Annotated in this window: 88 protein-coding genes and 1 pseudogene (1 of these 89 only partly in view); 63 read left to right on the top strand and 26 right to left on the bottom strand. The window is 59.6% G+C overall.

From position 1 onward, the window contains the following. Positions 1-481 precede the first annotated feature (481 nt). The 3 genes from U5A65_RS02240 to U5A65_RS02230 all read right to left on the bottom strand — a co-directional run bounded on the left by U5A65_RS02240 (position 482) and on the right by U5A65_RS02230 (position 3,777). Positions 482-925, bottom strand: a complete 444-nt coding sequence (locus U5A65_RS02240) for a hypothetical protein (RefSeq protein WP_321945348.1) — start codon at positions 923-925, stop codon at positions 482-484. A 336-nt stretch (positions 926-1,261) separates the two neighbouring features. Further along, a complete protein-coding gene (locus U5A65_RS02235; protein WP_321945347.1) occupies positions 1,262-1,936 on the bottom strand; it encodes a hypothetical protein in 675 nt (224 codons plus the stop codon). Positions 1,937-3,537: 1,601 nt separating this feature from the next. Then, entirely contained in the window at positions 3,538-3,777 is a 240-nt protein-coding gene (locus U5A65_RS02230) for a type II toxin-antitoxin system CcdA family antitoxin (protein ID WP_321945346.1), read from the bottom strand. A gap of 560 nt (positions 3,778-4,337) precedes the next feature. Between U5A65_RS02230 and U5A65_RS02225 the strand changes: the two are divergent. Then, positions 4,338-5,075: pseudogene (locus U5A65_RS02225) on the top strand (methyl-accepting chemotaxis protein); the annotation flags it as partial. Between the two features lie 122 nt (positions 5,076-5,197). On the opposite strand, the gene U5A65_RS02220 reads toward U5A65_RS02225, so the two are convergent. Further along, positions 5,198-9,025, bottom strand: coding sequence for a galactose oxidase-like domain-containing protein (locus U5A65_RS02220; protein WP_321945345.1), 3,828 nt, complete (start codon positions 9,023-9,025; stop codon positions 5,198-5,200). A 488-nt stretch (positions 9,026-9,513) separates the two neighbouring features. Continuing rightward, on the bottom strand, positions 9,514-9,879 hold the full coding sequence (locus U5A65_RS02215; protein ID WP_321945344.1) for a hypothetical protein: 366 nt from the start codon (positions 9,877-9,879) through the stop codon (positions 9,514-9,516). 429 nt (positions 9,880-10,308) lie between these two features. On the opposite strand from U5A65_RS02215, the gene U5A65_RS02210 reads away from it, so the two are divergent. The 10 genes from U5A65_RS02210 (at position 10,309) to U5A65_RS02165 (ending at position 19,652) form a co-directional block, all read left to right on the top strand. Next, the gene (locus U5A65_RS02210; RefSeq protein WP_321945343.1) at positions 10,309-10,653 is read left to right on the top strand and encodes a hypothetical protein; all 345 of its coding nucleotides are present in this window, start codon (positions 10,309-10,311) and stop codon (positions 10,651-10,653) included. Positions 10,654-10,754: 101 nt separating this feature from the next. Then, a complete protein-coding gene (locus U5A65_RS02205; protein WP_321945342.1) occupies positions 10,755-11,054 on the top strand; it encodes an H-NS histone family protein in 300 nt (99 codons plus the stop codon). A gap of 473 nt (positions 11,055-11,527) precedes the next feature. After that, positions 11,528-11,809 (top strand): hypothetical protein, encoded by a 282-nt coding sequence (locus U5A65_RS02200; protein WP_321945341.1) that lies wholly within the window; start codon positions 11,528-11,530, stop codon positions 11,807-11,809. Positions 11,810-11,893: 84 nt separating this feature from the next. After that, positions 11,894-12,574, top strand: a complete 681-nt coding sequence (locus U5A65_RS02195) for a cupin domain-containing protein (RefSeq protein WP_321945340.1) — start codon at positions 11,894-11,896, stop codon at positions 12,572-12,574. Continuing rightward, positions 12,571-13,662, top strand: coding sequence for a flavin monoamine oxidase family protein (locus U5A65_RS02190; RefSeq protein WP_321945339.1), 1,092 nt, complete (start codon positions 12,571-12,573; stop codon positions 13,660-13,662). Before U5A65_RS02195 ends, U5A65_RS02190 begins: the two co-directional genes overlap by 4 nt. Positions 13,663-13,710: 48 nt before the next feature. Continuing rightward, positions 13,711-14,754: an alcohol dehydrogenase catalytic domain-containing protein gene (locus U5A65_RS02185; protein ID WP_321945338.1), complete on the top strand. Its 1,044-nt coding sequence runs from the start codon at positions 13,711-13,713 to the stop codon at positions 14,752-14,754. A gap of 715 nt (positions 14,755-15,469) precedes the next feature. Beyond that, complete coding sequence (locus U5A65_RS02180; RefSeq protein ID WP_321945337.1) at positions 15,470-16,051, top strand: disulfide bond formation protein B; 582 nt, start codon at positions 15,470-15,472, stop codon at positions 16,049-16,051. A 117-nt stretch (positions 16,052-16,168) separates the two neighbouring features. Next, positions 16,169-16,693: a carboxymuconolactone decarboxylase family protein gene (locus U5A65_RS02175; protein WP_321945336.1), complete on the top strand. Its 525-nt coding sequence runs from the start codon at positions 16,169-16,171 to the stop codon at positions 16,691-16,693. A 146-nt stretch (positions 16,694-16,839) separates the two neighbouring features. Continuing rightward, the gene (locus U5A65_RS02170) at positions 16,840-18,090 is read left to right on the top strand and encodes a MalY/PatB family protein (RefSeq protein ID WP_321945335.1); all 1,251 of its coding nucleotides are present in this window, start codon (positions 16,840-16,842) and stop codon (positions 18,088-18,090) included. A 128-nt stretch (positions 18,091-18,218) separates the two neighbouring features. Continuing rightward, positions 18,219-19,652, top strand: coding sequence for an amino acid permease (locus U5A65_RS02165; RefSeq protein ID WP_321945334.1), 1,434 nt, complete (start codon positions 18,219-18,221; stop codon positions 19,650-19,652). Between the two features lie 74 nt (positions 19,653-19,726). On the opposite strand, the gene U5A65_RS02160 is transcribed toward U5A65_RS02165, so the two are convergent. Further along, a complete protein-coding gene (locus U5A65_RS02160; RefSeq protein ID WP_321945333.1) occupies positions 19,727-20,560 on the bottom strand; it encodes a helix-turn-helix transcriptional regulator in 834 nt (277 codons plus the stop codon). 165 nt (positions 20,561-20,725) lie between these two features. On the opposite strand from U5A65_RS02160, the gene U5A65_RS02155 reads away from it, so the two are divergent. The 6 genes from U5A65_RS02155 (at position 20,726) to U5A65_RS02130 (ending at position 28,549) form a co-directional block, all read left to right on the top strand. Further along, positions 20,726-22,048, top strand: a complete 1,323-nt coding sequence (locus U5A65_RS02155) for a tetratricopeptide repeat protein (protein ID WP_321945879.1) — start codon at positions 20,726-20,728, stop codon at positions 22,046-22,048. Between the two features lie 148 nt (positions 22,049-22,196). Beyond that, the gene (locus tag U5A65_RS02150; protein ID WP_321945332.1) at positions 22,197-23,459 is read left to right on the top strand and encodes an MFS transporter; all 1,263 of its coding nucleotides are present in this window, start codon (positions 22,197-22,199) and stop codon (positions 23,457-23,459) included. Position 23,460: 1 nt separating this feature from the next. After that, positions 23,461-24,363, top strand: coding sequence for a LysR family transcriptional regulator (locus U5A65_RS02145; RefSeq protein ID WP_321945331.1), 903 nt, complete (start codon positions 23,461-23,463; stop codon positions 24,361-24,363). A gap of 882 nt (positions 24,364-25,245) precedes the next feature. After that, the gene (locus U5A65_RS02140) at positions 25,246-26,667 is read left to right on the top strand and encodes an FAD-dependent oxidoreductase (RefSeq protein ID WP_321945330.1); all 1,422 of its coding nucleotides are present in this window, start codon (positions 25,246-25,248) and stop codon (positions 26,665-26,667) included. A gap of 15 nt (positions 26,668-26,682) precedes the next feature. After that, entirely contained in the window at positions 26,683-27,030 is a 348-nt protein-coding gene (locus tag U5A65_RS02135; protein WP_321945329.1) for a cupin domain-containing protein, read from the top strand. Positions 27,031-27,121: 91 nt separating this feature from the next. After that, entirely contained in the window at positions 27,122-28,549 is a 1,428-nt protein-coding gene (locus U5A65_RS02130) for an amino acid permease (protein ID WP_321945328.1), read from the top strand. 81 nt (positions 28,550-28,630) lie between these two features. Here the strand turns inward: U5A65_RS02130 and U5A65_RS02125 are convergent, their stop codons facing one another. After that, complete coding sequence (locus U5A65_RS02125) at positions 28,631-29,443, bottom strand: MerR family transcriptional regulator (RefSeq protein ID WP_321945327.1); 813 nt, start codon at positions 29,441-29,443, stop codon at positions 28,631-28,633. 842 nt (positions 29,444-30,285) lie between these two features. Between U5A65_RS02125 and U5A65_RS02115 the strand changes: the two genes are divergently transcribed. Beyond that, positions 30,286-31,431 (top strand): branched-chain amino acid ABC transporter substrate-binding protein, encoded by a 1,146-nt coding sequence (locus U5A65_RS02115; protein WP_321945326.1) that lies wholly within the window; start codon positions 30,286-30,288, stop codon positions 31,429-31,431. 28 nt (positions 31,432-31,459) lie between these two features. Here the strand turns inward: U5A65_RS02115 and U5A65_RS02110 are convergent, their stop codons facing one another. Further along, entirely contained in the window at positions 31,460-32,347 is an 888-nt protein-coding gene (locus tag U5A65_RS02110) for a LysR substrate-binding domain-containing protein (RefSeq protein WP_321945325.1), read from the bottom strand. A 151-nt stretch (positions 32,348-32,498) separates the two neighbouring features. Here U5A65_RS02110 and U5A65_RS02105 point away from each other — a divergent pair, with 151 nt between their 5' ends. Further along, entirely contained in the window at positions 32,499-35,549 is a 3,051-nt protein-coding gene (locus U5A65_RS02105) for an FAD-binding and (Fe-S)-binding domain-containing protein (protein WP_321945324.1), read from the top strand. A gap of 252 nt (positions 35,550-35,801) precedes the next feature. After that, a complete protein-coding gene (locus tag U5A65_RS02100; protein ID WP_321945323.1) occupies positions 35,802-36,572 on the top strand; it encodes an NAD(P)-binding domain-containing protein in 771 nt (256 codons plus the stop codon). 127 nt (positions 36,573-36,699) lie between these two features. On the opposite strand, the gene U5A65_RS02095 is transcribed toward U5A65_RS02100, so the two are convergent. After that, the gene (locus U5A65_RS02095; protein WP_321945322.1) at positions 36,700-37,485 is read right to left on the bottom strand and encodes a glutamine amidotransferase; all 786 of its coding nucleotides are present in this window, start codon (positions 37,483-37,485) and stop codon (positions 36,700-36,702) included. Positions 37,486-37,761: 276 nt separating this feature from the next. Here U5A65_RS02095 and U5A65_RS02090 point away from each other — a divergent pair, with 276 nt between their 5' ends. From U5A65_RS02090 to U5A65_RS02075, 4 genes are all read left to right on the top strand, one after another. Next, on the top strand, positions 37,762-39,144 hold the full coding sequence (locus U5A65_RS02090) for an MFS transporter (RefSeq protein ID WP_321945321.1): 1,383 nt from the start codon (positions 37,762-37,764) through the stop codon (positions 39,142-39,144). Between the two features lie 103 nt (positions 39,145-39,247). After that, positions 39,248-40,300 (top strand): proline racemase family protein, encoded by a 1,053-nt coding sequence (locus tag U5A65_RS02085; protein ID WP_321945320.1) that lies wholly within the window; start codon positions 39,248-39,250, stop codon positions 40,298-40,300. A 123-nt stretch (positions 40,301-40,423) separates the two neighbouring features. Beyond that, positions 40,424-40,774 carry a cupin domain-containing protein gene (locus U5A65_RS02080; RefSeq protein WP_321945319.1) on the top strand — a complete coding sequence of 117 codons (351 nt, stop codon included), beginning with the start codon at positions 40,424-40,426 and terminating at the stop codon, positions 40,772-40,774. Between the two features lie 13 nt (positions 40,775-40,787). Continuing rightward, entirely contained in the window at positions 40,788-41,141 is a 354-nt protein-coding gene (locus tag U5A65_RS02075) for a RidA family protein (RefSeq protein ID WP_321945318.1), read from the top strand. A gap of 123 nt (positions 41,142-41,264) precedes the next feature. Here U5A65_RS02075 and U5A65_RS02070 read toward each other — a convergent pair whose 3' ends face one another. Next, positions 41,265-42,311: a GlxA family transcriptional regulator gene (locus U5A65_RS02070; RefSeq protein ID WP_321945317.1), complete on the bottom strand. Its 1,047-nt coding sequence runs from the start codon at positions 42,309-42,311 to the stop codon at positions 41,265-41,267. A gap of 936 nt (positions 42,312-43,247) precedes the next feature. On the opposite strand from U5A65_RS02070, the gene U5A65_RS02065 reads away from it, so the two are divergent. The 9 genes from U5A65_RS02065 to U5A65_RS02025 all read left to right on the top strand — a co-directional run bounded on the left by U5A65_RS02065 (position 43,248) and on the right by U5A65_RS02025 (position 56,589). Beyond that, on the top strand, positions 43,248-44,609 hold the full coding sequence (locus U5A65_RS02065; RefSeq protein ID WP_321945316.1) for an MFS transporter: 1,362 nt from the start codon (positions 43,248-43,250) through the stop codon (positions 44,607-44,609). 832 nt (positions 44,610-45,441) lie between these two features. Then, entirely contained in the window at positions 45,442-47,109 is a 1,668-nt protein-coding gene (locus tag U5A65_RS02060) for an acetolactate synthase large subunit (RefSeq protein ID WP_321945315.1), read from the top strand. Beyond that, positions 47,106-48,233, top strand: a complete 1,128-nt coding sequence (locus U5A65_RS02055; RefSeq protein ID WP_321945314.1) for a zinc-dependent alcohol dehydrogenase family protein — start codon at positions 47,106-47,108, stop codon at positions 48,231-48,233. Before U5A65_RS02060 ends, U5A65_RS02055 begins: the two co-directional genes overlap by 4 nt. After that, positions 48,230-49,066 carry a poly(R)-hydroxyalkanoic acid synthase subunit PhaE gene (locus U5A65_RS02050; protein ID WP_321945313.1) on the top strand — a complete coding sequence of 279 codons (837 nt, stop codon included), beginning with the start codon at positions 48,230-48,232 and terminating at the stop codon, positions 49,064-49,066. Before U5A65_RS02055 ends, U5A65_RS02050 begins: the two co-directional genes overlap by 4 nt. 8 nt (positions 49,067-49,074) lie before the next feature. Further along, the gene (phaC, locus tag U5A65_RS02045; protein ID WP_321945312.1) at positions 49,075-50,190 is read left to right on the top strand and encodes a class III poly(R)-hydroxyalkanoic acid synthase subunit PhaC; all 1,116 of its coding nucleotides are present in this window, start codon (positions 49,075-49,077) and stop codon (positions 50,188-50,190) included. A 14-nt stretch (positions 50,191-50,204) separates the two neighbouring features. Further along, positions 50,205-51,083, top strand: coding sequence for an alpha/beta hydrolase (locus U5A65_RS02040; protein WP_321945311.1), 879 nt, complete (start codon positions 50,205-50,207; stop codon positions 51,081-51,083). A 15-nt stretch (positions 51,084-51,098) separates the two neighbouring features. Then, complete coding sequence (locus U5A65_RS02035; protein WP_321945310.1) at positions 51,099-53,039, top strand: acyl CoA:acetate/3-ketoacid CoA transferase; 1,941 nt, start codon at positions 51,099-51,101, stop codon at positions 53,037-53,039. Between the two features lie 482 nt (positions 53,040-53,521). Continuing rightward, a complete protein-coding gene (acs, locus tag U5A65_RS02030) occupies positions 53,522-55,504 on the top strand; it encodes an acetate--CoA ligase (RefSeq protein WP_321945309.1) in 1,983 nt (660 codons plus the stop codon). A 170-nt stretch (positions 55,505-55,674) separates the two neighbouring features. Further along, entirely contained in the window at positions 55,675-56,589 is a 915-nt protein-coding gene (locus tag U5A65_RS02025; RefSeq protein ID WP_321945308.1) for a dihydrodipicolinate synthase family protein, read from the top strand. 699 nt (positions 56,590-57,288) lie between these two features. Here U5A65_RS02025 and U5A65_RS02020 read toward each other — a convergent pair. The 3 genes from U5A65_RS02020 to U5A65_RS02010 form a co-directional block, all read right to left on the bottom strand. Beyond that, on the bottom strand, positions 57,289-58,290 hold the full coding sequence (locus tag U5A65_RS02020; RefSeq protein WP_321945307.1) for a glycine betaine ABC transporter substrate-binding protein: 1,002 nt from the start codon (positions 58,288-58,290) through the stop codon (positions 57,289-57,291). Between the two features lie 210 nt (positions 58,291-58,500). Further along, positions 58,501-59,625 (bottom strand): betaine/proline/choline family ABC transporter ATP-binding protein, encoded by a 1,125-nt coding sequence (locus tag U5A65_RS02015; protein WP_321945306.1) that lies wholly within the window; start codon positions 59,623-59,625, stop codon positions 58,501-58,503. Next, positions 59,618-60,505, bottom strand: coding sequence for a proline/glycine betaine ABC transporter permease (locus tag U5A65_RS02010; protein ID WP_321945305.1), 888 nt, complete (start codon positions 60,503-60,505; stop codon positions 59,618-59,620). The genes U5A65_RS02015 and U5A65_RS02010 overlap by 8 nt, the downstream gene beginning before the upstream one ends. 1,171 nt (positions 60,506-61,676) lie before the next feature. On the opposite strand from U5A65_RS02010, the gene U5A65_RS40910 reads away from it, so the two are divergent. Next, entirely contained in the window at positions 61,677-62,111 is a 435-nt protein-coding gene (locus U5A65_RS40910; RefSeq protein ID WP_415764034.1) for an FAD-dependent oxidoreductase, read from the top strand. A 411-nt stretch (positions 62,112-62,522) separates the two neighbouring features. Beyond that, complete coding sequence (locus U5A65_RS02005; protein WP_321945304.1) at positions 62,523-63,674, top strand: porin; 1,152 nt, start codon at positions 62,523-62,525, stop codon at positions 63,672-63,674. A gap of 81 nt (positions 63,675-63,755) precedes the next feature. Here the strand turns inward: U5A65_RS02005 and U5A65_RS02000 are convergent, their stop codons facing one another. Further along, a complete protein-coding gene (locus tag U5A65_RS02000; protein WP_321945303.1) occupies positions 63,756-63,962 on the bottom strand; it encodes a hypothetical protein in 207 nt (68 codons plus the stop codon). 156 nt (positions 63,963-64,118) lie between these two features. Next, positions 64,119-64,253: a hypothetical protein gene (locus tag U5A65_RS40905; RefSeq protein ID WP_415764033.1), complete on the bottom strand. Its 135-nt coding sequence runs from the start codon at positions 64,251-64,253 to the stop codon at positions 64,119-64,121. A 568-nt stretch (positions 64,254-64,821) separates the two neighbouring features. Here U5A65_RS40905 and U5A65_RS01995 point away from each other — a divergent pair. From U5A65_RS01995 to U5A65_RS01985, 3 genes are all read left to right on the top strand, one after another. Further along, a complete protein-coding gene (locus U5A65_RS01995; protein WP_321945302.1) occupies positions 64,822-66,141 on the top strand; it encodes an FAD-binding oxidoreductase in 1,320 nt (439 codons plus the stop codon). Between the two features lie 24 nt (positions 66,142-66,165). Continuing rightward, a complete protein-coding gene (locus tag U5A65_RS01990) occupies positions 66,166-66,972 on the top strand; it encodes an NAD(P)-binding domain-containing protein (protein ID WP_321945301.1) in 807 nt (268 codons plus the stop codon). A gap of 74 nt (positions 66,973-67,046) precedes the next feature. Continuing rightward, positions 67,047-68,549 carry an FAD-dependent oxidoreductase gene (locus U5A65_RS01985; RefSeq protein ID WP_321945300.1) on the top strand — a complete coding sequence of 501 codons (1,503 nt, stop codon included), beginning with the start codon at positions 67,047-67,049 and terminating at the stop codon, positions 68,547-68,549. A gap of 166 nt (positions 68,550-68,715) precedes the next feature. On the opposite strand, the gene U5A65_RS01980 is transcribed toward U5A65_RS01985, so the two are convergent. Both U5A65_RS01980 and U5A65_RS01975 read right to left on the bottom strand, forming a co-directional pair. Then, complete coding sequence (locus tag U5A65_RS01980; RefSeq protein WP_321945299.1) at positions 68,716-69,648, bottom strand: ornithine cyclodeaminase family protein; 933 nt, start codon at positions 69,646-69,648, stop codon at positions 68,716-68,718. 62 nt (positions 69,649-69,710) lie between these two features. Then, on the bottom strand, positions 69,711-70,010 hold the full coding sequence (locus tag U5A65_RS01975; protein WP_321945298.1) for a DUF1330 domain-containing protein: 300 nt from the start codon (positions 70,008-70,010) through the stop codon (positions 69,711-69,713). A gap of 382 nt (positions 70,011-70,392) precedes the next feature. Here U5A65_RS01975 and U5A65_RS01970 point away from each other — a divergent pair, with 382 nt between their 5' ends. Genes U5A65_RS01970 through U5A65_RS01960 form a run of 3 tightly spaced genes read left to right on the top strand, consistent with a single transcriptional unit; the run spans position 70,393 to position 74,275 of the window. Further along, positions 70,393-71,850, top strand: coding sequence for an FAD-binding oxidoreductase (locus tag U5A65_RS01970; protein ID WP_321945297.1), 1,458 nt, complete (start codon positions 70,393-70,395; stop codon positions 71,848-71,850). A gap of 2 nt (positions 71,851-71,852) precedes the next feature. Continuing rightward, positions 71,853-72,827: an NAD(P)-dependent oxidoreductase gene (locus tag U5A65_RS01965; protein WP_321945296.1), complete on the top strand. Its 975-nt coding sequence runs from the start codon at positions 71,853-71,855 to the stop codon at positions 72,825-72,827. An 8-nt stretch (positions 72,828-72,835) separates the two neighbouring features. After that, a complete protein-coding gene (locus tag U5A65_RS01960) occupies positions 72,836-74,275 on the top strand; it encodes an aldehyde dehydrogenase family protein (RefSeq protein ID WP_321945878.1) in 1,440 nt (479 codons plus the stop codon). A 625-nt stretch (positions 74,276-74,900) separates the two neighbouring features. On the opposite strand, the gene U5A65_RS01955 is transcribed toward U5A65_RS01960, so the two are convergent. The 6 genes from U5A65_RS01955 to U5A65_RS01930 all read right to left on the bottom strand — a co-directional run bounded on the left by U5A65_RS01955 (position 74,901) and on the right by U5A65_RS01930 (position 80,854). Continuing rightward, the gene (locus U5A65_RS01955) at positions 74,901-76,274 is read right to left on the bottom strand and encodes an allantoin permease (protein WP_321945295.1); all 1,374 of its coding nucleotides are present in this window, start codon (positions 76,272-76,274) and stop codon (positions 74,901-74,903) included. A gap of 204 nt (positions 76,275-76,478) precedes the next feature. Continuing rightward, complete coding sequence (locus U5A65_RS01950) at positions 76,479-77,474, bottom strand: biotin-dependent carboxyltransferase family protein (protein ID WP_321945294.1); 996 nt, start codon at positions 77,472-77,474, stop codon at positions 76,479-76,481. Beyond that, entirely contained in the window at positions 77,464-78,339 is an 876-nt protein-coding gene (locus tag U5A65_RS01945; protein WP_321945293.1) for an allophanate hydrolase subunit 1, read from the bottom strand. The genes U5A65_RS01950 and U5A65_RS01945 overlap by 11 nt, the downstream gene beginning before the upstream one ends. After that, positions 78,336-79,802: an acetyl-CoA carboxylase biotin carboxylase subunit gene (locus U5A65_RS01940; protein ID WP_321945292.1), complete on the bottom strand. Its 1,467-nt coding sequence runs from the start codon at positions 79,800-79,802 to the stop codon at positions 78,336-78,338. Before U5A65_RS01940 ends, U5A65_RS01945 begins: the two co-directional genes overlap by 4 nt. A gap of 4 nt (positions 79,803-79,806) precedes the next feature. Beyond that, on the bottom strand, positions 79,807-80,049 hold the full coding sequence (locus U5A65_RS01935) for an acetyl-CoA carboxylase (RefSeq protein WP_321945877.1): 243 nt from the start codon (positions 80,047-80,049) through the stop codon (positions 79,807-79,809). A 22-nt stretch (positions 80,050-80,071) separates the two neighbouring features. Beyond that, on the bottom strand, positions 80,072-80,854 hold the full coding sequence (locus U5A65_RS01930) for a 5-oxoprolinase subunit PxpA (RefSeq protein WP_321945291.1): 783 nt from the start codon (positions 80,852-80,854) through the stop codon (positions 80,072-80,074). Between the two features lie 176 nt (positions 80,855-81,030). Between U5A65_RS01930 and U5A65_RS01925 the strand changes: the two genes are divergently transcribed. The 6 genes from U5A65_RS01925 (at position 81,031) to U5A65_RS01900 (ending at position 88,299) form a co-directional block, all read left to right on the top strand. Then, positions 81,031-81,939, top strand: a complete 909-nt coding sequence (locus tag U5A65_RS01925; RefSeq protein ID WP_321945876.1) for a LysR family transcriptional regulator — start codon at positions 81,031-81,033, stop codon at positions 81,937-81,939. A gap of 181 nt (positions 81,940-82,120) precedes the next feature. Beyond that, positions 82,121-82,750, top strand: coding sequence for an XRE family transcriptional regulator (locus U5A65_RS01920; protein WP_321945290.1), 630 nt, complete (start codon positions 82,121-82,123; stop codon positions 82,748-82,750). Between the two features lie 33 nt (positions 82,751-82,783). After that, positions 82,784-84,901, top strand: a complete 2,118-nt coding sequence (locus U5A65_RS01915; protein ID WP_321945289.1) for a hydantoinase/oxoprolinase family protein — start codon at positions 82,784-82,786, stop codon at positions 84,899-84,901. Positions 84,902-84,925: 24 nt separating this feature from the next. After that, positions 84,926-86,437 (top strand): hydantoinase B/oxoprolinase family protein, encoded by a 1,512-nt coding sequence (locus tag U5A65_RS01910; protein WP_321945288.1) that lies wholly within the window; start codon positions 84,926-84,928, stop codon positions 86,435-86,437. 87 nt (positions 86,438-86,524) lie between these two features. Further along, positions 86,525-86,719, top strand: a complete 195-nt coding sequence (locus U5A65_RS01905) for a hypothetical protein (protein WP_321945287.1) — start codon at positions 86,525-86,527, stop codon at positions 86,717-86,719. 254 nt (positions 86,720-86,973) lie between these two features. After that, entirely contained in the window at positions 86,974-88,299 is a 1,326-nt protein-coding gene (locus U5A65_RS01900) for an FAD-dependent oxidoreductase (RefSeq protein WP_321945286.1), read from the top strand. Between the two features lie 249 nt (positions 88,300-88,548). On the opposite strand, the gene U5A65_RS01895 is transcribed toward U5A65_RS01900, so the two are convergent. Beyond that, positions 88,549-91,077 (bottom strand): DUF3772 domain-containing protein, encoded by a 2,529-nt coding sequence (locus U5A65_RS01895; RefSeq protein WP_321945285.1) that lies wholly within the window; start codon positions 91,075-91,077, stop codon positions 88,549-88,551. A 331-nt stretch (positions 91,078-91,408) separates the two neighbouring features. On the opposite strand from U5A65_RS01895, the gene U5A65_RS01890 reads away from it, so the two are divergent. Further along, positions 91,409-91,591, top strand: coding sequence for a hypothetical protein (locus U5A65_RS01890; RefSeq protein WP_321945284.1), 183 nt, complete (start codon positions 91,409-91,411; stop codon positions 91,589-91,591). Between the two features lie 59 nt (positions 91,592-91,650). Continuing rightward, positions 91,651-92,706, top strand: coding sequence for an AI-2E family transporter (locus tag U5A65_RS01885; protein ID WP_321945283.1), 1,056 nt, complete (start codon positions 91,651-91,653; stop codon positions 92,704-92,706). Between the two features lie 39 nt (positions 92,707-92,745). Here the strand turns inward: U5A65_RS01885 and U5A65_RS01880 are convergent, their stop codons facing one another. Further along, the gene (locus tag U5A65_RS01880) at positions 92,746-93,477 is read right to left on the bottom strand and encodes a helix-turn-helix domain-containing protein (protein WP_321945875.1); all 732 of its coding nucleotides are present in this window, start codon (positions 93,475-93,477) and stop codon (positions 92,746-92,748) included. 264 nt (positions 93,478-93,741) lie between these two features. Between U5A65_RS01880 and U5A65_RS01875 the strand changes: the two genes are divergently transcribed. The 6 genes from U5A65_RS01875 to U5A65_RS01850 are packed head-to-tail and all read left to right on the top strand — an operon-like array spanning position 93,742 to position 103,274. Then, entirely contained in the window at positions 93,742-94,845 is a 1,104-nt protein-coding gene (locus U5A65_RS01875) for an efflux RND transporter periplasmic adaptor subunit (RefSeq protein ID WP_321945282.1), read from the top strand. Beyond that, positions 94,842-98,024: an efflux RND transporter permease subunit gene (locus U5A65_RS01870; protein ID WP_321945281.1), complete on the top strand. Its 3,183-nt coding sequence runs from the start codon at positions 94,842-94,844 to the stop codon at positions 98,022-98,024. Before U5A65_RS01875 ends, U5A65_RS01870 begins: the two co-directional genes overlap by 4 nt. Positions 98,025-98,032: 8 nt before the next feature. Further along, positions 98,033-99,496 (top strand): efflux transporter outer membrane subunit, encoded by a 1,464-nt coding sequence (locus U5A65_RS01865; protein ID WP_321945280.1) that lies wholly within the window; start codon positions 98,033-98,035, stop codon positions 99,494-99,496. A gap of 17 nt (positions 99,497-99,513) precedes the next feature. Continuing rightward, the gene (locus U5A65_RS01860) at positions 99,514-100,869 is read left to right on the top strand and encodes a PqiA/YebS family transporter subunit (RefSeq protein ID WP_321945874.1); all 1,356 of its coding nucleotides are present in this window, start codon (positions 99,514-99,516) and stop codon (positions 100,867-100,869) included. A gap of 51 nt (positions 100,870-100,920) precedes the next feature. Further along, positions 100,921-102,516: an intermembrane transport protein PqiB gene (locus U5A65_RS01855; protein WP_321945279.1), complete on the top strand. Its 1,596-nt coding sequence runs from the start codon at positions 100,921-100,923 to the stop codon at positions 102,514-102,516. Beyond that, entirely contained in the window at positions 102,513-103,274 is a 762-nt protein-coding gene (locus U5A65_RS01850) for a PqiC family protein (protein WP_321945278.1), read from the top strand. Before U5A65_RS01855 ends, U5A65_RS01850 begins: the two co-directional genes overlap by 4 nt. Positions 103,275-103,336: 62 nt before the next feature. On the opposite strand, the gene U5A65_RS01845 is transcribed toward U5A65_RS01850, so the two are convergent. Beyond that, entirely contained in the window at positions 103,337-104,089 is a 753-nt protein-coding gene (locus U5A65_RS01845) for a TetR/AcrR family transcriptional regulator (protein ID WP_321945873.1), read from the bottom strand. 126 nt (positions 104,090-104,215) lie between these two features. Here U5A65_RS01845 and U5A65_RS01840 point away from each other — a divergent pair, with 126 nt between their 5' ends. The 8 genes from U5A65_RS01840 to U5A65_RS01805 form a co-directional block, all read left to right on the top strand. Beyond that, positions 104,216-105,316, top strand: coding sequence for a VOC family protein (locus tag U5A65_RS01840; protein WP_321945277.1), 1,101 nt, complete (start codon positions 104,216-104,218; stop codon positions 105,314-105,316). 34 nt (positions 105,317-105,350) lie between these two features. Beyond that, positions 105,351-106,307, top strand: a complete 957-nt coding sequence (locus tag U5A65_RS01835) for a fumarylacetoacetate hydrolase family protein (protein ID WP_321945276.1) — start codon at positions 105,351-105,353, stop codon at positions 106,305-106,307. Continuing rightward, positions 106,304-108,298 (top strand): acyl-CoA synthetase, encoded by a 1,995-nt coding sequence (locus U5A65_RS01830; RefSeq protein ID WP_321945275.1) that lies wholly within the window; start codon positions 106,304-106,306, stop codon positions 108,296-108,298. Before U5A65_RS01835 ends, U5A65_RS01830 begins: the two co-directional genes overlap by 4 nt. A gap of 544 nt (positions 108,299-108,842) precedes the next feature. Further along, the gene (locus tag U5A65_RS01825; protein WP_321945872.1) at positions 108,843-109,547 is read left to right on the top strand and encodes an OmpW/AlkL family protein; all 705 of its coding nucleotides are present in this window, start codon (positions 108,843-108,845) and stop codon (positions 109,545-109,547) included. Between the two features lie 76 nt (positions 109,548-109,623). Next, entirely contained in the window at positions 109,624-110,538 is a 915-nt protein-coding gene (locus U5A65_RS01820; RefSeq protein WP_321945274.1) for a VOC family protein, read from the top strand. A gap of 105 nt (positions 110,539-110,643) precedes the next feature. Continuing rightward, the gene (locus U5A65_RS01815; protein ID WP_321945273.1) at positions 110,644-113,622 is read left to right on the top strand and encodes a molybdopterin-dependent oxidoreductase; all 2,979 of its coding nucleotides are present in this window, start codon (positions 110,644-110,646) and stop codon (positions 113,620-113,622) included. A 10-nt stretch (positions 113,623-113,632) separates the two neighbouring features. Further along, on the top strand, positions 113,633-114,496 hold the full coding sequence (locus tag U5A65_RS01810) for a 4Fe-4S dicluster domain-containing protein (RefSeq protein ID WP_321945272.1): 864 nt from the start codon (positions 113,633-113,635) through the stop codon (positions 114,494-114,496). 259 nt (positions 114,497-114,755) lie between these two features. Beyond that, positions 114,756-115,343, top strand: the 5' portion of a protein-coding gene (locus U5A65_RS01805) for a TetR/AcrR family transcriptional regulator (RefSeq protein WP_321945271.1). Its footprint extends 69 nt past the window's final position; 588 of the gene's 657 nt are visible here — the first part of the coding sequence; the start codon lies at positions 114,756-114,758; the stop codon falls past the right edge of the window.

The following is a 115,343-nucleotide window of genomic DNA, read 5'->3' as shown; positions in this document are numbered from 1 at the left end:
ACGTCAAGCGGCGAGGATCCGCTATTCGAGTTGACCTGACGATTGAGCGTCCGCCGGGCGCTCAAACGAATGGCTGAAAGTGGCCGCTTTTACCCGCTGAGACGTGGCGCCACAAAGCTGCCGCTCGCACTAGGGAATGTTTTGAACGACAGCTAACGGCGAAGTCGGCGAGCGCGCGCGATCGGCCAAGAAGAGACCCTCGCCTGCGGCGTGGCTCGGACACTCAGAGGGCCGCACCGTTCAGCAAACAGCCATTCGATTGCCGAGAATATTCAGTGGTACATCGCCCAATCTGGTGAACTAGCGAACCGTGATCCGTGATCCGTGATCCGTGATCAGCGAACGGCCGGATCGATGGATGATTGCAATCAGAATGCGGATCCAGCGCAGCCATTCATGGCTGTTCAATTCGAACGGTCACGTTAAATGGTGCCGAGGGCAGACTCACATGATCATCAGCTTTGCCTATTTCCTCTCGCGCTCATTTAACAACTGCACTAACCACCGACGTCAATTTTTTACAGTCAGCTGTGGGCTGACTGGTTGTGTACTGCAACTTAAATTTCTCAGGCTTAAAGCCACGGCCGGCATCGATCGAAACTTTAACCCCATTTACATCGGCGGCCACCTCAAAAACACCCTCCCCAGAAACTCCCACGAATTGCCAATTTGGCATAAGTAACGTATTGTTACTAAAATCAACGATACAATTTTCATTTGGCCCGGCATCAAAGGTTAATTTTTGTGAGTCGTAACTACAATTTACCCCTTTGAGCCTAGGCATGATCCCGCTTGACTCCATAACTGGCAATACATCTGCGCTTGACAGATCAACCGTGCAGTCCGCAAACGCGGCATCGAGTGGCAACAAAAAAGCTGCGCACGCTGCAAGCAGCGTCACCTGAGAATATTTTTGATTTTTCATCTTATGGGAATCGGAGCAATATCGAAATTTGGAGCTTCAGGTACATTTATGTGAGCTTGGGCACGTCCATTTATTCGTATATCATACGGCCCGGGAGGAATCTCAAGGTAATATATGCCGTCGTACCCCGTTTCTGCCTGTTGGCATTGCCCCGATACATCGCTACAGAAATCCACGATCATCCCCTTTACAGGTCGCGGGTCTGGCAATCCAGCATAGCCCCCCATATCAATTCGACCTCTAACTTCGACGACTCCTGCGGAGGCAGATATTGAATAACCCGCTAACACAGCGAAGACCGACAAATTGATAATATTGAACATTTTCGATATTTTCTCAATGAAGAAGCTGTGGCGCGCTAGCTTGCTTGGGATCGTAAGGTTTCTGAATTTGCAGCCACTGTTTTCCGATACCTTCCATCGTGTGAGTCGAGTAGTCATATTTTACGAGATGCGTGTCGTTTAAATCGATCGGCGGAGTCGAACTAACGTTTGGAAGAGAAATTGTCACCTTAGGAAAACGCTTATTTGTCGGAATAACCCAAAATTGGATTGAATCACCATACATCAAGTAACTCGGCTGCACCGCGATTTGCAGTTGACTCTGCATGTTCGCGTCTATTGGAACAAGCGTTTGTCTTTGTGAGTCGCTGGAATCGCGAGTGACTGCAGCGACAGGTAATTCGACAAGCCACGCCGTACCGTCCTTGATTGCCGACTGCTGCCTATCAAATAAGTTTTGAGCCTGCATTTCCACTGCAGTATAAACGCAAAATGTAATTATCAGCACTACAATATAAAATGCTGTCGAACCAACTACATTAAACTTGATACCAAAAACCGTTGGCCCCAGGCTTGTCCGAATGTCTCCCTGCGCTCTATCGACAGTCACTGCCCCAATGTTCCCGCCAGAGTCGTATTTGACATTTGGTGTAAGCAGCCAGTAAGTACACGCAGCGGGAATCAACGGAAGAAGAATAATGAATGCGGTCACTAGATACGCGCTTTCCATGGCCGCTCCAAAAATGAACAACCGTCTGGACTACAAACAAAAGACGTAAACAAACTGCTTTTGATCCAAGCAAATGCGGAAGGCGCGCTTGCACTATCAATTTAGATTACGCGCACTCCAAAATCCAGCTAGTCTGCTTTCTCCGCCCTTAAACCTGAACTACACCGCACTCGACGAGTTCAGCGGGACGGACTGGCTCTCGCATGCGTGCCTGCTCATCGTTTTGGTCTACTTTCAAATCAGCGCATCAACAAGCGATTAAATTGATATTTTGTACGCTGACACACATTTCGAGTTGGGGCTGGGACGTCGGGTCAATGGCTACCGGGAAGGGAGCCGACAGTACGACTGTTGTGCCTTGGAGAGCGGTCGTTAAGTGCGCGGTAGGTCGGAGGGCCGGAGTGGGTGGCGGATTCAACCGATCGACGCAGCATCCGTCGTCGGCTCACCGTCGGACCGCGTTCGGCCAACAGTTGACCTTCGCAACTGCCGTTGTAAGGGCGAAGAACGTCGGGTTTTCACTTGGTTGCGGACGTTTATCAATTGGCCCTTAGAATACGTGCACGGCACCTATCCAATATCCAAAATGGGCGAATACGAAGATAGAGCTAAACGGCATGACCTCAATGTGTCGTTCTTTCAGTCGCTACAGACGCTTAAGATCGAGGTGCCAACAGCATCCGGGGTTGATATTGGATTTTCGACGTCCCCGGCGAACGCTTTCGCGGCGTGTTTTTCAGGGTCGCGACGCTACCAGATAGCTAGAAGGTTGTTTGTATATGGCGCGAATTCCGAATCTATTGCCGACATGTTACGTGGGCGCGAACCGCTCAACTCTTTATTGACGTTCGTTCTGGATAACTATGCTTTCAGCATAGAGCTGAGCAGCGCTATCTTGACTACACGTGTCAACTTGATGGTGGCATCCCCGAGCCGAGATGGAAATGGTGGGGAGCGTCTTTTCTCCGCCTTATCGGAGATTGCAGGCGAACTGCGCCTCGCTCACTTGGCTGCTTCTATGCCGGCCAAACTCACTGGAAACCGGTGGGGTCCCGACAGAATTCGAACGATAAGCATAATTTGTGCTGGGCTGTCGCCCCTGCTCGCCGTAATACTGCTCTTTGCATGGTTTATTCATCACTCTCCGTCGCTTTTGCACAGATAGCGGCCGCTGCGCCGGTATCCGCGTGGTTGTCCGCTATACAGGGTCGATATGACCCATTCGACGGTGGTGAGAGCCGACATTTGAGGTCGCGCGGCTGTGAATGACTGAAGAGCGACCTGAAGCTGACTTACGAATCGCGACATCTGAAAGTCCGCTATGGCCGATGACCTGTCGTCGATCGACGGTACGGAACGGCCGCACCCGAAACCCGCCCCAACTGGGCGTCCGTCGCCTAGCAACGCAGCAGGCGTCCGGACCATCGACTCTCCCGGCGTGCATGTCGCGTCAAGTTGTTCGCCATGCGAATCTCAACATTACAGCCCAGCAGTAACGTGCAATGCCACGGAACCGTGTGTTTCTCCACCAGCCGGAGAAGAACACTTCTTCGGTTGGTAAGCTGCGGCGTTGGATGCTGATGAGGATTGATTTCGCTCCGTCAGAACATCCTGAACTCATCAAGCGGCAGGCCATGCTGCTCCACGTACGCGTTGTAGTACGCGATCGCTTCCGCGTTCGCCTTCAGCCAAAGCTCGGCCCGTTTGTCCGATACAGCCTTGACGAGTCCGGCTTCTGCAGCTTGGGTTATGTCCACGCCGAGATCCCTAGCTTCGGACAGAAGGGCTTCCGATAAGAAAACTTCTGTAGCTTCCTTTGGGGAGGGAACGTTCAGCGCCATAGTGGGCCTCTTTACCGGAGATTTTTCATATGTTGCCACGAACCGCCGCCAAGTACGACGCTCCGGTCGCGCAGTAGTGGTAAGTGCGAGCGGCCGCTTCTAGATGTCAGAGGCTGACAACTGCAAGTGCTCGTGTCAGAGCTGTTCGCCGGAAAAGGCCACGAGAATCAGTCGACAACCGGCCGCAAAGGAGTCGTCAGCAAGTGGTCTGATGGCGGCACACTCGGATCTTCGCCTACCAAATGCCGGTCTGGGCTGTCAATTTCGCGGGTTACCGCGCGATGCAAGCTGCCTCCGGTTCTCCGGCCACCTTCTTTCCGGGCACCATAGAAGTATGCGAGTAGGTCCATTTACTCTCTGGTCGTGTGTCGCGGCCGCCCACGGTGGCGGAGGCGATACGTGGACGCCAACGACGGTCAAGAGTGGAGAGCACGCAATCGACCGCGGCGAGAGCTGACATGCGTAGTCACGAGAGTGTGGCTGGCTGAAGTACGACCTGAAGCCGCCTTCTGTCGGGCGACGTCGTCCGCGATGGCCGAATTGTGAGCGCAGCTCGTATGTCAGGTACCATCGCGACCGCGACGGCCGAGATCTCCGCGGGCAACACCGACCTCTCCTCCCGCACCGAGGAGCAGGCCGCGTCGCTTCAGGAGACCGCGGCGAGCATGGAGCAGTTGACCGCGACGGTGAAGCAGAACAGCGAGAATGCACATCAGGGCAACACGCTGGCGGCCAACGCGCGCGAAGTCGCCAGCCGAGGCGGTGAAATCATCGGTCAGGTGGTCGAGACGATGGCCGGTATCGAGGATAGCTCGGGCAAAATCGCCGACATCATCGGGATGATCGAAGGCATCGCCTTCCAGACGAACATCCTGGCCCTAAACGCAGCCGTCGAAGCCGCCCGGGCGGGCGAACAGGGTCGAGGGTTTGCGGTGGTCGCGGGCGAAGTGCGTACGCTCGCTCAGCGCACCTCGGGCGCCGCCAAGGAAATCAAGGATCTCATCGGCACCTCGGGCCAGCGTGTGCGCGCGGGCAGTGACCTCGTCACGCGAGCGGGCGCGAACATGACGGAGATCGGCACGGCGATCCAGCGCGTGGCCGATATCATGGGCGAGACTTCGGCGGCATCCAACGAGCAAAGCCGCGGCATTGAGCAGGTCAATCAGGCCATCAGCCAGATGGACGAAGTTACGCAGCAAAACGCAGCGCTTGTCGAACAGGCCGCAGCGGCTGCGAGCAGCATGCACGATCAGGCGCGCCGTCTGGTCGATGAAGTTTCAATGTTCAGGGTGAAGTGATGCGCGCGGCGGCGAGCAGTATGCGCCGCCGCACCGCCTGTGAGGCAATGCGGAGGGCGATGGCCGCGTGCGCGCCACTGCGCGGCTTGTCCGACGCGCGCACGCCCGTGCCTAGCCATCCGTCATTTCGGTATCTTCTTCACCCGCACGCGTATCTTCGCTTCAATTTCAATTTCAGCTTCCAGGCCCACAGGAATGAAGGTCTCGGCGGCGAATCGCACACCCGGTAGCCCGTCAGCACACGAAAGATAATCGGTGGAGCCAGTGGTCGCGCCAACCGCTGGCAGTACCGAATCATGAGGACCACTCCCCCACTGAGAGGGCTGTATCCCGCCCGGGTCGACACCGAACGCTGCTACACGCCCGCTCAGCTGGCCAACCATGCGCGACAGTATCGGCCACCACCGATCGTCGGATGGTGTACGCGACAGAAGATACTTGAGGATAGCCAACTGATCCTTGTCATCACGCAGCAATTGGCTATGATCGGCGTTCACAGCGATCTGCAGTTCGAATGCGCCAACAACTAGGCGTTTCGGTCCAGACAGGTGCTGAGCCGTCAGGACGAACTTTTCTCCATGCCGGACACCGTCCGGCAGACGAAGCGTCAACAAACCAGCGAGGGACCCGTCGTTCCAACCCGGGATCGGGACAAACAAGCAATCACCGAGGTCGCCGGATGAAGAGCACCGAATCGTTCTTTCGTCAACCATGCGCATCGTACACGCATGGCTGGGGGGCCTAAGGCGGAGGACATCCTCCGCAGGGATGCCAGGGAGGTATATATCAACCTCCGTCTTCTTCGGAACGTTGCCCCACCACAGCAGGAGCGAATCGTGTCTTTCGTCGTAGCCCAAGTCTGCACCAGTGACCGGCCGGGTGCCAATGCCTTTCAGTTCGAAACTATGCTGGACGGTACGGGTCGACAGTGACCCTGGGTTGGCCGAGGTGGTGAGCGCAAGGTTGCGCTGCGAGAGTTTGTCGCTCGTTGCCGGCGTATCGCCTGGACGCGGCAACTCCGGAGATGTTGTGTCGAGCTTGTAATGGACTTCTGCAACGAGACATTGATGAAAGCCAGTGATCAACTCCTGAATACTGAGGAGATCGCTGCTCGAAAACCCACCAAAATTCGTCGCGCCGCCGGGATAACGTGGGAAGTGCTTCTGGTTCGGCTGGTTGATGTCGAGCCAGCATCCGAAGAAGCGTATTTGCTCACCGGCGCCAGCGGGCACCGTCAAGAGATTGGATGCATCTGTCTGGACTGTCATATCCTGGCCGGGGCCGACACGTGGTGCTGCAAAAAATGGGATCGAGACGATGTCCGCACCTTCGACGCCGAGCAACGGCATGGCGTCGGTCGTCACCTGGGTGCCTCCGGCTACCACCGGGTTCTCGAAGCGTCGATAGAGAGACGTCGTGTCATAAGTCAGCGAAGGGCGCAGGGTCCTAAAAAGGCGGAACAGTACCCGTACGTAATTTGCTGCCACGGTCTGGCTGTCCATTCTCACCCGGGCCAGGGCGAAGCTGTAGATCGGCGGGCCATCTGGCGCTCCGGTCGCCGTAGGCAGCAGGCTTAGCGCGGAAGCGGCCTCGGCGTCGGGCAAGTCTGAAAACATCGCCTGCCCAGCGTCTACGTTGTTATTAAGTGATTGAAGCAGCGCTACGATGTAGTCGTTTGGTGTATTGAATGGTTGGCCTGGTAGCCACCGACTCGCGCTAGTGGGCGTAACCTGGAAGACCCGAAGATCTACGCTTAACCACGGCTTGTCACCGTCCGTCATGAATGGACTTGGCTCCATCACCAGAACGATTTCACTGGTCGTTTGCCAGTCGCCCGCTTTGACGGTCAACGTGACATTGCGCAAAGCGTCGCCGCCTGTGAGCCCGTCAAAGGCAACTGTGCCGGCGAATGTCAGGTCGAAAGCAAAAACGGTTCTCTGAATTAGTTGAGGATGCGTAGGATCCTCGAGCGCCGGGTTTGGCTCGCTGTCCCACGGTGATAGCGTCGCCGTGAGGCCCTGCTGCGAGAACGTCGCACTGAACTCTAGATCGACCACTTCAAACGGGATGAAGCCGTTGAATACCGCGTAGAAAGCGCGTTTGTATGTGGTTTCACCGGCTCTTGCGTTGGTCTGAACATCGTAGATGCTAAAGACTGATCGGTCGAGTTCCGCGGTGAGCTGTTGCGCTCCGACCCGCACAGTAGCGGCCTGTATGCAGGGTCGACCGCCTGAATCTATAAGCCACAGCATGTAATAGCCCGGAGGCGCCACAGCACTTTGCGGCGGGGCCGTCACGAGAAGAAGTCCCGGGCTTTCAACTTTAAACGTAAGGCCGACGTAGCGCTGATCGTAGTCGAAGCCGTGCGTCGCTGAGCCGAACCGGGTAACAGCAGCCCGGCTTACGTCGTTTCCAGCCGCGGGATCAAACCCAACGTGAAAGGCTTCCCCATAGGAAATACAGGGCGGAGCGGATGTTATCTGAAGCCGGTTCGGCGCATTGATGTAGTCGGGCTCAAACACCTCCATTCGGTATTCAGAACTTTGATGCCCGAACACGTTATCGCGCTCCGAGCCCGCGGTCAGAACGCGCCCGTCAGTCATCAGCAACGCCACTGAGTGGTAGCCTCGCGGAACTTGCGCAGGAGCATCCGTTAATGCCGTCCACGTGCCCGTCGCTGGATCGTAAATCTCGGGAACGCGAACAGCGAATGTAGCGTCGAACTGATCTTGAGGTAGAGTTTTTGGGTCTTTCCAGACGTTAGTGCCTCCTGTGACGAGGACCTGTCCGTTAGGTAGCAAGGTGGCGAGAGCGTTAGCACGTTGAGGGATGGAGGGGGTTCCATCCTCGGAGAAAAAGTTACTGCGCGCAGAGGTCGCAATCCACGTCGACGACGCTTCGGCGCCCGTACTGATGGTTGCTCTTGCGGCCGTGTGCCCTCCGCAGATCAAAATGTCGGACTGGTAGTCCTTTTCCGGGAGCAACGGCAGCAGCACTGATGTGGTTGATTGCGCAGCAAAACCGGGAACAAGGTAGTTGGCCTCGATTTTGAGATCCGGTCCAGCGAACCCAGCGACAATCTTCGCGTTATCCGCATCGTAAATCAGCGATTTGTGCGCCCAGGCGCCCGAAAGATCGATAGACGCCCCCTCTGTCAGTTCGTGAGGAAAAGCGTAAAGAGGTTGAACAATAAGTACCAGCCCGCTAGGTAGGACATGAGCCCTTGGATAAAACACGGCGAAGTCGTGCAGATACCCCTCGCCAATGCCATCCGGGTTCAGCAGGTCCCACGCGTTGATGCAAGGCCGGTATCGCTCAGGTGAGTTGTTATTGTGTCGGGGATCGTCTTCGGTAGCCGGATAGTCCGCTGGATCGGCCTCATCGAAGGCAGTTGAGAAAACGCGAGGATGGCCGCACAGCGCAAGCAAAGATCCGTCAGGGAGCGTGATAATACTAGGATACCAACGTCCGCCCCCTCGGCCCTCAAAGCCAGGAACGGGACAAGTATTCATAGGTGCTATGGGTTGCCACTTGGGGACAGCGGCGGGATCAAAGACGAAAGCCTCCCTCAGGCCGCCCCAATGCCCGTCGTGTGGATTTGACGGGTCAGCTATTGTCATGGCGCTAGTGCCACCAGCGACGAGCAGCCTGCCGTCCGCGAGCATTGCATGACCGCTACAAAAGACGTCCAGAAAGTCATCCGGCACCAGACCACCGGGGCCGGCTGGTGAACCTGGACGCGCAGCAGTGCGTGACGCGTAGTCAAACAGGACCGTGTGATCGACTTTGCCTGCCTTATGGTTGTCGGTGTCCCACCTGTTACCGGAGAAGTACAGGAGGGAACCGCGTTCGCCGACAGGCAGTAGCGCAATGTGGACCGCTAACGCCTTCTTCTGGTCATCGCCTTCGGCGGCTTGCGGGTCAAAAGCAGATTGCCATTGGTGAGCCATTGCAGCCCTCCGTGAGTAAGCGTGAATCATTCAGCCTCGGGCTCAGCTATCGGGCATATGAACAGAACCGAAGGTGCTTTGAGGAAGCGAAAGCAAAAGGCGCAGCGGTCGCATGGGAGCAAGCTCCAAGCGTTATTGCTGGCAGTTCCCGCGCTGCTATTTCGTGCGCTGAAATTCACTTTAGTCAGCGTGTTTGTGTTCGGGAAGGTTGGCAAATATCACACCGACGTCAACTGCATCCGGAAACTGGTCAGAGCCTCTCATTGCTCGCGATCATTGCAACGTTTCCACCAAATGATGATGAGGCGAGCCCGCCGCTGAGCGCGCGACGCGGCGCACCACATAGGTGCGGCCGCAATTGAATTCAGGGAATACTCCGTACCATTGTCAAACTTCCGCCTGAAGTGACACCCGCATCTACCCTCCCCAGAAATAGAAAAACCCGCCGGCACCAAAGGTGCACGGCGGGTGGCTTGCGGGTTGATCGGCTAGCCTCGGGCAGGCGTCAGCACACGGTCGCGGTGCTCAGCGAGCAGCGCGGCAAGTGCATTCATGTTGATGCTGCGGCGCTGGCCGTCCGGGAACAGCTCGTCGAAGAAGACCGACTCAATGTCATCAGGCAGGCTCTTGCCGACTTCGCTGACGGAATCGACGCGTTGCAGCGCCGATGCGACGAACTCGGCGAATTCGCCTTCGTCGTCTGGGTCGATTTCCGAGTCGTCCGAGCAGGCCATCGATTCTGCGACGAGGCGCTGGGCCTGGACGTCGTCGTCAGCAAAGACGGATTCGGTGAACGTGCCTTCTTCGCTGTTGTTGTCGTTCCAGCGGATGGAGACTTCCCAATATTTACGCATTTAACTTTCTCCTTTGTGCCCGTTTGGGGCGGTTAAAAAGGAGACGAGCACAGGCGCGCTCTGGTGAGGGTGTCCTCAACGGAACGTACTGAACAAGGGGGATGGATAGTTGGATGAGCGGTGAGTCCGGCCACCGTTGGCGATATCGCCCTGGCCGAATGCTCTTTCTCAGAAGGCGAGGCGGGAAACCCCGCTATCAATGCAAGAAGGATTATCTTCATGGTGCTATTTGGCGACGCGTTTGCGTGAAAAGCTGGAGCCTGTTCGGTGTCCCGGTGGACAGCAATGTTCGCTTCAGGTGATTCTGGCTCATGCACAGTCCGCCCCGGGGCTCTGCAATGCCTCGCGGTGGCGGCAAGCCGCGATTTACGGCACGATAGGGGCGCCGCGGGGATCGCGCGGCAGCTGACCAGCCTCTTCCCACATGCCATGTCGGATCGTTTTGAACTCGTTGCGATCGCACTGCCCAGCGGCTGCGCGCCCGAAGCACTGCTGCCGGCCGTTGCGGCGCTGCTCGCCGCGTGCTGGCCGGGTATGAGTCGGGCCCAGCTGCTCGATCGCGCGCGTCGGCTGGCCCTCCGCATCTCGTTGCGTGCGCGGCCGGAGGCCGGCCCGGATGGCGTGCGGCTGTATTCGCTGGTGCTGGAGGACGGCGAGGTACGGACCGAACTTGTCGCCCACGTGCGTCGTCTTGTGCGTCGGCGCACCACTCGTCGCGCGAAGGCCTCGTTGCCACCGCTGAGGGATGTGCGGCAGCAGGAGCTGTTTTCCTGATGACGTCCGGTTTGTCGGACCGCACGGTCGGCCACCCGCCGATCGCGTCATCATGAAGCGGGCTATGATCGCCGTCACCGTATTCCACCGCGGAGACAATCTTGGCGACGTTCAAGGAACTGAAAGCGCAGATGGCCAGGCTCGAGGAGCAGGCGGCGGCGGCCAGGGCTGCGGAGTTCGAGGAAGCCCTCGCAGATATCCGGGCAAAGGTAGCTGATTATGGGTTTACGGAGCGGGACATTTTCGGACGCGGGAGGGGCCGCCCGCGGAAGGCAGTCGCTGGTGTCGTGCCGCCCAAGTATCGTGACCCGAAGACAGGAGCGACATGGTCGGGCAGGGGGCGGGCGCCGGACTGGATCAAGAACGCAAAGAACCGCGATAGGTTTTTGATCGCTACCTGACGAAGCACCTGACCGCTGGCGACTCATCGATACAGATCGGCTGTTGGTCAACAGACGCCTCTCGCACATCAAGACAAGTTTCAGTCTGCAATTCCGCTCCTTTCATCCAGTTCAAAAGGCGTTGTCGACAGGATGCGGATTTACCCGTACAGCAGCTACATCCGCACTGGCGTCCAACGGAGTGGTGACGGTATGTATTGCGATTCTGCGGGAGATTTATATGTCGCTAGTTGGTTCCACGGTGTGGCTGATGGTTGTGTATGTCGCGTACAGGCCTTACACGCGAAGCGAGTTGGCGGCAGTGCGGCTGTCAATTGAGTCTTAAACCGCCAGTCTTGATTCAAATTCTCATCGCGCAAGTGATAGTTTTTCTATCGCTTGCGCGCAGTTTTTCTGGTTTGCGTCACAGCGCGTTAGCGCGAAGAATGACCAGGTTGTTGTACTAGACGAATCACCGCTAACCGGAGAGTCAAGTGTTCTACCTTCAGATTACCCTCAAGATCGCCCCGGCAAATCGCGCTGCAGCGGCTGAGATTTACAACAGGTACAAGCAGCCGTTTCTGACGACTATCGATGGTGCACAATCGAAAGCATTGCTCGTTCGCGATGAAGATGTACAGGTTTTGCACGGTTTCGAAACACAGGAAACTGCGAATGGCTACCTCGGCAGTGCGCTTTTCACGAACGACGTTGTAGAAGGCCTCAAACCGTTGCTAGAAGCCGGGCCGGACGTGCGCATCTATCATGTTGTTTAACCGTTTGACGTGTCTTTGACTCGCAGTCATCTGTATGCGGGCGAATGCAAAACAGCAAGATCTCCACCAGACCCTATCGGAGTAGTGTTTGTGCTTGTAAACGCGGATTTTTCGCGGCGTGCGATTATCGCTACACGTGATTACGCATGGCTCGCATCCCCTCAGGCCGGTGTGGAGCGCGTATTGTTGGACAGGATTGGCAGCGAAGTCGCACGTGCTACAAGCGTTGTGCGATATGCGCCTGGTTCGCAGTTTGCTCGACACGCGCATCCGGGGGGGGAAGAAATTCTTGTACTAAGTGGGACTTTCTCAGACGATGACGGCGACTATCCGGCGGGCTGGTATTTGCGCAACCCGCCAAAATCGTCGCATCAACCGTACAGCTCGGACGGCACAAAAATCTTCGTCAAACTTCAGCAGTTTGCAACGGGCGATGACGCCAAAGTTCGCGTCAACACGACCGATCCAACAGTGTGGTCGAATTTGGGGCGTCGAAGTATCTGTCCGCTGCACGCGTATGGCGAGGAGCAGGTGAGTATGCAGCGCATTGAGGCAGGCGAATCTGTTTTCAGCGGCCCTGCCAATGGCGCGGAGTTGCTGCTTTTGTCCGGCACGCTGCTATTGGATGACGAGGCCTACTTGCGCGGAGCGTGGCTACGTCTGCCCGCGCCAGCCGGCTCGCACATCGTTGCAGGCGCCGAGGGGGCGACGTTCTATCTCAAGACAGGGCATTTACTTCACGTGCCCCAAGAGGTACCGCGATGAGCGCCGCACGCGTTGTGATCGTTGGCGGTGGCCTCAGCGGACTCTATGCGGCTTATATGTTGGAGCAAAAGGGGTGGCACGACTACGTGCTGCTCGAGGCCCGGGAGACCGTCGGCGGCCGCGTGCTTGCGCTTCCATCCGTCAGGGAATCGGAAGTGGCATCGTCCTGCTTTGATCTCGGGCCGACCTGGTTCTGGCCTTCGATGCAGCCGAGGCTCGGCGAGGTAATTGCGGAACTTGGGTTAGGCACTTTCGATCAGTACGCGAGTGGGGACCTGCTACTTGAGCGAGCAGAAGAACTCGTACCGCACCGCGTCGCAAGTTACTACGCACAAGAAGGCAGGCGAGTGCTCGGCGGGATGAGCGCCCTGATCGATGCGCTTCGCAAACGTGTGGACCGCAGGCGAATTCACACCGGTCAGCGCGTCCGTTCTTTGTGGGTATCGGGCGACGAAATCGACATTCTGAGCGAGGAGGCGACTGGCCTGACAAGAGCCTGGCACGCACGGCATGTATTGATCGCTATGCCACCGCGACTGGCCTCAGCAACCCTGGATTTCGCGCCATCTTTGCCTCCTGAACTATCAGGTCGTTGGCAGACAACTGCGACGTGGATGGCTCCGCACGCGAAATACGTCGCCGTCTACGAGAAGCCATTCTGGCGCGCACGAGGGCTCTCGGGCGAAGCGCGAAGTGCGCGTGGACCGCTAGCAGAAATACATGATGCGTCGATGCCCGGTGCCCAAGCGGCGCTGTTCGGATTTTTCGGCATTCCGGCACAAGTGCGGGCGGGTGTGCCGGACGACAAGCTGCGCGCGCATTGCCGCGCGCAATTGAGCCGATTGTTTGGCCCGGAGGCAGGGACGCCCGTCGCAGAAGGTCTGAAGGACTGGTCAAGCGATTCCCTTACTTCGACAGCGTCGGATCTGACTGCGTCGTCCATACATGCCCTGAGCGCGCCGGCGTTTGCGACGGCTGGTCCGTGGCAAGGGCGCATGACCGGGATCGGCAGCGAGTGGTCACACGCTTATCCGGGATATCTCGCCGGCGCGATTGATGCGGCCGAGCGGGGTGTGCAGGCGCTTTGAATGGCGATTAGCGCGACCCCTGAAACTCAATACTCAATGGAAGTCGTCATGAACACGAGTCTTCGCACAAGTTATCGCGCCATGCAAATCAAGCAACCGGGCGTACTTGAATTGGTTGAACGGCCGACTGTCGGGCCAGGGCCCGGCGAAGTGCTCATTGGCGTCGAGGCTTGCGGCGTTTGCGGTGCAGATTCAGCCGATATCGCACGCGCCAACCCTGCAAGCCAACCTGCTCGTGTGCCGGGTCACGAAGTAGTCGGTCGGATAGTGGCGCTAGGCGCCAACGTCGGCGCGCCGTGGAAAATCGGGCAGCGAGTGGGTGTCGGTCGCCTCGGCGGTCACTGCAATGCGTGCGCGCAATGTCGTCAGGGGCGCTTTCAGCTTTGTACCGACCAACCGGTTCTTGGTGTGAGCCGTGATGGCGGCTACGCCGAGATGATGCTCGCCCGCGCCACCGGGCTCGTCTCGATACCAGATGAACTTGGATCTGAAGACGCGGCGCCTATCCTCTGTGCAGGCATCGCTACGTTCAATGCACTCAAGAAATGCGGGGCGGAGGCGGGCGATCTTGTTGCCATCCTCGGCGTCGGTGGACTTGGGCACATGGCTATCCAGTACGCGCGCCGTATGGGCTTCCACGTTGTAGCGCTCGGGCGTGGCGAGGACATTACAGGCGACGCGATTGCACTTGGCGCTCATCAATACATCGATTGTAATGAGGCGTTCGCTGCCGCCAGATTGCAGGAGATGGGCGGCGCTGCTGCGATTGTCTCTACGATCACCCAGTCCGACGCTGTTTCCGCGGTCGCGGGTGGGCTCGCCCCAGCGGGACGCTTGATTCTGCTTGGTGTAGGGAAGGATCCGTTGTCGCTATCGACGGGCCAGATGGTCGCGGGACAGCGCAGCGTTATTGGCTCAATCACCGGGACGCCATTCGAGAGCGAAAAGGCGCTGGCCTTCAGCGTGCTCACGAACGTGCGGCCGATGATCGAGGTAATGCCACTCGAAGATGCAAATGCAGCGTTACGCAGACTCGAGTCGGGCGATGTCCGCTTCCGGATCGTGCTGACGACGGGGCAGACGTTCGCTTGAGTCAGTTCCGCACTGCGAAAACGTCGAACTTCGGGTGTCCGGGGCGCCGTGTATCCAACGTCATCACCTTCGTGTCCCGGCGATGCACCTCGCAGAACATGAAAATCTAGCAGCCACTGGCCAAAGCCCGGGATAACCTGGTTACATGAATTCTATGAAAGCCTGCGCGATGCTCCAGCGGTTGCCCCGATAGCGTGTCACCGATCGTCCCGCGTCTTTCCACTGGCAATTTCGATGCCACTTCTTCGGAAGCTGCCAGCAGCTGCAACATCCGTTGATCCGGCGCCGACTGCCATCACGACGGTACATATAGGCTCCGTGACGGTATCCCGAGGCGTTCATTTCACCACGTTCGCCAGAGAGGCTGCTTCGGGCCCTTCAGCAGCTTCTAGCGCCGCTAGAGGACACCCGTGCCCACGCGTCTGACCACTGGCGACTCATCGATGCAGATCGGCCGTTGGTCAACAGACGGTATTCGGTCATCGGGATAAATTCCCTTCTGCAATCCTGCTTCTTTCTTTTAGCTCAAAAGGTATTGTCGAATGTACATTGGATTTATCCCGGTGCTGGTGGCGTTTCTCGCCGCACTGACTTCACTGCGTAACCAGAAATTCGCCCGAATTCTCTGGATCATCTCCGCATTGCTTGTCGTGATTTGGACTGTCCATCATGGCCGCCATCACGTGCCCGATCTCGCTACTCTGAGGTCATGGTGATGACGATCGACACACGACACCTGAAAGCCATCGATGCCGCAGCTTTGTTAGGAGTCTCGATTGTCCTGCTCGGCGCGTTCTACTATCAACTAGTTCTGGGCGAGCTTCCCTGTGCGTTCTGCAATCTCATCCGGGTCGGTTTCATGCTGCTGGGCAGCGGTTTCCTCTTGAATCTCCATCATGGAACCCGGGCTTCGAACTACGTGCTCAGCGCGGTTGGTGCGCTGATCGGCAGCCTCATCAGTCTGCTTTTCATGTTCGCAAAGGCGCCGTCCTGGACGACACCGACAGGCTCGGCCGTCATGGGACTCCACATGTACACGTGGACCTACATCATCTTCACGGCAGCAATCATGTTCTGCCTTGCGATGCTGGCTCTCACGGTCGGAGCGGGCGCGGAGGGGGAGTCCCCATCCGCTGGCATGTTTCCAAGGGCTCGATTGGCGGCGACAGCGCTGTTCATTCTGCTGGTCGGCGCCAATCTGGTTTCGGCGTTTCTGGAGAACGGCTTCAATACTTTCCGCGCCGGTGGCCAGCAGCACTACCAGATGCTCTATGACGGCGACGTCATGAAGCCCTGACGACCCCGCAATCAGTGACGAACATGTCGCTCTCGCGGCGTCAGGCGGGCGGTGTGGTTCGACGCATGCGCGACGGGCGCGATGGCCGTCGCGCGGACACGTTTACAGGAGAATTTAATGAGCAGTGACGTACGAGTGACACCATGGCAGGACGGAAACGACGTTCCGGCTGATCTACTTGCAGGCATACGGGCGCGCCGTCCGAACGGTGAGTTGATTGGTATTGACCGCATCCTGCTGAGAAGCTTCCCGCTTGCGACAGGTTGGAACGAACTGCTGCGCCGCGTGCGCGCTGACTTCCAGCTTCGTCTCGAGTTCCGCGAGCTGATCATGTTGCGTGTGGCGGTGCTCAACAAGGCTGACTTTGAATGGGGCGTACATTACCCGGCTTATCTGGAGGCCGGCGGTAGCGTGCAAAAGGCGCAAGAGGTCAAGGCCGAGAGCCCCGGCGGCGCGGTGTTTAATGCGCGAGAGCTTGCACTGATTCGGTTGACCGACCAGTCGACCCGTAATGTGAGCGTGGATGCGGCAGTGATCGACGAACTGAAAGGCTACTTCGGGGAGGCTCAAACGGTGGAGGCGGTTGCCACGGTGGCCGCTTACAACATGGTGTCCCGTTTTCTTGTCGCGTTGGCTATCTGAACCGGGGACAGGGTCGACGCCCGTGTCAGCAAGGCATCTATGAGCGCCGCTCATAGGGGCGTGAGAACATACCATTGTTTTTCAAAATTCGGCGCTGATACGCTCCAATCCATACGAAGCCACGCCACAGGTGTGCCGTTTTGCGGATGGGAATCATCGTGAAGTTAAATTTCGAAGAGCAAGGCGCGGGTGCCGCTCCGGGACACAGCAAGTCGATTTTCGACAAGGTGATTGATCGTAGGAATTCGAACTCGTTGAAGTGGGCTTTCGGCGAAAAGCTGTTGAGCGCCGACGAACACGCCGCCGACCCGTTGCCGATGTGGGTGGCGGACATGGATTTTCGTTCCCCGCAGCCGGTGATCGATGCGTTGCATGAGGCAGTCGAATTCGGCGTGTTCGGATACTCTCGCGGAGCCACGGAGCGCTACGTCTCGGCCGTCATCGAATGGCAGGAAAAGCGCTTTGGTTGGGAGGTGGCCAGCGAGTGGGTGTTGCAGGCGAGCGGCATCATTACGGCACTGAAAAACGCGATTCAGGCGTTCTCGGCGCCGGGCGACTCGGTCCTGATCCAGACGCCCGTTTACGCACATTTCCACGATGACGTGGTGCTGAACGGGCGGAGGGTCGTCTGCGCGCCGCTCGAACGCAAGGGAGCCACGTATCGTTTCGACGAGAAGGCGTTCGAAGCGGCAATCAGGCCCGACACCAAGCTGTTCATCCTGAGCAATCCGCACAACCCCACCGGGAATGTATGGTCTGAAGCGGAGCTGCATTCGATGGGTGAGATCTGCCTGCGACATGGCGTGATCGTGATATCGGACGAGATCCATCAGGACCTGATTCTCAATCCGCTCAAGAAGCACGTTCCGTTTGCGTCGCTTGGCGCGAAGTTCGCCGACATCAGCATCACCTGCACCGCGCCGAGCAAGACTTTCAATCTTCCCGGTCTGCAAAGCGCGAACATCTTCGTACCGAATGGACGCATGCGAGACGAGCTGCGCCGACAGTTCGACCGCAACATGTATCAGTCGGTGAACACCCTTGGCATGGTGGCGGCGGAGGCGGCCTATTCGCAAGGAGAGTCCTGGCTCGAAGCCTTGCTGGTCTACCTGCGTGAGAACCAGAACTCCTTCCGCCAGGCTGTGAACAGTCTGACGTCGAAGATCGAGGTGCTGCCAACCGATGCTCTTTATCTGGCCTGGATGGATTGCCGTGGTCTTGGCATGGACCCGGACGAACTGAATACGTTCATGCTTACCGAGGCTAGGCTGTGGCTCGACAAGGGGCCGAAGTTCGGCGCTGAAGGGCATGGGTACATGCGTGCGAACCTCGGCTGTCCGCGGTCAACGGTCGACGAAGCCGTTCACCGACTAGCAGGCGCGCTGGTCGCGCTATAAGCACGTTGGTACAGGACTAAGGGTTCCAACCAGTCTCATAAGTTAGTGATGCGAAGTAGTTAGGTTGAAATCGGAATCGTCTGATTCCGATTCGAGAAAACAATACGTGAGATTCATGTGGAGACGATATGGATAAGCACCCCAATACACCTGTCTACGAGCAGGAGGATCTCAAGCGAGATCTGAAGAATCGCCATGTGCAGATGATCGCCATTGGCGGCGCAATTGGCACCGGCCTGTTCTATGGATCATCATGGGCAATCCGGACGGCGGGCCCTGCGATTCTGCTGGTCTTCGCGCTCGCATCGATAGCGATTTACTTCGTGATGCGCGCCCTCGGCGAGATGGCCGTGGAGGAACCGGTGTCAGGGTCCTACATCTCCTATGCCAATCGATATATCCACCGGTTCGCCGGCTTTCTCAACGGTTGGAACGCGTTCATTTTCCTGCTTGCGACCAGTGCTGCCGACCTTAATGCGCTCGGGAATTACGTCCACTTCTGGTTTCCGCATATTCCGATATGGGTGACAGCCGGTGCGGCGGTGTCGCTGATGTTCGCGGTGAATATCATCGGCGTGAAAATCTATGGTGAAGCCGAGTTCTGGTTTGCGCTCGTCAAGGTGGTCGCGATCGTCGCGCTGATCCTGTTCGGCTTCGGCATGATCGTGTTTGGTATCGGTAATAACGGCGTGCCGGTTGGCTATCACAACCTCGTCGACAATGGCGGGTTCTTCGTGAAGGGCGCGAGTGGGACGTTCCTCGCGGTGGTCATGGTCGCGTTCTCGTTCGGCGGAGTGGAGAACCTCGGTCTCGCTGCAGGCGAAGTCAAGGATGTGAAAGTGACGATGCCGAAGGCGATCAATGCCACGTTCTGGCGCCTGCTGATTTTCTATGTTGGCGCCATCGCCGTTTTGCTGATGATTTTCCCTTGGACGTCGCTCACGACGAAAGGCAGCCCATTCGTGCAGGTCTTCACCCGCATCGGCATTCCCGCTGCGGCCAGCATCATGAATCTAGTGGTGATCATGGCGGTGCTGTCTGCCGTGAACGCTAGTGTATTCACCAACAGCCGTACCTTCTACAACCTCGCACTGCAGAAAAACGCACCTGCATTCCTGGGCGTGACGAATGCCCGCAAGGTGCCGCATCGCGCGATCGTGATGGTGTTCGTGACGATGTTCGCTGGCGTGCTGCTCAACTACTTTATGCCGGAGCAGGCGTTCGAACTGTTTTCGTCAGTTACGGTGTTCGCGCTGGTTTGCGCCTGGGGCTCCATTGTCATCAGCCATCTTCGCTTCAGGAAGCTCAGGGTTCGGGCGGGTACGGACGGCCAGATTGCCTATCGCATGCCGTTCTACCCGTACAGCAACTACCTCGCACTGGTGTTTGTTGCGGCGGTGCTCGTCGGTATCGCGCTGCTACCCGACATGCGCATGTCGCTGGTCGTCTCCGCCGTCTGGGTGTTGGTGGTGTATGTCGCGTACCGGTTCTATGTAGGCAAGGAGACTGCGAACGCTGCGCAGGACGCGGATCTGTCCAATCGACAGGACCAGTTGGTGTGATTCGGAACTGGGAATGCGGCGCATGCACGTGATTGGCGGAAAAGTGGCTCATGCCGGGGTGCGATGGTCGGGCATCAGGGCCGTTCCGTGTGCGAGGAGGGCGCGGCCAACCGGCTCGCGCCGTTGTGTTCGCGGCCACGCATATAGACCTGCGGACTGCGCCCCATCTCAAGACGGAACGCATAGACAAATGCGGATGTGGAGCCATATCCAAGTTCCAGCGCGGTGCGGGTGACATCCATCCCACCGCCAAGGAGCTCAACCGCCCTGAACAGACGCATGCGTCGGCGCCAGGTGCGCAGGCTCATGCCCGTCTCCGCGAGGAACCTTCGTGCGAGCGTACGTGCCGACATGCCTAATACGTTGCCCCATTCATCGGGACCGCGCGAATCGGCCGGATCGGCATACAGAGCCTCGCAGAGCCGCGCGAGGGTTTCGTCGCGCGGCCAGGCCAGCGCGGCCGGCAAAGGTCTGGCGCGAGCAAGCTGGTCGAGGATGAGACGCGTAATCCGGCCTACATACCCGTCTTCGTCCGGTTGGTCTTCGATGTCGGCGGCTTCGACGATCAGCGCCTTGAGCAGCGGTGATACCGCAAAGACCATCGGGCTTTCGCCTGTCAGCGTCCGCCCTGTTGCATCGTCGATCCAGAGGCTGCGGAATTCGGCGCCCAGCAGCGAGCCGACGCGGTGCCGCAAACCGGTGGGCAACCACACAGCCTGTTCTGGCGAGATGACCAGTGATTCGCCTTCGGAGATCACGGTCAAGGCACCCGATATCGCATACACCATCTGGTGCCAGCGATGGGCGTGTTCGGGGAAGCAGTGCCTCGCGGGAATCGACTGGACGCGGACTTTCAGCGGCTGCGGTGGCGAGAGGCCCTCAGGTGGTTCGATCGTTTCCCAGTTCATTTCAATCTGCCTTGTTTGGCAGATATTCTATACATCGTGGCGATAAGTCGAAAGACAGTCATCTCGAGAACTGCTTTAATTGACAACCGTCTCTTGAGCCACCCGTCGCGCCGCGGTCCCATTTTCGGCGCGAAGGCCTTGGGACTATCTGGAGTTACAAGTTTTATGGCCTGTTTTGACCGCTACGACCTGCCACTTTCGACAACCTCCGATCTCGCTGCTGAGCGCTACCGCACTGGCGTAGATTTGCTGTTGTCACTCTGGCCAGGTGCAGGCGAGGCGCTCGACGAAGCGATCGCTGCCGACCCTGATTTCGCCCTTGCTCATGCAGCACGTGCGCGCCTGCACGCCATCAGCGCACAGCCCTCGGACGCACGCGCGAGGATCGCACTGGCGCTCGAACTCGTCACCCGCAACGGTACCGAACGTGAGCGCAGCCACGTCCAGACGCTCTCGTTTGCGATTAGCGGCCAGTCAGCCAACGCATTGGCCAGTGCGCTCGCGCACACGGACCAATGGCCTCGCGATGTTGTGATTCTCTCCATGCCGCTGGGCGCTTTCGGGCTCTTCGCGTTCTCCGGGATGGCCGATCATGACCAGGCACGGGTCGATCTGTGCGAGCGGCACGCCTGCCATTTCGCCGCAGACGACTGGTGGTTCCTGACCTATAGAGGCTGGGCGCATGGAGAAAACGGCGACGTCGCGACGGGGCGGGAAATGACGCAGCGTGCACTGGAATTGCGTCGGCATAACGTCAACGCGGTGCATGCTGTCGCCCACGTTCTTTTCGAGTCGGGCGCGAACGACGACGCACAGAAGGTCATCACCGGGTGGCTACCCGAGTATCCGAAGTCCGGCGTGCTGCACGGTCACATCGCATGGCACTCCGCGCTGATCGCGCTGGAGCGTGGCGACACCGCAGGAGCGCTCGCGGTGTATGACAAGCACGTCGCGCCTTCCGTGTCGCAAGGCACGCCGGTCAATATCGTCAGCGACACGGCTTCATTCCTTTGGCGCATGCAGGCCTACGGTCACGCCGTACCGGCAGGCAAGTGGGACGAGGCGGCAAATTACGCTTCCAGCTACTTCAAAGATGCCGGGTTCCCCTTTGCCGATTTCCATATGGCGTTGCTCGCAGCGGCGACCGGTGATCGCGGCGCGGTGGCCACTCGGGTCAGTGCATTGAACCGCTTGATCGAGCAGGGCAACTTGCCAGCCGGAACTATGGTGCCGGCGATTTGCCGCGCCGCCGTGGCGTTCGCCGACGAACAGTATTCGTTGGCCGCTGAGATTCTTGAGCCGGTGTCGCATGATGTGGTGCGAATCGGCGGCAGCGGCGCGCAGCGGGAGATCGTTCAGGACACGTTGCTGGTGGCTTTGATGCGCAGCGGCGAAGCGGGGAAGGCACGAGACCTGTTGGATCGGCGTTTGCATCGCCGCCCCTCGCCGCGTGATATGCGATGGCGTGATCAGCTCGCGGCAGCCTGAGTTCAGGCACGCGAATGATGCACTGATGTAGCGGAGCTTGCCAGCCGTTGATCCAGCGGTCGGCATCATCTTCTGGGCTATGTGGAGTTGCGATTGACGATTCGTGCTACTACACAATTCACCCGTCATTTTCGTTGGTCAAGCTTTGATGAATTCGAGCGTATCAGTGAGGCCGTCGTGCCTCAGGAAGTGGCTGGTCGAGCGGCTGGGGCCGGTGACCGCCATTTCCATCGCGCAACTGTTTGGCACCGCGCTTTGGTTCAGCGCAAACAGCACCGCTGACGATCTCATGCGGCTTTGGCATGCGAGTGCCGCCGACATCGGCTGGCTGACCAATGCGGTACAGCTTGGCTTTATCCTCGGCACGCTGACGATATCGCTATGCGGTGTGGCCGACCGCTATCGGGCGAGTCAGATCTTTGTTTGCAGTGCGCTGCTCGGCGCAGTCCTCAACGCCGGTTTTGCGTGGCTTTCGGCCGGGCTCGTGTCGGGCGCGATGTTCCGCTTCGGCGTCGGCATCTGTCTTGCTGGCATCTACCCCATGGGGATGAAACTGATCGTCGGCTGGGCGCCAGACCGCACTGGCCCGGCGCTGGCCCAACTGGTGGCGATGCTCACACTGGGCACGGCGCTGCCGCACGCGCTGCGGGTGCTCGGCACCGGTTATCAGTGGCAGGCGATCATCAGCGCTTCTTCCGGGCTTGCCCTGGTCGGAGCGTGCTTGATTGGTGTGCTTGGCGACGGGCCGCATGCGATCCTGCGTCCGTCCGCGAAGTGTGGTGCTCGCCCTGCGGGCTCAACCCAGCCGTCTGTCCTTGGTGTGTTCCGGATTCGCGCCTTCCGCGCCGCGACGTTCGGCTACTTCGGCCACATGTGGGAGCTCTACACTTTCTGGATGGCCGTGCCGCTGCTGATTTCGCGCCTTTCATTGCCCGCTCGGGTATCCGGAGTCAACGTGTCGGGCATGGCGTTTGCCGTGATCGGCGTCGGCGCGCTGGGGTCGTTGCTGGGTGGCGCCTTGTCGCGGCGCATCGGCAGCGCCTGCGTCGCCTGCGGTGCGCTAGCAACGTCGGGTGCGTGTGCGATCCTGTTCGCGACCAGCTGGCGTATGTTGCCGCCGGTAGCACTGGTGGCACTGCTGCTGGTCTGGGGCACATCGGTGGTCGCCGATTCGCCGCAATTCTCGGCGCTGGCTGCGCGCGCCTGTCCACCGGCGTTAGTCGGCAGCGCGCTGGCAATCCAGAACTCGATCGGCTTCGCCATCACGGTGGCGTCGATCGCCGCGACTTCGGCACTGCTCTCACATATCGGGCTCGACGCCACCTGGCTGCTGGTGCCAGGGCCGCTGTGCGGGCTTGCTGCCTTTGTGCTGACTTCGCGTACTCCCGGCAACCGCCGGGTGGAGGCCTAAGATGCTCGACCTGCAATATCTGTCGATCCTCATCGAAGTCCAGCGTCACGGCAGCTTGACGGCTGCTGCCGAACGGCTCAACGTTACACAGTCCGCGCTGTCGCACATGGTGCGCAAGTTCGAGGAGCGGCACGGCATCAAACTCTGGACCAAGAACGGGCGCGGTCTGCGTTTCACACAGGCTGGCGAATATCTGGTGGCACTGGCCGAGCGGATCCTGCCACAGATCGAACATGCCGAACGCACGCTCGTTGATTTTGCGGAAGGCCGACGCGGCGCGCTGCGCGTTGGTATGGAATGCCACCCGTGCCAGCGCTGGCTAACACGGCTCACGTCCGCTTACCTGGGCGAATGGCCCGATGTCGACTTCGACGTGCGATCGGCGTTCCGCTTCGACGGCGTGGCGGCGTTGCTTGGCTACGAAATCGATCTGCTGATCACGCCGGATCCCGTTGATCTGCCGGATCTCGTCTTCACACCGGCCATCGACTACGAACTCGTGCTGGTAGTGCACGAATCGCATCCGCTTGCCAGCCGCGAATGGGCGTTACCGCGGGACCTGATCAACGAGGAGCTGATTACGGTGCCGGTCAGCAAGGAGCGACTGGATATCTACACGCGCTTTCTGCTGCCAGCGCATTGCAAGCCGAAGTTTCATCGCACTGCCGAGCAGATCGAACTGATGCTGCAACTCGTAGCAGCACGACGTGGTGTAGCGGTGTTGCCGCAATGGCTGGTGATCGAACAGGGCAGCGGGTACCCGATTCGCACGATTCGGCTCGGCGAACATGGCATTCACAAGCAGATTCATCTGGGTGTGCGCCGCGGCGATGAGGAAATTGCCTATATCGCCGGCTTCTTCGATCTTGCTCGCCAAACGCGCGTCGACGCGGATCGAAATTGATGCTACCCAGCCAGGTGCGTCCCTTTAACTTCCTTTAAAGGCCGGACTGCGACAGCAACGGTCGTTCGAACGTCTTCGCGGATCGGAGGTGAGCCAGTGACAAGTTGAACCGAGAGCCTCGTGACAATCATGTTATCCCATCCTCGCATCGCATCCGACGTTCGACATTCACAACCAGTGCTGCGCTGATTCAACTCTCATAGCCACCGGCAGCGGAGCGGCTTAGCTCAAAGAATTTTTCGCGCAGCGGAAGCAGTTAGTTCGCCGTACCCACGACTAGCTCTCTGCGCCCGTTTCCGCTGCGCTAAAAGTCCTCTGGATGATCGTGGGAAACGTGCGTCGCGTGACCGATAGCTGCCCGCGCCGCGAGGCACTGACATCCCAGATGCATCGCCGCCTCATCACTTAGGCGCTCCGTCTCCCCCTGACGGCACTGTTTCATTCCGCGCTCCTCGGTCCGGTCTCGGTGAGGTCTCTGCAAGCAATCGCATGAGCGACGCAATACGTATGCGGATGGCGTTGCTCCGGGCTGCTCTGGAGTCGGGGCCGTGTTTGTGAAAGCGCAATTTAGCGCCACTGCCTAGACGCATCGAGGGATGCGAGCGGACACGTGCTGACGCCTGTGCATCGAATTGACCGCAGTTGATGATGGAGGAAACGATTCTCGACCTCGTCGCTAGGGAGAGGGAACGTACCGAGCCTCGTCAAGTTCGTTGGCCCTACGCCTCGGCCGTCCGTCATGACCGGGAAAACCCTGATTACTTCGTTCTCGCGATTGCCCTATCGTGCGAACCTACAGAAAACATGTAGCATTTATGTTTCACGTAAATCGTCAGCCATTTTGACGAATGCCACCAGAAATTCTAGACAAATCATAGATTTATGAAACTATTGAAATCTTCGGCGAGAGAGGTCGCGCCGCTCCAGCGAAGTTTCTGGATGCAGGAAGCCGAGCCGAAGTTGGAGGCCGCCGCTTCGTTAACGACTCGTGAGGTGGCCGATGTCGTGATCGTCGGCGGCGGGTATGTGGGCCTGTGGACGGCCTTGACTCTTCTTGAAATCAGCCCGGAAACGAAGGTCGTCATACTCGAACGCGACGTTTGCGGAGGCGGCGCGTCCGGTCGCAACGGCGGTTTTGTCATGTCGTGGTGGCCCAAGATTTCATCGTTGCTGGGCTTCATGGAGGTCGAAAGCGCGCTCTTTCTCGCGCGCGCGTCGGAACATGCGATCGAGGAACTCGGCGCGTTCTGCGAACGGCACGGCATCGATGCGCATTTCCGGCGCTCCGGCTGGCTATGGACGTCGACATCGGAAGCGCAGGGCGATGCTTGGGCGGCGACCGTCGAAACCTGCGCGAGGCTTGGCGTGCGTCCATTCGAGCGCGTTGTTTCTGGCGACGTCACTCGTAGAACCGGCTCAGCGATGCACCGAGCAGCGGTATTCGAGCCCACCAACGCCACCGTGCAACCGGCTGCCCTGGTTCGGGGCATGCGCAGAGTGGCGCTGGAGCGTGGCATCAAGATTTACGAAAACACGCCTGTCCGCGAGATAAGCCATGATCGACCTTCAATTGTTAGTACGCCATATGGAGAGGTCAGGGCAGATGCTGTTGTACTGGCAACGAACGCATGGGCGACTGCCGTCCCTGAGATCGAGCGTTTGATCGTGCCAGTGAACAGCTCGATCGTGGTTACCGAGCCCATTCCTGAGCGGTTGCGAGCGCTCGGCTGGACGGGCGGCGAGGCCATCACCGATTCGCAGTTGATGGTCGACTATTACCGGACGACGCGAGACGGACGCATTGCCTTCGGCAAAGGCACGGGTGCGCTAGCCAGAGGTGGGGTGATCGACACGACTTTCAGCCACCACGCTGAGAGCTGCTCCATGACAGAGCGAGACTTCAGACGCACTTATCGGGCGCTCTCTGACGTGCGGATCTCGCATGCGTGGTCGGGGCCGATCGACCGCACTTACGACAGCCTTCCGGTATTCGGCACGTTGTCGGGCACGAACCATATCCATTACGGCGTTGGCTGGAGCGGCAATGGTGTCGGCCCCAGCCGGATCGGCGGGAGAATCCTCGCCAGCCTCGCGTTGCAGCGAAAGGACGAATGGAGCGGCTGCGCGCTCGTTGAGCGCAACGCGAAGTCATTTCCGCCAGAGCCGATCAAGTATCTCGGCGGCTCTCTGGTGCGCGGGGCCGTGCGCAGGAAGGAATCTCGCGAGGCGGTTGGAAGCGCGCCAGGAACGATCGACCGGATGCTGGCCAAACTGGCGCCGTCTGGGCTTGAAGATAAATACTAAGGATTGGAAATCAATATGAAACCTGTTGTCTACCGGAACGAAGAGGGTGTGAGATTTTCTCCGTGGTCGCCAGTTTCTGCACCGATTGGCATGCCGATGTCGCAAACGAGAACCGCGCGCGATTGGCATTTGATGGAGGAGGGCGTTGCGATGGGAATATGGGAATGCACGCCTGGCATCTGGCGCAGGCAGGTGGTTAAGCGGGAGTTCAGCTACATCCTGGCCGGCCACTGCATTTTCACACCCGACGGACAGCCGCCTATCGAGTTGCGAGCCGGAGACAGCGTCTACTTTCCCGCGAACTGCCACGGAGTCTGGGACGTTCGCGAAGATCTGCGCAAATCGTATTTGATCATCAACTGATTCGCGTGGACGCTCGTGTGCCGACGACAAGGGCACATGCAGGACTATCAGATTTGACACGTAGCGATTCAAACGCTGCAAAGGAGACACTATGTCGGGTTCACACGGCGGCAAACTCAAAGGCGGCCTTCAGTCACGCCATATGACGATGATCTCTATTGCCGGTGTCATTGGCGCGGCCTTGTTTGTGGGCTCAGGAAAGCAGATCGCGCTGGCTGGTCCGGCGGTGGTGCTCGCCTATCTCGCCGGCGGCATCCTGGTTTTTCTCGTCATGCGCATGTTGGGCGAAATGGCGATTGCGCAGCCGGACACAGGTTCGTTCTCGACATACGCTGACCGCGCCATCGGGCGCTGGGCGGGTTTCACCATCGGCTGGTTGTACTGGTACTTTTGGGCCATGCTGATGGGATGGGAGGCGTACGTCGCGGGGCAGATTCTGCACGCGTGGTTTGCGCCGATACCCGACTGGGGATTCGCCTTGATGCTGACGATCGCGCTGATCGGCGCAAATCTCATGAACGTGAAGAATTTCGGCGAGTTCGAATTCTGGTTCGGGCTGGTCAAGGTCACGGCGATCGTCTTGTTCCTGGTGATCGGCTCTCTTGCGATCGTCCATCTCTGGCCCTTCGGTCATGCACGGGGCATCGCGCAGCTAACGGCTTCGGGATTTATGCCGAAAGGACCCAAATCCGTAGTCACCGCGTTACTCGGGGTGATGTTCGCGATGATCGGCGCCGAGGTGGTCACCGTGGCGGCGAGCGAGTCTGTCAATCCTGGCAAGGAGATTCTCAAGGCGATCCGTTCCGTCGTATGGCGTATCGTCCTGTTCTACGTGGGTTCGCTCTTTCTGGTTGTCTGCCTTGTGCCTTATAACGATCCAGCTCTCGTTGACCCGACGCGCGGCAGCTATAACGTGGCGCTGGACGCACTTGGCATTCCTCATGCTCAATTGATCGTGAACTGCGTAGTGCTGACTTCAGTCTGCAGTTGCTTCAATTCGGCGCTCTATACGGCCTCACGCATGCTCTATTCGCTTTCGCGCAGGGGCGACGCGCACCGCGTCATGGGCATCACGGCCGCAAGCACGGGTACGCCCTATGTGGCCGTGGTGATCTCTAGTGTGTTTGCGTTTGTCGCTGTCTATATGATGGCGAAGTCCAAGATGGACCTCTACGATATCCTGATGCAGACCACTGGCTGCGTGGCGTTGTTTGTCTATCTAACGATTGCGTGCTGCCAGCTTCGTATGCGTCAGCGCCTGGAAGCACAAGGCATCGAGTTGGAGCTGAAGATGTGGTTGTTTCCGTGGTTGACCTGGGCAGTCATCGTTTTTGTCATCGGGGCACTGATTACGATGGCGGTGGAAGGCACGTACCGACAAGAGGTGCTGTACACGTCGGCACTTGCTGCAGTCATCGTGGCCATGGGCGCAACGGCGCAGCGCTACGGCATTGGCAAGCGTCCTCCGCTGGCAGGCTACACGCAAATGGCGACGGCCGAGCGTGCGGTTACCAGGTAGTGGGAAGATCGACGTACTGATGCGAGCTCCGTGATGGTCCGGGTGCGTGCCAGCTGCCGCGGCGCGTGCGCACGCAGCGGATCAGAAGCTCTTCGGGGTGTTGACCCACATGAGAACGGTTGGCTCGTCGCCCGTGGCTTTCCAGCTATGGGGCCGCTGACTCGAGAATGCGATGCTGTCTCCCGAACCGAGTACGTGCTGCACATCGTCCACGGAGATCTGAAATGTGCCAGACAGGACGTGGATGAATTCCTCGCCTTCATGCGAGTAGAATCCGCTGCTCTCTGCGCCGGGCTGAAGCACCCACTTTTGGCAATCGAGCAGGTTGAGCGACTCGGCCAGCTGCAGGATACGAATATTTTGTCCAAAGCCCGGCACAGTTCGCTCCTTCCCTCGACGCACGACCTCGCGATGCGTACCGCGACTGGACGGCTGCGAGATGTCCGTGACCGTAGTTCCATAGCACAACGCCAGAGCCTGCATGCTCGCGACAGTGGCGCCTTGCGATGTGCGTTCAAACGTCGAGATAAAAGAGACCGGAAGGCCCGACGCTTCAGCCGCTTCTCGCAGCGACATGTTGGCCTTTCTCCGGGCCAGCCGAAAGCGGCTACCCAATCCGGTTTGCCCGTTCTCATTGGGGCTTTCCGTTGGGATATCGGCGGAGAAATTGAAGTCTCTTTCCGCTAGCGCCTTGCGAATGGCCGACATATTCAGCCCTTCGACTTTGCGCATGTGCTGTATCACGCGAATTTTCTCGATATCCGCCTGATCGAAAACGCGCTGCCCCATCGCTGAGCGCTTCGGCGATACTAGCCCATGCTGCTCCCACAGTCTCAATGTGGAGACGTTCGTTCCTGTCAGGCGGGCGACGTCGGTAATGCGATGCAAAGACATGCGTGTTCCTCAGGCTTTCGGGGGCGAGCTTAAGTGGGAAGAGTCCGTTGATGAGATCAAGCACTTCGGCGGGGCGATCGGCCTTGCGGTGTTCTCCTCCACACTGCGGAGCCGATATATTTTACCGGGTTATTTGATTCCGGTCGGTCGTGCGAAGAAGCTACCGCGCGGTTGCGATGCCGTCAGTACGCCAACCACGATGAGGCTCGGCGCAATATCAACCAGTGCATCGTCGCTTTCTACAATCCGGTGCGCTTGCACTCCACGCTAGGCTATCTGTCGCCCGCCGCTTACGAGGCGAAACCGATAGCAAAAGAACCTATCTGGCTGTCCGGATTAGTTGACCACTACAGAGCACGGTTGGCTCAATCATCCAGCGCAATATGCACTAGCCTCCAACGCTAACGCCTTTTATCCCGTGCCTGGCATGTGTTGCGACCGCCGGCTTGACGTCGCCATTCTGATGCGCCGATGGGAGCGTGTGGCATCAGTCGTGGTCCGTGATGTCCAAGTGAGAAGGTCGGCAGCGGCAGTTCGCGTAGCAAGGCCCACACGGCCTCGATTTAAGTGTCTTGTTAACGCGGGTACGCACCGACGGTCGTTCCTGTGGGCCCTCGCCCGCTGGCTAGACCTGGGAGATACCCTCGACGGCATCAACATAATAGCTATCGCCCGATTTCTTATATGCGAGTCGATCGCCCGGTTCGATACTACGTCGAAAAATCAGTCAGAGACTTCCGCAAGCACTGCCTCATGCTGCGAGTAGGCGAGAAGTCGTCTCTGATTGTTTCGTCTCTGGGGCGTTTCGATTGCCGGCGTTGAGCCGGCGGAGGGTTAAACCGATGCTTCGCATTTACTCACGACACTTACTGGCAGGTGCCGCTCTTGTGTCTCTTGCTATAGCCAGCCTTCCGGTTGCCGCGGAGCAGGTAGTCAAGATCGGCGTGTCATCGCCCCTGACTGGCATAAATGCGCCGAACGGGAAAGACATGGAAAACGGTGTGCGCCTTGCGGTGGAAGAGGCTAACGCACAGCACATCAAACTCGGAGGTCAGGAGGTGCGCTTCGAGCTGGACTCGGTGGACGACCAGTCCGACCCGCGTATCGGCGTCCAGGTGGCCCAGAAACTCGTCGATGATGGCGTCGCCGTCGTGGTCGGCTATTACAATTCCGGCGTGGCCCTGCCTGCCGTCCCGATCTATGCCCGTGCCGGTATTCCCCTGATCGACCCTGCCGCGACGAACCCTGCGATCACGCAAGCGGGGAACAACGTATTCAGAATCATCGCGACCGACACGCAGAACTCCGGCAGCGCCGGCAAATATGCGGTCGACGTAACGAAGGCTCAGCGCATCGCCGTGATGGACGATCGCACGGCTTTCGGACAAGGTGCGGTGGAAGAGTTCAAGAAGGCGGTCCAGGCAGCGGGGGGGAAGATTGTCGCTGCCGAATTCACGAATGACAAAGCGGTCGACTTCAGCCCCCAACTCACCAACATCAAGGCTGCCAATGCCGATCTGCTGTTCTACGGGGGCGGGGATAATCAGGCAGGCCTGATCGTGAAGCGTATGAAACAACTGGGGCTGCATACGCAGTTCGTCGGTAGCGGTGGCATTGCCGATAGCATTTTTATCTCTATCGGCGGTCCTGCGGCCGAAGGCGCAATGGCATGGGAATACGGCCGCCCGGTCGAATCACTACCGGAAGGCACTGCGTTCGCGAAGAAGTTTCAACAACGCTTTGGTGCAGCACCGCTGACCTATGCGCCCTTCGCCTATGACTGCGCATGGGTCGCCATCGATGCGATGAAACGTGCCGGTTCCGCTCATCCCGCCGAGTTGACGGCCGCATTACGCAAGGCCCAGTACAAGGGAATCACAGGGGAGATCTCGTTCAATCAGCACGGCGATCTGCTGAAGCCGACTTCGACGCTCTACCAGGTCAAAGGCGCGAAGTGGGTGCCGGTAACGACGGTCTCTGCCCAGTGACGAGAAACTGATGTCCGGACTTTCGTTGTCAGCACGACTGCAATAGCCAGCCGCGAAATGCGACGAGTGAGGGCAGGGCCTCATTGCTCGAAGGGTAGACAAGGTAATAGCTGCGCTGGCTGCTGATCGGATGGCCGATCGAGACGAGTTCCTTGCGGTTGAGCTCGTCTTCGACCAGCACCTTCGGGACGAGGCCGATTCCCATGCCTGCGCGAACCGCTTGTATTAGATGCGACGTCAATTCGAAGCTCGGGCCGATCCGCATGTGCCGGTGATCCAGTTGGTAGTGCGAGAACCATTCGGCCCAGGCCTTCTGATTGCTCGTGACGCCCAACAGCGTCTGCTTCATCGCCCACGATGGAGTGCATTCGTCAACCGATCCGTCAAGCGAGTCAGGGCTGGCAATGGCAATGAGGAACTCGTTGTAGAGGCGGTGGGCAGTTAGTCCCGGCAAATCGCCCATTCCCACCGTAATCGCCGCGTCGATGTCATCGCCATGGAAATTGACCGTGCCGATTCGCGAATGAATGTGGACGTTCACGCCCGGATGCGCAGCATAAAACTCGTGCAGATGTGGAAGGAGCCATTTGGAGCCGAACGTGGGCAAGGTTGCCAGCCGCAGCGTGCCGGCCCCTGCCTGTTGAGACATTGCCTGCAAGGTCGCGCCGCGAATGCGTCCGAGCGCACCGCTTAACTCGACAAAGTATCGGCCGCCCACTTCGGTCAGCTTGACCGAGCGCCCCTCACGACGAAAGAGCGCCACGCCGAGCTGGTCTTCAAGCGTTTGAACCTGACGGCTGATCGCACTCTGACTGAGGGACAGTTCATCGGCAGCGCGGGCATAGCTCTCGTGACGCGCGGCGGCTTCGAACACAAGAAGGAGTGACATTGAGGGCGTCAGGCGGCGGTAATTCATGAATTTTCTGCAAGTTTAAAGGGAGAGGAATTCGTTTGTTTCTCCAGCCAGCTAGGAAGATACTGGAATTGTCGAGTTGGTGAAACCTGCGGAAAACTCATGTTTCGATCCGACTCTCAAGGATCAATCCCCATTTTTACGGCTTTTTCTCATGTCGATCGCTCCATTGCCCCGTCCCGTCGAACCGCCGGCGAATTCGTACCGTCAATTTTTGACCGCCCTCAAAGGGGCCGGCTTCGAAGGGGAAATCAGCGCGGACTACGCCAACCGGACCGTCCTGTCCACTGATAACTCGATCTACCAGCGGCTTCCGCAGGCGGTTGTCTGTCCTGCTCACGCCGGCGACGTCCAGCTTCTGGCCAGGCTCCTGGCGGAACCGGCGCACAGGGAAGTGGCTGTGGCTCCGCGCGGTGGTGGCACCGGCACGAACGGGCAGTCGTTGACCGACGGCATCGTCGTCGACCTTTCGCGACATATGAACCAGATTCTGGAGATCAATGTCGCGGAGCGATGGGTGCGAGTCCAGGCTGGGGTAGTGAAAGATCAGCTCAATGTCGCATTGGAGGCTCATGGCCTCTTTTTCGCTCCCGAACTGTCGACTTCGAATCGCGCAACGATAGGTGGAATGATCAACACCGATGCAAGCGGACAGGGAAGTTGCACGTATGGGAAAACGCGCGACCACGTGCTTGAGCTGGATTTTTTGCTGCTTGGGGGCGAGCCGCTGCATAGCGAGACGCTGGCAGCCGACGAGCTGGAAGTCCAGTGCGCGCGCAAGGACCGGATCGGCAAGGTCTATCGCACGGCGCGCCGCATAAGCGACGACAAGGCGGATCTGATCGAGGCGAAGTTTCCCAAGCTCAATCGCTGCCTGACGGGGTATGACCTCGCACATCTGCGCGAGGCCGATGGCCGATTTAATCTCAATAGCGTGCTTTGCGGCGCGGAAGGGTCGCTGGGTTTCGTTGTTGAGGCGAAGCTCAACGTGCTGCCCATCCCGAAGTACTCCGTGCTCGTCAACGTGCGCTATGGGAGCTTCATGGATGCATTGCGCGATGCGCGCGCGCTGATCGAGCATCGGCCCCTGTCGATCGAAACGGTCGATTCAAAAGTGCTGCTGCTGGCTATGAAGGATTTCGTCTGGAATAGCGTTTCCGAATATTTTCCGCAGGACGCAAGCCAGCCCACGCTCGGCATCAATCTCATTGAGTTCAGCGGGGACGACGTGGATGCGGTGGACGCGCGTGTCCTTGCGTTCACGACGCATCTGCAAACGGATCATAGCGTCGAACGCCAGGGGCACACGCTGGCGAGCGGTGAGGACGCGGTCAAGCGTGTATATTCGATGCGCAAGCGCGCCGTGGGCTTGCTTGGTAACGTACAAGGCGAGGCGCGCCCGCAGCCGTTTGTCGAGGACACAGCAGTGCCTCCCGAAAATCTTGCGGACTATATCGAAGAGTTTCGCGCACTGCTCGATGGCCACAACGTCCAATACGGTATGTTTGGCCACGTCGACGCGGGTGTACTCCATGTACGTCCCGCGCTGGACATGAAAGATCCGGTGCAAGCCGCACTGGTGCGGCCGATCTCTGATGCGGTCGCGCAACTCACACAGCGTTATGGTGGCTTGCTGTGGGGCGAGCATGGAAAGGGTGTACGTTCCGAATATGCGCCGGCGTTTTTCGGTGAGCTGTATCCTTCACTGCAGCAGTTGAAGGCAGCCTTTGACCCGAACAACCAGTTCAACCCGGGCAAGATCGCAACGCCCGCAGAAAGCACACTGCGGCTGCTGAAGATCGACGAAGTGCCCACGCGCGGGGAACTTGACCGGCAGATAGACGAGCGTGTCTGGCAAAGCTATGGAACGGCCATGCATTGCAATGGCAATGGTGCGTGCTACAACTTCGACCCCGACGATGCGATGTGCCCGTCGTGGAAGGCGACGCGCGAACGTGTGCAGTCGCCGAAGGGGCGGGCGTCGCTGATGCGGGAGTGGCTGCGCCTTCAGGGGCAGGCCGGTGTCGATGTCGTCGCGGTCGGCCGTACGCGGCAACCCTTCCTTAGTACTCTGGCTCAGCGCTGGCGTAACAGTCGGGCCGCGCATAACGGCGAGCCGGACTTTTCGCACGAAGTATACGATGCCATGGCCGGATGCCTCGCGTGCAAGTCGTGCGCCGGTCAGTGCCCGGTCAAGGTCAACGTGCCCGAATTCCGCTCGCGTTTTCTAGAGTTGTATCACCGCCGGTATCTGCGGCCGCTGCGAGACTATCTGATCGGTTCGCTCGAATTTACGATGCCGTGGATGGCGCGGTTGCCCGTCGTATACAACAGCCTGATGGGTGCAGGCTGGCTTCGCACGCTGCTTGAGCGACACATCGGCATGGTCGACAGTCCGCTGCTCAGCCGCATCGACCTCGCGGCAGTCCTTCGGCAGTGGCAGGTGCGGCCAGCGGATCCCAGTGCGCTCGCAGGGTTGAGCCCCGCACAGCGTGCTCGCAGTGTAGTCATCGTCCAGGATACGTTTACACGTTATTTCGATACGGAGCAACTGGCCACGCTGATCGAACTGGCAGCGCGCCTGGGTTTCCAGGTCTGGTTGGCGCCGCTCGTTCCGAATGGCAAACCGCTGCACGTGCAAGGCTTTCTCGACGCGTTTGCCAAAGCGGCGATTCGCAACGCTACGCAGCTGAGCAGACTGGCGAAGTCTGGTGTTTCGCTTGTCGGGCTTGATCCTGCCATGACACTGGTCTATCGCCAGGAATATCTTAAGGTGCCCGGATTGACCGACGTGCCGCAGGTTGCCTTGCCGCAGGAATGGTTGCTCGATGTGCTCCCCGAAAGCGCGGGAATAGGGACCGCCGAACAATTCCGGCTGCTGCCGCACTGCACCGAAAAGACCAACGCGCCGGACAGCAGCAAGCAGTGGGCGCAGCTTTTTGCGCGCCGGGGGCTGCGTCTGGAGGTCAAGGCTACAGGCTGCTGCGGGATGAGCGGCACGTATGGCCACGAGGCGCGCAATGTCAGCACTTCCCGGACGATTTACGCACAGTCGTGGGCGGCACATATCGAGGCGCCAGAGGAGCAGCAAGGGGAAGCGCTCTCGACCGGCTACTCTTGCCGGTCCCAGGTGAAGCGTCTGGCCGCTAAGCAATTGCGTCATCCGTTGCAAGTCTTGCTGGACCAGCTTCGCCGCGTTCAATGACAATCGAACCGTAGGGAGATACCCTGGGTGGCAGTCGTGTCATAGGAAATGCCGTTTTTCTTATATGCGGCCGGCTTATGGCGATTCGATACTTTCGGCATGAATCCGTATGGAACCTGAAAGCGTAGAGCGAAGCCAACTGACGACCTTAGCTGTGGCGGGTTTCACCTGAGCTGGAAACGACGGGTGACGCCGCCACCCCTGGGGGAAACTGGTTCGGCATAGAAGCTGACTTTAGCGCGGAGCCTTTGCATGTTCAAACTGGGCATTCTTGGTGTCGGTGACCTCACCGAAAAAATGGTGCGCGGTTTTCTCCGCGGTGGTCTGCCGGTGGAAGTCTACCTGTCACCGGGCAACCACGAGAAGGCGCAGGGACTCGCTCGAGATGCCGCGTGTCGCGTGATGCCGGACAATCAGGCGGTGGTCGATCATGCTGACATCGTTCTCATCGGCGTTCGACCTGCGCAATTGCCTGATCTCGCTCGCGACCTCGTGATAAGACCCGAGCAAAAGCTAATTTCCGTCGTGAGTGGTGTATCGCTTGGCGAACTGCAACAGCTCTTCGGGACGAAAGCATGCGTGCGTGCCATGCTCTCATACGCGGCCGAGATAAACCGTTCGACTGTAGCGATTTATCCGGACGATTTGTCGGCGCGCGCACTACTGCGGACGCTGGGGAATTTGATTGCGCTTGGAAGCGAAAATGAATTCGAACTGGCAACGGTCAGCGCCTGCATGAATGGATGGTTTTACTTCCTGCTGCATGATCTCCAGCACTGGCTGATCGAGAAGGGACTCTCGTCCGATCGCGCGCGGGAGTTAGTGCTAAGCAGTATTGAGGACTGCGTAGCGTACGCGAGGTATCGCGATTCGCTGCCAATCCGCGATCTCGGGCGATCGATCGCCACCGACGGTACCTTTAGCGCGCAGGGCCTCGAAATGCTCGGTCTCCACCAGGCCAATGCCGCCTGGAACGCCGCGTGTGAAGTTGTATTCGATGCGCTGCTGACCGGCGTTGAATAATAGTCGGCTGGCGTCAGGTCTCCGTCGCTCACAGGACCAACGTCTTGACTCGGGGGGGGGGCGGGGATCGTCAGGTCCAGATTCCGACCACTCAACCCCTTTGGGGCCTATTCTCGCCATTCCCAGGTCAATTGACAATCGGCTCGGAGAGCGCTTCGCTGCGTGTGCGGGATACGGCGAGAGTAGCAAATCGCTTCAAAAGGCTCGCTGCTGCGGGTGTCGGTTCGACTGCATTGTGCAGTGCCTCCGCATCAATTACCAAATCACTATTGTCCGTCGATAACTGGTCGATATATCCATGCATGGCGGCTGCGTGAAATTCCGGGTGGAACTGCAGGCCCCACGCACAGGAGCCGACGCGAAACGCTTGGTGCGGCTCATGCGCGCTGCGCGCCAGCAATACAGCGTCGCTTGGCAATTCGCGCACAGATTGCAGGTGGACCAACTGCGCGGGAAAGTTGTGAGGCAGGCCCACAAACAATGGGTCTTGGCTGGCGGATGCCAGGGTCTCGACATCTCGCGTGCCCACTTCGATGCCTTGCGGATGATTGTCCACGCGGCCGCCCAAAGCATGTGCCAACAATTGATGGCCATAGCAGATGCCGAGCACAGGCACTTGCGTTTCAACGCAGAGCTTTAGCCAGCGGGCGAGGTGCTCGCTCCACGGCGCTCGTTCGGTCACCATGGCATGCGAGCCGCTAACGATGACCCCCGCCACGTCGCTCAGGGACGGGAACTCCGGCATCTCGCGCGCATCCACGCAGCGATGCATCACTCGCTCGCCTAGTCCTGTCGCGATCCAGTCGTCAAAGTCGCCGGTGGTACGGCTGATTTCGGGAAAGGTGCGGCCTGCGAGGATAATCAGAAGCGGTTTGTCGGATTGCCCGTGCGTGGTGGCGGAATGGGACGACATGAGGTTGGCTGGCAGTGAGAAAGACGATTGCATAGTGTAGCAGTGGACGGTATGGCAATCACCAAGAGCCTATCAAAATGGCGTTTTACCCACGCTGATCGACGCGTGGCAAGTCGAATGGAAGTTCCCATGCGGCGTAGCGATCGATGTTTAGTGGATACCCTGGGTGGCAGAGACGTCACAGCAATTGCCTCATTCTTTATATGCATGTTTCCCCCCGGAAATCGATACTCGCTACACCAAAAAGGTAATCGGCAAACAAGCAAGGAGACGCCCATGTACCGGAACCCTAAAATGTCGCTAGAGGATGCGCCGTTAAACAGCTTTCATAAAAAACTCACGGCCTATTCTTCGGCGGCGCCCTTTCTGGACGGCTATGTCCTGAGCATTATCGGCGTCATCATGCTGCAGCTTACCCACGCGCTCAAGCTGGGTGTGCTGCAACAGGGATTGATCGCTGCAGCCCCGCTTTTTGGCATGTTTCTGGGCGGCTTTGTCGGCGGACTGTTTACGGACAAGCTAGGCCGCAAGGTGCTCTATCTGCTGGTGCTCGTCGCCCTCGCGGCTTTTTCGCTGGCGCAGTTCTGGGTGACGACAGCATGGGAACTGGTAATCCTCCGTCTGTTGCTTGGCGTGGCGATTGGCGCCGATCATCCTTTGGCGACGTCGCTGTTGGCGGAGTTCCTGCCGAAGAAGCAGCGCGGCTCGCTACTGGCGAGTCTCGTGATGATGTGGTTTGTGGGCGCTGGGGCCGCGTATATCATCGGCGAAATCATATTGCGCGTTGGGGGTGACGAAGCGTGGCGCTGGGCGCTGGCGAGTGCCGCGGTGCCTGGCGCGCTTTTCCTCATCATGCGGGCCGGAACGCCGGAGTCGCCGCGCTGGCTTTTGAGCAAGGGCAGGTATGCCGAAGCCGATCTCGTCATCAAGCGGGTCTATGGAGAAGACTGGTCGATCCAGAATCTTCCGGAAAAGCAGCCGGAAAAAGCGGTTTCGGTCCGGTCCCTGTTCCATTCGGCTTACGGAAAGCGGATCTTCTTTGTCAGCGTATTCTGGACCTGCTCGATTGTGCCGCAGTTTGCGGTCTACGCATTTGCACCCACGATTTTGCAGGCGATGGGACTGACGGGTGAAATGGCGTCGTATGGTTCGGTGGCGATTACGTTGATGTTTGTGATCGGCTGCTTTTTAGCGGTGAAACTGGTCAATCCGCTTGGCCGACGCAAATTGCTCATTCATAGCTTCCTTTGGTCCGGTCTCTCGCTCCTTTTGTTGGGCGTTTTCCCGCAAGGCCCGGCGATGCTGACGTTGCTGCTCTTTGGTGCTTATGCGGTTTTTATCGGTGGCGCCCAGGTGCTCCAGTACGTATACCCCAACGAGCTGTTTCCGACCATCATCCGCGGTTCGGCAGTCGGTCTGGTGACATCTCTTTCGAGAATCGGGGCAGCAATCGGTACCTATCTCGTTCCCATGTCGCTCAGTTCGTTCGGAATCGTGCATACGATGTACGCGGCGGTAGGTATTTCCGTGATCGGACTTTGGGTTACGGTCGCGATGGCACCCGAGACGCGGGCGATGGATCTTCACCACGCAGGATCGGTCAACGATGACGAGCGCAAGAGTAAGGTGGCCTATCGGAGCGACGTGTCATCCCGGTGACGGTCGGTCGACGCGAGTGGGGCGTTGCGAACAGAAACGTTAAAACCGGAACGTCTTCAGAGACGCTCCAGGTCCAGTGAAAACAGCTAATCAAGGTGGCAAGATGGGATTCAAACGAACGATTCATGCTGTCGATACGCATGCCGGTACACCCATGCGCGTCATTACCGGAGGCGTACCGCACATCCCCGGCAACAGCGTCTACGAGAAGATGAAGTGGCTGGAGGAAAACGACGACCAGCTGCGCAAGCTGATGCTGCGGGAACCTCGTGGCTACCCCGCCCATTGTTGCAACATCATCGTGCCGCCGAATCATCCCGAGGCGGACGCCGGGTACATCATCATGGAGCAGATCGAGTATCCGGTCATGTCGGGCGGGAACACGATTTCGGTCGTGACCGTCCTGCTCGAAATGGGCATGCTCCCGATGAAGGAGCCCGTGACTGAACTCGTTCTTGAAGCTCCGGCCGGCCTCATTCGCGTCAAGGCTGAATGCAAGGACGGCAAGGTCAAGAGCGTGACATTCCGCAATGTACCGGCGTTTGCCGCGCACCTGGATGCCGTGATTGACGTCCCGCATCTGGGCAAGGTGACAGTCGATGTAGGTTGGGGCGGAATGTTTTACGTCATCGCCGACGTTCGCCAGTTCAAGGGGTTACAGCTCATTCCGCAGCATGGTGCGGAAATCGCACGCGTGTCTTCGATGATCCGGCAGGCGGCCATCGAGCAGTTGCCAGTCGCGCACCCCGACTACCCTGGTGTCGGCATCACGATTTCGCAGTTGTCTGGTCCGACTGACGATCCAAAAGCTGACTGGCGAAACGTGGTGACGATGGCGTCTGGGGACTTCTCCTGGGACGATCCCGCGACCTGGACGGGTGCGCTCGATCGTTGCCCGTGCGGTACCGGCACGAGTGCAAAGATGGCGGTGCTGCATGCGAAGGGTGAATTGCCTCTGCACCAGGATTTCCGCCATCAGGGCATTGTCGGGAACGTCTATACCGGCCGACTCGTGGAAGAGACGAAGATCGGCGACAAAGTAGCGGTCGTTCCTACAGTGACGGGTACGAGCTGGATCTACGGCTTGAACACCATCGTCCTGGACAACGACGATCCCTTTACGGAGGGGTTCACCGTCGGCGATATCTGGGCGTAATCGAAGTTTTCTAGATTCCGGATGGAGACTCGTCGGACTATTGCCTGTCTCCATTCACGACGTCCGTATCACGAATGGACGTCGATTAACATTTCGTAATACCAATTTTAGGAGGTCCATCATATGACTCAAGTCCTTACGGTGGTTCGTAATGCAGGAGCAGCGACGCTAGGTGAACTTCAACAAGCTAAATTGCCAATTGGAGATACGGTAGCCAGTCAGGGCACGGCGCAACATCAAGAGGCGAACAACGTGGGTGCGAGCGTGGGTGTGTGGGAAAGCTCACCCGGCCAGTTCCGTCGTCATTTGAAGAATCGCGAGTTCAGCCACATCATTAGCGGCTGGTGCATTTTCACGCCGGATGGCGGCACGCCGGTTGAACTACGGGCCGGCGACGCGGTGCTGTTCCCTGCGAACTGTGAAGGCGTCTGGGATATCCGTGAGACGCTGCGTAAAACCTACGTGCTGTTCTGAGGTGCCGACGAAAATGAGTGAAATCGCAAGACTTGGCGTCGGTCCGCGGGCAAGCGGCATAGTGGTGTCTGGCGACCGCCTTGAAACGTCAGGCATCGTGGCCGATCCTGGCGTGGCCCATAGCATTGAGGATCAAACGCGTTCGGTCTTGGCACAGTTAGAGTCATTGCTGAAACAGGCGGGCGCCTGCAAGGCGAACGTTACCCGGATTCAGATCTGGCTCGCCGACATGAAGGATTTCGATGCGATGAACCGGATCTACGACGGCTGGGTCGGCAATGCGGATCAGCCCGCTAGGGCCTGCGTCGGTGCCGAACTGGCACACGAAAGCTATCTCATCGAGATTCAGGCGTCTGGAACGCTGTAGTCGACGTCAACTCAAGGCATCGGAAATGTGTAGTGCCGGCGGCCAGCATGCACACCGCGGCGTCACGGTGTCAAAAAGCGCCTCCGCGAAGGCGAACAGCCTCTCAAGAGAGGAATATGCGGATCAGGTCGCTGCTACCAGCCGCTCGACCACGTGCCGGCGTTTCCGGTAGACAGCCGGCGTTTCTCCATACTGCTTCCTGAACCAGAGGATGAAGTGCGACGCGTCGGAGAATCCGGCTTCCAGCGCAATGGTGGTAACGTTTCGGCTCGTGTCCGCCAGTTGCTTGCGGGCGTATTCGAGCCTGAGTTTTCTCCAGTAGTTCGCAGGCGCGTCGTTGGTGTTGCTCAGGAACGCACGGTGCAACTGCCGTGGGCTCGTGCCCGCATGCTCGGCGACTTCCGACAGCGTAGCGGCGGAGCTCAGGTTGGACCGCATGAATGCGATCGCTTTGCGCACAGTTTCGTCCTGGTACACATGAGGCTCGCTGTCAGAGTCGCGCTCGGGCGCTTTTTCGAGTGCCGCGTCGGCCAGCAGATACTTGAGGCCCTTTTGTGCACGAACCTCGCCGCAATGGCGTCGGATCATGCCCGCGGCCAGGTCGATAGCGGTTCCGCCAGGGCACGTAATGATCCCTTCGTCGTCCACGTAGCTCTTGTCGATCAATGCGGTTGCCCGCGGAAAGCGCTGGGCAAATTCCTCGCGAATGGTGAAGTGGACCGCACATCGCCGACCGTCGAGCAAGCCGGCCTTGCCGAGCACGAATGAACCGGAACATAAGCCAATGATCGGGATGCCTGCAGCATGGACCTTGCGCAGAGCGTCCAGCAGCCAGGAGGGAGGGTCACGCGTTTCCGAGAGTAGACCGCCGGCAACAACGACGTAATCGTATAACTCGAGCTGCCCCAGTGGCTTTGTGGGTAAGATCGGCATGCCGCAACTTGCCGCGATCGGTTGATCGTTGCACGTCATCCAGTCCCACTGGCAGAAAATCTGACGGCTACGGAACGACTTGTCCGCAGCAAATCTCAACGAATCGACCAGGCCGGCGACGGGAACCAGTGTGAACTGATTCATCAATATGAAGCCAACCCGAAGATCCGGCCGGGATGGCGGCGTCTCCAGGAAATCTTCGCCTACGTCTCCAATGTATTCGTTTTCTGTCGTCATCGCCCATCCTCGGAGAGATGAAAAATCCTTTATGCACTGAGTATAGGATTCTTTCCCTGTCTTGTATGTTGCCAAGGGACCGAAAAATATAACATTTGTGCCATTTTGGCGGAGTGCTTACGAGATTGCTCCCAGGTCGGAAACCCATAGGACCTGGAGTCTCGCAGGCGCTGACAGCGCCGTCAGGGGGCACTTGCTGTGTTTGGGGATTCCCCCCCGTTTTACATCGATCGAAAGATCCGACATGAAGAAAGAAATCTCTCATCGTCCTCATTCGCTGACGTTGTTAAAGCGCAATGCCGGCAGCGGGCGGCTTCTGCGCGCATAGGGTGGCGAGCGCTTCAGACGATTGGGCTCTGGGTAGTGCCAAACTTCAATGGAAGGAAGGTGCAATGTATAAAATAATTAACTACATTGTTTAATAGTCGCACATCGTCAGACAACCGAAATAATCGCATGAACGATCGATCGTGATAGGAGGGTTAAGGGGATACCCTAGTCTGCACCCGCATCATAGCAATTGTCCCGCTGGTTATAGACGAGTGACGCACCAGAATCCGATACTTACTACAACAATAAAACATCCCTTATCAGCCCCCCCTGAATTAGAGGGATTCGATGCTATTTGAGTTTTCATTTCTCCGAGCCGAGCAATATAAAGTGTGCTGCTTTATGATTTTATGTCGATTCTATTGAGCTTGATGTTTATGGAGAAGGATGTACTTCATAAACATATGAAAACTTGGTGTTTTTTAAGGTTGGATAAAAGTTTTCCTTTCTGGATAATGAAAAGATTTACGTCACTCCTGAATTTAATGGGGGTTGCGCGGCCGGATTTTATTGCCGGTAGGTGGTCGAGGAATAGAGAGACGTTTTGCCAGCAGCGCGGCTTCAACATAGGCCGAAAACACGCTGCATAAAACAGGAGGAAGTACCATGTCATTGCAGAGTAGCTCTTTAGCCGGCTTCGGCGAATCGAATGACGCGCAGACATCCCTAGCCTTTAAACGGCGCTTTATGATGAGGATGCTCTTCGTCTTGACCGGAGGAATGTTCCTCGATGGCTATATCCTCGGGATCGTCGGCCCGGTGACCGCAAGGCTAACCGCAGAGCTTGGCACTTCGACACTGTGGGAGGGTTTGATTGCTGCCGGCGCGTTGTTCGGCATCTTGTTTGGCTCTCCACTCGGTGGCTGGGCCGCCGACAAGTACGGGCGCAAGCCGATGTTTCTGGCTGACATGGGTCTGTTCGTGATTTCCTCTGCCATGCAGTTCTTTGTTAGCTCGCCGCTGCAACTGTTCGTTGCGCGTCTGCTAATGGGCGTCGCGATTGGCGCGGAATATTCCGTCGGCTGGCCGCTCATGTCGGAATTCGCGCCCGCGAAACTGCGAGGTCGGTTGATGGGGCTAACCCTGATCGCCTGGTACGCGGGATTCATGGTTGCCTATGCTGTCGGTTTTGCGTTGAATGAGTCCACACACCTGAGCTGGCGGTTCATCCTTGGAACGAGTACGTTTATCGCAGTAATCCTGTTCTTTGCGCGGTTCGGCTTGCCTGAGTCCCCGCGCTGGCTGTGGAATCAGAAACGGGTCGACGAGGCGCGTGTCCTCGCCCGACGGTATATGGCTAACGCGGCAGATGTTGCTGATGTCGAGCGCGAAGGTACCACCACGAACGGCGTACGGCTCGGAATGCTTTTCTCGCCGCAATACTGGCGGGCAACGCTCTTCATGTCGATGTTCTGGTTCTGCGCAGTCACGCCGTACTTCGCGATTGGGACATTCGCAGACAGCGTGCTTCAGAAATACGGCTTGAGCGGTGGACTCGCAGGCGGCATCGGTCTCTCGGTCGTTGCTTTGGCTGGCGTCGTGGTCACGGTACTGTTAATCGAAAAGGTTGGCCGTCGCACGCTGACTGTTCCGCCCCAGTGGTTGTGCACGGCGGTTCTCGCTGCCATTGGCCTGTGGTCCGGTGCCCCGCCGGCAGCAGTATTAGCGCTATTCCTCGTCTTCTCGTTTTTCAACGCAGGGTACAACACGTTGACGGGCATCTATCCAGGCGAGGTCTTTCCGACTGAGGCTCGTGGTATCGGTACGGGTTTTGCCACTGCCGTTAGCCGAATTGGAGCAGGTCTTGGAACGTTCCTTTTGCCGTGGTCGATGATCCACATCGGCGCCTCGGGAACTATGCTGATCGCTGCCGGTATTGCTGGCTTTGGCGCGGCACTGTCGCAGTGGTTAGCGCCCGAGACGAAAGGCAAGAGCCTCACGGAAACGGCTGCTGGGTACGCCCACTAGCTTGTTCGCGACCAAGGGAGATTGTATCGGCATGCGAGTGGAACGGCGGCCAGTAAGGCATCTGGTCGCACGATAAGTCCGATGTCCCACCTCGGCTGGAGATGCGGAAGGTAAGCGGAGCATCGCGTATCGTTGCAGAGCCGCATGGTCGTGCGTTGATAGTGGGCCTGTTTCGTCATAGTGCTTCCGACACGACTGACATATCGACATAGCAACATGCGGACGCCATGCCATTCAGTTTCTGCACAACATTGAAGGTTTATCGGTTGCAGCTACACAGCTGGATCGCGAAGATTAATTATCCTCAAAACTTTTGTGAGGTCGTGGCGATACTCGTGCGACTTCTTCTCTGAAAAGGTACTCCACGAAATGACTCCCCTCAATAAAGACATTGAACTTTCCGAAGATGATGCCTGTCAGTCTGCCTTTTCTACCCCCGTAGGGGAAAGGCCGTCTCGGGAGCGAAAATCGTCATACACGACCTTGCTAGGGGCACCCGTATCAGAGATCGCGGCGAACGTCCCGGATCGACCGGATGTGAGTTGGGTCGCAATCCTCGGATATAACTAACAAGATAGATGATTTATATAATAGTCTCGCGAGATGATATTATAAAATAAATAGGACTACAAAATACTCAATAGCTGAGTTCGCTAAGGCTAACCGGTTAAAGACCTGCCAGACGGGAGGGTTGGGATTGCTGCATGCAAGAAACGAAGAACGCAAGTAGTCTTCCGCGGTTTGCCATAGAGCTATCGGGAGCCGTTTGAGACGGCTGTCGTGAGCGTTCAAAGATCCAATTTTCGAAACTCTGCAGACAAGGAGTCTGTTCGTGAAAGCATCCGACCTGTTCGTGAAGGCGCTGGAGAACGAAGGCGTCGACCGCATCTTTGCGGTGCCAGGCGAGGAAAATCTCGACGTTGTCGAATCGCTACGTCGCTCGAGCATTGAACTGATTTTGACGCGGCATGAGCAGACAGCCGCGTTCATGGCTGCTACCCACGGACGTCTTACGGGAAAGCCCGGTGTCTGCATGGCGACACTTGGTCCTGGTGCTTTGAATCTGGTCACCGGCGCGGCGTATGCGCACCTCGGCGCGATGCCGATGGTGCTCATCACGGGGCAGAAGCCAATCAAGACGGCTCGTCAGGCGCGCTTCCAGATTGTGGACATCGTGGCAACAATGAAGCCGCTGACCAAATCGTCACGTCAGATTGTTAGCGGCGCCAGCATCCCTGCTGTGGTTCGAGAAGCTTTTCGTCTAGCACAAGACGAGCGTCCTGGACCAGTACATCTCGAATTGCCAGAAGACGTAGCAAGCGAAGAGGTGAGCGATAACCTGGTCGTGGTGCCTCCGCATCCCGTCGAATTGCCCGTTGCGCAGGATGCAGCTATCGATCGCGCTGCCACGATGCTGGCAAACGCGAAACGTCCGCTCGTCATGTTTGGTGCGGCGAGCAATCGGCCCCGCCTCGCTGGGCAGTTGACCAGTTTCATTCGGCGAACAGGCATTCCTTATTTCAACACCCAGATGGGTAAGGGCACCATTGCCGCAATCGGCAACGATGAAGCTAGCGAACTATGGCTTGGTACGGCCGCGCTGAGCGAACGCGACTACCTGCACGAAGCAATCGACCGCGCCGACCTGATCGTCACGATCGGTCACGATACGGTTGAAAAGCCCCCGTTCATCATGGGGCCGACGGGGCCGAAGGTGATTCATATTGGCTACACGCCGGCCAACGTCGAACAGGTCTTTTTCCCGCATGCGCAGGTCGTGGGCGACCTCGGTTTGAGTCTGGCACGTCTTGCAGATGTTGTCGAAGGCAAGCTCCCTAACGCAGGAGCGTTGGCGCAGTTGCGGGAGAGCATTTTGAAGCGAACGATGGACCGTGCAACCGAGTCGCGTTTTCCGCTGACGCCACAGCGCATCGTCAACGATGTGCGCGCCGTCATGCCTGCCGACGGCATTGTCGCCCTCGACAACGGCATGTACAAAATCTGGTTCGCGCGCTGTTATCGGAATCGCTGCGCCAACACCTTGCTGCTTGACAACGCGTTGGCCACGATGGGCGCAGGTTTGCCCTCGGCCATGATGGCGGCTCTTCTCTATCCCCAGCGCCGTGTGATGGCGGTATGCGGGGATGGTGGCTTCATGATGAATTCTCAGGAGCTCGAGACCGCGGTGCGGCTAAGGCTCAATCTAGTGGTGCTGATTATTCAGGACGATGCTTACGGAATGATCCGCTGGAAGCAGACTGTAGATGATTTTGCGGACTGGGGCCTGACCTTTGGCAACCCGGATTTTGTGAAGTACGCAGAGGCTTACGGCGCGAAGGGCCGGCGGGTTGAGTCGGCGGAGGGACTTGTGCCTGAACTCGAGGCAGCTTTCCTTGAAGGTGGTGTACAGCTGGTGGTGGTGCCGGTCGATTACACCGAGAACAATCGGGTGCTTGTCGAAGAACTCAAGAATCGGGTTATGGACGAGGTGGCGCAATGAGGATCAAGGCAGCTGTTCTTCAAGCGATGGGCGCGACAGCGCCTTATGCTGAATCCCGCCCGCTTTCCATTGAAGACATTGAGCTGGCACCGCCTGGGCCTGACGAAGTGCTTATCAGGATCGCAGCCGCGGGCTTGTGCCACTCGGACCTCTCCGTCATCAACGGAGACCGGCCCCGCCCGATGCCGATGGCGCTCGGTCATGAAGCCGCGGGGGTCGTCGAGCAGCTGGGCGCCGGCGTAACCGATCTTCAGGTTGGCGACCATGTGGTCGTGGTTTTCGTGCCGAGCTGTGGCCATTGCACCCCATGTGCAGAAGGGCGCCCGGCCTTGTGCGAGCCGGGCGCTGCAGCAAACGGTGCCGGGACGCTGCTCTCCGGCGCTCGACGGCTTAGCCTGAAAGGCGACGCCATCAACCATCATCTCGGTTGCTCGGTCTTCGCCGAGTATGCCACGGTGTCACGCCGGTCCGTAGTCAAGATCGATCCCACGGTGCCGCTCGACGAAGCGGCACTCTTTGGATGTGCGGTTCTGACGGGCGTTGGCGCAGTAGTCAACACGGCTCAGGTACGCGTGGGTGCGTCCGTAGCGGTTATCGGCCTAGGCGGCGTTGGGCTCGCCGCGCTCATAGGCGCACAAGCCGCCGGAGCCAGGCAGATTATCGCGGTGGATCTTTCGGACGCGAAGCTCGAGCAGGCGCGCCTTCTCGGCGCGACCCACACGGTCAACGCCGCGCGGGAAGATGCACTCGAGCATATCCGCGCACTGAGTTCGGGTGGAGTCGAGTTCGCCTTTGAGTTTGCGGGCTCGATCCGTGCATTGGATTTGGCATACAGCATCACGCGTCGAGGCGGGGCGACCGTTACTGCGGGCTTACCCCCGTCAACCGCGCGCTGGCCGCTGGCCGCCGTGAGCCTGGTCGCTGAGGAGCGCACGGTTAAAGGCAGCTACATCGGAACATGTGTGCCGGCACGCGACATCCCGCGCTACATCGAGTTGTACAAGCAAGGACGTCTGCCCGTGGACAAGCTGCTCACGGGGCGCTTGCGCCTCGACGAAATCAATCGTGGTTTCGATCTGCTGCACGAGGGCAAAGCCATTCGCCAAGTAGTGGTGTTCGAATGAGTCAGGCAAACGGAAGCTGGCCCGATGCGTGGAGCGCGCTGCAGCAAGAATTGCTCAAGTCGATGTTCGCTTCGCCTGGTGGCTCGTCTGACGGGAGCGCACAAAAGACGAAGCAGCCCATGCAAGCGCAGTTTGCCGACTTGACGGAAACCTGGAAAGCCTCAATCGAGAAATGGGCGGCATTTGCGAAAGATGGCGTCGATCCCGACGCTTGGACGTCAAATGCATTGCGCGAGATATTCTCGCCAGCCCGGTGGGGCGGAAACGGCACGGGTGCGTTTGACGCTGCCCTGCAGCACGTCATCGAGGGTCCTAAATACGCAACGCTATGGGATCTTGACCAAAAACTCGTTCGATTGCAGCACTCGTTGAGAAAGCGCGATGAAGCTGTGCTTGCCTATCAGGCGGTTGTGCAACGGGCCTGGAATGCGACGTTCGAACGTTTCATGAAAACTTTGACGACGAACGAAGGCGAGGCGCCGAAGACGTGGCGCAGCCTGACGGATCAGTGGTTGAAGGTAGCCAACGAAACACTGATTGAAGCGTATCGCTCAGACGAATTCGTGAGCGCGCAAGCCCGTATGCTGCGTTCTGCGTCGGACTATCGGTTGCAGGAGCGTGAGATAGCCGAATCGTGGTGCGAGGCCTATCACGTCCCGACCCGTACCGAGGTTGATGAGATACAGCGCACAGTGACGGAACTTCGGAGGCAAGTCCGATTGCTGCAGCGTCAATCCGCGTCACGTGCGGAAGATCCGCCCGCGTCTGCGCCTAAACCGTCGCGCCGGCCGCGCGCGGCGGCCGCGAAGCGTGACCGAACCATTCACACCTGAGAGAAGCCATGGCCGCCGAACAGAAGTCGACCGCCGCGAGGGCGCTCGCCGAATTTAGCGACTTCAGCTTGAAGATCGCCCGTGGACAACAAATGCTCGACCGTCTTAAGGACGAGCATGTGCAGATCGCTACCGCCGACAAGGAGGTCGTATTTCGAGAAGACAAGACCACGTTGTACCGCTATAAGCCCACGGCGGGGCGCAAGGTCGGCACCCCCGTGCTCGTCGCATACGGCCAGATCGGCCGATACACGATGACTGACCTGCAGGAAGATCGCTCGATGTTACGCAACCTGCTCGCGCTCGGTGTCGATGTCTATGCAGTCGATTGGGGCAGTCCGAGTCGCAGCGATCGCTGGCTCAAGTTTGAGGACTATGTCGACGTCTACCTGAACGACTGCATCGAATTCATTTGCCGCGAACACCAAGTTGAAGCGATCAATCTTCTCGGCATCTGTGAAGGTGGGGTGTTTTCGCTGTGCTACGCCGCGCTCAACCCGGAGCGGGTGAAAAACCTCATCCTGACTATCACTCCGGTAGATTTTCACGAGGACCAGGCTGAAGGCCGCGTCAATCACGGGCTTCTCAACCTCTGGGCCCGTGGCATGAGCGACGACGATGTCGCACAATTGATCGAGGCCAGCGGGAATCTCCCGGGTGAGCTGACAGGTTACGTCTTTTCCCAGATGACGCCGGGCGCGACCTTGTCGAAATACAACGTCGGGCTGCTCGACACGTTCGACGATGAGAAAAAGCTGCTCAACTTCCTGCGCATGGAAAAGTGGCTAGCCGACAGGCCGCATCACCCCGGCGAAGCAGCCAAACAGCTGCTGATCAATCTCTACAAGAACAATGAGCTGATTCGCGGTGAATTTCAATTGGATGGTCGCACCGTCAAGCTGTCGGACATCAGGATGCCGGTGCTGAACATCTACGCGAAAGATGATCACATCATCCCGCCAAAGACGACACAGGCGTTGCGCGAAGCTGTAGGCACTTCCGACTATCAGGAAATCGGCCTCGAGGGCGGTCACGTTGGTGTCTTCGTGAGTGGCAAGTCACAAGGGGTGTTGGCAAAAGGCATCGTCGAATGGCTGCAAGAGCGTGACGATCCACACCCCTGAGATGGGCTAGATCGATGCAACCACAACTGAGACAAGTCTCCGTCATTGGCCGGGGCGGCTTTCACAAGCTCGCGTATGCCGAGTGGGGCTCGCAGAGCGCCGAACGGACCGTCGTCTGCGTTCACGGGGTTTCCCGCAATGGCCGCGACTTCGACGTGCTGGCGGCGGCTCTCGCTGCGAGGGGCATGCGGGTGATCGTGCCCGACCTGCCCGGCCGCGGACGCAGTGACTGGCTCGCGTCGCCTGCGCACTACACTGACCGCGCGTACGTGCGAGCAATGTCGACACTGATTGCGCGGCTCGATGTCGATAAGGTGGATTGGGTGGGCACCTCACTTGGTGGCCATATTGGCATGTTGGTGGCGGCACAACCCGGAACGCCGGTACGGAGGCTGGTGCTCAATGACTTCGGCGCGCGCGTGTCGGCTGCAGCCTTGCGCAGAATCGGCAGCTACCTGACCCGATCGTGGCGCTTCGCGTCTATCCATGAAGTCGAAGCCCACCTGCGGGAAGTCCACGCGCCGTTTGGCAAGCTCAACGACGCCCAATGGCGTCATCTGGCACAGAACAGCGCCGTTTCAGACGGGGCAGGCGGGTTTCGATTTCACTTCGATCCGGGCATCGGAGTGCGTTTTTCGATTCCGATCTTGCTCGACGTGATCCTTTGGCAGATCTGGGACAAGATCGATTGCCCAGTGCTGGTTTTACGCGGAGAAGATTCTGACCTGCTGGCACGAAGCACGGTGGAAGCGATGCTCGAGCGTGGGCCAGCGGCCATGAAGGGGCGAGTGACGGCATTCGAGTTTCCCGATTGCGGTCACGCGCCCGCACTGATGGATGAGACGCAGATTTCGATCATCGCGAACTACCTCTTAACTGAACATCTTGATTAGCGAAACAAGACTGCCATGATTCAAGACAAGGTCGTTACCGCCGATGAGGCCATCGCCCTGATACGGGATGGAGATGTGGTGAGTTGCTCAGGGTTCGTCGGCATTGGCACGCCTGAGGAGTTGATTGCGGCGTTGGAGCGCCGCTTCGTCGAGACGGAGGGACCGCGCGATCTCACACTTGTTTTTGCGGCGGCGCCCGGCGATGGCAAGGATCGGGGGCTGAATCGGCTCGCCCGTGAGGGGCTCGTGCAACGTGCGATCGGCGGCCACTGGTTGCTCGTGCCCAAACTTGGGAAGCTGGCAACGGACAACCGTATCCAAGCGTACAACCTACCCCTCGGGACTATCTCACACCTCTATCGCGATGCTGCCGCCCGCCGCGCAGGGACGCTCACGAAGGTGGGGCTGGGTACCTTCGTCGATCCGCGGCAAAACGGCGGAAAGATCAACGCACGAACGACAGAAGACCTCGTGCGGGTCATGGAAATTGATGGCGAGGAGTGGCTCTTCTACAAAGCGGTCCCGATCAACGTTGCGTTGATTCGCGGCACCACGGCAGATGCGGACGGCAATATAACGATGGAGCGTGAGGCGTTGATGCTTGACGCTCAAGCGGCCGCAATGGCCGCGAGAAATGCCAACGGTCTCGTTATCGCGCAAGTAGAACGAATTGCGTCAAGTGGCACGCTTGAAGCACGCAGCGTGGTCGTCCCGGGCGTTCTCGTCGATTGCGTAGTGCTGGCACCACAATCGTCGCATAAGCAAACCTATGCGACGGAATACAACCCGGCCTATTCGGGCGAGATCCGTGTCCCCGTGAACAAGATCCCAACGCTGGCGCTCGATGAGAGGAAACTCATCGCAAGGCGTTGCGCCTTCGAGTTGCCGCTGGGTGGGGTGATTAACCTGGGAATCGGCATGCCCGAGGCGGTGGCGGCTGTCGCTGCGGAAGAGCGCGTGCTCGATCATCTGACCTTGACCGCCGAGCCCGGCGTAATCGGCGGAATGCCTCAAGGCGGTATGGACTTCGGCGCGGGCATCAATACACAAGCGCTGCTGCACCAGAATCAGCAGTTCGATTTTTATGACGGCGGTGGACTTGATCTCGCTTGCCTGGGAATGGCCGAAATCGATCGTGCCGGAAACGTCAACGTTAGCCGATTTGGACCTCGTCTGGCGGGCTCAGGCGGCTTCATCAACATCAGTCAAAATGCGCGCCGGCTCGTGTTCGCCGGGACGTTCACTGCCGGAGGAATCGCGACCGCAGTGGAGAAAGGTCAGATGCGCATTATCGCAGAGGGGCGAACGCGCAAGTTCGTCGAAGCCGTGGAGCAAATCACCTTTAGCGGCCCGCTTGCAGCGGCGAAGGGACAGTCGGTTCTCTATGTCACTGAGCGGTGCGTATTCAAGCTTCGACCAGAAGGCTTGCAACTGATCGAAGTCGCGCCGGGGATCAATATCGAGCGGGATGTACTCGCACACATGTCGTTTCGACCGATCGTCGGTGACGTCGCGTTGATGGACCCGCGCATCTATCGCACGAAGCCCATCGGCCTCGCTGGCGTACTGCAGGACCTGCAATTGACCGATCGACTCAGCTATGACGTCGATCGCAATATTCTCTTCGCGAACTTTGAAGGAATGGCGATTCGAAGCGTCGACGACATCGAATGTGTGCGTCGTGTGTTCGACGCGCTATGTAGCAAGATTGGCCATCGGGTCGCGTTAGTCGTCAACTACGACGGATTCCGATTTGATGAGTCGCTGGCTGACGCGTATTTCGAAATGGTGGCCGACCTGCAGGCAAAGCACTACTTGACAACTACGCGTTACACCACCAGTGCCTTCATGCGGATGAAGCTTGGGGAGGCGCTTTCTTCCCGTCAGGCCGCAGCGCACGTTTTTGAAACACACGCTGAAGCTACCGAATTCCTTCGAGCGCGAGAGCCAGCGTGAGATTACTTGCCTCATATATGTAGAGAACACCGACCATGTCTCGCCCCAATCCTTCTTCTTCATACCGCGCGGGAGAGTGGATTTGCGGTGCCGGTTCGTTATCGATTTGGATGGCGATTTTTGCACTCATCCTTGGCAGAGAGACCTCTCGCAATTCAAGTCTGGCAGGGCGGCGGCCTTGTAAGCGTGCGCGTCCCAACCGCCATGGATCCGGTCTGCCAGCCGCAGCATGCTCAAGATCTTTCTGCTGCGCTCGAAGATTTGAAACTGGCATACATCCAAGTCCCGCAATTTCGTCCGATGGACCGAAGCGCGGATCTCTCGAAGGAGGTCGACGCTGTTTGCAGCAGAGTTTCGTGCGCGCCTCGGTGGGGCGCATGTTTCCGATACGGAGCGTCGTGACAGATTGTGCATCGGAAGCCCCGGGACATCACGGGGTGCCCGCAAGAGTCTTCTTATGGAACTGAAAAATGGTGAAGAGCATGGCAGCGATCGAACCAACGCAGCAGAAAAGCCGCATATTCCCGCCGTCGGAGAGGATATCTGCCTACGCCGCGATCTCCAGCATGGCCGCTTACGATGTCTTGGTCGCCGAAGCCGAGCGTGACTACGAGGGTTTCTGGGCGCGCTTGGCGAGCGAAACACTCTCGTGGTACAAGCCGTTTACCAAGGTGCTGGACGAGTCCGCCGCGCCGTTCTACAAGTGGTTCGAGGACGGCGAGCTCAACGCCTCGTACAACTGTCTCGACCGTCATGTCGAAGCGGGCCGCGGGAACCAGATCGCGATCATCTTTGAAGCTGACGACGGCACGGTGAGTGAAGTCACCTATCAGGACTTGCAGGACCGCGTCTGCCGGCTCGCCAACGCGCTCAAGAAGCGGGGCGTGAAAAAGGGTGATCGTGTGGTGATCTATCTGCCGATGTCGGTAGAAGGTGTCGTCGGGATGCAAGCCTGCGTGCGCATTGGAGCGATCCATTCGGTCGTGTTCGGCGGCTTCTCCTCGAAGTCGCTGAATGAGCGCCTCGTTGACGTCGGCGCGGTTGCGCTCATCACGGCTGACGAGCAGATGCGAGGCGGGAAGGCGTTGCCACTCAAGAGCATCGCCGACGAAGCGATCGCTACGGGCGGCTGCGAGAAGGTGAAGGACGTCATCGTGTACAAGCGTACGGGCAGCAACGTCGCGTGGACAGAAGGGCGCGACGTGTGGCTGCACGAGATCGTCGAGACGGAATCGAACAAGTGCGAGCCCGAATGGGTGTGTGCGGAGCACCCTCTCTTCATCCTGTATACGTCCGGTTCAACGGGAAAACCGAAAGGCGTGCAGCACAGCACCGCAGGCACGCTGCTGTGGGCCGCGCAGACGATGAAGTGGACCTTCGACGTGAAGCCTGGCGATCTCTTCTGGTGCACGGCGGATATCGGCTGGATCACCGGGCATAGCTATATTGCGTACGGACCGCTCGCCATCGGTGCGACGCAGGTCATGTTCGAGGGCGTGCCGACCTATCCGAACGCCGGCCGTTTCTGGGAGATGATCGACCGCCACAAGGTGACAATCTTCTACACCGCGCCGACCGCTATCCGCTCGCTCATCAAGGCATCGGATTCGGATGCGAAGTTGCATCCGAAATGCTACGACCTATCGACGCTGCGCATACTCGGCACGGTCGGCGAGCCGATCAATCCGGAAGCGTGGCTTTGGTATCACGAGAACGTCGGTCGTGGTCAGTGCCCGATCGTTGATACGTGGTGGCAAACGGAAACGGGCGGTCACATGATCGCGCCGATGCCGGGCGCGACGCCGCTCGTGCCCGGTTCGTGCACGCTGCCGCTGCCAGGTATTATGGCCGCGGTCGTCGACGAAACCGGACAGGACGTGCCAAACGGGCAGGGTGGCATTCTCGTTGTGAAGCGCCCGTGGCCGTCGATGTTACGCAATGTCTGGCGCGACCCGACGCGTTATCTGTCTAGCTACTTCCCGGAGGAACTCGGCGGCAAGCTGTACCTTGCCGGAGATGGCGCGTTGCGTGACAAGGAGACCGGCTACTTCACGATCATGGGCCGCATCGATGACGTGCTAAACGTCTCAGGTCACCGCCTCGGGACCATGGAGATCGAGTCGGCGCTAGCAGCTAATCCTCTGGTTGCAGAGGCTGCCGTCGTAGGCGTTCCGGACGAGACGACAGGCGAAGCAGTGTGCGCCTTCGTTACGCTCAAGGGGGGGCGCCCGGAAGGTGAAGAGGCGATCAAGATCGCCTTGGAACTGCGCAACTGGGTTGGCAAGGAGATCGGGTCGATTGCGAAGCCGAAGGAGATCCGCTTTGGCGAGAACCTCCCAAAGACGCGCTCGGGCAAGATTATGCGCCGCCTGTTGCGCTCACTTGCGAAGGGCGAGGAGATCACGCAGGATGTCTCTACGCTGGAGAACCCCACGATCCTCGATCAACTCGGAAAGACACGATAGAGGCACACAAATTGGATTGCTGTAGAGCTCGAAAGCTGAGCGGAGCACAGCCGGTGACGCCTCCCAGGCGTCTCAGAGACCTCGTGGATCAGTCCCAGCATGCCGGTGGCAACAAAAGAAGTCGCATTGTCTCCGGCTAAGCCGCAATACCACTTCAGCATGGAGTTACCATGAAATTTGAAGGCATCTATACCCCAGCCATTACGCCCCTCGACGCAGAAGGGAATATTGACAAGACTGCCTTTGCCGAGGTGATCGAATCGTTGATAGCAGCGAAGGTCGATGGCATTGTCATCGGCGGATCAACTGGCGAATACTACGCTCATACCGCGCAGGAGCGCTTCGACCTTGGGACTTTGGCCCGGGATGTGATCGGCTCGCGGGTTCAGCTGGTGATTGGCACAGGGGCAATTCGTACCGAGGACTCAGTAGAATATGCCAAGGCGGCGAAAGCGATCAAGGCCGATGCGATTCTGGTCGGCTCCTCACCGTATGCACTGCCGACGCAGCAGGAAAACGCTGAGCACGCGCTTTCGATCGATCGGGCTGCGAATCTTCCTATCATGCTGTACAACTATCCGGGCCGGATGGGCGTCTCGATGGGGCGTGAGTTCTTCAATTCAGTCTGCGCAGCATCGAATAACTTCCTGGCTATCAAGGAGAGCTCTGGTCAGATGGCGCAACTGCATATGCTTGCGCGCGAGTTCCCGAATATCAGCCTTTCCTGTGGATGGGACGATCAGGCTCTGGAGTTCTTCGCATGGGGTGCGCGTAGCTGGGTTTGTGCTGGCTCAAATTTCCTTCCTGTCGAGCACATTGCGTTGTATCAAGCCTGTGCGGTCGAGAAGAATTTCGACAAGGGTCGCCGGATCATGTCCGCGATGCTCCCACTCATGGATTTCCTTGAGGGTGGCAAGTTCGTTCAGTCCATCAAGTATGGATGTGAACTCGCGGGACTTCGCACTGGGGGTGTCCGGGCCCCTCTGAAGGAACTTGAGGAGCATGACAAGCAAACGCTGCAACGGATTGTTGGCGAGTTAAAGCTGGAGGTTGCCTCGATTGTAGTGGGGGATGGCACGGCTTGATTGACGCACGCAGCGGGCAATCCAGCGAAGGAGGCTTGCTGCGTGTATAAGGCCACTTTGCGATCGAACTCCATTTGATGCGGGAAGGTCGTACGCCCCGTTTGAGGCGGCGAGGGCTGGAAACGTGTTTTTGGTAGTCCGTCCAGAATCCAGCGTGAAAGCGGCGGATAATGGCCGGAACTTACTGTGCGCGCGCCAGTTCTAGGCCTTTCCCTTCCGGGTACCTTATCGGGACGGGCGGGGTCTGCCGCGTACCGCGCACTCCGTTGTCCATTAAAAGTTCCACAAGATTTTCAAAACTTGATGCATGACGGAAGCGCGCGAGGCGGTGCACGGTCGGTCGGCGTGATAACCAGACCTCGGTATTTTCATCCTGAACTGGTACCTATTCTGGCGGAGCGTGATCAACCGGCGTGCGCCACAAGCTCCGCATGACGCGGTGTGCGCATCGACCGAGACGGAGTTGCGCGGGTGTATAGCCTTGCACTTCGCACTATCCGCCGCCCACGCGCCAGCGCTCTTGCAAGAGCTGACCAGGATTACGCGGCGCGGGGGGTGTCTGCCCCGAGCCGGCGTTTCATCTGCAGGTGCTACAGTCATTTGACGTGGGACGCGGTGCCTGACCGACATTCAGTTCGAGCTAAAATTTCGCTCTGAATTGAAGTGGACAACTGAAAGACATCAATACTTGGGGTGTTATCAGAGCGATGCACTAATCTTTTCGGCAGCGTCCTTTGATACCCATTTGCTCCAAAGGTCCTTGTTCTCCTTGAGGAAATGCTTCGCACCGTCTTCGCCGGTCGCTTGATTATCCGACATCCAAGCCATCAGCTTGTTCAACGTTGCGCTGTTCCAGGAGCGGGTTTTCATATATTGCATGACATCGGGGCTTACTCGCGTCGAGAACGACTTCGTAACGTATGAGTAGACGTGATCTGTCGCCGGCCAGCCGGTCGGCTTCGGATCCGGGCAATCCGCCTTTGTAATGCATCGCTTCCATTCGGCATCGTTATAAGGCACGCCAGGATCAAGTCGTACCATCTGATATTTTCCGAGGAGCGCGGTCGGTGACCAGTAATAGCCTACCCACGCCTGGTGATTCGCGAAAGCCTTCACGATTGAACTATCCAGGCCAGCAGCCGAGCCGGTGTTAACCAATTCGAATCCGGCCTTTGTACCATCGAATGCCTTGAACAGCTGAGCGGTAATCACAGTCCATCCCCAACCTTGCGGACCGTTGTACACCGCGCCTTTCTTCGGATCATCCGGTGAGGGGAAAAGCTCAGGGTGCTTGAAGACATCTCGGATGGTCTTGATTTCTGGATGCTTATCGGCGAAATACTTGGGAATAAACCAACCATTCATTTCACCGTCGGAAATATCCTCGACCGTCTGTACCAACTTACCTTCAGAAAGCCCACGATTGATGAGCTGCGGCAAGAGTGCAGGCGGCACTTCGGGGGCGATATCCGGTTGTCCCTTCTCAACCATTGACGTCATCGTCGGAACTGTGTCACCGAGAACGAGCTCCGCATCACATTCGTAGCCGGTGCCGAGGATGATCTTGTCGACGTTCGCCAGCACCTCCGCGCTTGTGAAGTTCATACTGGCGATCGTGACATGCCCGCATTTCGCATGGGCCACCGACGCACCTGTCAGGAAAGCCAACAGTACGCATGCGGACGAAATAGACCTTTTCATTTTCATTGCCTCCGTATTACCTAGCGACGTGGTTTTATTGCAGCACGGGCAGTCGCGAGTCCGGGCTGCTGGATCTCGTAGGATGAGCGCCAAGGGGAACACTCACATCAAAAGGTGTCCGGCTCCATGAGCGCTATATGATCGTCAACGGGAGCGTGTCCACCGCCCCGAAGAATGCGTTCGATTTCTCTCGGCTTTGCCGTGTAAGACTTACGGCACAGCTCTGAGCGAAGACGATGCCGCTCGATCAGCTCCGAGGAGCGCCTCCGCTGACGCACCGACGTTTTGGCGCTGGTCGCCCGGTGTAACAAGTGCGGATGCCAATTGACGCAGATTCACGGTTCCGAGGGGCCGATTTCCGTCGCCAACGACCACCAGGTGGTCGTCCTCAGTGACGCGTGTCAAAAGACAGATAGCATCCTCGATGGTCGTATCCACCGAAATCTGCCTTCCAACCGTATTCGCGCCGGAACGGACCGGCGACATGACGCCATCGACCGAGACAACGCGCCCCCGATTTACTTGTTTGACGAAGTTCGTCACATATTCGTCTGCCGGTCGCAACACAATGTCCTGTTTTGTGCCTTGTTGAACCATGCAACCATCGCGAAGGATGGCGATCTGGTCCCCCAGTCGAAGAGCTTCGTCGAGGTCGTGCGTGATGAAGACAATCGTCTTCCGGATTTCCTTCTGAATATCCAGAAGAACCGCCTGCATGTCCGTGCGGATAAGTGGGTCGAGCGCTGAGTATGCCTCGTCCATTAGAAGAACAGGCGCGTCTGCCGAAAGCGCTCGGGCAAGACCGACGCGCTGCTGCATGCCGCCGGATAGTTGATTCGGGTAGCGTTGCTCGAATCCCTTCAGGCCTACGCGCTCGATCCATCTCATCGCCGTATCGATCGACTGCTTGCGCCCCACACCTCTCAACTCAAGTCCATAGACAACGTTGTCCAGAACGTTCCGGTGCGGCAAGAGCGCGAACTTCTGAAATACCATTGCGGTCTGATTTCGCCGGAACTCGCGCAGGTCGCGAAACTTCATCTTGCACACATCAACGCCGCCAATCATCACTTCCCCTGATGTCGGATCGATGAGTCGATTGATGTGCCGAATCAGTGTCGACTTTCCCGATCCCGAGAGGCCCATGATCACTTGAATGGAGCCGGCGGGTATATCCAAATTGATGTCGCGGAGGCCGAGTACGTGGCCGGTCTGCTTAAGTAAATCGGCTTTCGGCAAGCCGTTCTTCACGGCGGCAACATGTGATGCGGCCTTCGGTCCAAAAATCTTGTAAAGATTCTTGATTTTGATACCACCAAATTTAATATCAGCCATGAACCACCTCCAGATGCTTTTGGAGCCGCTTGCCATACGCCTGACTAACGCGATCGAAGATTACCGCGATGCCGACGATAGCAAGACCGTTAAAGATACCGAGCGTGAAGTACTGGTTGGCAATGGCCTTCAATACTGGCTGTCCCAATCCTTGAACCCCAATCATTGCGGCTACGACCACCATCGCGAGTGCCATCATGATCGTCTGGTTGACACCGGCCATGATGGTAGGAAGAGCGAGAGGTAATTGAACTTTTACGAGTCGTTGCCAGCCTGAGGAGCCGAACGCATCCGCGGCTTCAAGGATGTCTTTGTCTACGAGACGTATCCCAAGGTTGGTCAACCTGATCATCGGCGGAAGTGCATAAATGACCACAGCGATGAGGCCGGGCACACGGCCAATGCCAAGCAACATGACAACCGGAATGAGGTAAACAAAGCTAGGCATTGTCTGCATCACATCGAGAATTGGATCGACTATCCTGCGTACGCGGTCCGACTTCGCCATGAAGATGCCGGTTGGAAGACCGATGATGATCGACATGACCGTGCTTACAAAGATCATGGAAATGGTTCTCATCGTGTCCTGCCACATATCGAAATAGCCGATAAGCAAAAGCGTCACGAGGCACGCGCCAACCACCTTCCAGTTCCTGCTTGCCACCCACGCCACACCAAGCACCAGGAGCAGGATGACGGGCCACGGCGTCTGAGTCATGAAGCGCTCTGCGCCCATCAAAAATTGCTGTAGAGGCTGAAACGCCTGGTCGATCGAATCGCCGTAGGCAGCGGTGAATGCCCTAAATCCGTCGTCGATGCTTCGCTTGACATGCAGGAGCGATTCATCCTGCATGTGGGGAAATCTGCTTAGCCAGTCCATGTCTACCTCCTCAACTCCTGAAACCTATTTGGTGAGCACGCCGCACGCGCCAGTGCTGTTCAATCAAGGCGCCTGCATGGAGCGATACGCGACCTCGAAATTTTCAACTTCAAACTACAATGTTTAAAGAGATAATTCGGATGCCGAACATTAATGAATTATTGTAGGCGTCCAGAACAATAAGCAGTCTTGCGTGTTAGCTTATTACCCCTGCGCGATGGCCGATCAATATTTCGAGGCGGTACTTGAGCCGAGGCGCATCACGCTTGAGATCCCTGAGTCTCTGTCGGTTCAAACGGTTCTGTAAGACCGAATTTCGTGGATTTTCCGCGAGATCCGAATCTCCGACTATCGCCTTCATCCTGACTCGATGAGTATCTTTGGTGTAGCGAGTATCAAATCCGGGCACGGTGTCCGCATATAACGAATGGGGCAATTGCTATGATGTTGCTGCCACTCAGGGTATGTCCTAGAGCGGTGAGGCGGTGCCCTGCGCGCCCGGTGTCACAAGCGATCCAGACCTGCAGATTTTCCTTGAGTTGGCGGTGCGAAATGCTACCCCAGTCGGGGCGGCCATTAGGTGCGAGTCAGCTCGCTCGGAGCTGGGGCCGATGCGCAGTTCGTGATGACCGAGCCCACAAGGCGATAACCATTCCGCACTGTCCGCCTGTTTGCTCGTCGCACTCAACGGTGTCTGCGTAACCGTGCATGACGGAGAGCGAGTGCCGACGCAGCGGTCGCGCTCGGCGGGCTGCGTCTCGAAGCTCAGGCGACCGGGGTGCAACAGAATGTCGCCATACGCTCATTAGGCTCGTACCTCGAAACGCCTGTGCGATCTGTTCGCAGTCGAGTTCGGCCACCTGACGCGCCAGTCGAGCGGCGGTGAAGCGCTGGCCGCGGGTACTCCTACCGCGGTCAAGTGAGGGTGCCGTCGGCTCGAGGATTGCGTCATCCATTCGAGGCATGGCTACTGCACGTCCGCGCTGTGCAGCAGCCATCGCCTTGGGGCGAAAAGACCGATTTATCGCTTCGCTCGGTATGCGGATGTCGGCGGGGGACGTGACCTTAAGGGGATACCCTGAATGGCAGCAACATCATAGCAATTGCCCCATTCGTTATATGTGGTCCCGCCGTGTCGATTCGATACTCTCGGCACACATCGGTGCCGATCATGAGACGAGTTATTCACAGAGGGGCGGCGCGGTGGACCCTCGTCGGCGCGGGGTTGACGGGTATGGCAGCGGCGAGGCGAATCGCGGTGCGTCATCCAGGCGACTCAGTCGTCCTTGTTGACGCGCAGGAGGTGGGACGTGGCGGGCCCGGGCGGAATTCCGGATGTGCGGTCGTTTTGCCGCGCGAGATTGGCAGGCCCGGTTACCTTGGAGATCTCGCGATGACGGAGGTGAACGCCAAGCATAAACATACAGCGCGGGAGATCGTCAAGGGACGGCCAGCCGAATGCAGCATTGACTGCCAAGAACGGGCCGTCGGCAAGTACGGGACTACCGTACACGTCCGGCATCGCGGTCTTTTGCGTCCGACATCGGCTTCCTGGAGCGACCGCTGCTGCCCGTATTCATCTACGGCGGCATCGTACAGATGTTGACCGAAGAAGATCCATCGAGACTTTGCGGACCGTCCATCTGGGGCGTCATCCCAACCGAACCATTTGGCAGCACGTTGAGGCGAATGCCGGACAATCGCCTGCTGATGCGCATTAGCTTCAGCCCGAAGGGACGCGGCAACGAGCGCTTCTTGCATGGGTCGCGCAGCGCAATCGGGTGTCGTGCGAGCGATGGTTTCCGACCCGCTGGCTTACCGTAAGGCTCACTTAGAGGCCTGCACGATGTTCGTGAAGGCGTCGTGGCAGTCTCGCGCCTACTCGTTATCCAGTAAAAAGTTACTACAAAAAGAGGAAATCATCGACAAAAATAGGTAGGGTTGCTATGCATTGCCGAAAATAAAAATAAGCGGACGACAGTCGACAAATGAACGATAACCAGGTTTGGAGGATTCGATGAAAGGACGTAGTGTAATCGCGGCATCGATATTGGCGGCATTTGCCGTGCCCGCGATGGCTCAAAGCTCGGTGACGCTTTATGGCGTGATCGACGAAGGCTTCGACTTCACAAATAACGTAGGCGGCAGCAAGATGTACGAGCTGCAGAGCGGCTATGTTCAAGGCAGCCGGTGGGGCTTGAAGGGCGCCGAGGATCTCGGCGGTGGCCTGAAGGCCGTGTTCCAGCTTGAAAACGGCTTCAACGTCAACAACGGAAAGCTTGGGCAGGGTGGTTTGATGTTCGGGCGGCAGGCCTATGTGGGCGTGGCGAGCGACACGTACGGTACGGTCACCCTGGGTCGCCAGTACGACTCGCTGGTCGATTTTCTCGCGCAGACCACCGCGAACGGGAGCTGGGCCGGTTACCTGTTTTCGCACCCCTACGACAACGACAACACGGACAACACATTCCGCGTCAACAACACGGCGAAGTACACGAGCCCTTCGCTCGCCGGCTTCCAGTTCGGCGGCACGTATAGCTTCAGCAACGACACGAATTTCGCCAATAACCGGCAATACAGCGTAGGCGCGCAATACACGAATGGTTCGCTGTTGATCGCGGCGTCGTACCTGCAGGCCAATAACCCCTCTTCAACGGCTACTGGCGCGATCAATAACGGCGGCGACGAAAACTTCCTCGCAGAACGCCTGCGCATCTTTGGCGCGGGGATCAACTATACGATCGGGTCGGCAACGCTGGGCTTCGCGTACACGAACACCAACGTCACGCAGCCGCTCAGCTCCGGCTATGTGGGGCCGATTACGCCGCCCGCCGGGTCGACGCTGTCGTCGCTGCGCTTCCAGAACTTCGAGGTGAATGGCAAATATCAGTTCACTCCGGCGTTTTTCGTTGGTGCGATGTACACCTATACGCGAGCGGATTTCAACGCGACCACCGGGAAGCTGCATCCCAACTATCAGACGATTGGTTTGATGGCTGACTACAATCTGTCGAAGCGTACGGATGTTTATCTGCAGGGTGCCTACCAGCATGTTGGCGGCGACAAGACCCAAACGGTGCTCGACGTCGCCTATGTGCCGGGTGCGGCAGACGTTTCCTCGAATTCGAATCAGCTGGTGATTCGCGCTGCAATCCGTCACAAGTTCTGACAACCGCTGTAATAGCGGACGGCGTGCCTGCTGGCACGCCGTCTTGAGCGAAGTGAGTCCCTGAATACCGCACACTGCGGGTTAAATCCAATCGGTCTCGAAGGCACAGCCGGTCAATGAAGCGCAGCCGTTCTCGGTCAACACGACTTCGAGCTTGATGCCCTGTGTTCCGTCTTCCGCACCGATATAGCTTTCGACGCACACCATCATGACGCTTTCGAAGCGACCGTCGTAGTCCGCCCTATCCCGATCGACCTGACGGGCGATCGAGGGGTATTCATCGACCATTCCGATGCCGTGGGCAAGGCAGCAATTGCGCTTCTTGACGACCTGATCCGGAATCCTCCACGCTTTTCCGAAAACTCACGAAACCCTGTGGCTGGCCGTAAAGGGTCGATGATGAAATGGACCTTTGCATGCGCATGCTCGTAGAGCTTGCGCTGCTCATCCGCCGCGCGGCTCGTCTCCAGCGAGCCATGTGCGGGAGATGTCCAAACGGTAGCCGTTGGGTGCGACCACATCCGTGTCGAAGGCCAGTAGATCATATTGCTTTAGGACGCGCGAAGAGCAGTCGTACATCGAGATCCTCGTGCGGTCCCCAGAGGCAAGAAACCAGGTCTCGATCCACTCGCCGACGTGCCGGATTCTCGCAATGGGGGATCGCCCCCAGGTCACGCTCGGTCATTCGCGGGGACGTTCGCGTCTTACATTCCGCAACTCGTCGATAGAACTCGGTGCGGATTTCGGTGCCGGTCTGGTGGGTGAAAGGCGCGGCGTGGAGACCGCGCTCGATCGCCACTTTCCCTGAGATACACCTCATACAGTACCCCAGCATGAGCCCCTGGCATGCAGGTGGGCACGTTCATTCCCGATCGCGAGCCAATTGACCGCCCGCAGGAGATCAAACATAGGTCGCTAGGTGGAATGTTCGGCACCGGCCCAGAGGCGATCAATCACCTCAGCGATGGCCTGCTTCGCCATGCGCCGGATTACCTTTTTGACGCACTCCGTTAGGCGCGCTGGTCTCAGCGTTGGACGGGGTTAAGGGGATACCCTGAATGGCCGCCACCTCATAGCAATTGACCCAGTCGTTATATGTGGTCCCGCCGCGTCGATTCGATACTCTCGGGACACATTGGTGCAGAACATGAGACGAGTCAATCACTTGCCGGCCGACGACCAATCCTGCGGCTGGTTTCACCTGAGCCGAAAACGGCAGCCTGCTGTGCCGCACGCGGGAAAAACATCGGCACGATGGGTCATCGTTGGTGCTGGGTTGACGGGTCTGGCGGCGGCGAGGCGAATCGCGTTGCATTACCCGAACGACTCGGTTGTCCTTGTTGACGCGCAGGAGGTGGGCTATGGCGCGTCCGGGCGGAATTCCGGATTCGCGATCGATTTGCCACACGATATAGGCGCACCTGACTACATTGGGGATCTCGCGACGGCGAAGATGAACCTCAAGCTCAATCGGGCGGCGCAGGAGATTATCAAGGGACTGGTGGCCGAACACGGCATCGCCTGCGACATGCAGGCCGTGGGTAAGTACCAGGCTGCCGTTGAGGCGCGCGGGATCGCGGTACTGGACGCGTACAGGAAAGGGCTGGAAAGCCTCGGCGAAGTCTGTGAAGTGGTATCGGAAGCGGAGCTGCCGGAACGCATCGGCACGCGTTTCTACAAGAAAGGACTATTCACGCCCGGTACCATCCTTCTGCAACCTGCGACGCTGGTGAAAGGGCTGGCTGACAGCCTGCCGGAAAACGTCACGCTGCATGAGTACACGCCGATTTCCGCCGTCCAATACGGTAACAAGATCACCCTCGCGCATGAACACGGTGCGATCGTTGCGGACAAACTGCTGCTCACCAATAACGCATTCGCGTCGAGCTTCGGTTTCCTGAAGCGACGGCTGCTGCCCGTATTCACTTACGGCAGCATCACACGTGTGTTGACGGACGAAGAGCAATCAAGACTCGGCGGCTTGCCGGTGTGGGGCATCATTCCGGCCGACCCGTTTGGCAGCACGTTAAGGCGGACGCCGGACAATCGCCTGCTGGTGCGAAACAGTTTCAGCTTCAACCCGAACGGCCGCGGTAACGGGCGATTCCTGCACCGGGTTGCGCAGCGCCATCGGATGTCGTTCGAACGACGCTTTCCGATGCTGCCGAACGTGGAATTCGAATACACGTGGGGCGGCGCGATGTGCCTTTCGCGCAATCACATGGCTCATTTTGGCCAGTTGGCCCCGAACGTTTATGGTGCGCTTTGTTGCGGTGGTCTGGGCATTACTCGCGGCACGATTACCGGCACGCTGCTTGCCGACTGGCTGGCAGGCGAGCACAACCAACTCATCGAGTTTCTGCTGTCGTCGCCCGGACCCAGCGCCAATCCACCCGAACCGTTCCTGTCCGCTGGCGTGAACCTGAACCTGATGTGGGGGCAATGTCGTGCAGGCAAAGAGAGTTGAACGTTTGTCGCCGGGGAGTTAATCATGATCAAGTTAGGTATTCTTGGAGTCGGGGATCTCACAGAAAAGATGGTCCGCGGCTTGCAGCGCGATGCCGGCGAGCTGGACGTATTTATGTCGCCGCGGGGGCGGGAAAAGGCTTTGACGCTCGCTCGAGACTGCGGGTGCCGCGTGATGCCGGACAACCAGGCTGTCGTCGATGCGGCCGACATTGTGCTCGTTGGAGTGCGCCCGGCGCAGTTGCCCGAGCTAGCGAAGCAAGTCACGCTGAGACACGATCAGACGCTGATATCCGTCGTCAGCGGCGTTTCGGTTGCCGAACTCCAGCGGCTGTTTGGTATTGACCGATGCGGACGAGCGATGCTGTCCTATGCAGCCGAAATTAATCGCTCCACGGTCGCTGTTTATCCGGCCGATCGCGGTGTGGAGGCACTCCTTCATCCGCTGGGCAATCTGATTGTGCTCGCCAGCGATACCGAATTCGAATTGGCGACGGTCAGCGCGTGCATGAACGGTTGGTTCTATTTTCTGCTGCACGATCTGCAACATTGGCTGATCGAAAAGGAGTTGCCGTCCGAGCGCGCACGGGCGCTGGTCCTGAGTAGTCTGGAAGATTGTCTCGCTTATGCCCGACATTGCGATACGTCGCCGTTCCTGGATCTCGGCCGCGCCATTGCGACGCCAGGGACGTTTACCGAACAGGGCCTCGAGATGTTGGGATTGCATCACGCCAACGCGGCATGGGGCGCAGCCTGCGAAGTGGTCTTCGATGCGCTTTTGACGAGATCTGAGAGAGATTTCTGTTTGGATACCGCTGAAATGGCGCTTTGACGGTTCGCCGACCAATGGCCGTCGGATCAATCAACACGTGTCATGCGCTTCAAGTTTAAAACGTAGGATTGCAAATGGAATCGACTATGCGTCCGCGATTGAGCGTGCTTGCGGCAGACACTTGGGACGTGGTGGTGATCGGCGCCGGCGCTGTGGGCTGTGCCAGCGCGCGCGAACTGGCGGGGCGGGGCTTCAGAACCCTGCTAGTTGATCGGGGCGATATCGCCACCGGCACGTCGTCGCGGTCGAGCCGAATGCTGTATTCCGGAGTCGGCTATCTGGCCCCGCAGTTCCCGCTGTGGCAGATACCGCTTCGGCCGGCAGCGGTGATAAAGCGCTTTCTGTATGCACGGAACATCATGCACTGTCGGGCCGAACTGGTCGCGGACATGCCGCATCGTCTGACCAAACACCGCTTCCATTATCCGTTCCGCAAAGGAGACAGGTATCCGCACTGGCTGGTCTGCTTCGGCTTTCGCTTGATGGAAGCCGTGGCGAGCCGCAACGTGCCGTTGGCGTTCCGCCGGCTCTCGCCGGAACATGCCGCTCGCGAGAGCGGGCTAGTCGCGGGGCTGGGCGGGTTGCTGTCTAGCGTGGGGGTTTTCGAAGAATATATGTACGCATGGCCCGAGCGTATTTGTGTCGATACAGCGCTGGATGCCGAGCAGCGCGGTGCGACCATCCGTACTTATGCGAAAGTGACCGCGATCGAGCGATGTGAGGGCATGTGGGACATCACGCTTGACGATCAAGCGCCGGAAGCGGCAGAGCAGGTCCGCGTCAGGACACGCACGGTCGTGAATGCTACCGGCCCCTGGGCGGACCGGTTGCCCGGCGGCGGTCACCCCGATCTGAAACGGGTAATCGGGCGCAAGGGCGTCAATGTAATGGTGCGCTTGCCCGATGCTTGGCGTGGCCAGGGGCTGGAAGCATTTTCCAGCAAGGGCGAGACCTTCTACATTTTCCCTTGGGGCGACGATCATTTCATCGGGCCGACCGAAGCGGTCGTCGACGAGGACCCGGACGATGTACACGTATTGGATAGCGAGATCGACTACATCCTGCGCGAGGCAAACCTTCTGTTCCCGAAGCTGGGATTGACGCGCGCGCACGTGCGGCATTGCTGGTGCGGTGTGCGTCCCATGTCGACAACGGACGGCGAGACGGTCAGTTTACCTGTGCGGGCGATCGAGGACCCGAGCATGCCTGGATTTGTGACCATGACAGGGTCGTACATCATGATGCACCGTCACGCCGGCCGTCTGGCCGCGAAGTCGGTCGAGCGACATCTCGGTAAGCGCCACGCGCCCCCGAAGGGCATGCTTGTCAGTCCGGGGCGACCGACGAGCGCGGAAAATGTCGTGCAAATCCTGAAGCAGGAGCATGTCGTTCGTCTTGTCGATCTAATCCGGCGTCGTTTGCCGGACGGTCTGAACCCATCCTTGGGTCGTGACCGGGCCGAAGAGTTGTCGAGCGTTGCAGCGACGATATTGGGGTGGTCCGAATCACGACGACAGGAAGAGTTGCGGCATTTCGAATCGGATACTTCGATGGTTTACCAGAACATGGAACTTTAAATACGCAATAGTTTTCCGATTGAAATAGAAGGGTTTCTCATGGCTCAGGTTGTTGCTCGATTCGGACGTACAAGTCGGTGAACCTGCGTCGAACAACCACCGACAGGCGGGCTCGCAGTCGCACGATCTGCCGCGGTGCCCAGGAGGCATCGCGCGGTGCCACGAATTACAGTCCGAGTTTCTTCAGCAAACGGTCTGCGATCATCAAATCAAAATGGGCCCCGCCCCCATTCTTGAAAGCTGTGATGGTGGACGGCGTGCGCGATACCGGCACGCGCCCGTTCACGAGATCATAGAGATCGCCAAGAACAAGGTCAGCCGGTACTGCGCCCGAAGCGATTGGTGCTGCAATCTCGCCGATATGGCGGGTGGTCTCATGGCTGTCGACATACAGCTTCGCCGAAGCGATCAATGCGTCGTCGGCCTCGCGCATCTCGGCCGTGAAGGCGCCGATCAGGTCCACATGCGTGCCAGGTCGAATCCACGCGCCCTGAAGAATCGGCTGCTGGGCGGGGGTTGCGGTCGAAACGATGTCTGCGGTGGCAACCGCCGAACGCAGGTCGGTAATCGCAGCGACTGCGACCGGCAGCGCGCTCAACTGGGCGCTCAGTGCCTGGGCCTGCTCTGTGCGGCGCGCCCAGATCGAGATGCTCCGCAGCTCGGGGAACAACGCGCTGTAGGCGCGGGCGAGGTTGCAAGCAACGACACCGGCACCGACGATGACCAAATGGCGGCTGTCGGGCCTGGCCAGCAACATCGCGCCAAGCACCGAGTCGGCGGCGGTTTTGATGTCAGTGATGACGCGCGCTTCTATGACTGCGCGCAGCACGCCCGTGTCCGGCGCGTAAAGAAGGACGGCGCCGTGGGTATTCGGTAGTCTTCTGGCCGCATTCCCATTGAAGACAGCTTCTGCCTTCACTCCGTAACCGATGCCCTCGATACGCGCGGCGCGAGACAGCATCATCCCGTCCGGGGGGCCGAAAAGCAGGTCGCGCATCTCTGCCTTGGGCCGCAGATGCCCGTCGCGCAATGCATCGACGGCTGCGGACCAACTCAGCACGTCCTTGGCTTCTTCGTAACTGATCAGACTTGGCGGCATGGCACGCGTTTTCCGGGATTTGTTCGAAAACAGACAGGCGGGATCGTGATGGTAGTGCGGCGTCAGGCGCCTTCGACAATGGAGAAGGTCCGCTCCATCGCCTGCAGAGCGAATGCCTTTGCGTTTTCATATTCGGGGCTGTGGTAACACGACAGCGCGGCCTCGTAGGACGAATATTCGACGACTAGTGCACGGGTTATGTTAGGTCCTTCCGTCGTGATGACTTGATGGCCGCCTGCGATGAGCACGGCACCGAACTTATCAGCGACTTCTGCCCACGCTTCTGAATACTTTTGCATGGCCACCGGATCGGTGATGTCCTGGCATTGAATGATCCAATATCCTTTCCGGGTGGTCTGCATGATTTAACCCCGTGCTCCATGATCCATTCAAGTACTTGAGCAGGCAGTATCGAATTTCATTGCCGCTCTCGCATAGAAGAAGAAGGACAATTATTTGGATTTTGTGTCCATCGACGATGCCCGAAAAATGGGCAGCCTTCTGGCCGCCGCAGATCTGTTCTGCTTCGACGGCGCCTTTCGACCCCCAAAAAATACGAGCCGCCGATGTCTTTTGCGTTGCAAAAAAAGCAGAGCAACATAACGAGCAAGACAGCGTAAGCCGTGCGCGGCGCTATGCCGGCGTTAAGTGCGTTCGGGGCGGTAACCTCCTGGAGAGGCCTAGGGAAAGTCCTGGGGCGCGTCATGCACGGGATTCTAGGAATTGTCCGTCCGGTGATAGCCCATGGGATCGGGCAACTGGAAAATGCGTTCCTGTATTGATCTCTATCGGGGCAAAACAATGTACAGAGGTTTCTGGTATGCGCAGGCGCTGGATCGCGAATGTGCATTGGCGCCTGCGCTTGAAGAAGCGACGCAGGCCGACGTGTGCATCATAGGCGGCGGTTACCTTGCGCTGTGGTCTGCGATCCGGATGAAGAAGGCCAATCCGAGCCTGGATATCGTGGTGATCGAAAAGGACCGCTGTGGGTCGGGTGCCAGCGGGCGCAATGGTGGTTTCGTCAATAACTGGTGGGCGAAATACCTGTCGCTGATGAGTATTTGCGGTGAAGCCGAAGCACGGCGCATTTGCGAAGCTGCGGAGTCGGCCATTGATGAAATCGGCGAGTTCTGCCGCGAACACAACGTCGATGCACAGTTCCGTAAGGACGGTTGGCTGTGGACGGCAAGCAATCAGCGCCAGCACAACTCCTGGTTGGTGCTGACCGAGAGCCTGGCGAAGTACGACGTGAACCCGTTCCGGACGTTGTCGCCCGCGGAGGCAAAGTACAAATCTGGTTCTCCGCGGATCCTGTCGGGCATTTTCGATCCTAATGCCGCGACCGTGCAACCAGCGTTGCTGGCGCGGGGCCTGCGCCGCGTAGCGATCGAACTGGGCGTACGCGTCTATGAAAAGACGCCGATGACCCGCCTTGAGCGAAGCAAGCCGCCAGTGGTGTATACCCCACGAGGCAAGATCACGGCCAGGAAGGTCGTCATCGCGATGAACGCGTGGGGGGCGCAATTCCCTGAGCTCAAGCGGATGTTCGTGGTCATGTCCAGCGACATGATCGCAACCGCTCCGATGAAGGAGCGGCTCGATGCAACAGGCTTCAAGACGGGCGTCTGTGTGAGCGACTCGCGCACGGTGCTCAACTACTGGCGCAACACGCCGGATGGCCGCATCGTGTTCGGCAAGCCATTGGGACAGTTTGCATTCGCGTCGCGGATCGGAAATCTGTACGACAAGCCTTGTCCTGCGGCCGATGGCGTGACTGCTGAAATGCGCTCGTTCTATCCTCAGCTGGCGGACGTGCCCGTTGTCAGTACGTGGACTGGGCCGCTCGACCGCGCGATGAAGGGACTGCCTAACTTCGGCTATCTGGGTGGTCACCGCGACATCGTTTTCGGCATTGGCTTTTCTGGCGCCGGAGTGGGCCCCACGGTGTTTGCCAGCCGGATCATCAAGTCGCTGGTCGAGGAGGCCAACGACGAATGGGCCAACTGCGGCCTCGTCAATCAGAAGATGAAACTGTTGCCGCCGGAGCCGTTCCGCTTCATCGGTGCGCAGCTGGTACGCAATGCGCTGGTGCGCAAGGAGTCACTGGAAGATCTGGATCGCGACGCGAATGCGTTGACCAACTTCCTCACGTCGCTGGCGCCCGCCGGTTATGCGCCGAAGAAAGTCGTTAGCAAGGGATGATCATGTCGCATCACGTTGTTTTTCTCGACCATGAAGGTATCGGACCTTCGGTGAAGGTGCCGCAACTGCCGTTTGTGCATACGTGGACCAGCTATAGCTATTCGTCACCCGAGGATCTGGTCGGGCGGCTGCAGGATGCAACCGTTGCGCTGACCTGCAGTGTGCCTCTTCGAACCGAGCATCTGCAGCAGTTGCCCAAGCTCAAGATGATTTCGCTGGCATTGACCGGCACGGATATCGTCGATCTCGACTACTGTCACGAGCACGGTATCGTGGTGACGAACGTGCCCGGGTATGCCGCCAATACGGTGGCGGAGCATGTGATCGCAATGATGTTTGAACTGCTTCGCCGGCCGAGTAGCTATCACCGGCTGATGCAGAAGATCCATCGCGGCGAGGTGTCGCCGAGGAACATCTATTTCGATTTCCGCATTCGTGACGTCGCGGGCAAGACGCTCGGGATCATCGGCAATGGCGTCATCGCGCGACGCCTCGCTGAACTCGCGCGTGGCCTGGGTATGAAGGTCCTGTTCTACGACAAGGGCGGCGAGTTTAGCGGTACAGGTTTCGTTCCGCTTGAGCAAGTGCTCACATGCAGCGACGTGTTGTCCGTCAACGTGCCGCTGACGGACGAGACGCGGAACATGCTCGGTGCGCGGGAACTGGCGCAGATGAAACGCGATGCGATCCTGATCAATACGGCGCGCGGCGGCATCGTCAACGAAGCGGCGCTGATCGACGCGTTGCTCAACGAAACGATCGGGGGCGCCGCACTGGATGTGTTGGTGAACGAGCCGGTCGATATCGACGACCCCATCTTTCAACTGATCGACCGGGACAACTTCATCCTGAATCCGCATGTTGCCTGGAGCAGCGAAGACGCGATGCAGGGCTTGATCGATAAGGCGCTCAACAACATCGTTCAGTTCGCGAACGGCGAGACGCCGCAATTTGCCATTCAAAAGGTGACCGCATGACCTCCATCATCAAGACCAGCTTCGTTGACGGCGCGTTTGTCGCGCCGGATAGCCAGGCCGACCTCCTGGACAATCGCAACCCGTCTGCGCCGACGGAGATCGTTGACCGATTCGCGCGTGCGGATGCCGCGCTTGCCGAGAAGGCGATTCAGGCGGCGGCGAAGGCGAGTCTTACGTGGCGCCGGAGCAGCCCGCAAGTACGGGCGACCATTCTCGATCGCATCGGCACTGAGATTCTTGCCCGTCGTCAGGAGCTGGCGGAGGTGCTGGCGCGCGAGGAAGGCAAGATTGTGCGCGAGGCGCTGGGCGAAGTGGACCGCGCCGGTCACTCGTTCAAGTTCTATGCTCAGGAGGCGCTTCGCGCCAACGGCGAGAAATTCGATTCAGTGCGGGAGGGCGTGGGCGTGGACGTATTCACGCAGCCGGTCGGGGTGATTGGCATTATCAGTCCGTGGAACTTCCCGATCGCAATTCCAGCGTGGAAGATCGCACCGGCGCTGGCGTTCGGCAACACGGTCGTATTTAAGCCCGCCGAACTTGTACCTTCGTCGGCGTGGGCACTGGCGGAGATCATTTCGCGCTCGGGCTTGCCGGCCGGTGTGTTCAATATGCTGATCGGGCCGGGGCGTACGGTAGGCGACGCGATTCTGCGCTCGCCGCAGGTAGACGCCATTACCTTCACCGGTTCCGAATCCACCGGGCGCCAGATTGCTCAGCTTGCTGCGCAGCGCATGATTCGCGTGCAGTTGGAGATGGGCGGCAAGAATCCGCTGGTGGTACTGGATGACGCTGATCTTGACGTTGCGGTCGAGGTCGCGCTGAACGGCTCGTTCTACTCGACCGGCCAGCGATGCACGGCGAGCTCGCGGGTCATCGTTACCGCGGGCATCCACGATGCGTTCGTCGAACGGCTTGCTGCCCGTACCAAAGCACTGCGCGTAGGCGATGCGCTGAGCGGCGACACCGATATCGGGCCGGTCGTCGATCCGAGCCAGCTCAAGCAGAATCTCTCGTATGTCGAGGCGGGCTTGGAGGAAGGCGCGACGCTTGTATGTGGCGGTCAGCATCTGGAGAACGACAAGGGTGCCTACCACTTCTCACCGGCGCTGTTTACCAATGTGCGGTCGCACATGCGTATCTACCGCGAGGAGATCTTCGGACCGGTGCTGGCTATCTTGAAGGTGGCGGATTACGAAGAGGCGCTGGCGGCGGCTGAGGATACCCCGTTCGGCCTGTCGGCCGGCATCGTGACGACGTCGCTCAAGTATGCGGAAGATTTCAAGCGTCGCTCGTCGGCCGGGATGGTGATGGTTAACCTGCCGACGGCGGGCGTGGACTATCACGTGCCCTTCGGCGGCAACCGGGGATCGAGCCTCGGGCCGCGGGAGCAGGGTACCTATGCGCGGCAGTTCTTTACGCGAGTGAAGACAACGTATCAACTCGCTTGAGTGCACAGAGGGGGCGATCGGTGGGGTACGTGTAGGCAGAGCCACGCATTGCGGTGATGGTGAGCCTTCTCACCTAACGTACCCTGCCGTTGATCGACGTGGATTCCCTTCAATCGGTGAGATTCGCCAAATACAACTAGACTCAAGGAGGAGGTTCGTGATGGTTGAACCTCCAAATAGGCGATCACGGCCCTGCTTTGTGCGGATTGTCACATTGAGCAGGTCAGTTATAACATAAGCATGACCGCATTTTCCCCAAGGAGCGTGACGAGCGGACGCCGGGCTTTTTCGTGACAACCGTCTATTGGCACCCGACTGTCCCGGAGTTCACAATCATTACGCTTCGCGGTCGCGACCCTCTGCCCGACGGGAAAGTCTCTTATCTCGCCGCGAAGTCAACAGATGACGCACAGAGGGATGGTCTGGGGGACATTTACTTTGTCTCATCGTCGCCGACAGTCAAGGTGACTTTCGAACCTGGGCTGACGTGCGCGACGGCGCAAATGCCTAAAAGTGGATTTAGGGGCGTCACGGAGGTGAAGACTAGGACGCTGCCTGTGGTCCGGTGTCGGTGGAAGGCAGCGCGCCAATTCGATTCCATGCGGCCTCGGCATGAGCCGTTCGGCTATTCAACCGATCCGCTTATATCGTTCCGCACGTACCAAGCCCGCTTCGCCGTGGCCAGCAGACCGCTGTACACGATCCACGAAATGACGAACGTGGCGGGCGCGGACAGCGACGCGACAAAACCCGATCCGCTGTTCAACGCAAAGCCGACAAAGGCACCCGCGAACCAGGCAATCAAGCCGCCGGGATTGAACTGCGGTACGTGGGTATCGCGGCATTCGATGTCGGTGCCGATGAGCTGGACGTAGCGTGCAGAGGTGATATGGGCGAGTGCAACGCCCACCCACGCGACGACGAAAATACCCTGCCAGGCAAGCGCCAGAAGGATCTTCGAGAAAATGTCGGCCATCATCAGGACATAGACCACAACGCCGACGACCAGTGCCCACACGAATTTTGGCGCCCGCAGGCCTGCGATTTTCTGAAAGAACGCCTGCATGTTGATGGTCGCGAGATAGTAGTTCGCCGTGTTGATGCGAGACTGCGTGACCCACACGAACAGTAGTCCCCAGATACCCATCAGCTTGAGCAACGCCAGCACGACCGACACTTCGGAGAGCGTACCAAGACCGGGAATGGTGCTGACGAGGTAAATGCCGGCCGCGCCGTTGACGAGAAAGGTGACGAGATAGAACGGCATGCCGAAATTCCAGCGACCGTGATACTGCGCATCCTCCTTGCGCCCGAAGCGGGCGTAGTCGAACGTGAACATCATGAGCACCCACACGCCCATGTAATAGACGAAGCAGTGCCACCAGCCATCGGCCGGCACCGCGCCCTTGGGGCCGAAATCCAGCCAGGACGCGTTGTAGCCGTACTCCCAGGTCGCGAGTCCCACGGCCGCGAGGAGTCCGAACAGGTAAAACGGCAGCAGGACGCCGTTGAACCTGTCCAGCCAGTGCTGAACGCCGCCGAACACGAGCGGCACGCTGTAGCAGACTACGATCAGCGCGGCCCACTTGTATGCGAGCGCGGGAAACAGGTGATTGGCCGCGACTGCAATGACCGAGCCCTCGAATACTGCGTAATAAATGGCTGTCGCGAAGAAGATCAGTGTCGCGAGCGCGGCGCCCGCGCTGCCAAACAGCACACGCGAGAAGAGCGCAACCGATAAACCCGTGCGAATGGCGTATCGGCTGATGATCGCGTTGACGGCGCCATACGAGACAACCGATAGCGCCATGCCGACCAAGGCGTTGCGTGCGCCGTAATTCAGCGCAAGCGTCGCGCCGACCACGATGTAGAACACCGCGCTACATACCGCCCACCACGCCATTGTCAGCGAGAAAGGGGGCATTCTCGCGCTGTCGGGGATGGCGACAGTCGAAAGATCGACGTCTGCCTCCGTGCTTTCCTGCGCCAGATTGGCCATGAACGTGCTCCTCGAGTCTGGAATTTGCGAACGGCGTCTGAACCGCAGTGCGATATTGCCGCGGGGCTGCCTTGACGCCGGTCGGGCAGCCGATGCTGCAAAGCAGGTACGTGCGCGCCCGCCGTGTGGTGCCAGGCCACACGGAACGCGAGTTGCGAAAGGAAAAGCCGGGGAACTGCGCGGACGCCCCTGGCGGTGAAGGGGCTAGCGCGCTAGCGCTTCACGTAACAGGGCGAGGCGATGCTGATATTCGCGGCGTGCCGCGAGCGCCTCGTTCATGGTGACGCTCACGAAGCGTGCGCGGTAGTTGGGCTGCATTTGCCCGATCCGATCCATATCCGCGCTGATCACCGTACCGATCGTGGCGTATCCGCCGCCCGACACCGCATCGCGATGCAGGATGATCGGTTCCAGACCGGCCGGTACCTGGATCGAGCCGATGGGATAACAGGCATCGACGATATTCGACGGATCGGCCCCCGCGCCGAAGGGCTGCTCGCGATCCATGAAGTGGAGCGGACGCCCGTTCTTGTAGCGATAGCCAATGCGATCCGCTTCGGGCGCGACTGTCCATTCGTCCTCGAAGAACGTTTGCGCCGACTCGCTGGTGAGGCGGTAGTGATACAGCCCCGTGAGCACACGCAATTCGACTGTCGTGTCGAGCTTCGCACGCAAGGGGGCCGGCAGTTCGAACCCTTCACCCGGCTTGGCATCTGTCACGCCCGTCGTGAGACGGTCGCCCTTTTGCAGACGACGGCCCTGCAGGCCGCCGATCGCGCCGAGCGTGTAGGTCGAGCGGCTGCCCAGCACGGCTGGCACATCGATGCCGCCGGAGACCGCCAGATACGCGCGTGCGCCACGTTTCACATAGTCGAACGTCAGCTTGCTCCCAGCCAGAATGCGCAAGGCCGTATTGCTCGCGTAGGCGACGCCGTCGATCTTCGGAGTCATCTCCGCACCCGTAAGCGCAACGAGCGCATCCGAGTGGAAGAGGAGTTCCGGCCCCAGCAGGGTCAGTTCGAGCACGGCCGCGTCTTCGGCGTTGCCCACGAGCAGGTTCGCCGCACGGGACGAATACTGGTCGAGCGATCCGGAAGGCGGAATACCAACGTGGTAGTAGCCCTGGCGTCCTGTGTCCTGCACCGAAGTGGCTAGTCCGGGCTTCAGGACCTCGATCACATTGAGCGTATCAGTTGGCATACAGCACCTCGACGAGAGAACGGTTGTATTCGTCAGGATTGCGAAGAAAGTCGGCGAGCGAGAATTTCACGGGCCGCACGCGCAGTGTGAAGGTGCCTGCCTCGACGGCGGCAACGGCTTCGTCGTAGGCCGCACGGTCGATGGGCTTGAACTTTACGATGTCGCCGGGCTGGAAAAACACCATGAAGTCACGCAGGTAGTCGAGCCGCTGCGCGGGGTCGAAAATCGGTGCAGGCGTCACGCCGAACATCTGGTATCCACCCGCGCCGCGCACGGAATAGATGCAGCCGAAGCACCCGCCGTGGCCAACCGTCAGTTTCGGCGTGTCGGTGCGTGGTCGCAGGTATTTGGGCACCTGAAGCTGGCGCTCGCGCTCGACCATCTGGTACATGAACGGTAACCCGGCGACAAAACCCACCATCGAAACGAACCACGGCGAGCCCGCATGAGCCGTAATGAATTCGTCGGCGTCGCGTTTGCCGTTGTTGCGCGCCGCGTATTCGAGGTCCGTCGAAGACGGGTCCTGGTGACGCTCGCGAAACCGCATGAGGGTCTCGTGCGTCCAGGGATCGTTGTAGAGCACCGGGACTTCGACAATGCGCGTGTCGATGTCGAGCGTGGCCTCGCCGACTTCGGACTCGATGCTCCGAAGCAGCGCGACGAGCGCGTCAGGGGCGATGACGTCCGGATCATAGCGTACCTGGTACGATGCGTTCGCCGGGCAGATCTCGGTCACGCCGGCCACGTTACGGCGTTGGAGTTCGCGTGTGATCGCCGTGCCCTTGAAGAACGCGTCGAGCGACATCTCCTCGCTGATCTCGGCGAATACGAACTCGTCGCCGCCAAATGTATAGCGTATGGTCATGACGCCTCCCGTGCGGCCGTCAGACCTGCGACCGCGTACTCCCCCGCCGCGGTCGACGCGACCTCGCTGGTTTCGCGCCACGCCACCATCCAGGTCTCGAGATAATTGGTGTGATAACGGGCCGCGCGTACGTCGTCGTCGGCAACGAGCGCACGGTGCAGCGGCGCCGTCGTTTTCAGGCCACCGATGTGCAGTTCGCGCAGCGCGCGCGCGAGGCGTGCGATAGCCGCCGCGCGGTTTTCGTCGTGCACGATCAGCTTGGCCAGCAGCGAATCATAGAACGGCGGCACGACATAGCCAGGATAGAGCAGCGAATCGACGCGCACCCCGGGCCCGGTCGGCCAGACAAGCTCTTCCACGCGGCCCGGATTCGGGCGGAAATCCTGAAGCGGATCTTCCGCGTTGATGCGGCATTCAAGGGCCGCGCCGCGCAGCACGATGTCGCTCTGGCGTAGGCGCAACGGCTCGCCATCGGCAATGCGCAGCATTTCGCGCACGAGATCGACGCCGGTGATCGCCTCCGTCACCGGGTGCTCGACCTGGATGCGCGTGTTCATTTCGATGAAGTAAAACTCGCCGCGCGTCTCGTCGAAGAGATACTCCAGCGTACCGGCGCTGCGATATCCCACCTGTTTGGCGAGGCGCGCTGCCGACGCGCAAAGCTCCGCACGCAGTTCAGGCGTGAGGGAAGGCGAGGGCGCTTCTTCTAGAACCTTTTGGCGGCGCCGTTGCAGGGAACACTCGCGCTCGAACAGATGGATGACGTCATTGCCGTCGCCGAGCACCTGGACTTCGATGTGACGGGCGCGTGCAATAAAGCGCTCGAGATAGACGCCGCCATCGCCGAACGCGGCCTGGGCTTCGCGCTGTGCAAGTGGTAGTTCGGCGTCGAGCTGAGCGGCGTCGTGCGCCACGCGAATGCCGCGGCCGCCACCGCCCGCCGCCGCCTTGATCATGATCGGGTAGCCGATGCGCGAGGCTACCTCCCGGGCTTCTTCGAGCGAACTCACGATCCCGGCGCTACCCGGCACCGTGGGCACGTCGGCCCGCTGCGCGGTCTCGCGGGCGCGGGCCTTGTCACCCATCGTTGCGATGACCTGCGAAGTGGGTCCGACGAAAATCAAGCCAGCCGCCTCAACCTGTGCGGCGAAATCCGCGTTCTCAGACAGGAAACCATAACCCGGATGAATGGCGTCCGCGCCGCATTGCTGTGCAGCGGCGAGCACCGCAGCCGGATTCAGATAGCTCTTCGCCGCATGCGACGAACCGATATGCACGGCTTCGTCGGCCATGCGGGCGGCGAGACTCTCGCGGTCCGCATCGCTCACCACGACCGCGGCACGCATGCCAAGCTCCTGCGCCGCGCGAATCACGCGCACGGCGATTTCGCCGCGATTCGCGACCAGCACGGTGCGAATGCGTGAGGGGCGATAGAGCGCCGTCGTCGAATTGTCCAAGTTCATGTTTTCACTCCTCAATGCGCATCAGCACCTGCCCAGCGTCCACTGGTTCGCCATCCTCGACGAGCAGCTCGGTCACGCGGCCCGACACTTCGGCTTCGATTTCGGTGAACTGCTTCATCACTTCGACGAGGCCGATGATTGCCCCGGTCTGGACCGCAGAGCCGATGGCGACGTAGAAGTCCGCCTCGGGCGAAGGACGCCGGTAGAACGTCCCCGGCAACGGGCTGACGATATCGTGCAGTGCCATCATGTCTCTCCCTTGAATTGATTTAGAACCTGTGCGCCGACGCGAGCGGTCCGGTGATTCGAATCCCTTCGCGAACGAGGTGCTCGCGAGTCTGTTGCACGAGTTCTAACGCGCCGGGTGTGTCGCTGTGGATGCAGATGGAATCGAAGCCGATGTCGATGTCGTCGCCATCGACCGTGCGTACCTTGCCTTCGATGCATGCACGCAGGACCTTCTCGGCAACCTGGCCCGCATCGAACCTGCCAACGCGGCGCGTGAAGACGATTGAGCCGCTGCGGTCGTAGTCGCGGTCGGCGTAGAACTCGCGCACGACCGGCTGTCCGATTTCGCGCGCAATGCGGTAGGTCACCGACGACTCCATGCAAAAGAGCAGCAGACTCGGGTCGATCTGCTGCAGCGCTTCGACGAGGAGACGCGAGAATGCCTCGTCGCGCGCGGCATGCATATAGAGCGCGCCATGCGGCTTCACGTGCTGGAGCCTGAGACCGTGCAGCCGCGCGAACTCACGTAGCGCGCCGATTTGATAGAGGATGTCGTTGACCAGCGCCTGGGGCGTTTCAGCGATATTGCGGCGGCCGAAGCCGACCAGATCGCGAAAACCGGGATGCGCGCCGATCCCGACGCCCGACTCACGCGCCAGTTGAACGGTGCGCGCCATGATGTTCGGATCGCCGGCATGAAAGCCGGTGGCGATGTTCGCCGAACTGATGAGCGGCATGATGGCTTCGTCGACGCCATCGCCAATTCGCCACGGGCCAAAGCCTTCCCCCATGTCGGAGTTCAGGTCGACGCACTGCTTTTTCATACGGTTCCCCTCCTGGTTCGCGCGGTTGCATGTCTGAAAACACACGCAAGCCGGTGTTGAAACGGAGGTTATACGGAGGGGGGTGGACAAAAAAGTTTTATTTTTATATGCCTCGGTATCGATTTTTTCGATATTGCCCGGTACGCTGTCGGCTGACGTACTCAATTTCCTCGAAGATGGCGCTTACCCTCAGGCAGCTCAAATACTTCGTGGCGACGGCCGAACTCGGGCAACTCTCGCAAGCCGCGATTCATCTGACCATATCGCAGTCGGCGGTCACGAGCGCGATCAAGGAACTGGAGGACAGCCTCGGCACGCAACTCTTTGTCCGTAACGCTTCAGGCGTCACGCTGACCGATACCGGGCGGCGATTCCTCAATCACGCCTATACCATCCTCGCCTCGGTGGACGAGGCCATGCGGATTCCCAACCTCGAAAGCACGCTCACGGGCACGCTTGCCATTGCGGCGAGCTATACCGTACTGGGCTATTTCCTGCCGCATCACATCCAGCGACTCAATGCGCTGTATCCGAGCCTGACCATACAACTCCACGAGTTGAACCGCGAGGCGATCGAAGAGGGGTTGATCACCGGCCAGTACGACATGGCCGTCCTGCTCACTTCGAACGTCTCGAACCCCGAAATCGCGCTGGAGCCTGTGATTCATTCCGTGCGGCGGCTCTGGGTCGCTGCGCACCACCCATTGTTGAAACGCGAGAGCGTGACCTTTGGCGAAGTCGCGCAGGAGCCCTTCGTCATGTTGACGGTGGACGAAGCTGCGCAAACGGCGATGCGCTACTGGAACGTGACGCCTTGGCAACCGAACGTGATCCTGCGTACTTCATCGGTAGAAGCAGTGCGCAGCATGGTCGCGAACGGCTCCGGCGTGGCCATCCTGTCCGACATGGTCTACCGGCCTTGGTCTCTCGAAGGCCGACGCATCGAAACGATCATGTTGCTGGATCCCGTCCCCGCGATGAGCGTAGGCCTGGCATGGCGGAAGAACAAGGAACTTACCCCGGCGATGCACGCGGTACGGGAGTATTTCCGGCACACGTTCATGGAGCCGCGGGCCAGCGGGTGAAGCGCGGGCACTTCGGTCGTCCACGGGGCTCCGTTTGCGCGCACGCCGAAACGGCCGGCATGGCACCAATCCGGCGTAAGATTGAGGGGTGGAATTTGCCAACTGTCAAAATTTCTCCTCTTGTTTACCATTAGGAAAATTTCGTTGATTTTTTTTCCGGCTGACGTAGTATGGAGGACATATGCAGGACACAGAAAGCAGCTTGGACACCGCGGCGGCTCACGAGGACGGCAGCGGGGTTGCGCGGCATAGCGCGGAAGGCAGGATTGGCGAAGACGTCCGGAGCCTGCGCAAAGCAAAGCGGATGACGCTCGCCGAACTGGCGAGCCGCATCGACCGGTCCATCGCCTATGTCAGCAAGCTGGAGCGTGGCCTCGCCCGACCATCTATCACGGAGCTGAATGCCATCAGTGCTGCGCTCGACATCAAGATTAATTTCTTCTTTCACGAAACGACGACACGAGATCCGTCTGAGCGGCGGATGGTCGTCAGGAAGGCAGACCGGAGGAAGCTGAACTTTGCAGCGGGCGTGACCGATTATCTGCTCTCGCCGAATCTGTACGGCCCGTTGGAGATGCTGAAATCGGTCTTTGAACCGGGCGCCGGAAGTGGAGACGTTGCATATAGCCACGAGGGCGATGAGGCCGGCGTGATCCTGTCGGGGTCGCTGGAGTTCTGGGTCGGCGACGATCATTTCGTCGTGGAAGAAGGGGACAGTTTTTCATTTAAGAGTTCTATCCCGCACAGATACAGAAATCCTGGATCGGTCGAAACCGTAGTCATCTGGGTCATCACACCGCCGTCGTATTAGGCGGCGAATGGCACCCCCGACTCCGGTGGACCAATGTGCAAAACGCAATGGTTTTCTAAGGAGACGAAAATGTGGCGTGTTGGCGTTGATGTAGGGGGTACGTTTACGGACCTGTTCGCCTGGAATGTGAAGACCGGCGAGCGGAGAACAGCCAAGGTCCTGACGACAAGGCGTGACCGGTCTGAAGGTGTTGTGAACGCCGTGTCGAAAGCGAATATCCCGTTCGATGAGATTTCGCACTTCATGCACGGCACGACAACGGCCACGAACGCGCTTCTGGAGCGCTCGTTCCCGGACGCCGCACTGGTCACGACCGAAGGGTTTCGCGACACCATTGAAATTGGCCGGCAGCATCGTCAGTCGCTATACGATCCGTACCAGAAAAAGCCGCGTCCCATCATCCCGCGACGTTTTCGCTTCACGCTCCCGGAGCGCATGGGTGCGCACGGCGATGTCGTAACGCCGCTCGATACCACGCAAGCCGTAGCCATTGCGAAACAGATCCACGAACTTGGCCTTCAGGCCGTCGCCGTTGGCTTTATCAATTCGTACGCGAATCCTGCACATGAGCGACAGATGCGCGACATCCTCGTCGAGCATGCGCCAAATTGCCAGGTAGTCCTCTCTGCTGAAACACGGCCTGTGTTTCGTGAGCATGGCCGCTTTACCACCACGGCGGTGCGCGCCGCAGTCCTGCCGGTCATGAAGAGCTACTTCGACCGTCTGGCCGAGCAGTTCGCAAATCGTGGCTTCACGGGGGCGCTTCTGACGCTCAAGAGCAATGGCGGCGTGATGGGCGTGGCGCTGGCGAAGGACCACCCTGAAGAACTGATCGAATCAGGGCCGGCAGGTGGCGTCTCCTATGCGTCCTACTTGAGCCAGACGTGCGCGCATGAGCGACTGATCCACACCGATCTCGGTGGAACGAGCTATGACGCATCGATCGTCGAAAACGGCACGGGTCTCGTGACCCGCAATTACGAGCTTGAATGGGAGATCCCCATTGTTGTCCCCATGCTCGACATTCACAGCGTGGGCGCGGGCGGCGGATCGATCGCATGGATCGACGAGGGCGGCTCTCTGCGCGTCGGTCCTGCCAGCGCGGGCTCCGAGCCAGGCCCTGCCTGCTACGGCCTCGGCGGCACCAAGGCAACCATCACGGACGCCAACCTTATCCTTGGCCGCATCCAGCCCACCCTCGGCGGCAAGATGGAACTGGATGTCGAAGCGTCTAAGCGCGCATTGCAGCCGATAGCAGATGCCGTTGGCCTGTCGTTGCTGGACACCGCAGAGGGGATGATCCGCATTGCCTGCGAAAACATGGGGCAAGCCGTCAAGATGGTGGTGCTCTCGCGAGGCCGGGATCCCCGTGACTTTGCCATTGCGAGCTTCGGCGGTGCGGGTCCAATGCATGCGTGCTTCGTGGCCCAGGCGATGAATATCCCGACGGTCGTCGTTCCGCCGTATGCCGGTGTGGCTTCGGCTTTCGGCGCCACGTGCATGGACATCCGCCACGATCTGGAGGAATTCTTCTACGCACCCGTGAGCGGCGTGGACATGGAGACGATCACGCGCCTTTACGAACAGCTCGAGGCGCGGGGCCGGGCGCTTCTCGCCGCCGACGGAGTGAGTCCCGACGACGTCGTCATCGAGCGTAGCGCACAGATGCGCTACGTCGGTCAAACCTATGAAGTGGATACGCCGATTCCTGCTGGCGTGCTCGATGACTCCCATCGCGCCGGTATCGTCTCAGCGTTCCATCACGAACATCGACGTGAGCATGGCGTCAGCTCCGATGATTTTGACGTGGCTATTGTTTCTCTCGGGATCAAGGCGATTGGCGCAGTTCCCCATCCGCCCGTGGAAAAGCAAAAGATTGATCTGGAGAACAAAAAGGCCAGCTCATCGGGATCACGGCCGGTCTACTTCTCCGGAAAGTGGGTCGAAACCCGGGTCTACAGCGGTCAGTCTCTGACGCCTGGCGTTTCCCTCGACGGTCCTGCGGTAATCGAATACGAAGACTCCTGCACCGTAATTCCCCCCGGTTGCAGCGCGCAGGTCGACGGTACCAGCAATCTGGTGGTCAGCGTGGAAACGGAAGTCGCACTGGACGAGCAAAGCCCGGAACACGCGCTCGTCGAGAGCCACTGAAATCGATACGATCTGGAGACAAAGATGAATGACATGGAAATTCCCGCAGCGGCCTCCGGGCGCAACGTTGACCCGGTTACCTTCGAGGTGCTGCGCAACGTGTTCAACTACGCGTGCGAGCGCATGACGTCGGTGCTGCAGCGTTCGTCGTTTTCGCCCATTCTCGCCGATATGCTCGATTTCTCGAACGCGGTCTACACGGCGGACCTGAAGCTGGTGGCGCAGGCGGCCAATTGCCCGGTTCACCTGGCCGCAATGGCATTTTCGGCAGAAGCCGCGGTTGAGGAAATCGGCTACGACAATCTGAACGAAGGCGACGTCCTCGTCCTGAACGACCCCTATCGCGGCGGCACGCACATCAACGACATCACATTCGTCATGCCGATCTTTCATGATGCGGAGTTGATGGGTTTCGCCGTCAGCCGCGGACACTGGATGGATCTGGGCGGCGGGGCGGCCGGTGGGCAGGCCTTTTCCGGGACGCACATCGCGGGGGAAGGTTTGCGCATTCCGCCGATGAAGATCTACGAACGTGGTGTCGTCAACAAGGGCCTCTTGAGCCTCATCATCAACAACACCCGGACGCCACACTTCGTTCGGGGTGACCTGCAGGCGCACGTCGGAGCGCTTCGTGCAGCAGAACTCGAATTCCACCGCGCGGCGAAACGCTATGGCATCGACACAGTCAAGTCGGCCATGCAGGATCTGATTGCGTACACGGAACGAATTGTGCGCAAGAGCATCGACGCTATTCCGGACGGCGTGTACGAAGCGTTTGACTATGCCGACACTGACGGCATTTCCGGCAAACCCGTCAGGTTGCAGGTGAGGGTGGAGGTGTCGGGCTCGAACATCACCGTCGACTTCGAAGGCACAGATCCGATCTGTGCGGGTGCGATCAATTCCCCGTTTGCCAATACATCCTCAGCGGTCTACTACTCGCTGCAATTCTTTCTCGCGCCCAGTGCTCCGGCGAACGCAGGGATGTTCAACCCGATCAGCATTCGACTGCCAGACAATTGCTGGCTCAATGCGAAGTGGCCGGCGCCTACGATTGGCTGCACGACGTTGACCTCGTCGAAGATCACCAGTGCGATCTGGCAGGCATTGGGCAAAGCTATCCCGAATCGCATCACGGCTTCGACCTGCTCGGACAGCAACTGGTTTGTCGCTTCGGTCAAGGACCAGAATGGGCTGGTCGACGTGTTCTCGGATCTGCCTGCCGGTGGCTGGGGGGGCACGCCCTATGATGACGGCATGAGCGTCACGATGGACCCGCTCGGCAATTGCATGAACATGCCGGCGGAGACCGCCGAGCTGCTTTTCCCGATTCGCTACGAATCTTTCGAGCTGCGCCGGGATTCCGCAGGCGCGGGACGCAATCGAGGCGGGCTGGGCGCCATCTTCAAGGTTCGCTTCCTGGGAGATGGCGAGCTCAGTATGGAAACGTCACGGACCATCGAAGGAAGCCCAGGGGCGAACGGCGGTACGCGCAGTGCGGTGCAGCGCGGAACCAAGATCGGACCGGATGGATAAACCGAAGTCATCGGTGGACTGGACGAGAATGGACAATGGAGAAATCCGCTTCTTTCCGCGCACAAGTTTGCGCCGGGTGAAACCTTCATGTTCGAAACGACGGGCGGCGGCGGTTGGGGCAACCCGCTCACACGCTCGGTGGAGCGCGTCCTGAACGACGTGAAGGATGACTACATTTCAGTCGAGTCGGCAAGAGCGCTCTACGGCGTGGTCATCGACGCGAACGCGATGACAGTAGACGAGGCGGCAACCGCGAAGCTGCGTCAGTCGGCCGTCGGCTGATCGCTCACCGGATGGTCGCGGTGCAACCGCGGCCATCCTTTGCCTCTCCTCGCGCTCCGGCATTTGCTCCCGCCGGCGCTTATTCTTGAACGTCTACGGTGGAGTGCCCAATGGATGTAAGAAGCAAATATGCGCCTGCCGATACGGCACGGGCGAGGTATCCGAAATCATTGTCCGATGCTGATGCCTCACAGCACCTTCTGCGGAGTTTCTGGATGCAAGATGCCGGGTGGCCCATGGAGACGTGCGGTCCATTGACTGGCTCGACCGTCGCAGACGTCGCGGTGATTGGTGGCGGATTTGTCGGCTTGTGGACCGCCTTGGAAATCAAGCGCGTGTTGCCGGGCTCGAACGTTGTAGTGCTTGAGCGGGATGTTTGCGGTGGCGGCGCATCGGGGCGGAATGGCGGCTTCGTCATGTCATGGTGGCCGAAGATCGCGTCCTTGCTGTCCTTCTGCAATGTTGAGGATGCCGTGTTTCTCGCTCAGTCATCAGAGCGGGCTATCGATGAAATACGCGCGTTCTGCGAGACACACGCGATCGATGCGCATTTTCGCCAGTCGGGATGGCTTTGGACGGCCACAACAGAGGCACAACTCGATTCATGGCGGGAAACGGTCGAGGCATGCGCGAACGTTGGAGCACAGCCGTTTACAACCCTAACGGCGCGCGAAGTCGCACGCAGGACCGGATCGTCGGTACATCGAGCGGGAGTCTTCGAGCGCAGCAATGCGACTGTGCAACCGGCAGCGCTCGTGAAGGGGATGAGAGGCGTGGCGTTGGCAGCGGGCATCCGAATCTTCGAAAATACGAAGGTTCGAGATTTCAGCCGCGGCCGGCCAAGCACAATCAGCGCCGATGGCGGTGAAGTTCGCGCGGCAGCCGTGGTGCTGGCCACGAACGCGTGGGCCGCGGCGATTCCCGAACTGTCCAGGCTGATTGTCCCGGTCAACAGTTCTATCATCGTTACCGAGCCGATCCCGGAGAGGCTTGAGCAGATAGGCTGGACCGGAGGCGAGTCCATTACCGACTCGCAACTAATGGTCAACTACTACCGGACGACGCGGGACGGCCGCATTGCGTTCGGTAAAGGCTCAGGGGCCATTGAGTACGGTGCGTCGATTGGAAAGAGGTTCAGTTACGACGAAGAGAGTCGCGAGTTGACCTGCCGGGATTTCCTCCGCACATTTCCCATGCTTAAAGATGTGCGTATCGCACATGCGTGGGCAGGGCCGATTGACAGAACATACGACAGCCTTCCTGTGTTCGGTACGTTGGACGGTACGCAAAACATCCATTACGGCATTGGCTGGAGCGGAAATGGCGTGGGTCCGAGCCGGATAGGCGGAAAGATTCTCGCGAGTCTGGCGCTTGGCAAGAAAGATGAGTGGAGCACATGTCCGCTCGTTGGGCGTGCGACAAGGACATTCCCGCCAGAACCCTTCAGGTTTATCGGGGGATCGCTGGTCAGGCGAGCCGTGTTGCGCAAGGAGCAAAGAGAGAATCTTGGACTTCGCCCTCGCGCAGTGGATGTCGCGCTCGCTAGATTTGCGCCGGCGGGGCTTGAAGATAAATCCTGAAGTGCGCGCAAGATGGTCCAGTTGTTATTCGATTTGCATTGCTGTCTTTCAGATGGAACCGCCGTCGCAGCACCACCTGTTCTTCCTGTTTTTCCGGCCGCATACTGCAATTGCGATGCAAAGCCGTGACCGTTGGAGTCGACGGCGTTTTAGGGGAGGCTCAGTGGATGGGGTGGCCTTGATTTCCGTGCATCTTTCCGGTTAGACGTACCTAAGCCTGGTGTGACCTTGGATTCCGGCCCTATATCATTACCCCTTCCAATCAAATACTTGCTGACTACCCGTTAGCGCTGCGCTCCTACGCCACTCTTCGCGGCTGCTTCCCTGACTTCCGTCATGCGCAGCGTACTCGCTGTCTCGCATTGCATGAACCACGACGGCACGCGGGTTTGAAAGCGGTATGTTTGCCGAACGCAGGCGTTTCAGGATCGTGAACAGGAGTTCGCTTTTGGTTTCGGCGGCGGTCCGGGGACTCTTGACGCATCCTGCGACGGTCAGCGTGATGCCGTCTACGGTCAGCTGACTGAACATCACGGAAGGCGCTGGACGCTCAAGGATTGATGCGTGATCGACGTAGGCATCGAGAAGAATCTCGCGAACCTGCTCCGGGTCCACATTGAGCGAGAAAGTCAGCACGAGCGTAACGACGCCCTGGTTCGTATTACCCATCGTGACGTTGCGAACATTCTGCGCAATCAGCTGAGAATTCGGCACGATCACTGTTGACTTGTCGGCGAGTTGAATTTCGGTCGCGCGTACATTGATGCGCCGAATGTCTCCTTCGATGCCGGCGATGCTGACCATGTCGCCGACTTTCACTGGGCGCTCCGCGAGCAATATCAGCCCCGAGATGAAGTTCTTCACGATCTCCTGAAGGCCAAAGCCGATGCCGACAGACAGAGCACTGACTATCCACGTGAGCTTGTGCCATCTGACTCCAAGCACCGACAGCGTCTGCAGCAAGACGAACAGGTAGCCGATGTTGGCAAATAGCGTCAGCAGAGACGCACGCATGCCGTGGCTCATTTCCGTTTTCGGCAGCAACTCGGTGTCAAACCATCTGCGCACGGATCGGGTCAGGTAGAGTCCCACACCGCATGTGAGCAGCGCGTTGAACAGATGAGCCGGCACGATATTCAGCGCGCGCAGTCGATCGCCGCCCAGCACGTCGACAATACTCTCTATAAGATCGGCTGGCGTGGTGCCGAGGCCGCCGGTGAGCAGGGCCACCGCCGCCGCGCCGATGAGAATGCTTCGGCAGAGTCCAGAAAGAACCGTAGCAATCTGGCCCAGATGGGAGTCCTTGAGCCCGAACAGATGCTTGATCGCGTTGCCGCTCCGGTGTGCCGGACTGAAGGTGCTCTCGCACACGTCGCGGGAGAGCGCGGCAAGCAGATAGAGCGTGCACAGCACGATATCGAACCAGACCAGTTCGTAAGTGATGAAACGCGCCACGGAAACATACCCGCAGAGCAATGCAATCAGGCAGCCGACGACGGCAAAGCTGACGGCGGCATGTATCGAGCCGGCGAGCATCGAGCGTGCTTCGGGGGCATCGCCGGCCGCAGCGAGCGCCGTACGTACCCGGTTGGCGCGCATCAGCGACGCGCCGATGGTCAAGGCAACCATCAGCGCGACGACGCCGCGAGTAAAAATGGTGAGCGGGACGCTGGTGTCGACCGCCCGGTCGATCTGCTCGAGCGTCCCCGAAAAGAGCAGCAATCCGGCGAGGATGGGTGGAAAGGGGCGCAGCGCGCGGGCGACCGGATCGGCGATGGCGGGCAGCCGCCAGGACGGATGTCGTGTGCACAGCAACGCGCCGCCGACAGCCGCGATCAACGCGCAATTCACTATGTGTTTGAAAAGTCCGTCGACGAAGGTTTGCAGCGCAGGCGGCAACGCCTGCTGGCTTGCAAACGCGACGCCGACCAGCTGCAACGCGCCAATCGTGGTCGCCAGCGCGGCGAGGACCGTCGCTACCGCGAGCGCGCTGCGCCGCAGCCGCCCTACGGGAAGACGTCGCAGGCAGAACGATGCCAGGGTCTTTTGAAGCACGCCGGTGCCGATCGTCACGCAGCCCAGTGCGATCAGTAAAAGGAGCGACGACGCGAGCAGATGTTGTGGCTGCCGCATCAATCGGATTTGCGACTGCACCTCGTCGGCAAACGCTCGCAGACGTCGATAGTCTGTTTCGTCCGGGCGAACGACCGGTTTCCAGAAGGCGGCGCTCATGATGCTGTTCGTGCGAAGCGCGAGCTGGTCCTTCAAGTGTTCGTTCAGCAACCGCGCGATCTGTTCATTGACGTTCGCAAGCGCATCCTTGATGCGTGCGGCCTGCTGGAGCTCGGCATCGAGCCGCGCTTGCTGGTTGGCGAGCACGCCGCGCTGTTGCGCAACCGCCGGTGTTTCGGCACTCGCGCCCGGAGCAGGCGCTGCGCCTAGCACGTCCAGTTGCGCATGGGTTTTCGCCCGCGCGGGCTGCAACGATATCGTGATCAGATCGTCTGCGTCATTGGCCGCCTGGCGACTCAGCGCGTCCAGTTCGAGTAGCTGCGCGTCGCTCGTCGCGCTGGATGCACGCTGCCTGATGCCGTCTTCCCGCGTCTGAAGCGCTTCGAGCGCCAGCGATACGTCTGTTTCGACGCGAGCGTCGCCCGAAACATGGGCGCTGCCGTCGGTTCCCGACCTCATCGGCTCGGCTGCGCATACGGCGAACGGCGCAAGCGCCGGCAGAGTAACGACGACCGCGAGAAGGAGGAATGGAATGACATGTCGCATGGCGCAGACTCAATGGGGCGAAAAGATCAGACGCTGGGAGCTGCGCTCAGATGGCAATTGTCTGCTGATATCGCTTTTGCTGCCGCGTCCGCGTCGACGGGAAAGCGTCTTAAACCGATTTCTAATCAATACTGATTATTGTATCATTTATGATGTGAGAGGCAATGATGTGGTGTGTGGGTGTTCTGGTCGTGCAGTGGCGCCTGTGCAGTGCCCCATTTCGCAACAACGAATTGCGCACGTTTATCCGCCTCCTTACGCACCTATACTCTGCGCCGGCGCCAGTTTCCCCATCAGGTGTCCGACAGTTTTTTAACGAACAGGAGAACTTATGGAAAAGCGACGCATCGCCAGAGTCAGTCAAGCGAAAACCGGGAGCCTCCACCAGATCGTGCAACAGGCTCTTCGCGGCGCGGCCACCGCGTCCACGCCTGACGGTGCCATCGACCTGCTTGGCGAAGCCTTGCTCGAACTACAGCGGCTCGTTGCGCGAACCAGCGCACCCATACATTGAAGGCTTCGGATCGAGGCTGACCCGACACTTCACGCGAACACGCAAGAATAGACGCAACCATGACTGCCTATTATCGCCAATCGTTGTTCTGGAGCGCTGTTGCCTTGTCGGCCGGCGTGCTGCTGTGGAGCTTGCGCTCCGTGCTGACACCTTTTCTGCTCGGTGCGATGATCGCCTATGTTCTGCAGCCGGGCGTTGAGTGGCTGGTACGTCGGCGAGCATCACGTGGTCTTGCCGCGTTGATCATGATGTCGCTTTTCACGGCGCTTATGGCGTTACTGGTTCTGCTCGTGTTCGTGGTCGTTCAGATGGAAGGCCCCGAACTGACCGGACAGATTCCTTCGCTCGCGTCGAAGCTCGAAGCCGCCGGCAAGCCGTGGCTTGCTTCCGTGGGAATCGACTACTGGCCCGATTGGACGAGTCTGCGCGCCGCAATGGCCGCTCACTTGATGGCAAGCGAACATGACGCCGTCCTTGCCGTCTGGCAATATCTGCGCACAGGCGGGAGTGCCATGATCGAAGTCGCAGAGAATTTCGTGATCTTGCCGCTCGTGCTGTTTTATTTGCTGTATGACAGGGCGGAAGCACTGGAGCGGATCGAAAGCTTCGTGCCACGGCGCTGGCTCGCACCAACGCGGGATTTCGTCGCCGGAGTCGACCGCTTGATGTCCCAATACCTGCGAGGGCAACTCGCCGTCGTCGCGGTGCTGGCCGTTTTCTATCCGGCAGCGCTGATGATCGCCGGATTGCGCATTGCGCTGCCTGTGGGTGTCCTCACAGCACTGGCTGTCGTCATTCCGTACATCGGATTCGCGACAGCGCTGGCGTCCGCGCTTTTTGCCGCGGCTCTGCAATTCGGGGACTGGTATGGCGTGGGAGCTGTGGCGCTCGTGTACGGAGTCGGCCAGATTCTCGAAAGCGTTGTTCTCACACCCCGGCTCGTCGGTGAGCGTATCGGTCTACATCCGCTCGCGGTCATTTTCTCTTTACTGGCATTCGGGAAGGTGTTCGGGTTCTTCGGCGTTCTGCTCGCACTACCGGCTAGCGCGGCGTGCGCGTCGGCGTTGCGGGAGCTGCGCCGTCACTACCTGAGCACCACGCTTTATCGGGATTGATCGTGCTGCCAGGAGCACGCCGGGCCCGCCACCGGCGTTTTACACATCGGCGGAGCTGGGTGGCATGGGGCGCCGGGCGATCTTTTGCGCGTCCACGCGCGTGAGGCCAACGGCCTGCAACACGACTGTCGCGATGTTCTCGGCGAAGCGTTCCTCCCGGGGGCGAAGGCCTTTTCGCGGCCCGCTCGCCTGCTTTGAAGACGCCGAATGAAGTTCAGCCGCGAGTCCGGCGAGGACGGTGCCCATCGCCGAGATGGCACATAGCAGTTCGTCCGCGACCATGAAGCGTCTTTGAGCCATGCCTCTGCGGATGTCTCGCAAGAGGCGCTGTCCAGGTGCCGAGCTGAGCGCACGCGCGGATAGCCCCTCGCGGATCAGCAGTTGTCCCCATACCGGATCGCTACAGGCGCACAACAGCGTATGGCGCACGGACACGGCAAGCACTTCAGCAGTGTCGGACAGGCCGACGACGAGGCCGTCGAGCGTATTCGCGAATTCCTCGAACAGGCATTCAATGAGCGCAGTAAAGAGCCCCTCTTTCGAGTCGAAGTGGTTGTAGAACGACCCGAATCCCACATCGGCAGCGTCGGTGATCTCGTTGATCGTGACGCTGTCCATTCCCTTTTTCGCGACGAGGCCAAACGCCGCATTGAGCAGGCGCGCGCGCGTTTCCCGCCTGCGCCGCACGAGCCGAGGCGATCGTTCCGCGGCGGACTCGCGCGGCTCCTCGACTGACTGCCGACGACGCCTGCGCGGACTGACCCCTGACATGTTGCCTCCCCAGTCATAGTTTGTTGTGATTTTAAATGACATTGTCAACGTTGACAATGTCATCAGTTTTGGATTTAATCTCACCTGCGCACCGGTCGGTGCCGCTGGTCCACTCCGCAACAACCGCCCGCGCGGCTGACCTCAATGGTCAGCGCGGATGACTTTCTATCTGGACTCTTCAGCTTCCTTGTGAACATCGTGAAACACTCCGGTACTGTCGCGCCGATGCGGGCGCGCTCTCTGTTACTTTCCTGCGCGCGGTCGATGCACCGGGCACCCGCCGTCATCGCTGCGTGCAGCGCGATCCTCATGTGCGGATGCCATCACGACGAAGCCGCTGTGCAGGAGGCCAAGCCTGTGGTCGCGCGTGCCGTTCACGCGGATGGGCATATCGCGGGCGACTCGTTGCCGGCGCAGGTGCAGGCGCGTTACTCCACGCCTCTTTCATTCCGCGTGGGAGGCAAAATCATCGAGCGGCGGGTGCGGATCGGCGACACGGTGAAAGCGGGGCAGACGGTCGCGCTGCTCGATCCGACTGATCTGCAAAACAATCTCGTCAACGCGCGCGCCCAGCTCGATGCCGCCGAACATCGCCTCGTCTTCGCGAAGCAGCAGCTCGATCGCGACGAGGCTCAGGCACGTGCCAACCTCATTTCGACCGCGCAACTAGAGCAGACTCAGGACGCCTACGCGTCCGCGCTCGCGCAGCGCACCTCCGCGCTCGCGCAGATGGCACTCGCCACGGATCACCTGCGCTATGCGACGCTGGTTGCCGACCACGATGGCGCGATTACCTCGGAAGATGCGGATACCGGCCAGAACGTTCAGGCAACGCAAGCGGTGTATCACCTCGACTGGACCGGAGACATCGATATTGCTTGCGACGCGCCCGAAGCAACGGTGAATGCGCTGGCAGTCGGCAGCAAGGCGCACGTCACGCTGCCCGCGCTGCCGGGCAAGACTTTCGATGCATCGGTGCGCGAGGTGTCCGCCGCCGCCGATCCGGAGAGCCGCACCTGGCGGGTCAAGCTGACGCTGACTTCCCCGGGCCCGGAAGTGCGTCTCGGTATGACCGCGAACGTGACCTTCGATACCGTGGGCAACGCCGGCAACGGACCGTCGTACACGTTGCCCGTGACGGCGCTGTTTCACCGGGGCGAGCAACCCGCCGTATGGGTGGCGCGCACGAGTAGCAACACGCTCGAACTGCGACCGATCACCATCGCGCGCTACGACGAACGCACGGTATCGGTCAGTTCGGGCCTCCGCGATGGCGATCGGGTCGTGCTGCAAGGCGTGCATGCGGTCAGTGCCGGCGAGCACGTGCAGGTCGTGCCGCCCCTGCATCCGGAGGACTTTCCGTCATGAACGCACGCGACCATGAAAATGCGCGCGACGACGTGCGCATCAGTACTGGCGACGGCTCGAGCGCTGACGCAACGGGTTTCAATCTGTCTGCGTGGGCGTTGCGGCACCAGCAACTGGTGATTTTCCTGATTGGGCTCGCCACGCTGTTCGGCGTGATCGGCTACACCAAACTCGCGCAATCGGAAGATCCGCCGTTCACGTTCCGCACGATGGTCATCAAGACGTACTGGCCGGGCGCAACGGCCAGCGAAGTGCAGGAGCAAATCACCGACCGGATCGGCCGCCAGTTGCAGGCGGCGCCGTACGTCGACAACATCAAGAGCTACTCGCGGCCTGGCGAGTCGATGATCTTCTTCGCAATGAAGGACTCCGCGCCGGTCAAGGAAGTGCCCGAGACCTGGTACCAGGTGCGCAAGAAAGTGGGCGACATCCAGGCGACGCTTCCAAAGGGAACGATCGGGCCGTTCTTCAACGACGAGTTCGGTGACGTCTATACGAACATCTACGCGCTCGAAGGCGACGGCTTTTCGCCCGCGCAACTGCACGATTATGCGGACAAGCTGCGCACTGTCCTGCTTCGCGTGCCCGGTGTTGCGAAGGTCGACTACTTCGGCGATCCCGATCAGCACATCTTCGTCGAAATTTCGAACGCGCAACTGACGCGGCTGGCCATCACGCCGCAGCAACTCGCGCAGGCGATCGACGCGCAGAACGCCGTTGCGCCCGTCGGGACCATCACGACAGCGGATGACCGCGTGTTCGTGCGGCCAAGCGGCGCATTCAAGAACGAGCAGGCGCTCGCCGACATGCTGATCACCGTGAACAAGCGGTCGTTTCGCCTGGGCGAGATTGCGACGATCAAGCGTGGCTATGACGACCCGCCCGTGACGCAGATGCGGGTCGGCGGCCACGCTGTGCTCGGCATCGGTGTGACGATGCAGAAGGGCGGCGACGTGATCGACCTCGGCAAGGCGCTCGACGCCAGAACGGCAGAACTTCAGGCTTCGCTGCCGGCGGGCGTGAAGCTCTCGGCCGTGTCGAGCATGCCGCACGCGGTGAAGCACTCGGTCGATGACTTTGTGGAGGCAGTCGGAGAAGCCGTGGCCATCGTGCTGGTCGTCAGCCTCATCTCGCTCGGTCTGCGCACCGGCATGGTCGTGGTGATCACGATCCCGATCGTGCTCGCGGTCACGGCGCTGTGCATGCATCTGTTTGGCATCGGTCTGGACAAGGTATCACTCGGCACGCTCGTGCTCGCACTGGGGTTGCTGGTCGACGATGCGATCATTGCCGTCGAGATGATGGCCGTGAAGCTCGAACAGGGCTGGAGCCGCCTGCGCGCGGCGGCCTTCGCCTATACCAGTACGGCTTTTCCGATGCTGACCGGCACGCTGGTCACGGTCTCGGGTTTTCTGCCGATCGCGCTCGCCAAATCGAGCACCGGTGAGTACACGCGTTCGATCTTCGAGGTGTCGGCCATCGCGCTGATCGTTTCGTGGTTCGCCGCGGTCGTGCTGGTGCCATTGCTGGGCTTTCACCTGCTGCCGGAGCATAAACGCCACGCGAGCGGTGCCGACGGTGAACACGGCCACGAGCATGACGTGTACAACACGGCCTTTTACCGGCGTCTGTCGGGCTGGGTCGGCTGGTGCATCGACCGCCGCTGGGCCGTGCTCGGCGTCACGGTCGTGCTGTTCGCGATCGCCATGGCGGCGTTCACGCGCGTGCCGCAGCAGTTCTTCCCGAACTCGGAGCGGCCGGAACTGCTGGTCGATCTGCGGTTGCCGGAGGGAGCCTCGTTCGAAGCGACCCTGCGTGAAGCGAAGCGCCTCGAGAAGGTGCTGGACGGCAAGCCGGAAATCGCGCATTTCGTCGACTTCGTCGGTACCGGCGCGCCGCGCTTCTACCTGCCGCTCGACCAGCAGCTCCAGCAGCCGAACTTCGCGCAGTTCGTCATTACCGCGAAGGACGTCGAGACGCGCGAACAGTTGATGCACTGGCTCGATGCGAAACTGGAGAAGGACTTCTCCGGAGTACGTACGCGCGTTGCCCGCCTCGAAAACGGGCCGCCCGTCGGCTTTCCGATCAAGTTCCGCGTGAGCGGCGATGACATCGCGACGGTGCACACCATTGCGGAGACGGTCGCAGAAAAGACCCGCGCCGACCCGCGCACGCGCAACGTCCAGTTCGACTGGGACGAGCCCGCTGAACGCTCGATCTCATTCGAGATCGACCAGAACCGCGCGCATCAGCTTGGCGTCACGTCGGAGGACGTCTCCAGCTTCCTCGCGATGACGCTGTCCGGCTTCACGGTCACGCAGTACCGCGAGCGCGACAAGCTGATCGACGTCGACCTGCGCGCGCCCAGGAGCGAGCGCGTCAACCCCGCGAAGCTCACGAGCCTCGCGATGCCGACGCCGAACGGTCCGGTGCCGCTCGGTTCGCTCGGACACGTGCGCGACACACTGGAATACGGCGTGATCTGGGAACGCGACCGGCAGCCGACCATCACGGTGCAGGCGGACGTACGCGGTGACGCGCAAGGCATCGACGTCACGCACGACATCGATCATGCGCTCGCGGCCGAGCGCGCCAGGCTGCCGGTCGGCTACCGGATCGACGTGGGCGGCGCGGTGGAAGAGAGCGTGAAAGGCCAGACATCGATCAACGCGGAAATGCCGCTGATGATCATCGCGGTGCTCACGCTGCTGATGATCCAGCTCAAGAACTTCGCGCGCACTTTCATCGTCGTGCTGACTGCGCCGCTGGGCCTGATCGGTGTGGTGACCGCGCTGCTGCTGTTCGGCAAGCCGTTTGGCTTCGTCGCGCTGCTGGGTGTGATCGCGATGTTCGGCATCATCATGCGCAACTCCGTGATTCTCGTCGACCAGATCGATCAGGACATTGCGGCCGGGCACCCGCGCTTCGACGCGATCATTGGCGCGACAGTGCGGCGTTTCAGGCCGATCATGCTGACCGCCGCCGCAGCCGTTCTTGCACTGATACCACTGCTTCGCTCCGGCTTCTTCGGCCCCATGGCGACCGCGCTGATGGGAGGCATCACCGTCGCCACGGTGCTGACGGTGTTCTTTCTGCCGGCGCTCTACGCGACCTGCTTCAAGGTGCGGCGTGACGAGCGCGGAGCGCACCGGCTCGTCGCCGAGCATACGGAGGTTTGATGATGAGCATGAGCTTTACCTATAGGACTTCCGTGCTGGCTCTCGCGGCCGCACTGACCTTCTCGGCTTGCTCGTTCGGGCCGAGCGGCGAAGCGCCGGCGATGCCGTCGCCGGAACACTACGGCGCGCAGGCGCAGCCCTCAAAAACCGTGACGGCCGGTGGCGTCGCGCAGACATTCGATGTCGGCGCGACCGCAGCCCCCCAATGGTGGCGCCTGTACCGGTCGGATGCGCTGGATGCGCTCGTCGACGAGGGCCTGCGCAACAGCCCGAACCTCGCGGCAACCCAGCGCACGCTCGCGGCCGCGCAAGAACAACTGCGCGCGCAGGTCGGCGCATCGACGCTGCCGTCGATCGACAGCGCCGTCCAGGTCGAGCGCGCACGCGCGCCCGTTGTGCCGGGAATCGGACCGGAGCAGGTGCAATACAACTTCTTCGCCGGCCAGGTGTTCGCGCATTACACATTCGACCTGTTTGGCCAGACGCGTTACGCGAACTCGGCAAGCGCCGCTCGTGTGCACGTTCAGGCATTCGAACTGGAGGCGTCGCGGCGCGCGCTTGCCGCCAACATTGTCGCGAGCGTGATCAATGTCGCGTCTCTCGACCGGCAGATCGCGCTCACCGAGCGGCTCGTGGAAGTGTCCAATGCCGCCGCGAACGAGGATGAGCAGCGCTTCGCGCTCGGGTCGGTGTCGCGCGGCCAAATGCTCGAATCGAAACAGGACGCGGCGTCGATCGCCGCGACGCTGCCTGCGCTGCGGCAGCAACGCGCGTGCGCGGTCCATGCGCTGGCGGTGCTACTCGGCCGCACGCCGGACAGCGCGCCGAGCGTGCCGGATCTCGAAAGTCTCTCGCTGCCCGCGAACGTGCCCGTCGCGGTGCCTTCGGACCTGTTGCGTTCGCGGCCCGACATTCAGGCAGCGGATGCCGCCGTCAAGGCCGCCGCGGCCGACGTCGGCGCCGCGACGGCGCAGATGTTCCCGAGCCTGTCGCTCACGGCCTCGATGGGCCGCGGCGGCTTCAGCTGGCCGGCGTTGTTCACGGGCGCGGGCGGCCTGTGGGCGCTCGGCGCCGCGATGTCGCAGCCGATCTTCCATGGCGGTGCCCTGTTCGCGGAGCGTCGCGCTTCGATCGATGCATACGATGCCGCCGTGCTGCACTACAAGTCGACGGTACTCTCCGCGTTCCAGGATGTCGCGAACTCGCTGGCTGCCCTGGATAACGACGCGCAGGCGCTCGCCTCGGCGGACGTTGGCGCGGACGCCGCGCACGCCGCGTTCGACGATACGGCGTCGCGCCATCGCATGGGCGCACTTCCGTCGACGGCAACACACGCCAGCGAGTCCCGCTATCTCAACGCGCAGATCGGCGCGGTACGCGCAGCGAGCCAACGTATGAGCGATACGGCGGCGTTGTTCCAGGCGATGGGGGAACCGCCCGTGGCGCAGCAGACTGCAGCGTCGACGCAATGATCGCGCGTATGACAAGCATGGAATATCGCAGACTGATTGCCTGTCACGAATGCGATCTGCTGTTGCGCAAGCCAGCGGCCGTCGGAGCGCGCGTCGCGAGCTGCACGCGATGCGCAGCGAAGCTGGGCGCATTGGCGGGCGTCGACGCGTCGCTCGACCGCATCTGCGCCGTGACGCTCGCCGCGTTGATCATGTTCTGCATCGCGCAGGCTTTCCCGGTGATCGAGCTGAATGCCAACGGCATGACGTCCAAAGCAACGCTCTTTGGTGCGGTGAGTTCGCTTTGGTCAGGCAATATGCGCTCGGTCGCGGCGACGGTGTTTTGTTCATCGATACTGTTTCCGCTGATCGAGCTGATCGCCTTTCTTTATCTGCTGGCGCCGCTTCGCATCGGCAAGGTGCCGCCCCGCTTCAACCGGGTGTTGCGCGTCGTACAGCTGGTGCGTCCGTGGTGCATGGTTGAAGTATTCATGCTCGGCGTGCTCGTGACGATCGTGAAGATGGTCAGCGTTGCCGAGGTGATCGCGGGGCCTGGCCTCTTTGCACTGGCTGGGCTGACCGTGATGCTGGCCGTCGTCGCATCATTCGATCCCGGCCAGCTGTGGATGGTCCACGAGCGGCTCACGTCTGCCGGCAAGACCGGCATTCGCTGGAAAAGAGTCGCTGGTCGACGCGAGCGCTTCCTGGGGGCGCAGCGAACGCGCGAACAGGCGCGTTCGTCCGCCGTGACTGCACAGCGCGCAGGACTGGTCGGCTGTCACGCTTGCGGTCTGGTTCAGGCGCACGCAGAAGGCCGGACGCACCAGCGCTGCTCGCGATGCGGACACCCGCTGCACCAACGCCGCGCGGACAGCCTCACGCGAACCACCAGTCTGCTGCTTGCCGCCGTGTTCGCCTATATCCCGGCCAATCTGCTGCCAATCATGCACGCGTCATCACTCGGCCGCGCAGAGGACGACACGATCCTGGGCGGCGTCGCGTATTTCTGGACTTCGGGCGACTGGCCGCTCGCGGTCGTGGTATTTGTCGCGAGCGTTCTCGTACCGATACTCAAGCTGGCAGTTCTCACGCTTCTCACGCTAACCGCTCGTCGCGGCTCGGCCTGGCGGCCCCGGGATTGTACCGGGCTCTATCGGCTCGTCGAGCGTATCGGCCGCTGGTCGATGCTCGATGTTTTCGTCGTCGCACTGACGGTCACGCTCGTGCACTTCGGCTCTTTTGCGGTCATCACGGCGGGACCGGCCGCGCTCGCTTTCGCGGCGGTGGTGATCCTCACGATGCTCGCGTCGCATCAGTTCGATCCACGGCTCATCTGGGACAACCTCGATGCAGACGGGCATCGCGCGCGAACCGAGCGACGAAGCGTGCACTGACTGCGGCACTGCCTCTCACCTCCTAACCGGACTCTCTGAAACATCCGAACGATGCATCTCCACAATCTGCCCAGCCCCGAACTGCGGCCGCGCAAGCGCTGGCTGCCGTCCCTTATATGGTTAGTTCCCCTGATCTGCGCATTGATCGGCATTGCGCTCGTGGCGAAATCGGTCACTGAAAAAGGGCCCGTCGTAACCGTCACCTTCGATAGCGCGGAAGGCATGGAGGCGGGCAAGACCAAGGTCAAGTACAAGGACGTGGACATCGGCCTCGTGCAGGCCATCACGCTGTCGAAGGATTTGCGGCGCGTGATTGTGAGCATCCAGCTCGGCAAGGACGCTGCGCGATTCGCAACCGAAGGCACACGGTTCTGGGTCGTGCGTCCGCGCGTCGGTGCCAACGGAATCTCGGGCCTCGGTACGTTGCTCTCGGGTGCCTACATAGGCGCGGATATCGGGCGCTCGGTCGACACGCAAACCGCCTTTGTCGGACTCGAAAACCCGCCCATCGTCACTACCGGCCAAAGGGGACATCAGTACACGCTGCGAGGCGAGTCGCTCGGCTCGATCGATATCGGCGCGCCGGTTTTCTACCATCGTATCCAGGCTGGACAGGTCGTCGGCTTCTCGCTCGACCCTCACGGCGACGGTGTGATCGTCAATGTGTTTATCAATGCGCCGTTCGATCAGTATGTCAGGACCCACACGCGATGGTGGCACGCAAGCGGCGTCGATCTGCGACTCGATTCGAACGGTCTCAAGCTCAATACCCAGTCTCTTGCGACCGTCGTGGTCGGCGGCCTGGCATTCCAGAGTCCCCCCGGACAGGACAGCGGAGCGCCTGCAGCGGACAAGGCCGAGTTCCGGCTCGCGGCAGACGAGCAGGAGGCGATGCGCGAGCCTGACGGGCAGCCTCTCAATGTCGTGATGCGATTCGACCAGTCGCTGCGAGGACTCTCGGTTGGTGCGCCGGTGGACCTTCGTGGGATCGTGCTGGGGCAGGTGACCGACATCGGTATCGAATACAGCGAAGCGCAGAAGAGCTTCAGCATGAAGGTCTCGATGGCGCTTTATCCCGACCGCCTGAGCCGACGCTCGAACGACGTTCTGCCCGACCCCAACACGCCGGGTGGTCACGAGCTGCTTCAGCACCTCGTGACAGAGGGGCTGCGCGGACAGTTGCGCACCGGCAGCCTGCTGACTGGCCAGCTCTACGTCGCGCTCGACATGTTCCCGAAAGCGCCTCGCGCGAGCGTCGATGTGCGCCGCAATCCGATCGAACTGCCGACCGTGCCGAACACGCTTGACGAACTTCAGGTGCAGGTTGCGGACATCGCCCGAAAGCTGAACCAGGTTCCGTTCGACAAGATCGGGAACAACCTTAATGGTGCGCTCGAAAATGCCAACAAGCTGTTCGGTCATATGGACACCGAGGTCGTACCGCAGGCGCGCGACACACTGGCGGCCGCGCAAAAGACCTTCAGCACTGCCGAAACGACGCTTCACCAGGCTGCGCCGATGCAGTCCGACATTCAGGACGCAATGCAGCAACTGACGCGAACGTTGCAATCGCTGAATGCGCTTGCTGATTACCTCGAGCGCCATCCGCAGGCGCTGTTGTTTGGCAAGAAAGGAGACCAGCCATGATCCGGATCTTACGCCCCTCGCGGCTCGGGTTGCCGCGCTCAGTCGCCGTCGCGGGCCTTGTCCTTTTGACGGCTTGCGCGTCGCAGTCCGCGCGCTTCTATACGCTCGCCACTGATGCACCGGCGACGCCCGTGAGCGGTAGCGCAACCTCTGCCTGGCGCATCGACGTGCGGCCCGTGAAAGTGCCTGCCGCCGTTGCGAGAAGCCAGTTGGTCGTGCAGGTCGATGGGGCGCAGGTGAAGGTGCTGGAGGACGACCGTTGGGCTTCGTCGCTTGCGGACGAGATCCGCTCCGCGCTGATTGCCGGCGTCAGCCGGCAGGCCGACACGGCTGGACCCCGCGCGTCGGTGAGCGGGGCAGACGTACCCGTCTACGAGATCACCGTTGAGGTCCAGCGTTTCGAATCGTGGCCTCGCTCGCATGTGCTGGTCGACGTGATATGGAATGTGCAGAGGCCGGACGGTGCGGGCGCGCTGTCCTGTCACAGCGTATTGAGCGAACCCGTGTCGGACGGCTATCAGGCGATCGTCGACGGTCACCGGCGCGCGATCGCCATCATTGCCGCGCAAATCGCCGAGGTGATACGCGGGCTCGGCGCAAGTACGGCGGACAGCCCCTCAAGACAGGCCGTGGCGTCGCGCAGGATCGCATCGGGCGCCCTGTCCTGTCCTCCCGTGCCCGGCGTCGCCCAGTTGACGGACGCCGGATTCGTCTCACAACGAGCAGCTAGCAAATTTCTTCCGCGCGCCGCTGACTGAGAGCCAATGGGCGTCGCGATCCTGCGCATGTGTGCGGGATCGCGGCCCGCGCATGCTTGCCGTCAGTCTTCCTCGACGATTTCCTCTGCCGCCGGCAGCGGACGTGCTGCGACCTTCTCCGCTTCCGCGCGCTTGAGCCCGAGCGTCTGCAGGAGCATGGCCGCCGTACGTTCGGGAAGGTGCTCGCCGTCGAAACCGAGTTCTTCAAGGACGCCCGCTGCGGTTGCGCCCGGCATGACGTAATTCAGTTCGGCCGAGATGGCGGACAGTACCGTGCCGCCCACCGCGAGAAATCCAATCAAGGGGTCGGCGACGACGAATCGCTTCGCCTCGATACCGTTGCCGATGTCACGCAGCAGCCGCTGTCCTAGCCCGCGGCTCAACATGCTTGCGGAAAAGCCTTCCCGAATCAGGAATCGGCCCCAAACCGGATCATGCCGCGCACGCAGGATGGTATGACGGACCGAAACCGCCACAACCTCCGCGGGATCGGAGATGCCGCCCGCGAGGCGATCGAGCATGTCTGCGAATTCCTCGAACACATTGTCGACGAGCGTCGAATAGATCGCGTCTTTCGACTCGAAGTGGTTATAGAACGAGCCGAAGCCGACATCGGCGGCCTCGGTGATTTCGTTAATCGCGACGCCTTCCATGCCCTTCTCGGCCATCAGCCTCAGCGCGGCATCAAGCAGACGGGCGCGGGTTTCACGTTTGCGGCGCGCACCGCGCGGCTCCCGCTCTTCGGCAACGGGGGCAGGCGAGGGCGCCGCACGCGGCGCGCTCTTTGGGGTCCGACGATTGGTTGTGGTCGTCATGATCGAGTCACTTGTGGTCCTTTTCACAGTATAGATTCGAACCTCTATATTGACAAAACGATCAGTGATGAGTTTAATGTCATAAACGGCGCCGGACGCCGGTCTAATGAAATGTATGGAGGAACGATGGAGACGCCCACCGAAAACGGTGCCGCCCCGGAGCTGACGACTGAGCAGCCGGCGCGTCATCCGAATCCGACGGCAAAAGCGACGGCTTTGGCCTATTTACTGCTCGATCGGCCCGACCTTGGGAAAGCCGAGCGCTTTCTCAACGACTTCGGGCTGCAAACCGTCTCGCGTGGCGAAAGTCTGCTGCTCCTGCGTGGCACCGGCGCCTCGCACTTCTGCTACGTAGTTCGCAAGGCGCCGAAATCGCGCTTCGCTGGGTTCGGCTTGCAGGTCGGTAGCTGGCTCGAACTGGTCGCGCTGCAAAAGGTGCCGGGTGCGCAGCAGATCGTGGGTTCGTCATTGCCGGGGGGCGGCTACGTGGTGACGCTGACTGATCCATCGGGCTTTCGCGTCGATGCGCTATGGGGTCAGGCGTCAGCAGCGACGTTGCCTCACCGGCTACCCTTGGCCTTCAACTCGGTCGATGCGACGGTCCGCGTCAACGGAACCCAGCGCCCGCCCGGGCGCGCGCCGGAAGTCGTGCGCCTCGGGCACGTGGTGCTAGAACTTGCCGACTATCAGAAAACCTGTGCGTGGTACACGCAGCACTTCGGCTTCATTCCGAGCGACGTGCAGGTGCTGCCCGATGGCTCTCCCGCCGTCGCCTTCATGCGCCTCGATCTCGGCGGCGAGCCCGCCGATCACCACACGCTTGCGCTCGCACAGGGGTTTGTCGCGAAGTACAGCCACAGCGCTTATGAGCTCGTCGATGCGGACGCGGTCGGCATGGGCCAGCGCGTTCTGCGCGAAAACGGCTGGACCCACGCGTGGGGAATTGGCCGACATATTCTCGGCAGTCAGATCTTTGACTACTGGCAGGACCCCTGGGGCGACAAGCACGAACACTACTGCGACGGCGATCTGTTCACTGCCGAGGCGCCGACCGGAATCCATGGCGTAAGCCGCGAGGCGATGGCGCAGTGGGGGCCGACGATGCCCCGCAGCTTTACCAGGCCGAAACTGACGCCTCTGAGCCTCGCCGGACTGATACGCAATCTGCGCCGCAGCCCCGACCTTACGCTGGCCAAGCTGAAGACGCTCGCCAGCATTTTCGCCTGAAGCAACACCTGTTCATCGAATCCGGAGATTAGAAATGGCAGTTCACGTTCTGCATTACCTGCATGATGGTCATGCCCAGTGGGGCGTCGTTGCCGATGGCGCGATCACGCCGATACCCGGCGCATTCAGGACCACCGCCGAATTCATCCAGGCGAACCCGGTCGAGCGGCTGCTTTCGCTGGGCGGCACGACGATTCCCGAGTCGCAGGTGCAATGGCTTTCGCCGGTGACCGTGAATCAGCAGTTCGTCTGCCAGGGAGCGAACTATCGCCAGCATATGATCGAGTCCGGCATGGACCCGGACGCGAAGAAGTTCAATATGATCTTCACGAAGGCGGCGAGCTGCATCGTTGCGGCTGACTCGCCGCTCGTGAAGCCGAAAGAGGTGCGATTCCTCGACTATGAAATCGAACTCGGTCTCGTCCTGAAGCGCGATATCACCTCCCGCGTCACCGTGACGGACGAGAACCTGCACGAGTTCGTCGCGGGTGCCGTGATCGTCAATGATTACTCGGCACGCGACATTCAGATTCCGCAGATGCAGTTCTACAAGGGCAAGAGCTACCGGACGTTCGGGCCGGTCGGTCCATACCTGTGCCTGCTGCAAAAGGAAGAAATCGCGAAGCTGGGCGAGCTCGTGCTGGCGCTGACGGTAAACGGCACTTTGCGTCAGACTGACACCACGGCCGGTCTGGTCTATGGTCCCGCGGAGACGCTGACTGAGCTTTCTGGCGTCCATGATCTGCACACCGGTGACCTGCTCGCGACCGGCACGCCGTCCGGTTGTGCGCTGATCATCCCGTCGCCCGAAAAGCAGCGCGCGGCCGCACAGCTGCCTGAAGCGGAAAAATGGAGTCTGTTCATGAATCTTCAGGCTGAGCGGACCCAGTACCTCAAGGTCGGCGACGTCGTGGAGTCGCGTATCGTCAGCCCCGACGGCTCGATCGATCTTGGTGTCCAACAAAATCGCGTAGTCGCGGAGGCTCCGTGAAAGGCGTCGCGAACATCCAGGACATCGACGCGATCGAAGCCTACGGACAACCTGTTGGTCTCCCTACTAATACGTACGAGACGATCTGCCGGGGTGCGTCCATTGATCCGTCTGCGCCGGCGCTATCGTTCTTCGCAACCGCGGACAGCTACGCAAGCCCGGAGCGCTGGACGTACAGCGACCTGGTGCGCGACATCACGCGCACTGCGAACATGCTGTCGCGACTGGGTGTACAGCGAGACAAGGTCGTCGCCTATGTATTGCCGAATCTTCCCGAAACGCATTTTGTGATCTGGGGAGCCGAGGCCGTCGGTATTGTCTGCGCGATCAATCCACTGCTCGAAGGCGACGCGATCGGCGAGCTGCTCGATGCATCGGGAGCCAGCGTCCTTGTCACGCTGGCACCGTATCCCGGCACGGACGTGTGGACCAAAGTGCAACCGGCCTTGCACAAGGTTGCCTCGCTCAAACACGTCGTGCTGGTCAACCTCGCCGAGCATGTGCCGGGCGACCAACGATTTGCCGCCCGAATGCTTCACCGCGGCGAGTGCGCACGGTTGCATGGCGAGGAGGGCGTGCGAGGCGCCGTTCCCTCGCAGATTGCCGTCCATGACTTCGGCGAAGCAATGGCACGCGAGCCTGGCACAGCGCTTTTCAGTTCGCAGCCAGCGAGCATGGACGACGTATCGTCGTATTTCTGCACGGGTGGCACCACGGGCTCGCCCAAGATCGCGATGCGCCAGCACGGCAACGAAGTGGCCAATGCCTGGGGCGCCGCGCAGTTCTTTGGTGAAAGCGTCGGTCCGGGCAAGACGATGTTCTGCGGATTGCCGCTTTTTCATGTCAATGCCGTGATGGTGACGGGGCTGCTGCCGTTTTCGCGCGGCGCACATGTCGTTTTGGGCACGCCCCAAGGTTATCGCGCAGAAGGTGTCGTCAAGCGCTTCTGGGACATCGTCGAGCATTACGGCATCAATTTTTTCAGTGGCGTGCCGACGCTTTATGGATCGCTGCTGGACGTTCCCGTTGCCGGTCGCGACATCAGTTCGCTCGAATACGCGCTGTGCGGAGCCGCGCCGATGCCGGTGGAATTGCTGCGTGCGTTCCAGACTCGAACTGGTATCAAGATCCTCGAAGGCTACGGCCTCACGGAAGGCACCTGCATTAGCAGCGTCAATCCGCCGCTCGGCGAACGGCGCGTCGGCTCGATCGGCCTTCGTCTCCCGGGCCAGGCCATGAAAGCGGTGGTGGTCGATGAGGCAGGCCATTATATGCGGGACTGTGTGGCGGACGAGGTGGGTCAACTCCTGATCTCCGGCCCGAACGTGTTCGTCGGCTATAAGCGCACGGAGCAGAACAGCGGCATCTGGATGGACCTTGCGGATGGCAGCAGGTGGCTCAATACCGGGGATCTGGGACGCCGCGACGCAGAGGGCTACTTTTGGCTCACCGGCCGAAAGAAAGAGCTGATTATCCGGGGCGGACACAACATCGATCCTGCAGCAATCGAAGAAGCGCTGCATCGCCATCCCGCGGTCCAGATCGCCGCAGCAGTGGGGCGTCCCGATATACACGCGGGTGAACTGCCGGTCGCCTATGTCCAGCTAAAGACGGGCACAACGGTGAACGAAGCACAAATCGCCGAGTTCCTGCGTGACGAGATCAGTGAGCGTGCTGCGTTCCCCAAAGCAATACGCATCGTCGATGCGATGCCCCTGACCGGCGTCGGCAAGATCTTCAAGCCAGCCCTGAAGCGGCTGGAAATATTAGACGCTTTGCAGTCGGCGCTCGCGGATGCCGGTGTCGAGGGCGCAAGAGTCGGCATCGCCCAAGACACCTTGCGTGGGATTTCAGTTCAGGTCGAAATTCCGGACGCGGCATTCGCATCGTTGGCCATTTCCGCGCTCGGTCGTTTTCCGTTCCCGGTTTTCGTTTCTGTCGCGGCTCGCGTTGACGGCATCGCATCAGAGACGCATAGCGTATCTACGTGACGCGATCTTTGTCACAGGTTAGTTTGGTGGGGAAGAAGATGGGTAGTCCATCAGAGAGGTCCTTGCGTTCGCTCGTTGAAAAGTGGCTAGCGCCAACTTCCGATACTCCGGTGCGCGTCACCCGGGTTGGTCGTGCGCAGTCGCATCAGGGAACCTGTGTGCATATCGAGCTGCTTTTGCCGACAAAACCTGTTGGGCTCTTCTTTTTCCGGCACCGCGATGGTTCGTGGTGTGTGTTCCCGCCCGAAGCTGAGCGCCTCGTGATGGGCGTTCACTAACCCGTAGAGCATTGGGTTAAACGTGGTAACTGCACGGTAACGCAGGGAGGGAACCTGCAGACATTCGCAATGCAGAGTTCATCTATGTAATCAGTAGAACTATGTGAATGTCGGGCAGATGATCTGGGATTCGCTCTGGATGTATGAGGTCCGAACAAACGATCCAGCGTAGCGGGCGGATCGAGCGTGCACGAAAAAAGATAACCAACCGATGAGACAGGAGAAGACACGTGAGGATTAACAGGAGACATGTTCGCCCTGCCGTAATGGCGGGGTATATCTGTTCGGCTGCACTTGCTGGAAATGCAAATGCTCAGTCGGCCGGAAGCTTTACACTGGCGACAGGGTGGCTGTACGTAGCGCCACAAGGTCATGCCACGCCGCTTACCCTAGAAAGCGTGGGCGGTATGCCGGTCAATCAGCAATTAGCGGGCACTGGTGCACACGCGTCGTCAACCAATACGCTCGGCATCACGACCGAGTACTACGTGACCGACCACATTGGCATCGCCACTCTCTTTGGCCTGCCACTAACAGTGAATCTGGTTGGAGACGGGACGCTCTCGAAGTACGGCACCCTCGGAACGACGAGGCCGATGCCGCCCGCCATCGAGCTTCGATATCACCTGTTCGAGGCTCAGTCGAAATTTCGTCCATTCGTTGGATTTGGCGTGAACTACACGTGGTTCACCCAGGTTCGCGCAACCAACAACCAGTTCATCACCGATAGTGTCGGTCCTGGCGGATCCATACACGCGACCCTCAGTGCGTCATGGAACCCCGTCTTCGAGGTCGGGGCAAGCTACGCGTTTGCCAAACACTGGTCGGTCGGAGCGTCAGTTGGCTACATGCCGATTCAGACGCACATGACCATATACGGACAGACGGCAACCGGAACGCAGATCGTTTCGAAGTCGACGCTCCGGATCGAACCCATTAACGTTTTTGTGAACGTTGCCTACACATTCTAGCGGGGACGACCAGCGTCCCCAGATATCAATCGCGGCGGCGGGTTGTGCCGCCAATGTATCAATCGCGAGATTTTCCATGCTCATCGACGACATTGAATACGTCATTTTTCGCCACCCGGACCTGGCTGCCGTTCGCGACTTCATGGTCGATTACGGTTTGCTGGATCTGAAACAGGGCGGCGACACGTTTTATCTGCGTTGCTACGGGGACGCGCCTTTCTCCTACGTCTCGACAGAGGGCGAAGCGGCGTTTGTTGGCGTCGGCTTCCGTGTGAGATCGCGCGAGGCACTCGATACGTTGGCGGCCCGCCTGGACTCGCCCGTGACTGATTGCCCGCATCCGGGTGGAGGCCTGTACACGGTGGGGACCGATCCGGACGGCCGTCGGCTGGAGTTCGTGTTCGGCGCCGAACGTCCCCCAGTGGTTCCGTCGGACGGGGCTCCGATCGCGTGGAATGACGCCCATGCCAAAAACCGGCAGGGCAACTTCCAGCGCCCGGCCTTCGGCCCGTCGCACATCCAGCGGCTTGGCCATGTGGCCGTTTTCTCGCCAGACCCGCAGGGACTGATCTCGTGGTACCGCGACAATCTCGGAATGCAGCCCTCGGAACTCATCTACCAGGGGGATGAGAAAAACGTCGTAGCCGCCTTCATGCACCTGGAAACAGGCGCGAAATGGACCGACCACCACACACTGGCCATTGTCGGCGGCAAGACGGCGGGCCTCGACCACGCCTCATTCGAATGCCGCGATATCGACGACGTGGGCATCGGCCACATGGTCATGGCCGACAAGGGCTACAAGCACCGCTGGGGCATCGGCCGCCATTTCCACGGCAGCCAGATTTTCGACTACTGGACCGATCCCGCTGGCTTCCATATGGAGCATTACGTGGACGGAGACCTGGTCAACAGCGACTCGCCGACCCTCAGCTATCCGTTCGGACGAGAGACGTTGCTGCAATGGGGCCCGGCCTTCCCGGGTCTTTAAGCCACACAGCTATGACCGCGCCCGACCGCGCCGCTTGAGCGCTCGGGAGAGCCGGTTCGTATTGCCCTGATGCTTGCGCCTGGGCAGCCTTTCATTGGATTAAAAGTGAAACGACAGATCCTGAAGACCATTCTTCTTGCCATGCCCAAGGTCCTTGATCTGACGGCACGCCGCTTCCCCGCCTACCGCGATCGTCTGAAGGAGCGCGATCTCGTCGCGTGGATCGGACTCGTGGATGAAAGTATCGGTCGGGTCATCAAGCTCAAGAACGGCCGCATTCGGTCGTGCGCCGGAACGCATCCGAAGCCCGACGTGCGCATGCAGTTCAAGGATGTCGCCACCGCCTTGAAATTCCTTTCGCCCAGTCCCGACTACATGGATATCATTCATGCGGCGAAGAATTTCAAGGTGGTCACTGAAGGCGACGATGAACTCCTCGTTTGGTTCATGCAAACGCTGAGCATGATGCAAACCATCAGCCTGCAGATGGGCACGCCCATGCGGGACGGCACACACCGCTATACCACCTGCACCAACGGCGGCCCATTGTTCGTCTATGTGAAGGATGGACGCATCGTTCGCGTCACGCCCATCGATCTCGACAACAAGGATACGCCGAGCTGGGAGATCGAGGCGCGCGGACGCCGTTTCAGCCCGCCACGGCGCGGCCTCGTCGCACCGCATGCGCTGTCGATCAAGTCGCTTGTCTACTCGGACAAGCGCATCCTCCATCCGATGAAGCGGGTCGATTTCGATCCCGATGGGGAACGCAACCCGCAGAACCGTGGTAAGTCCGGCTATGTGCCGATCAGTTGGGACGAGGCGTTGGACATCGTCACCCGGGAAATCAACCGGCAAAAGCGTGTCCACGGGCCGGGTTCCATTACCTTTCCGATGTCGTCGCACCATCAGTGGGGCAATATCGGCTACTACCTCAGCGCACTGACGCGCTTCGCCAATCTGATCGGCTTTACACGGGTGGCCGCGAATCCGGACAGCTGGGAAGGATGGTACTGGGGTGCGATGCACCACTTCGGCAACTCCATGCGCGTTGGCGTGCCATCCGGCTATGGCGGCATCGAGGATTGCCTGAAGGAAGCCGAAATGATCGTTTTCTGGTCCTGCGACCCGGAAAGCACGAACGGCGCCTACGCAGGATTCGAAGGTACACCGCGGCGTCTATGGGCCAAGGAACTGGGAATCGAGTTCGTCCATATCGATCCGCATTGCAATCCGACAGCGCAGCTGCTGGGCGGCCGGTGGATTCCCATCCGGCCGCAAACGGATGCGGCCCTCGCCACTGCGATCATGTACGTGTGGCTCGAGGAGGATTTGTACGATAAGGAGTACGTCGCGAAGCGGACCACCGGGTTCGATGAGTGGGGAGCCTACCTGTCAGGCAAAACGGATGGCATACGAAAGACCCCCGAATGGCAGGAGCTGGAGACAGGCGTGCCCGCCAAGGACGTTCGTGCGCTCGCGCGTCTCTGGGGGAAGAAGAAGGTCTATCTTGCCGTCGGGATGACGGGTGCGGGATTCGGCGGGGCCGGACGCGGAGCAACCGGGGCACAGTGGGCGCGCTGCATGATCATGATGATGGCGATGCAAGGCTGGGGCAAGCCGGGTGTGAATTTCGGCTGTCTGCAGGTTGGTGCGCCGCATGACCTGCATTTCTACTTTCCGGGTTACGCGGATGGCGGCATGTCGGGCGACCTTGCGTGGACCGCGAATGCCGTGAACAACTATCAGCGCATGCCGCACATACTGACCATGAATCCGGTCAAGCAGATGGTCCCGCGGCAGCAGCTGCCGGATGCCATCATCGACGGGCACGCGACGGGGTATCTCTGGGACGGTATGTCTCAGGAAGCGCAGTTCGCGCCGTTCAGCTACCCGATGCCGGGCTACTCGCCGATCCACATGATCTATCGCTATGGTGGGTCTGCCTTCAGCACCGTCACCAGGTCCGGTCGCTGGGTGGACGCCTACCGGCATCCCAGCATCGAATTCGTGGTCAATCAGTCGATCTGGATGGAGGGCGAGGCCCAATTCGCCGACATCATTCTGCCGGCATGCACGTCGCTGGAGCGATGGGATATCGGTGAATGGTCAAACTCAGGCGGCTACGCGCATCATGGCTTCAACACCGTGAACCACCGCATGATCACGATGCAGCACAAATGCATTGAGCCTCTCGGCGAGTCCCGCTCCGACTACGACATCTTCACGGCTATTTTGTCGCGTCTCGGCCTTGGCGGCGTTTTCACCGAGGGATGCGGTGAACTCGACTGGGTCAAGCGCGTGTTCGCATCGTCCGATCTGCCGGATCACATTTCGTGGCGCGAATTCTGCCGCAAGGGCTATTTCGTCGTTCCCCCCGAAAAGCCGGAATTGCGGCACCCGGTGGACATGCGCTGGTTTGCGGAAGGACGGTGCAAGGACCTGCAGGAACCGCATCCGATGCCGTCGCAGTACGCCGAAAAGTTCGGCATGGGGCTGCAGACGCCCAGCGGCAAGCTGGAGTTCGTGCCTGAGTTGCTGAAACGGCACACGGCGGACAACCCGGAGCGGCCGCCGCTGAACCGGTACATTCCGTCCTGGGAAGGACAGCGTTCAGAACTGGCTCAGCGCTATCCGCTGCAACTGATCGCCACACATAGCCGGTACAGTTTTCACACGCATTGCGACGGGAAGAACTCGTCCGTCAACACTGTCGAAGATCACCGCGCGTTGATCGGCGGCCATCGCTTCTGGCTGCTTCGGCTCAGTCCCGCCGACGCGGGGGAGAGGGGTATCGCCCATCGCGACCTCGTCAAGGTATACAACGAGCGGGGAGCGGTCATCTGTGCGGCGGACGTATCCCAGCTCGTCACTGCCGGTGTCGTCAAGTCGTACGAGGCCAGCGCTGAATTTCAGCTGATCGAAGTCGATGGCGACCGCGTCGAAATAGGCGGCTGCATGAACCTGCTGACCCCAGACCGGCCCCAGACCGCGGGCACAAGCAGCATGAGTCCGAATTCATGCCTCGTGCAGGTTGAAAAATGGAAAGGCGCCGAAGCTTTCTTGCTCGGTTGCGCAGCATGAGGAGTATGTGATGAGCAAGTGGAATCTGATTATCAAGGTCGGGCAATGCGAGAACTGCAACAACTGCGTCATCGCGGCACGTGATGAGCACGTTGGAAACGATTTTCCTGGCTACTCCGCGCCCGCCGCGGCCGGCGCAGAAAGCCCCATTCGCATCCTGCGCCGCGTGCAGGGCGATGCTCACATGGTTGAAACGACGTACCTGCCGGTGATGTGCAATCACTGCGACGAAGCGCCATGCATGCGGGTCGGCGGCGACGCGATCCGAAAGCGCACCGACGGTATCGTCATCATTGATCCAGACAAGGCGCGCGGCCGCAAAGATATTGTCACCTCCTGCCCGTACAAGGCGATTGTCTGGAACGAGGAACTCCAGGTGCCGCAGACCTGGATCTTCGACGCTCACCTGCTCGATCAGGGTTGGCAGCGTCCGCGATGCGAACAGGCGTGTCCCACTGGCGTCTTCGAGGCCGTCAAGCTCGATGATGCCGCGATGGCAGAAAAGGCCAGGCGCGAAGGGCTCGAGGTTCTACGACCAACTCTCGGCACGAGGCCTCGCGTGTGGTACAGCGGCCTTAACCTTTGGCAAAGCTGCTTCGTAGCCGGCAGTATCAGCGCCCAGGTGGACGGCGTGATTGAGTGTGTCGCTGGCGCCGAGGTCATCCTGTATTCAGACGACCGGAGGTTTGCCGAAACGGTCTCTGACACGTTTGGCGATTTCCGGTTCGGCGGCCTCGCGAAAGGCAGCGGCACGTACCGGATCTATATTCGTCATGCACTCGGCGAAGCATCACGGGAATGCAAGCTTGGCGAAAGTGTGTTCCTGGGCGACATCAGCCTTGTAGGCTCGACCAACTCGGTCGGGGTCGTCTGAGGCTGAAAAGGGCGCCGTTGCCTGAATGGGCAGACCGGTTGTGCTGTCGCTTTCTTTGGTGAGCCATAAGGAGCCTTGGAGGAGCTTCCGTGCAACCGACTGTAACGCAAATTGACAGTTTGATCACTTATGAGTTTAATATCTATTGTCGTTGGATGGAGGTCTGTGCAGAGGTCGACGGTCATTATGCGAAACCTCCATCTGACAGTCTCGCCTATTTCTGCAGGCGTAGACGCCACCTTCACCCGTAAGCTACGCCATGAAACACGAACGCATGACGCGTGCCCGCAGAAAGGAGCAGACGCGCGAGCGACTGTTTGACGCTGCCCGTCAGATGTTCCTCGAGAAGGGTGTTGCAGCAACGAGCGTTGAAAATATTACCGCGACGGCCGGTTACACACGCGGCGCGTTCTACTCGAATTTTCAGTGTAAGCAGGAACTGCTGGCCGAGCTGTTGCGGCGCGATGATGAAAAGGCGCGCGCTGCTTTACGGGCAGTCATCGAAGCGGAGGGGGCATCGCACGAGGCGAAGGTGCGCGCGTTGGCCTGTTACGGCAGCCATTTATTGCAAAGCGATGTCTTTCCGCTTTGGATGGAAGCCGGGCTTCACGCCTGCCGTGACAGTGAGTTTCGGGAGTACGTCAACGGGTTGCAGCAACACAAGCTGGAAACGATGGCGGCCTGTATCCGTTCATGGATGCAGTGCGAAGAACATGGGTTGGGGGTGCGACCGGAACGCCTTGCCCTCGGGCTCCTGAGCCTTTGCGACGGCCTGCAATTGCACAGAATCTCCAACCCGGACGAAGTCAACGACCGGGTAGTTCAGGAGACGCTAGCCGGCTTTTTG

This window comes from Paraburkholderia sp. J10-1 (genome assembly GCF_905220165.1).
In the GTDB taxonomy this organism is placed as follows: Bacteria; Pseudomonadota; Gammaproteobacteria; order Burkholderiales; family Burkholderiaceae; genus Paraburkholderia.
Note: the sequence above shows the minus strand (reverse complement) of the source record. Positions and strands in the feature narration are given on the sequence as shown.

Bases quoted from the DNA above. Each gene is read 5' to 3' on its own strand.
- U5A65_RS02050 (WP_321945313.1), top strand. From the start codon at position 48,230: ATGAGTCAGGCAAACGGAAGCTGGCCCGATGCGTGGAGCGCGCTGCAG.
- U5A65_RS01825 (WP_321945872.1), top strand. From the start codon at position 108,843: ATGGCGGGGTATATCTGTTCGGCTGCACTTGCTGGAAATGCAAATGCT.
- U5A65_RS02055 (WP_321945314.1), top strand. From the start codon at position 47,106: ATGAGGATCAAGGCAGCTGTTCTTCAAGCGATGGGCGCGACAGCGCCT.
- U5A65_RS02010 (WP_321945305.1), bottom strand. From the start codon at position 60,505: ATGGACTGGCTAAGCAGATTTCCCCACATGCAGGATGAATCGCTCCTG.
- U5A65_RS02215 (WP_321945344.1), bottom strand. From the start codon at position 9,879: ATGCGTAAATATTGGGAAGTCTCCATCCGCTGGAACGACAACAACAGC.
- U5A65_RS02220 (WP_321945345.1), bottom strand. From the start codon at position 9,025: ATGGCTCACCAATGGCAATCTGCTTTTGACCCGCAAGCCGCCGAAGGC.
- U5A65_RS01985 (WP_321945300.1), top strand. From the start codon at position 67,047: ATGGAATCGACTATGCGTCCGCGATTGAGCGTGCTTGCGGCAGACACT.
- U5A65_RS02040 (WP_321945311.1), top strand. From the start codon at position 50,205: ATGCAACCACAACTGAGACAAGTCTCCGTCATTGGCCGGGGCGGCTTT.
- U5A65_RS01860 (WP_321945874.1), top strand. From the start codon at position 99,514: ATGGAATATCGCAGACTGATTGCCTGTCACGAATGCGATCTGCTGTTG.
- U5A65_RS02105 (WP_321945324.1), top strand. From the start codon at position 32,499: ATGTCGATCGCTCCATTGCCCCGTCCCGTCGAACCGCCGGCGAATTCG.
- U5A65_RS01945 (WP_321945293.1), bottom strand. From the start codon at position 78,339: ATGACCATACGCTATACATTTGGCGGCGACGAGTTCGTATTCGCCGAG.
- U5A65_RS01950 (WP_321945294.1), bottom strand. From the start codon at position 77,474: ATGCCAACTGATACGCTCAATGTGATCGAGGTCCTGAAGCCCGGACTA.
- U5A65_RS02025 (WP_321945308.1), top strand. From the start codon at position 55,675: ATGAAATTTGAAGGCATCTATACCCCAGCCATTACGCCCCTCGACGCA.
- U5A65_RS40910 (WP_415764034.1), top strand. From the start codon at position 61,677: ATGAGACGAGTTATTCACAGAGGGGCGGCGCGGTGGACCCTCGTCGGC.
- U5A65_RS02170 (WP_321945335.1), top strand. From the start codon at position 16,840: ATGGGAATCATCGTGAAGTTAAATTTCGAAGAGCAAGGCGCGGGTGCC.
- U5A65_RS40905 (WP_415764033.1), bottom strand. From the start codon at position 64,253: ATGTACGACTGCTCTTCGCGCGTCCTAAAGCAATATGATCTACTGGCC.
- U5A65_RS01930 (WP_321945291.1), bottom strand. From the start codon at position 80,854: ATGAAAAAGCAGTGCGTCGACCTGAACTCCGACATGGGGGAAGGCTTT.
- U5A65_RS02235 (WP_321945347.1), bottom strand. From the start codon at position 1,936: ATGGAAAGCGCGTATCTAGTGACCGCATTCATTATTCTTCTTCCGTTG.
- U5A65_RS02185 (WP_321945338.1), top strand. From the start codon at position 13,711: ATGAACACGAGTCTTCGCACAAGTTATCGCGCCATGCAAATCAAGCAA.
- U5A65_RS01820 (WP_321945274.1), top strand. From the start codon at position 109,624: ATGCTCATCGACGACATTGAATACGTCATTTTTCGCCACCCGGACCTG.
- U5A65_RS01870 (WP_321945281.1), top strand. From the start codon at position 94,842: ATGAACGCACGCGACCATGAAAATGCGCGCGACGACGTGCGCATCAGT.
- U5A65_RS01915 (WP_321945289.1), top strand. From the start codon at position 82,784: ATGTGCAAAACGCAATGGTTTTCTAAGGAGACGAAAATGTGGCGTGTT.
- U5A65_RS02090 (WP_321945321.1), top strand. From the start codon at position 37,762: ATGTACCGGAACCCTAAAATGTCGCTAGAGGATGCGCCGTTAAACAGC.
- U5A65_RS01935 (WP_321945877.1), bottom strand. From the start codon at position 80,049: ATGGCACTGCACGATATCGTCAGCCCGTTGCCGGGGACGTTCTACCGG.
- U5A65_RS02075 (WP_321945318.1), top strand. From the start codon at position 40,788: ATGAGTGAAATCGCAAGACTTGGCGTCGGTCCGCGGGCAAGCGGCATA.
- U5A65_RS01965 (WP_321945296.1), top strand. From the start codon at position 71,853: ATGTCGCATCACGTTGTTTTTCTCGACCATGAAGGTATCGGACCTTCG.
- U5A65_RS01910 (WP_321945288.1), top strand. From the start codon at position 84,926: ATGAATGACATGGAAATTCCCGCAGCGGCCTCCGGGCGCAACGTTGAC.
- U5A65_RS01890 (WP_321945284.1), top strand. From the start codon at position 91,409: ATGGAAAAGCGACGCATCGCCAGAGTCAGTCAAGCGAAAACCGGGAGC.
- U5A65_RS01925 (WP_321945876.1), top strand. From the start codon at position 81,031: ATGGCGCTTACCCTCAGGCAGCTCAAATACTTCGTGGCGACGGCCGAA.
- U5A65_RS01995 (WP_321945302.1), top strand. From the start codon at position 64,822: ATGAGACGAGTCAATCACTTGCCGGCCGACGACCAATCCTGCGGCTGG.
- U5A65_RS02150 (WP_321945332.1), top strand. From the start codon at position 22,197: ATGAATTCGAGCGTATCAGTGAGGCCGTCGTGCCTCAGGAAGTGGCTG.
- U5A65_RS01895 (WP_321945285.1), bottom strand. From the start codon at position 91,077: ATGCGACATGTCATTCCATTCCTCCTTCTCGCGGTCGTCGTTACTCTG.
- acs (WP_321945309.1), top strand. From the start codon at position 53,522: ATGGCAGCGATCGAACCAACGCAGCAGAAAAGCCGCATATTCCCGCCG.
- U5A65_RS02015 (WP_321945306.1), bottom strand. From the start codon at position 59,625: ATGGCTGATATTAAATTTGGTGGTATCAAAATCAAGAATCTTTACAAG.
- U5A65_RS02035 (WP_321945310.1), top strand. From the start codon at position 51,099: ATGATTCAAGACAAGGTCGTTACCGCCGATGAGGCCATCGCCCTGATA.
- U5A65_RS02130 (WP_321945328.1), top strand. From the start codon at position 27,122: ATGTCGGGTTCACACGGCGGCAAACTCAAAGGCGGCCTTCAGTCACGC.
- U5A65_RS02175 (WP_321945336.1), top strand. From the start codon at position 16,169: ATGAGCAGTGACGTACGAGTGACACCATGGCAGGACGGAAACGACGTT.
- U5A65_RS02070 (WP_321945317.1), bottom strand. From the start codon at position 42,311: ATGACGACAGAAAACGAATACATTGGAGACGTAGGCGAAGATTTCCTG.
- U5A65_RS01970 (WP_321945297.1), top strand. From the start codon at position 70,393: ATGGGATCGGGCAACTGGAAAATGCGTTCCTGTATTGATCTCTATCGG.
- U5A65_RS02210 (WP_321945343.1), top strand. From the start codon at position 10,309: ATGTCGGATCGTTTTGAACTCGTTGCGATCGCACTGCCCAGCGGCTGC.
- U5A65_RS02125 (WP_321945327.1), bottom strand. From the start codon at position 29,443: ATGTCTTTGCATCGCATTACCGACGTCGCCCGCCTGACAGGAACGAAC.
- U5A65_RS02065 (WP_321945316.1), top strand. From the start codon at position 43,248: ATGTCATTGCAGAGTAGCTCTTTAGCCGGCTTCGGCGAATCGAATGAC.
- U5A65_RS01940 (WP_321945292.1), bottom strand. From the start codon at position 79,802: ATGAACTTGGACAATTCGACGACGGCGCTCTATCGCCCCTCACGCATT.
- U5A65_RS01845 (WP_321945873.1), bottom strand. From the start codon at position 104,089: ATGACGACCACAACCAATCGTCGGACCCCAAAGAGCGCGCCGCGTGCG.
- U5A65_RS02190 (WP_321945339.1), top strand. From the start codon at position 12,571: ATGAGCGCCGCACGCGTTGTGATCGTTGGCGGTGGCCTCAGCGGACTC.
- U5A65_RS01875 (WP_321945282.1), top strand. From the start codon at position 93,742: ATGCACCGGGCACCCGCCGTCATCGCTGCGTGCAGCGCGATCCTCATG.
- U5A65_RS01955 (WP_321945295.1), bottom strand. From the start codon at position 76,274: ATGGCCAATCTGGCGCAGGAAAGCACGGAGGCAGACGTCGATCTTTCG.
- U5A65_RS02100 (WP_321945323.1), top strand. From the start codon at position 35,802: ATGTTCAAACTGGGCATTCTTGGTGTCGGTGACCTCACCGAAAAAATG.
- U5A65_RS01850 (WP_321945278.1), top strand. From the start codon at position 102,513: ATGATCCGGATCTTACGCCCCTCGCGGCTCGGGTTGCCGCGCTCAGTC.
- U5A65_RS02000 (WP_321945303.1), bottom strand. From the start codon at position 63,962: ATGGTCGATGAATACCCCTCGATCGCCCGTCAGGTCGATCGGGATAGG.
- U5A65_RS02140 (WP_321945330.1), top strand. From the start codon at position 25,246: ATGAAACTATTGAAATCTTCGGCGAGAGAGGTCGCGCCGCTCCAGCGA.
- U5A65_RS01885 (WP_321945283.1), top strand. From the start codon at position 91,651: ATGACTGCCTATTATCGCCAATCGTTGTTCTGGAGCGCTGTTGCCTTG.
- U5A65_RS01810 (WP_321945272.1), top strand. From the start codon at position 113,633: ATGAGCAAGTGGAATCTGATTATCAAGGTCGGGCAATGCGAGAACTGC.
- U5A65_RS02085 (WP_321945320.1), top strand. From the start codon at position 39,248: ATGGGATTCAAACGAACGATTCATGCTGTCGATACGCATGCCGGTACA.
- U5A65_RS01840 (WP_321945277.1), top strand. From the start codon at position 104,216: ATGGAGACGCCCACCGAAAACGGTGCCGCCCCGGAGCTGACGACTGAG.
- U5A65_RS01855 (WP_321945279.1), top strand. From the start codon at position 100,921: ATGCATCTCCACAATCTGCCCAGCCCCGAACTGCGGCCGCGCAAGCGC.
- U5A65_RS02095 (WP_321945322.1), bottom strand. From the start codon at position 37,485: ATGTCGTCCCATTCCGCCACCACGCACGGGCAATCCGACAAACCGCTT.
- U5A65_RS02180 (WP_321945337.1), top strand. From the start codon at position 15,470: ATGACGATCGACACACGACACCTGAAAGCCATCGATGCCGCAGCTTTG.
- U5A65_RS02145 (WP_321945331.1), top strand. From the start codon at position 23,461: ATGCTCGACCTGCAATATCTGTCGATCCTCATCGAAGTCCAGCGTCAC.
- U5A65_RS01835 (WP_321945276.1), top strand. From the start codon at position 105,351: ATGGCAGTTCACGTTCTGCATTACCTGCATGATGGTCATGCCCAGTGG.
- U5A65_RS02165 (WP_321945334.1), top strand. From the start codon at position 18,219: ATGGATAAGCACCCCAATACACCTGTCTACGAGCAGGAGGATCTCAAG.
- U5A65_RS01990 (WP_321945301.1), top strand. From the start codon at position 66,166: ATGATCAAGTTAGGTATTCTTGGAGTCGGGGATCTCACAGAAAAGATG.
- U5A65_RS02160 (WP_321945333.1), bottom strand. From the start codon at position 20,560: ATGAACTGGGAAACGATCGAACCACCTGAGGGCCTCTCGCCACCGCAG.
- U5A65_RS02135 (WP_321945329.1), top strand. From the start codon at position 26,683: ATGAAACCTGTTGTCTACCGGAACGAAGAGGGTGTGAGATTTTCTCCG.
- U5A65_RS01880 (WP_321945875.1), bottom strand. From the start codon at position 93,477: ATGTCAGGGGTCAGTCCGCGCAGGCGTCGTCGGCAGTCAGTCGAGGAG.
- U5A65_RS01865 (WP_321945280.1), top strand. From the start codon at position 98,033: ATGAGCTTTACCTATAGGACTTCCGTGCTGGCTCTCGCGGCCGCACTG.
- U5A65_RS01920 (WP_321945290.1), top strand. From the start codon at position 82,121: ATGCAGGACACAGAAAGCAGCTTGGACACCGCGGCGGCTCACGAGGAC.
- U5A65_RS02230 (WP_321945346.1), bottom strand. From the start codon at position 3,777: ATGGCGCTGAACGTTCCCTCCCCAAAGGAAGCTACAGAAGTTTTCTTA.
- U5A65_RS01905 (WP_321945287.1), top strand. From the start codon at position 86,525: ATGTTCGAAACGACGGGCGGCGGCGGTTGGGGCAACCCGCTCACACGC.
- U5A65_RS02155 (WP_321945879.1), top strand. From the start codon at position 20,726: ATGGCCTGTTTTGACCGCTACGACCTGCCACTTTCGACAACCTCCGAT.
- phaC (WP_321945312.1), top strand. From the start codon at position 49,075: ATGGCCGCCGAACAGAAGTCGACCGCCGCGAGGGCGCTCGCCGAATTT.
- U5A65_RS02240 (WP_321945348.1), bottom strand. From the start codon at position 925: ATGAAAAATCAAAAATATTCTCAGGTGACGCTGCTTGCAGCGTGCGCA.
- U5A65_RS02110 (WP_321945325.1), bottom strand. From the start codon at position 32,347: ATGAATTACCGCCGCCTGACGCCCTCAATGTCACTCCTTCTTGTGTTC.
- U5A65_RS01975 (WP_321945298.1), bottom strand. From the start codon at position 70,010: ATGCAGACCACCCGGAAAGGATATTGGATCATTCAATGCCAGGACATC.
- U5A65_RS02080 (WP_321945319.1), top strand. From the start codon at position 40,424: ATGACTCAAGTCCTTACGGTGGTTCGTAATGCAGGAGCAGCGACGCTA.
- U5A65_RS02020 (WP_321945307.1), bottom strand. From the start codon at position 58,290: ATGAAAAGGTCTATTTCGTCCGCATGCGTACTGTTGGCTTTCCTGACA.
- U5A65_RS01980 (WP_321945299.1), bottom strand. From the start codon at position 69,648: ATGCCGCCAAGTCTGATCAGTTACGAAGAAGCCAAGGACGTGCTGAGT.
- U5A65_RS02005 (WP_321945304.1), top strand. From the start codon at position 62,523: ATGAAAGGACGTAGTGTAATCGCGGCATCGATATTGGCGGCATTTGCC.
- U5A65_RS02115 (WP_321945326.1), top strand. From the start codon at position 30,286: ATGCTTCGCATTTACTCACGACACTTACTGGCAGGTGCCGCTCTTGTG.